Source organism: Variovorax sp. Varisp41 (genome assembly GCF_047325085.1).
Lineage (GTDB): Bacteria > Pseudomonadota > Gammaproteobacteria > Burkholderiales > Burkholderiaceae_C > Variovorax.
Genome location: NZ_CP168541.1, coordinates 1,169,179 through 1,278,091, shown reverse-complemented (window position 1 = coordinate 1,278,091; position 108,913 = coordinate 1,169,179). Strand labels below are relative to the sequence as shown.

General features: G+C 68.0%; 112 protein-coding genes and 1 pseudogene (1 of these 113 cut by a window edge). 51 read left to right on the top strand and 62 right to left on the bottom strand.

The window, feature by feature from the left end; translation table 11 throughout:
* From ACEN9J_RS37165 to ACEN9J_RS37155, 3 genes are all read right to left on the bottom strand, one after another.
* A protein-coding gene (locus ACEN9J_RS37165) for a TonB-dependent siderophore receptor (RefSeq protein ID WP_413764894.1) crosses the window boundary here: on the bottom strand, positions 1 to 908 show its beginning. Its footprint begins 1,612 nt before the window's first position; the window shows 908 of its 2,520 coding nt (coding positions 1–908); it begins with the start codon at positions 906 to 908; the stop codon falls past the left edge of the window.
* A 118-nt stretch (positions 909 to 1,026) separates the two neighbouring features.
* A complete protein-coding gene (locus ACEN9J_RS37160) occupies positions 1,027 to 2,043 on the bottom strand; it encodes a FecR domain-containing protein (RefSeq protein ID WP_413764893.1) in 1,017 nt (338 codons plus the stop codon).
* A complete protein-coding gene (locus ACEN9J_RS37155) occupies positions 2,040 to 2,549 on the bottom strand; it encodes a sigma-70 family RNA polymerase sigma factor (RefSeq protein ID WP_413764892.1) in 510 nt (169 codons plus the stop codon). Before ACEN9J_RS37155 ends, ACEN9J_RS37160 begins: the two co-directional genes overlap by 4 nt.
* Before the next feature lie 447 nt (positions 2,550 to 2,996).
* Between ACEN9J_RS37155 and ACEN9J_RS37150 the strand changes: the two genes are divergently transcribed.
* Positions 2,997 to 3,299, top strand: a complete 303-nt coding sequence (locus tag ACEN9J_RS37150) for a CopG family ribbon-helix-helix protein (protein WP_261206535.1) — start codon at positions 2,997 to 2,999, stop codon at positions 3,297 to 3,299.
* Complete coding sequence (locus tag ACEN9J_RS37145) at positions 3,287 to 3,583, top strand: type II toxin-antitoxin system RelE/ParE family toxin (protein ID WP_057596818.1); 297 nt, start codon at positions 3,287 to 3,289, stop codon at positions 3,581 to 3,583. The genes ACEN9J_RS37150 and ACEN9J_RS37145 overlap by 13 nt, the downstream gene beginning before the upstream one ends.
* Before the next feature lie 414 nt (positions 3,584 to 3,997).
* On the opposite strand, the gene ACEN9J_RS37140 is transcribed toward ACEN9J_RS37145, so the two are convergent.
* On the bottom strand, positions 3,998 to 5,452 hold the full coding sequence (locus ACEN9J_RS37140; RefSeq protein ID WP_413764891.1) for an amidase: 1,455 nt from the start codon (positions 5,450 to 5,452) through the stop codon (positions 3,998 to 4,000).
* A 96-nt stretch (positions 5,453 to 5,548) separates the two neighbouring features.
* Here ACEN9J_RS37140 and ACEN9J_RS37135 point away from each other — a divergent pair, with 96 nt between their 5' ends.
* On the top strand, positions 5,549 to 6,535 hold the full coding sequence (locus tag ACEN9J_RS37135) for a LysR family transcriptional regulator (protein ID WP_314733627.1): 987 nt from the start codon (positions 5,549 to 5,551) through the stop codon (positions 6,533 to 6,535).
* Positions 6,536 to 6,575: 40 nt separating this feature from the next.
* On the opposite strand, the gene ACEN9J_RS37130 is transcribed toward ACEN9J_RS37135, so the two are convergent.
* From ACEN9J_RS37130 to ACEN9J_RS37120, 3 genes are all read right to left on the bottom strand, one after another.
* On the bottom strand, positions 6,576 to 7,367 hold the full coding sequence (locus tag ACEN9J_RS37130) for a hypothetical protein (RefSeq protein WP_413764890.1): 792 nt from the start codon (positions 7,365 to 7,367) through the stop codon (positions 6,576 to 6,578).
* Positions 7,364 to 7,774, bottom strand: a complete 411-nt coding sequence (locus tag ACEN9J_RS37125; RefSeq protein ID WP_261206527.1) for a helix-turn-helix domain-containing protein — start codon at positions 7,772 to 7,774, stop codon at positions 7,364 to 7,366. The genes ACEN9J_RS37130 and ACEN9J_RS37125 overlap by 4 nt, the downstream gene beginning before the upstream one ends.
* A gap of 96 nt (positions 7,775 to 7,870) precedes the next feature.
* Positions 7,871 to 8,644, bottom strand: a complete 774-nt coding sequence (locus ACEN9J_RS37120; protein ID WP_413764889.1) for a 3-hydroxybutyrate dehydrogenase — start codon at positions 8,642 to 8,644, stop codon at positions 7,871 to 7,873.
* 215 nt (positions 8,645 to 8,859) lie between these two features.
* Between ACEN9J_RS37120 and ACEN9J_RS37115 the strand changes: the two genes are divergently transcribed.
* From ACEN9J_RS37115 to rraA, 7 genes are all read left to right on the top strand, one after another.
* A complete protein-coding gene (locus ACEN9J_RS37115; protein ID WP_057596813.1) occupies positions 8,860 to 9,564 on the top strand; it encodes a TetR/AcrR family transcriptional regulator in 705 nt (234 codons plus the stop codon).
* Positions 9,561 to 10,622 (top strand): Bug family tripartite tricarboxylate transporter substrate binding protein, encoded by a 1,062-nt coding sequence (locus ACEN9J_RS37110; protein ID WP_413764888.1) that lies wholly within the window; start codon positions 9,561 to 9,563, stop codon positions 10,620 to 10,622. Before ACEN9J_RS37115 ends, ACEN9J_RS37110 begins: the two co-directional genes overlap by 4 nt.
* Before the next feature lie 144 nt (positions 10,623 to 10,766).
* Entirely contained in the window at positions 10,767 to 12,002 is a 1,236-nt protein-coding gene (locus tag ACEN9J_RS37105; protein ID WP_296734703.1) for a thiolase family protein, read from the top strand.
* Positions 12,003 to 12,006: 4 nt separating this feature from the next.
* Entirely contained in the window at positions 12,007 to 13,641 is a 1,635-nt protein-coding gene (locus tag ACEN9J_RS37100) for an AMP-binding protein (RefSeq protein WP_413764887.1), read from the top strand.
* Positions 13,638 to 14,420 carry an SDR family NAD(P)-dependent oxidoreductase gene (locus ACEN9J_RS37095; RefSeq protein WP_261206516.1) on the top strand — a complete coding sequence of 261 codons (783 nt, stop codon included), beginning with the start codon at positions 13,638 to 13,640 and terminating at the stop codon, positions 14,418 to 14,420. Before ACEN9J_RS37100 ends, ACEN9J_RS37095 begins: the two co-directional genes overlap by 4 nt.
* Complete coding sequence (locus ACEN9J_RS37090; protein ID WP_261206514.1) at positions 14,417 to 15,238, top strand: SDR family NAD(P)-dependent oxidoreductase; 822 nt, start codon at positions 14,417 to 14,419, stop codon at positions 15,236 to 15,238. The genes ACEN9J_RS37095 and ACEN9J_RS37090 overlap by 4 nt, the downstream gene beginning before the upstream one ends.
* 53 nt (positions 15,239 to 15,291) lie before the next feature.
* The gene (gene rraA, locus ACEN9J_RS37085; RefSeq protein WP_261206512.1) at positions 15,292 to 15,795 is read left to right on the top strand and encodes a ribonuclease E activity regulator RraA; all 504 of its coding nucleotides are present in this window, start codon (positions 15,292 to 15,294) and stop codon (positions 15,793 to 15,795) included.
* A gap of 421 nt (positions 15,796 to 16,216) precedes the next feature.
* On the opposite strand, the gene ACEN9J_RS37080 is transcribed toward rraA, so the two are convergent.
* Positions 16,217 to 17,062 carry a nucleotidyl transferase AbiEii/AbiGii toxin family protein gene (locus ACEN9J_RS37080; RefSeq protein ID WP_261206510.1) on the bottom strand — a complete coding sequence of 282 codons (846 nt, stop codon included), beginning with the start codon at positions 17,060 to 17,062 and terminating at the stop codon, positions 16,217 to 16,219.
* A complete protein-coding gene (locus ACEN9J_RS37075; protein ID WP_057596805.1) occupies positions 17,059 to 17,670 on the bottom strand; it encodes a type IV toxin-antitoxin system AbiEi family antitoxin domain-containing protein in 612 nt (203 codons plus the stop codon). Before ACEN9J_RS37075 ends, ACEN9J_RS37080 begins: the two co-directional genes overlap by 4 nt.
* A gap of 656 nt (positions 17,671 to 18,326) precedes the next feature.
* On the opposite strand from ACEN9J_RS37075, the gene ACEN9J_RS37070 reads away from it, so the two are divergent.
* Complete coding sequence (locus ACEN9J_RS37070; protein ID WP_261206508.1) at positions 18,327 to 18,722, top strand: ATPase; 396 nt, start codon at positions 18,327 to 18,329, stop codon at positions 18,720 to 18,722.
* 511 nt (positions 18,723 to 19,233) lie between these two features.
* On the opposite strand, the gene ACEN9J_RS37065 is transcribed toward ACEN9J_RS37070, so the two are convergent.
* Entirely contained in the window at positions 19,234 to 19,563 is a 330-nt protein-coding gene (locus ACEN9J_RS37065) for a type II toxin-antitoxin system RelE/ParE family toxin (protein WP_057597183.1), read from the bottom strand.
* Between the two features lie 2 nt (positions 19,564 to 19,565).
* On the bottom strand, positions 19,566 to 19,886 hold the full coding sequence (locus ACEN9J_RS37060) for a type II toxin-antitoxin system ParD family antitoxin (RefSeq protein WP_064262423.1): 321 nt from the start codon (positions 19,884 to 19,886) through the stop codon (positions 19,566 to 19,568).
* Positions 19,887 to 20,266: 380 nt separating this feature from the next.
* On the opposite strand from ACEN9J_RS37060, the gene radC reads away from it, so the two are divergent.
* The 4 genes from radC to ACEN9J_RS37040 all read left to right on the top strand — a co-directional run bounded on the left by radC (position 20,267) and on the right by ACEN9J_RS37040 (position 23,107).
* Positions 20,267 to 20,911 (top strand): RadC family protein, encoded by a 645-nt coding sequence (radC, locus tag ACEN9J_RS37055; protein ID WP_413764886.1) that lies wholly within the window; start codon positions 20,267 to 20,269, stop codon positions 20,909 to 20,911.
* A 1,280-nt stretch (positions 20,912 to 22,191) separates the two neighbouring features.
* Positions 22,192 to 22,461 carry a type II toxin-antitoxin system Phd/YefM family antitoxin gene (locus ACEN9J_RS37050; protein ID WP_057607292.1) on the top strand — a complete coding sequence of 90 codons (270 nt, stop codon included), beginning with the start codon at positions 22,192 to 22,194 and terminating at the stop codon, positions 22,459 to 22,461.
* Between the two features lie 2 nt (positions 22,462 to 22,463).
* Positions 22,464 to 22,880 carry a type II toxin-antitoxin system VapC family toxin gene (locus ACEN9J_RS37045; protein ID WP_082322257.1) on the top strand — a complete coding sequence of 139 codons (417 nt, stop codon included), beginning with the start codon at positions 22,464 to 22,466 and terminating at the stop codon, positions 22,878 to 22,880.
* Complete coding sequence (locus ACEN9J_RS37040; RefSeq protein WP_172705319.1) at positions 22,877 to 23,107, top strand: hypothetical protein; 231 nt, start codon at positions 22,877 to 22,879, stop codon at positions 23,105 to 23,107. The genes ACEN9J_RS37045 and ACEN9J_RS37040 overlap by 4 nt, the downstream gene beginning before the upstream one ends.
* Before the next feature lie 282 nt (positions 23,108 to 23,389).
* Here ACEN9J_RS37040 and ACEN9J_RS37035 read toward each other — a convergent pair whose 3' ends face one another.
* Positions 23,390 to 23,710 (bottom strand): hypothetical protein, encoded by a 321-nt coding sequence (locus tag ACEN9J_RS37035; protein WP_172705318.1) that lies wholly within the window; start codon positions 23,708 to 23,710, stop codon positions 23,390 to 23,392.
* Positions 23,711 to 23,878: 168 nt separating this feature from the next.
* On the opposite strand from ACEN9J_RS37035, the gene ACEN9J_RS37030 reads away from it, so the two are divergent.
* Positions 23,879 to 24,250, top strand: a complete 372-nt coding sequence (locus ACEN9J_RS37030) for a hypothetical protein (protein ID WP_057597185.1) — start codon at positions 23,879 to 23,881, stop codon at positions 24,248 to 24,250.
* Positions 24,250 to 24,654 (top strand): hypothetical protein, encoded by a 405-nt coding sequence (locus tag ACEN9J_RS37025; RefSeq protein WP_413764885.1) that lies wholly within the window; start codon positions 24,250 to 24,252, stop codon positions 24,652 to 24,654. The genes ACEN9J_RS37030 and ACEN9J_RS37025 overlap by 1 nt, the downstream gene beginning before the upstream one ends.
* Here the strand turns inward: ACEN9J_RS37025 and ACEN9J_RS37020 are convergent.
* A pseudogene (locus tag ACEN9J_RS37020) lies at positions 24,636 to 24,884 on the bottom strand (IS5/IS1182 family transposase); the annotation flags it as partial. The gene ACEN9J_RS37025 and the pseudogene ACEN9J_RS37020 overlap by 19 nt on opposite strands.
* Before the next feature lie 280 nt (positions 24,885 to 25,164).
* On the opposite strand from ACEN9J_RS37020, the gene ACEN9J_RS37015 reads away from it, so the two are divergent.
* The 4 genes from ACEN9J_RS37015 to ACEN9J_RS37000 all read left to right on the top strand — a co-directional run bounded on the left by ACEN9J_RS37015 (position 25,165) and on the right by ACEN9J_RS37000 (position 31,193).
* Positions 25,165 to 25,431, top strand: coding sequence for a type II toxin-antitoxin system Phd/YefM family antitoxin (locus ACEN9J_RS37015; RefSeq protein WP_413764884.1), 267 nt, complete (start codon positions 25,165 to 25,167; stop codon positions 25,429 to 25,431).
* A gap of 1,341 nt (positions 25,432 to 26,772) precedes the next feature.
* Complete coding sequence (locus ACEN9J_RS37010; protein WP_413764883.1) at positions 26,773 to 29,085, top strand: ParB/RepB/Spo0J family partition protein; 2,313 nt, start codon at positions 26,773 to 26,775, stop codon at positions 29,083 to 29,085.
* Between the two features lie 976 nt (positions 29,086 to 30,061).
* A complete protein-coding gene (locus tag ACEN9J_RS37005; RefSeq protein ID WP_203206467.1) occupies positions 30,062 to 30,430 on the top strand; it encodes a DUF2958 domain-containing protein in 369 nt (122 codons plus the stop codon).
* 388 nt (positions 30,431 to 30,818) lie between these two features.
* On the top strand, positions 30,819 to 31,193 hold the full coding sequence (locus ACEN9J_RS37000) for a hypothetical protein (RefSeq protein ID WP_172705317.1): 375 nt from the start codon (positions 30,819 to 30,821) through the stop codon (positions 31,191 to 31,193).
* Between the two features lie 80 nt (positions 31,194 to 31,273).
* Here the strand turns inward: ACEN9J_RS37000 and ACEN9J_RS36995 are convergent, their stop codons facing one another.
* Positions 31,274 to 31,762: an Lrp/AsnC family transcriptional regulator gene (locus ACEN9J_RS36995; protein WP_057597190.1), complete on the bottom strand. Its 489-nt coding sequence runs from the start codon at positions 31,760 to 31,762 to the stop codon at positions 31,274 to 31,276.
* Positions 31,763 to 31,834: 72 nt separating this feature from the next.
* Here ACEN9J_RS36995 and ACEN9J_RS36990 point away from each other — a divergent pair, with 72 nt between their 5' ends.
* Positions 31,835 to 32,812, top strand: coding sequence for a DMT family transporter (locus tag ACEN9J_RS36990; protein ID WP_413764882.1), 978 nt, complete (start codon positions 31,835 to 31,837; stop codon positions 32,810 to 32,812).
* Between the two features lie 181 nt (positions 32,813 to 32,993).
* Here the strand turns inward: ACEN9J_RS36990 and ACEN9J_RS36985 are convergent, their stop codons facing one another.
* The 4 genes from ACEN9J_RS36985 to ACEN9J_RS36970 all read right to left on the bottom strand — a co-directional run bounded on the left by ACEN9J_RS36985 (position 32,994) and on the right by ACEN9J_RS36970 (position 37,149).
* Positions 32,994 to 34,364 carry a cytochrome-c peroxidase gene (locus ACEN9J_RS36985; protein WP_413764881.1) on the bottom strand — a complete coding sequence of 457 codons (1,371 nt, stop codon included), beginning with the start codon at positions 34,362 to 34,364 and terminating at the stop codon, positions 32,994 to 32,996.
* Positions 34,361 to 35,935 carry a metallophosphoesterase family protein gene (locus ACEN9J_RS36980; RefSeq protein ID WP_413764880.1) on the bottom strand — a complete coding sequence of 525 codons (1,575 nt, stop codon included), beginning with the start codon at positions 35,933 to 35,935 and terminating at the stop codon, positions 34,361 to 34,363. Before ACEN9J_RS36980 ends, ACEN9J_RS36985 begins: the two co-directional genes overlap by 4 nt.
* Before the next feature lie 120 nt (positions 35,936 to 36,055).
* On the bottom strand, positions 36,056 to 36,583 hold the full coding sequence (locus ACEN9J_RS36975; RefSeq protein ID WP_296728988.1) for a PPC domain-containing DNA-binding protein: 528 nt from the start codon (positions 36,581 to 36,583) through the stop codon (positions 36,056 to 36,058).
* Positions 36,584 to 36,738: 155 nt separating this feature from the next.
* Positions 36,739 to 37,149, bottom strand: a complete 411-nt coding sequence (locus ACEN9J_RS36970; protein ID WP_261206471.1) for a thioesterase family protein — start codon at positions 37,147 to 37,149, stop codon at positions 36,739 to 36,741.
* Positions 37,150 to 37,334: 185 nt separating this feature from the next.
* Here ACEN9J_RS36970 and ACEN9J_RS36965 point away from each other — a divergent pair, with 185 nt between their 5' ends.
* Complete coding sequence (locus ACEN9J_RS36965; RefSeq protein ID WP_398498645.1) at positions 37,335 to 38,261, top strand: transcriptional regulator GcvA; 927 nt, start codon at positions 37,335 to 37,337, stop codon at positions 38,259 to 38,261.
* Here the strand turns inward: ACEN9J_RS36965 and ACEN9J_RS36960 are convergent.
* Genes ACEN9J_RS36960 through ACEN9J_RS36945 form a run of 4 tightly spaced genes read right to left on the bottom strand, consistent with a single transcriptional unit; the run spans position 38,249 to position 42,262 of the window.
* Positions 38,249 to 39,157: an amidohydrolase family protein gene (locus ACEN9J_RS36960; RefSeq protein WP_413764879.1), complete on the bottom strand. Its 909-nt coding sequence runs from the start codon at positions 39,155 to 39,157 to the stop codon at positions 38,249 to 38,251. The two genes, ACEN9J_RS36965 and ACEN9J_RS36960, sit on opposite strands and share 13 nt — an antisense overlap.
* 28 nt (positions 39,158 to 39,185) lie before the next feature.
* Positions 39,186 to 40,184 carry a Bug family tripartite tricarboxylate transporter substrate binding protein gene (locus ACEN9J_RS36955; RefSeq protein ID WP_413764878.1) on the bottom strand — a complete coding sequence of 333 codons (999 nt, stop codon included), beginning with the start codon at positions 40,182 to 40,184 and terminating at the stop codon, positions 39,186 to 39,188.
* Between the two features lie 36 nt (positions 40,185 to 40,220).
* Positions 40,221 to 41,447, bottom strand: a complete 1,227-nt coding sequence (locus ACEN9J_RS36950; RefSeq protein ID WP_413764877.1) for a CaiB/BaiF CoA transferase family protein — start codon at positions 41,445 to 41,447, stop codon at positions 40,221 to 40,223.
* Positions 41,448 to 41,482: 35 nt separating this feature from the next.
* Positions 41,483 to 42,262, bottom strand: coding sequence for an enoyl-CoA hydratase-related protein (locus tag ACEN9J_RS36945; RefSeq protein WP_413764876.1), 780 nt, complete (start codon positions 42,260 to 42,262; stop codon positions 41,483 to 41,485).
* 275 nt (positions 42,263 to 42,537) lie between these two features.
* Between ACEN9J_RS36945 and ACEN9J_RS36940 the strand changes: the two genes are divergently transcribed.
* The 6 genes from ACEN9J_RS36940 to ACEN9J_RS36915 are packed head-to-tail and all read left to right on the top strand — an operon-like array spanning position 42,538 to position 48,515.
* Positions 42,538 to 43,677 (top strand): iron-containing alcohol dehydrogenase, encoded by a 1,140-nt coding sequence (locus ACEN9J_RS36940; RefSeq protein WP_413764875.1) that lies wholly within the window; start codon positions 42,538 to 42,540, stop codon positions 43,675 to 43,677.
* Between the two features lie 29 nt (positions 43,678 to 43,706).
* Positions 43,707 to 44,684: a Bug family tripartite tricarboxylate transporter substrate binding protein gene (locus tag ACEN9J_RS36935; RefSeq protein ID WP_413764874.1), complete on the top strand. Its 978-nt coding sequence runs from the start codon at positions 43,707 to 43,709 to the stop codon at positions 44,682 to 44,684.
* A gap of 58 nt (positions 44,685 to 44,742) precedes the next feature.
* Positions 44,743 to 45,735 (top strand): TRAP transporter substrate-binding protein, encoded by a 993-nt coding sequence (locus tag ACEN9J_RS36930; protein ID WP_413764873.1) that lies wholly within the window; start codon positions 44,743 to 44,745, stop codon positions 45,733 to 45,735.
* Positions 45,732 to 46,664: an amidohydrolase family protein gene (locus ACEN9J_RS36925; protein WP_413764872.1), complete on the top strand. Its 933-nt coding sequence runs from the start codon at positions 45,732 to 45,734 to the stop codon at positions 46,662 to 46,664. Before ACEN9J_RS36930 ends, ACEN9J_RS36925 begins: the two co-directional genes overlap by 4 nt.
* Positions 46,665 to 46,705: 41 nt before the next feature.
* Positions 46,706 to 47,209, top strand: coding sequence for a TRAP transporter small permease (locus ACEN9J_RS36920; protein WP_413764871.1), 504 nt, complete (start codon positions 46,706 to 46,708; stop codon positions 47,207 to 47,209).
* A gap of 28 nt (positions 47,210 to 47,237) precedes the next feature.
* Positions 47,238 to 48,515 (top strand): TRAP transporter large permease subunit, encoded by a 1,278-nt coding sequence (locus ACEN9J_RS36915; RefSeq protein ID WP_057597086.1) that lies wholly within the window; start codon positions 47,238 to 47,240, stop codon positions 48,513 to 48,515.
* 25 nt (positions 48,516 to 48,540) lie between these two features.
* On the opposite strand, the gene ACEN9J_RS36910 is transcribed toward ACEN9J_RS36915, so the two are convergent.
* Positions 48,541 to 49,029 (bottom strand): YbaK/EbsC family protein, encoded by a 489-nt coding sequence (locus ACEN9J_RS36910; protein ID WP_413764870.1) that lies wholly within the window; start codon positions 49,027 to 49,029, stop codon positions 48,541 to 48,543.
* A 208-nt stretch (positions 49,030 to 49,237) separates the two neighbouring features.
* On the opposite strand from ACEN9J_RS36910, the gene ACEN9J_RS36905 reads away from it, so the two are divergent.
* A complete protein-coding gene (locus ACEN9J_RS36905; protein WP_413764869.1) occupies positions 49,238 to 50,911 on the top strand; it encodes a tannase/feruloyl esterase family alpha/beta hydrolase in 1,674 nt (557 codons plus the stop codon).
* A gap of 9 nt (positions 50,912 to 50,920) precedes the next feature.
* Here the strand turns inward: ACEN9J_RS36905 and ACEN9J_RS36900 are convergent, their stop codons facing one another.
* The 6 genes from ACEN9J_RS36900 to ACEN9J_RS36875 all read right to left on the bottom strand — a co-directional run bounded on the left by ACEN9J_RS36900 (position 50,921) and on the right by ACEN9J_RS36875 (position 56,528).
* Complete coding sequence (locus ACEN9J_RS36900) at positions 50,921 to 52,561, bottom strand: hypothetical protein (RefSeq protein ID WP_413764868.1); 1,641 nt, start codon at positions 52,559 to 52,561, stop codon at positions 50,921 to 50,923.
* Positions 52,562 to 52,661: 100 nt separating this feature from the next.
* Positions 52,662 to 53,372, bottom strand: a complete 711-nt coding sequence (locus tag ACEN9J_RS36895) for an MOSC domain-containing protein (protein WP_413764867.1) — start codon at positions 53,370 to 53,372, stop codon at positions 52,662 to 52,664.
* The gene (locus ACEN9J_RS36890; RefSeq protein WP_413764866.1) at positions 53,369 to 54,061 is read right to left on the bottom strand and encodes a glutamine amidotransferase; all 693 of its coding nucleotides are present in this window, start codon (positions 54,059 to 54,061) and stop codon (positions 53,369 to 53,371) included. The genes ACEN9J_RS36895 and ACEN9J_RS36890 overlap by 4 nt, the downstream gene beginning before the upstream one ends.
* 15 nt (positions 54,062 to 54,076) lie before the next feature.
* Positions 54,077 to 54,871 carry an aldolase gene (locus tag ACEN9J_RS36885; protein WP_261206577.1) on the bottom strand — a complete coding sequence of 265 codons (795 nt, stop codon included), beginning with the start codon at positions 54,869 to 54,871 and terminating at the stop codon, positions 54,077 to 54,079.
* 17 nt (positions 54,872 to 54,888) lie between these two features.
* Positions 54,889 to 55,539, bottom strand: coding sequence for a glutathione S-transferase family protein (locus ACEN9J_RS36880; protein WP_413764865.1), 651 nt, complete (start codon positions 55,537 to 55,539; stop codon positions 54,889 to 54,891).
* Between the two features lie 5 nt (positions 55,540 to 55,544).
* Complete coding sequence (locus ACEN9J_RS36875; RefSeq protein ID WP_413764864.1) at positions 55,545 to 56,528, bottom strand: Bug family tripartite tricarboxylate transporter substrate binding protein; 984 nt, start codon at positions 56,526 to 56,528, stop codon at positions 55,545 to 55,547.
* A 98-nt stretch (positions 56,529 to 56,626) separates the two neighbouring features.
* Between ACEN9J_RS36875 and ACEN9J_RS36870 the strand changes: the two genes are divergently transcribed.
* From ACEN9J_RS36870 to ACEN9J_RS36840, 7 genes are all read left to right on the top strand, one after another.
* A complete protein-coding gene (locus tag ACEN9J_RS36870) occupies positions 56,627 to 57,148 on the top strand; it encodes a helix-turn-helix domain-containing protein (protein WP_057591052.1) in 522 nt (173 codons plus the stop codon).
* A gap of 2 nt (positions 57,149 to 57,150) precedes the next feature.
* Positions 57,151 to 57,291 (top strand): hypothetical protein, encoded by a 141-nt coding sequence (locus ACEN9J_RS36865; RefSeq protein ID WP_261206432.1) that lies wholly within the window; start codon positions 57,151 to 57,153, stop codon positions 57,289 to 57,291.
* A 165-nt stretch (positions 57,292 to 57,456) separates the two neighbouring features.
* A complete protein-coding gene (locus ACEN9J_RS36860; protein ID WP_413764863.1) occupies positions 57,457 to 58,566 on the top strand; it encodes a hypothetical protein in 1,110 nt (369 codons plus the stop codon).
* A 44-nt stretch (positions 58,567 to 58,610) separates the two neighbouring features.
* Positions 58,611 to 59,597, top strand: a complete 987-nt coding sequence (locus ACEN9J_RS36855) for a hypothetical protein (RefSeq protein WP_413764862.1) — start codon at positions 58,611 to 58,613, stop codon at positions 59,595 to 59,597.
* A gap of 301 nt (positions 59,598 to 59,898) precedes the next feature.
* Positions 59,899 to 60,654 (top strand): hypothetical protein, encoded by a 756-nt coding sequence (locus ACEN9J_RS36850; protein WP_057598501.1) that lies wholly within the window; start codon positions 59,899 to 59,901, stop codon positions 60,652 to 60,654.
* 1 nt (position 60,655) lies between these two features.
* Positions 60,656 to 61,066 carry a hypothetical protein gene (locus ACEN9J_RS36845; RefSeq protein WP_057591049.1) on the top strand — a complete coding sequence of 137 codons (411 nt, stop codon included), beginning with the start codon at positions 60,656 to 60,658 and terminating at the stop codon, positions 61,064 to 61,066.
* A gap of 67 nt (positions 61,067 to 61,133) precedes the next feature.
* Complete coding sequence (locus ACEN9J_RS36840; protein WP_413764861.1) at positions 61,134 to 61,436, top strand: I78 family peptidase inhibitor; 303 nt, start codon at positions 61,134 to 61,136, stop codon at positions 61,434 to 61,436.
* Positions 61,437 to 61,677: 241 nt separating this feature from the next.
* Here the strand turns inward: ACEN9J_RS36840 and ACEN9J_RS36835 are convergent, their stop codons facing one another.
* From ACEN9J_RS36835 to ACEN9J_RS36785, 11 genes are all read right to left on the bottom strand, one after another.
* Positions 61,678 to 62,418, bottom strand: a complete 741-nt coding sequence (locus ACEN9J_RS36835; RefSeq protein ID WP_413764860.1) for a sulfite exporter TauE/SafE family protein — start codon at positions 62,416 to 62,418, stop codon at positions 61,678 to 61,680.
* 10 nt (positions 62,419 to 62,428) lie between these two features.
* Complete coding sequence (locus ACEN9J_RS36830) at positions 62,429 to 63,019, bottom strand: malonic semialdehyde reductase (RefSeq protein ID WP_413764859.1); 591 nt, start codon at positions 63,017 to 63,019, stop codon at positions 62,429 to 62,431.
* Complete coding sequence (locus ACEN9J_RS36825; protein WP_413764858.1) at positions 63,016 to 63,894, bottom strand: alpha/beta hydrolase; 879 nt, start codon at positions 63,892 to 63,894, stop codon at positions 63,016 to 63,018. The genes ACEN9J_RS36830 and ACEN9J_RS36825 overlap by 4 nt, the downstream gene beginning before the upstream one ends.
* A 10-nt stretch (positions 63,895 to 63,904) precedes the next feature.
* Complete coding sequence (gene dapA / locus ACEN9J_RS36820; protein ID WP_413764857.1) at positions 63,905 to 64,798, bottom strand: 4-hydroxy-tetrahydrodipicolinate synthase; 894 nt, start codon at positions 64,796 to 64,798, stop codon at positions 63,905 to 63,907.
* A gap of 36 nt (positions 64,799 to 64,834) precedes the next feature.
* Entirely contained in the window at positions 64,835 to 65,641 is an 807-nt protein-coding gene (locus tag ACEN9J_RS36815; protein ID WP_413764856.1) for an ABC transporter ATP-binding protein, read from the bottom strand.
* Entirely contained in the window at positions 65,638 to 66,039 is a 402-nt protein-coding gene (locus tag ACEN9J_RS36810; RefSeq protein WP_208509474.1) for a VOC family protein, read from the bottom strand. The genes ACEN9J_RS36815 and ACEN9J_RS36810 overlap by 4 nt, the downstream gene beginning before the upstream one ends.
* A gap of 56 nt (positions 66,040 to 66,095) precedes the next feature.
* The gene (locus ACEN9J_RS36805) at positions 66,096 to 66,863 is read right to left on the bottom strand and encodes an ABC transporter permease (RefSeq protein WP_413764855.1); all 768 of its coding nucleotides are present in this window, start codon (positions 66,861 to 66,863) and stop codon (positions 66,096 to 66,098) included.
* 72 nt (positions 66,864 to 66,935) lie between these two features.
* Positions 66,936 to 67,466 carry a VOC family protein gene (locus ACEN9J_RS36800; RefSeq protein ID WP_413764854.1) on the bottom strand — a complete coding sequence of 177 codons (531 nt, stop codon included), beginning with the start codon at positions 67,464 to 67,466 and terminating at the stop codon, positions 66,936 to 66,938.
* Positions 67,467 to 67,477: 11 nt separating this feature from the next.
* Positions 67,478 to 68,497, bottom strand: coding sequence for an ABC transporter substrate-binding protein (locus tag ACEN9J_RS36795; protein WP_413764853.1), 1,020 nt, complete (start codon positions 68,495 to 68,497; stop codon positions 67,478 to 67,480).
* A 64-nt stretch (positions 68,498 to 68,561) separates the two neighbouring features.
* Positions 68,562 to 69,500, bottom strand: coding sequence for a fumarylacetoacetate hydrolase family protein (locus tag ACEN9J_RS36790; RefSeq protein WP_413764852.1), 939 nt, complete (start codon positions 69,498 to 69,500; stop codon positions 68,562 to 68,564).
* 587 nt (positions 69,501 to 70,087) lie between these two features.
* A complete protein-coding gene (locus ACEN9J_RS36785; protein WP_413764851.1) occupies positions 70,088 to 70,774 on the bottom strand; it encodes a GntR family transcriptional regulator in 687 nt (228 codons plus the stop codon).
* A 351-nt stretch (positions 70,775 to 71,125) separates the two neighbouring features.
* Here ACEN9J_RS36785 and ACEN9J_RS36780 point away from each other — a divergent pair, with 351 nt between their 5' ends.
* Positions 71,126 to 74,485 carry a glycosyltransferase gene (locus tag ACEN9J_RS36780; RefSeq protein ID WP_413764850.1) on the top strand — a complete coding sequence of 1,120 codons (3,360 nt, stop codon included), beginning with the start codon at positions 71,126 to 71,128 and terminating at the stop codon, positions 74,483 to 74,485.
* A 119-nt stretch (positions 74,486 to 74,604) separates the two neighbouring features.
* Here the strand turns inward: ACEN9J_RS36780 and ACEN9J_RS36775 are convergent, their stop codons facing one another.
* Positions 74,605 to 74,757, bottom strand: coding sequence for a hypothetical protein (locus tag ACEN9J_RS36775; RefSeq protein WP_413764849.1), 153 nt, complete (start codon positions 74,755 to 74,757; stop codon positions 74,605 to 74,607).
* Between the two features lie 19 nt (positions 74,758 to 74,776).
* Between ACEN9J_RS36775 and ACEN9J_RS36770 the strand changes: the two genes are divergently transcribed.
* Entirely contained in the window at positions 74,777 to 75,709 is a 933-nt protein-coding gene (locus tag ACEN9J_RS36770) for an AraC family transcriptional regulator (RefSeq protein WP_413764848.1), read from the top strand.
* A 281-nt stretch (positions 75,710 to 75,990) separates the two neighbouring features.
* Positions 75,991 to 77,016 carry a hypothetical protein gene (locus ACEN9J_RS36765; protein ID WP_413764847.1) on the top strand — a complete coding sequence of 342 codons (1,026 nt, stop codon included), beginning with the start codon at positions 75,991 to 75,993 and terminating at the stop codon, positions 77,014 to 77,016.
* 104 nt (positions 77,017 to 77,120) lie between these two features.
* Here the strand turns inward: ACEN9J_RS36765 and ACEN9J_RS36760 are convergent, their stop codons facing one another.
* Positions 77,121 to 77,879 carry a hypothetical protein gene (locus tag ACEN9J_RS36760; RefSeq protein WP_057591046.1) on the bottom strand — a complete coding sequence of 253 codons (759 nt, stop codon included), beginning with the start codon at positions 77,877 to 77,879 and terminating at the stop codon, positions 77,121 to 77,123.
* Positions 77,880 to 78,119: 240 nt separating this feature from the next.
* Here ACEN9J_RS36760 and ACEN9J_RS36755 point away from each other — a divergent pair, with 240 nt between their 5' ends.
* Both ACEN9J_RS36755 and ACEN9J_RS36750 read left to right on the top strand, forming a co-directional pair.
* Positions 78,120 to 78,914, top strand: coding sequence for a CHAP domain-containing protein (locus ACEN9J_RS36755; protein ID WP_413764846.1), 795 nt, complete (start codon positions 78,120 to 78,122; stop codon positions 78,912 to 78,914).
* Between the two features lie 12 nt (positions 78,915 to 78,926).
* On the top strand, positions 78,927 to 80,498 hold the full coding sequence (locus ACEN9J_RS36750) for a lipase family alpha/beta hydrolase (RefSeq protein ID WP_413764845.1): 1,572 nt from the start codon (positions 78,927 to 78,929) through the stop codon (positions 80,496 to 80,498).
* A gap of 23 nt (positions 80,499 to 80,521) precedes the next feature.
* Here ACEN9J_RS36750 and ACEN9J_RS36745 read toward each other — a convergent pair whose 3' ends face one another.
* Positions 80,522 to 81,160, bottom strand: coding sequence for a CHAP domain-containing protein (locus tag ACEN9J_RS36745; protein WP_413764844.1), 639 nt, complete (start codon positions 81,158 to 81,160; stop codon positions 80,522 to 80,524).
* Positions 81,161 to 81,241: 81 nt separating this feature from the next.
* Positions 81,242 to 82,279, bottom strand: coding sequence for a phosphate/phosphite/phosphonate ABC transporter substrate-binding protein (locus ACEN9J_RS36740; protein ID WP_413764843.1), 1,038 nt, complete (start codon positions 82,277 to 82,279; stop codon positions 81,242 to 81,244).
* Between the two features lie 196 nt (positions 82,280 to 82,475).
* Here ACEN9J_RS36740 and ACEN9J_RS36735 point away from each other — a divergent pair, with 196 nt between their 5' ends.
* Positions 82,476 to 83,630, top strand: coding sequence for a LuxR C-terminal-related transcriptional regulator (locus ACEN9J_RS36735; RefSeq protein WP_413764842.1), 1,155 nt, complete (start codon positions 82,476 to 82,478; stop codon positions 83,628 to 83,630).
* Positions 83,631 to 83,657: 27 nt separating this feature from the next.
* On the opposite strand, the gene ACEN9J_RS36730 is transcribed toward ACEN9J_RS36735, so the two are convergent.
* The gene (locus ACEN9J_RS36730; protein WP_413764841.1) at positions 83,658 to 84,563 is read right to left on the bottom strand and encodes an autoinducer binding domain-containing protein; all 906 of its coding nucleotides are present in this window, start codon (positions 84,561 to 84,563) and stop codon (positions 83,658 to 83,660) included.
* A 302-nt stretch (positions 84,564 to 84,865) separates the two neighbouring features.
* Here ACEN9J_RS36730 and ACEN9J_RS36725 point away from each other — a divergent pair, with 302 nt between their 5' ends.
* Complete coding sequence (locus ACEN9J_RS36725) at positions 84,866 to 85,681, top strand: helix-turn-helix domain-containing protein (RefSeq protein ID WP_057591039.1); 816 nt, start codon at positions 84,866 to 84,868, stop codon at positions 85,679 to 85,681.
* Positions 85,682 to 85,702: 21 nt separating this feature from the next.
* Here the strand turns inward: ACEN9J_RS36725 and ACEN9J_RS36720 are convergent, their stop codons facing one another.
* Positions 85,703 to 86,890, bottom strand: coding sequence for a hypothetical protein (locus ACEN9J_RS36720; protein WP_413764840.1), 1,188 nt, complete (start codon positions 86,888 to 86,890; stop codon positions 85,703 to 85,705).
* 215 nt (positions 86,891 to 87,105) lie between these two features.
* Between ACEN9J_RS36720 and ACEN9J_RS36715 the strand changes: the two genes are divergently transcribed.
* Positions 87,106 to 87,531, top strand: a complete 426-nt coding sequence (locus ACEN9J_RS36715; protein WP_057591037.1) for a tripartite tricarboxylate transporter TctB family protein — start codon at positions 87,106 to 87,108, stop codon at positions 87,529 to 87,531.
* A gap of 10 nt (positions 87,532 to 87,541) precedes the next feature.
* A complete protein-coding gene (locus ACEN9J_RS36710) occupies positions 87,542 to 89,071 on the top strand; it encodes a tripartite tricarboxylate transporter permease (RefSeq protein ID WP_413764839.1) in 1,530 nt (509 codons plus the stop codon).
* Positions 89,072 to 89,310: 239 nt separating this feature from the next.
* On the opposite strand, the gene ACEN9J_RS36705 is transcribed toward ACEN9J_RS36710, so the two are convergent.
* From ACEN9J_RS36705 to ACEN9J_RS36685, 5 genes are read right to left on the bottom strand one after another with little or no spacing between them, the layout of a single operon-like run.
* Positions 89,311 to 90,273: a tripartite tricarboxylate transporter substrate binding protein gene (locus tag ACEN9J_RS36705; protein WP_413764838.1), complete on the bottom strand. Its 963-nt coding sequence runs from the start codon at positions 90,271 to 90,273 to the stop codon at positions 89,311 to 89,313.
* The gene (locus ACEN9J_RS36700) at positions 90,270 to 91,172 is read right to left on the bottom strand and encodes an amidohydrolase family protein (RefSeq protein WP_413764837.1); all 903 of its coding nucleotides are present in this window, start codon (positions 91,170 to 91,172) and stop codon (positions 90,270 to 90,272) included. The genes ACEN9J_RS36705 and ACEN9J_RS36700 overlap by 4 nt, the downstream gene beginning before the upstream one ends.
* Positions 91,172 to 92,329 carry a CaiB/BaiF CoA transferase family protein gene (locus tag ACEN9J_RS36695; RefSeq protein WP_413764836.1) on the bottom strand — a complete coding sequence of 386 codons (1,158 nt, stop codon included), beginning with the start codon at positions 92,327 to 92,329 and terminating at the stop codon, positions 91,172 to 91,174. The genes ACEN9J_RS36700 and ACEN9J_RS36695 overlap by 1 nt, the downstream gene beginning before the upstream one ends.
* 8 nt (positions 92,330 to 92,337) lie before the next feature.
* The gene (locus ACEN9J_RS36690; protein WP_413764835.1) at positions 92,338 to 93,312 is read right to left on the bottom strand and encodes a tripartite tricarboxylate transporter substrate binding protein; all 975 of its coding nucleotides are present in this window, start codon (positions 93,310 to 93,312) and stop codon (positions 92,338 to 92,340) included.
* Positions 93,313 to 93,343: 31 nt separating this feature from the next.
* A complete protein-coding gene (locus tag ACEN9J_RS36685) occupies positions 93,344 to 94,213 on the bottom strand; it encodes an HpcH/HpaI aldolase/citrate lyase family protein (RefSeq protein WP_413764834.1) in 870 nt (289 codons plus the stop codon).
* A gap of 76 nt (positions 94,214 to 94,289) precedes the next feature.
* Between ACEN9J_RS36685 and ACEN9J_RS36680 the strand changes: the two genes are divergently transcribed.
* Positions 94,290 to 95,165, top strand: a complete 876-nt coding sequence (locus ACEN9J_RS36680) for a LysR family transcriptional regulator (RefSeq protein ID WP_296724515.1) — start codon at positions 94,290 to 94,292, stop codon at positions 95,163 to 95,165.
* 40 nt (positions 95,166 to 95,205) lie between these two features.
* On the opposite strand, the gene ACEN9J_RS36675 is transcribed toward ACEN9J_RS36680, so the two are convergent.
* From ACEN9J_RS36675 to ACEN9J_RS36660, 4 genes are all read right to left on the bottom strand, one after another.
* The gene (locus ACEN9J_RS36675) at positions 95,206 to 95,457 is read right to left on the bottom strand and encodes a hypothetical protein (RefSeq protein ID WP_057591029.1); all 252 of its coding nucleotides are present in this window, start codon (positions 95,455 to 95,457) and stop codon (positions 95,206 to 95,208) included.
* Entirely contained in the window at positions 95,454 to 96,584 is a 1,131-nt protein-coding gene (locus tag ACEN9J_RS36670; RefSeq protein ID WP_057591028.1) for a PAS domain-containing sensor histidine kinase, read from the bottom strand. The genes ACEN9J_RS36675 and ACEN9J_RS36670 overlap by 4 nt, the downstream gene beginning before the upstream one ends.
* A complete protein-coding gene (locus tag ACEN9J_RS36665; protein ID WP_057591027.1) occupies positions 96,581 to 97,402 on the bottom strand; it encodes an alpha/beta fold hydrolase in 822 nt (273 codons plus the stop codon). Before ACEN9J_RS36665 ends, ACEN9J_RS36670 begins: the two co-directional genes overlap by 4 nt.
* 91 nt (positions 97,403 to 97,493) lie before the next feature.
* Entirely contained in the window at positions 97,494 to 98,441 is a 948-nt protein-coding gene (locus ACEN9J_RS36660) for a LysR family transcriptional regulator (protein ID WP_057591026.1), read from the bottom strand.
* A gap of 103 nt (positions 98,442 to 98,544) precedes the next feature.
* Here ACEN9J_RS36660 and ACEN9J_RS36655 point away from each other — a divergent pair, with 103 nt between their 5' ends.
* Genes ACEN9J_RS36655 through ACEN9J_RS36640 form a run of 4 tightly spaced genes read left to right on the top strand, consistent with a single transcriptional unit; the run spans position 98,545 to position 103,059 of the window.
* Positions 98,545 to 99,522, top strand: a complete 978-nt coding sequence (locus ACEN9J_RS36655; protein WP_413764833.1) for a Bug family tripartite tricarboxylate transporter substrate binding protein — start codon at positions 98,545 to 98,547, stop codon at positions 99,520 to 99,522.
* Positions 99,523 to 99,573: 51 nt separating this feature from the next.
* Positions 99,574 to 100,950, top strand: a complete 1,377-nt coding sequence (locus ACEN9J_RS36650) for an MmgE/PrpD family protein (protein ID WP_413764832.1) — start codon at positions 99,574 to 99,576, stop codon at positions 100,948 to 100,950.
* Between the two features lie 13 nt (positions 100,951 to 100,963).
* Complete coding sequence (locus ACEN9J_RS36645) at positions 100,964 to 102,049, top strand: isocitrate/isopropylmalate dehydrogenase family protein (RefSeq protein WP_413764831.1); 1,086 nt, start codon at positions 100,964 to 100,966, stop codon at positions 102,047 to 102,049.
* Positions 102,050 to 102,063: 14 nt separating this feature from the next.
* Positions 102,064 to 103,059, top strand: a complete 996-nt coding sequence (locus tag ACEN9J_RS36640; RefSeq protein WP_413764830.1) for a quinone oxidoreductase family protein — start codon at positions 102,064 to 102,066, stop codon at positions 103,057 to 103,059.
* Positions 103,060 to 103,062: 3 nt separating this feature from the next.
* On the opposite strand, the gene ACEN9J_RS36635 is transcribed toward ACEN9J_RS36640, so the two are convergent.
* The 7 genes from ACEN9J_RS36635 to ACEN9J_RS36605 form a co-directional block, all read right to left on the bottom strand.
* Positions 103,063 to 103,416 (bottom strand): hypothetical protein, encoded by a 354-nt coding sequence (locus ACEN9J_RS36635; RefSeq protein ID WP_057591022.1) that lies wholly within the window; start codon positions 103,414 to 103,416, stop codon positions 103,063 to 103,065.
* Positions 103,413 to 103,967, bottom strand: coding sequence for a hypothetical protein (locus ACEN9J_RS36630; RefSeq protein WP_413764829.1), 555 nt, complete (start codon positions 103,965 to 103,967; stop codon positions 103,413 to 103,415). Before ACEN9J_RS36630 ends, ACEN9J_RS36635 begins: the two co-directional genes overlap by 4 nt.
* Positions 103,968 to 104,163: 196 nt before the next feature.
* A complete protein-coding gene (locus ACEN9J_RS36625; RefSeq protein ID WP_413764828.1) occupies positions 104,164 to 105,627 on the bottom strand; it encodes a serine hydrolase in 1,464 nt (487 codons plus the stop codon).
* A gap of 48 nt (positions 105,628 to 105,675) precedes the next feature.
* Positions 105,676 to 107,100 carry a heavy metal sensor histidine kinase gene (locus tag ACEN9J_RS36620; RefSeq protein WP_413764827.1) on the bottom strand — a complete coding sequence of 475 codons (1,425 nt, stop codon included), beginning with the start codon at positions 107,098 to 107,100 and terminating at the stop codon, positions 105,676 to 105,678.
* Entirely contained in the window at positions 107,097 to 107,777 is a 681-nt protein-coding gene (locus tag ACEN9J_RS36615) for a heavy metal response regulator transcription factor (protein WP_413764826.1), read from the bottom strand. Before ACEN9J_RS36615 ends, ACEN9J_RS36620 begins: the two co-directional genes overlap by 4 nt.
* 40 nt (positions 107,778 to 107,817) lie before the next feature.
* Positions 107,818 to 108,603: an alpha/beta fold hydrolase gene (locus tag ACEN9J_RS36610; protein WP_413764825.1), complete on the bottom strand. Its 786-nt coding sequence runs from the start codon at positions 108,601 to 108,603 to the stop codon at positions 107,818 to 107,820.
* A 129-nt stretch (positions 108,604 to 108,732) separates the two neighbouring features.
* Positions 108,733 to 108,903 (bottom strand): hypothetical protein, encoded by a 171-nt coding sequence (locus tag ACEN9J_RS36605; RefSeq protein WP_172705395.1) that lies wholly within the window; start codon positions 108,901 to 108,903, stop codon positions 108,733 to 108,735.
* Positions 108,904 to 108,913: the final 10 nt, after the last annotated feature.

Here is a 108,913-nt window from a genome sequence, read left to right as displayed (position 1 = left end):
TGGCTGCCGAACTGCAGCTCCACCTCGCGCACCGGCTCGAGCGTGGGGCGCTTGCTGACCATGTTCACCAGCCCGCCAGGCGTAGCCTGCCCGTAGAGCACCGACGACGGCCCCTTGACGACCTCGACGCGTTCCAGCCCCCAGGGCTCGATGCGCGGCTGCGAGTAGCCGCGCGCGCCGAAAGGCAGGCGCAGGTTGTCGAGGTAGCGCGCGGGCGGCGTGAAGCCTCGCAAGGTGAGCCAGTCCAGGCGCAGGTCGGTGTTGCCGTATTGAGCGACGATGCCCGGCGTATAGCGAAGGCTCTCGACCAGCGTGGTCGCGCCCTGCGCGTCCATCTGGTCGCGCGTCACGACGGACACCGACTGCGGCGTCTCCATCAGGGGCGTGTCGGTCTTGGTGCCCGAGACGCTGCGCCGCGCGATGAAGCCGGACACCGGGCCGGTGCCGGTCTCCCGGCTCGCCTGGGGCTCCACGACGACCGCCGGCAGCGACCCGGCCGATGGCTGACCCGCGGCCGACGGGCTGGCGGGGCGCGACGCATCGCGCTGCAGGGAGTAGATGTTGTCGCCCGTGCGAGTCGCCCGCAGGCCGCTGCCCTGGAGGGCCGTGGCGAGCGACTCCTGCAGGGTGAAGCGTCCGCGCAGGCCGGGGCTGTCGAGCCCGGCGGTGAGGGATGCATCGACCGACAGCAGGATGCCCGACTGGCTGGCGAGCTGCGTGAGGACGCCGGCCAGCGGGCCGGGCGCGAGGGCGTAGTCGCGCGCGGCCTGTTCCGCGGGCGACTGGGCGAGCGCCGGGTTGGCATGCAGGACGATGGCGGCGGGCAGGATGGCGAGCGCCGTGCCCAGTGCGCGCGCCGCGAGGGTGGTGCGACGCAGGCGCGAGCGGGGCGGTCGTGCGGAGCGCACGCCATGGAGGGAAGGAGTCGAAAGGTCGCGCATGGAGGCTTTGAGCAAATGGAAGGGTTGGTACCTTCCTTGCCACACGACGGTCGCAAAAGGGGAACCTCCGCCGCGATTCTTTTTTTCAGTGGCGGTTGTCGGGGCCCTGCGCGGGCTCGATGGTCACCCACCATGGCAGCACGCGGTTCACCCGTACCGGGAGGGTGGCTTGAAGCGCCGCGAGGATCCGGTCGGTGTCCGCCAGCGGATAGCTGCCCACGATCCGCAGGTCGCGAACGGCCGGGGCGCAGGCGAGGTGGCCGCGCCGGTGGCGGGCCAGCGCATCGATGAAGTCGCCCAGACGCATGTCGTTGGCGACAAGCTGGCCGCGCGTCCAGCTGTCGCTGCCCGCGTCCGCCGCCGCAGGTGCTTCGACGCGGTCGGCGAACAGCCGGGTCTGTTCATTGGCGCGCAGCGTGAGCGACGGCCCGCCCTGGGCGGGCTGGGCGCGCACCGCGCCTTCGAAGACCGTGACGAGTGCCGAGCCGGCAGCGTCGCCCTCGCCCTGCACGGTGAAGCGCGTGCCCAGCGCCGTGAGCCGTCCTTGGGCGACCTCGACCACGAGCGGTCGGTCCTCCCAGGCTGGGTCGTGTCCCGTGGACACCAGCACTTCGCCGGCATGCAGGAGGATGCGCCGATGGGTGGCCGTGAAGTCGACATCGACCGCCGACGCGGTGTTGAGCCAGAGCCGGCTGCCGTCTTCCAGCGCGATTTCGCGGCGTTCGCCGGTCTGCGTGCGGTACGTCGCCACCCATGCGCGCCAGGGCAGTTCGCGTTCGAGCAGCCAGCCGGCCACGCCGGCAACGGGCAGCAAGGCCAGCACGCGCAGCGCGCTGCGACGGCGGCGCGTGGCCGTGGCCCGCGTGTCTTCGAGGATCTGGCGCGCGGGGAGATGGCGCACGGACGAGAAGTCCCGGGACACGGCCTCGACCTGCTGCCAAGCGGCACGCGCACCGCCATCCTTGCGCAGCCATGCTTCCCAGCGCAGCCGGTCGCTCGCGGTGGCCGATTCGGACTGCAGCAGGGCGAACCAGGTTGCCGCCTGCTGCAGATGTTCGAACGTCGCCCGGGGCTGTTCCGGGTGCGCCGAGACCGCGGTCATGGCTCCTGCGCGAGAAGAAGGCACTGCAACATCGCCTGGGCCATGTATTTCTTGACCATCCGATCCGACACGCCGAGTTCGAGCGCGATCTCCGCGTAGGTCCGACCGTCGATCTGCGACAGCAGAAAGGCCTTGCGCGCCTTGTCGCTCAGCGTGTTCAGCATGGCGTCGATGCGGCACAGCATTTCCACCGCGATCATTCGCTCCTCGGGGGAGGGGGCGAAGAGCTCGGGCTGTGCGGCGACCGCTTCCGCCCAGGCGCGCTCCACGTCGGCGCGGCGCCAGTGGTTGACGATCACGCCGTGGGCGAGCGTGCGCAGGAATGCGCGTGGCTCGCGCACCTGCGCCAGCTCGCGCGAGGTGATGAGCCGTACGAAGGTGTCGTGCGCCAGGTCCGCGGCCTGGGAACTGCCGCTCAGCCTGCGCAGGAACCAGCCGAGCAGCCACCCATGGTGCTCGCGGTAGATGCTGTCGATCAGCGCGGGGGCTGGCAGGGGGGCGGACATGGGAGCACGAAGGCGTGACAAATAGGAATGGTTCTTATTCTAAAGAATTACATCCACCGGCATGCCGATGCCGTCGTCGAAGGTTGAAAATCAACTAACGGCGTGGCGCGTTAGCGCATCGGGCTCGATCACCGTTGCGCCAGTACCTCTTGCCGCCAAAGGGGGGGGCAGGATCGGCTGTCGCCGACACGCGCCGTTCAGATTGCAGTCTCACCCGGTGACGTCAGGCCGCAAGCGTACTTAAAGCGCAATCGACTACGCGTGTCGTATTCGAGTACTGCATTTATCGCGATTGCATCGTTTAGGCTGCCATGCCCACCAAGAGGTGCCGGCGTTCGGCGAGATTTCGGCCGCCCCCAATCACCGGACGCGCGGGGGGCCATGGGAACTCCGCGGGAACGCTGGTGCAACTGCCCGGATGCGCTGAAAGTTGATAAAGTATTACCCATGACTACCGCGAGTTCTTCTTCGTCCATCGCGCCCACGCCGGTCAAACTCGACCCCCAGCTCAAGGGCCGGCTCAAGCGTCTGGCCGAGGCGCGCCACCGCGCGCCGCACTGGCTCATGCGCGAGGCGATCGCGCAGTATGTGGAGCGGGAGGAAAAGCGTCAGGAGCTTCATGAACAAGCGGTGGCCGCCTGGGATGAGTTTCAGCAGACGGGTCTGCACGTCACGGCCGAAGAAGTGAGTGCTTGGTTGGACAGTTGGGGCACGGACAACGAGCAGCCTGAGCCTGAATGCCACAAGTGAGGTTCGCGCCTGCGGCGCTGCGCGACCTGCAGCGTTTGCGTGAGTTCTTGCGTCCGAAAAACCCGCAAGCAGCGCGGCGCGCTGCTCTAAGCATTCTGCAGGGCGTGAAGGTGCTGGGTTTGCAGCCGTTGATCGGACGGCCGCTGGAGGATTTGCCGTCTGAGTATCGCGAGTGGGTGATCGACTTCGGTAGCGGCGGTTACGTATCGCTTTACCGGTACGACGAAGACATTGATGTGGTCACGGTACTGGCTCTGCGTCATCAGCGCGAGGCCGGCTACTGACCCAGCGAATTCTGGTTTAGGGCGACTTGCTGACTCAGTGAATCTTGGATGTTGTTTGGGCCGTCGGCAAGGCCTGCCTCTTGTCCACGACTGTTTGCTCCCGCTGGTTACGGGGGCATGACGGGAGTGGATAGCGGCATTGGAATGAGGTGCCCTGCCTTGGCGGCAGTGGCATCAGCACCTCACGAGCTCGCTCAGAACTCATCAATCGTGTGAGATCTCGCTGCGCCGAACCAGGCCTCCCCATCTGACGCGAGCGATCAAACCATCTCGCGCTGGATGCGCGCGACCTCGCAGTTCTTCGCGGTGACCGATACGCAGCGCGTGCTGTCGCCATCGGGGCGGCGGCGGTCAATACAGCCCCGCGATCCGTGCAAAGCCGGCGGGTTGTACCATCGCCTTCTTGTGATTCCCTTAAGCCGCACCAGCCCACACCGCGGGTCGGCGCGCGGCCCAAGGCATCGTCTGTTCCAGTTGCCCGGCCAGCCGCAGCAGCAGGTCTTCGCGCGCAAACCCTCCCATGAACTGGATTCCGATCGGCAGTCCGGTATCGGGGTCGACGCACAGCGGCACCGACATGGCCGGCGTACCTGCGACATTGGCTGGCGGCGTGAAGGGCGTATGGCGGAAGACCCGCGCGGTCCAGTCGAGGCCGCTCATGCGCTCGGCGCCTTCGCTGTAGTTGCCGAGCGCGCCCGGCATCTCGGGCAGCGTGGGGGTCATGAGCACGTCCATGTCGTCGAACCAGGCGCCCACCGCGCGCGATACGGTGTTGCGGACCTCGAAAGCCGCCGCGAAATCGACAGCACGTGCCTCCTGGCCGTAGCGGTAGTTGGCAAGCGTCGAAGGCTCCAGGGTGCTCGCAGCGATCGGGCGCCCCGTGGCGGCGGCGAGCCCGTCGATCCAGCGTACGAGCGTTGCGCACCAGATCTGCGCGTTGGCATGCACGAAGGCTTCCCACGAGACCCCCAGCACGGGCGCCACCTCCTCGACGCGATGACCGAGCGACTGCAGATGGGCTGCGACGTCGCGCGCGGCCTGCGCGATGGGGTCGGCCGTCTGTACGCCATTCCAAGGATGCAGCATGAGCCCGATGCGAAGCCTGCCGGGATCGCGCCCGACCTGAGACAGGAAGCCTTCGGCAGGCGCCGGCGTGTAGTACGGATCGCCTTGGGAATAGCCCTGTACGGCATCCATCAGCGCGGCGCTGTCGCGCACGGAGCGGCTCAGACCCAGTTGCACGCCCAGACCGCCAAAGACTTCATCAAGCGCCGGCCCGTTTGAGGTGCGCCCGCGCGTCGGCTTGAGACCGAAAAGCCCGTTGTAGGCGGCTGGAACCCGGATCGAGCCGGCCGCATCGGTTGCGTGCGCGATCGGCACGATACCTGCCGCCACCGCGGCGCCCGAGCCGCCACTGGAGCCGCCCGCGCTCAAGGTGGGGTTCCACGGATTGCGGGTGGCGCCTTGCTGCACCGACTCGGTTTCGGTGCTGAAGGCCATCTCGGGTGTGGTCGTGCGCCCGACGGTGACCAGACCGGCACGCCGATAGTGGCGCATCAGCAGCGAATCGTCCGCGGCGACCAGCCCTTGCGCGAGACGGCTGCCAAGTTCGCAGCGCCGTCCGGCCATCTGGATCGCAAGGTCCTTGATGAGAAACGGCACGCCTGCGAGCGGACCGTTCGTGGCCTTAGCCGTGGCGAGATCCACCTCTTCGGGCGTCCACTGCTCGACGACGGCATTGACGGCGGGGTTGACCGCATCGGCCGCCGCGAGGGCCAGGGCGGCGAGTTCGGCCGGCCGGACGTCGCCCTTGGCCACCAGGCGGGCCAGGTCGACAGCGTCGAAATTCGCGTATTCGCTCAAGTTCATGGTGTTCTTCCGTGGCAGTGAAGCACCGAAGATAAGCAGGGGCGGCCAGTTTGATTAGCCCATCGAAGTGGCAAGAATTGGCCCATGGATGGGACAATGTGCACCGATGCCATTGAAGAGATCGCCGCCATGAGAAGAGATGTGAACGACACCCTCGTGTTCGTGCGGGTTGTGCAGGAAGGCAGTTTCACCGCGGCGGCGCATGCGCTGCAGATACCGAAGACGACGGTCAGCCGACGGGTCCTCGAGCTCGAAAAGCATGTGGGCGCGCAGTTGCTGAGGCGCACCACGCGCAAGCTCAGCCTCACCGAGGCCGGTGCGATCTACTACGAACACTGTCGAGGCATTGCAGCGACGCTGGAGCATGCAGAGGGAGAGGTCCACAAGCTGCGCGACGGCCCGCGCGGCTGGCTCCGCTTGACGATGCCCTATTCATTCGGCGTCGACTGGATTGCTCCGCTGCTGCCAGGCTTTCGTGCGCGCTACCCAGACGTGAAGATCGAGATCGTGGCATCGCATGCGACGCTCGACCTGGTCGAGTCCGAGATCGACATCGCGCTGCGCCTGGGCGAACTGCCCGACTCCAGTCTCGTCGCGCGCCGGCTCGCGAGCTTTCCGTCGGGTGCTTTCGCGAGCCCTGCCTACGTCAAGCGCGCCGGTCTTCCCCCATCGCCGGAGCAACTGTGCGACCACCGCACACTCACGTTGCATCAGGCGCGTCGTGACGTGGGGTATGTGTGGCCCATGCGCAAGGGCACGGGCAAGCCGCGCGGGTTTCTCGTCCATCCCGTCATCGTCGCGAGCGATCCATTTTTCCTGCATCCCGCGCTGCTGCAGGGCGAAGGAATTTCCTTGGCGATGGAGATGAGCATGGCGGCCGACGTGAAGGCGCGCCGGCTTGTGCGCGTGCTTCCCGGGTGGTGGGGACCGCCGCAGGAACTCAATGCCCTGTCGTCACGCGAGCATTTGCCGTCGCCAAAGGTGCAGGCATTCATTGCCTACCTGAAGGAGCAACTGCGCTTCCCTTTGGCCGATGCAGGCCAGTCCAGTGCTTTGCGCAGACCTCCACGACTCATCACCTGAGCGACCCGCCAAGAAGAGAGAACGCCAAGGGCACGATCACTCAAGGCTTCGGTGGCTGATATCGGTTGGCATAGTCCGCTGACATCAGCGTCACGAGTGTCGGCCATTTTCGATCCCAGAATGGACCGGCGGGAATGCTTGACGGATCGATTGCATCGGCGACACGGATGCCGAATCTTTGCGCCACTTTTCTGCCTGCGTCATCCAACGCCATGCGCTCAATCTCGGTGATGTACGGCTGTATGGGACTTCGCGTCGACTCGCCGTGACCTTGCTTGTCCCGGGCCTCTGTCCGTACGAATTCGCGCGCCACGTCTATCGCCAAGGCCAACTGCATTTCACCTTTGATGCCCTGCTTCTCCGTCAACGCGTAGATGTTGGCCAAGCGCGATCTAAGAACGTGCAAAGGGTGCATCACTAGAAAAGATTGGCCGTCCACCGCCGCATGTACGGCGCGCGATCGAACGTCTTCCTCGGCAATCCCGATCACACTGTCGATGACGTCGACATTGACGAACTCGTCGTCGCTGATGGGGCGAACGGCTTGCCCGACAAGGGCCGTCAAGGCTCGACGGCTCGGAAACAGTGCTTGTCCGTGGATGACTTCGGCCATCCGCTCAACCAGTGCACGCCCATGGGTCGCGACCGCAAGGAAATCCGTGTCGCTGGAGATCGCAGCGTGCCCGCTCGGTATGACCAACTCGTATCGCAAGACCCAAAATGCCAACGCTTGGCCGCCCACGAGCACCATGTCTTCGCCGGCCGCTGCAAGCAACCGGTTGACGATGTCAGGCGGAGTGATGGCCTCCTTCTTGCCCTTGATATCGATCACCACGGCTGCGGCTCACCGAACGCATTCTCAGGAAACTCCAACTCGGCTCGCGCGACAAGTTCGGCCGGAAACGCAAACAGAGTCTGCGGGTGACGCTGGCCACGCTCGACCTCGCGTGCGAAACGCTGGTGACGGCGCATGATGCTGGCAGAGTTTTCCGTCTGTGCTGCAAGAAGGGCAATGTCCGCCGCCATACCCAGTTGCGCAAGGATGCGCATGTAGGTTCCCATTGTCACGGCGGGCTCGCCACGCTCGGCCGCACCGAGCGTCGTGCGAGAAATGCCAAGTTCGCGAGAAAAGCTCAGCGCTGTCAGCCCGCGGGCACGGCGCACAGACGCCAACCGCTCGCCGAACTGGCGCAGCAGTTCACTGGAAGTCGGGGAATCAAGTTGGATCGCAGCGGGCATGGTGTCCATTATTTTAGTCAAAGCCTTATAATTTGTCTAAAATAGTGAACACACTTTGGTTTTTCTAGCTCATCGAGTCTGGTAAGCACAGGACGACTACTGGGCCGTCCAGCCCCCATCCATGGCCCAGGCAGCGCCGCGGACTTGATCCGCGCTGGGCGAACACATGAACACGGCAAGTTCGGCCAACTGCTCGACGGTGACGAAGTCCAGCGAAGGTTGCTTCTCGCCGACCATCCTGACCCGCGTCTCATCGACCGAGGCGCTGTCGAGCCGGGCTCGATCGTCGATCTGCTTTTGTGCCAGAGGCGTGAGCGTTGCCCCAGGGCAGATCGCGTTGCAGGTGATGCCGGTCGTTGCGGTCTCAAGCGCAACGGCCTTGGTCAATCCGACGATGCCATGCTTCGCCGCCACATAGGCCGACTTCTGCGCCGAGGCCACCAGGCCGTGGGTCGATGCCACGTTGATGACTCTTCCCCAGTTGGCGGCGCGCATGGCTGGAAGTGCCAGTCGCGTGGTGTGAAAGGCGCTCGAAAGATTCACCGCGATGATTTCGTCCCATCGTTGGACTGGGAACGCCTCGACGTTCGCCACATGCTGGATCCCCGCGTTGTTGACCAGTACGTCGACGCGACCGAAGCTGGAAGCGCAAAACTTCATCAGGTCTTCGATCTGTGCGGGGTCTCGCATGTCGGCCTCATGGCGCATCGCTCTGGCACCGCTTGCCAAAAGTTCGCGTTGGGCGGCGTCGATGTCGCCGAGCCCGTTGAGAACGATGTTCGCGCCTTGACGCGCGAGCGCCTTCGCGATGGCCAGGCCAATGCCGCTGGTCGAACCCGTGACCAGGGCTGTCTTTCCTTCGAGATTCAATTGGTTCTCCTATTGCACGTGCAGCTGAGTTGAAGAGGTGTTTTGGCGGGCATCTTTCCCTCGCCAAACACCGGCAAAAACGACCTAGGTAACATCGTTATCCTAAGCGAGGTGTCGAACTTAGGGAGGTCGAAACGGGTAAGGGTTTGACCCTAGATAGGCAGAAGGTAACTTCGTTACCATGCCGGGTAACAACGTTACTCACGACTCGAGACATGACCAAAAACATCGACGCGAAGGCGAAGACGCAAGGGCCGACACCCTTTGCGAGCGAACGCATCATTCCCGATCATCTGCGCGATCGGCTGTCGCCCGTCGTGATGGAGACGTACGCCGCCGGCGATTTCCACCGTGCCGATATGCGAACGATCGCACGCGAAGCCGGGATGAGTTTCAGAACGATCTACAGCTACTTCGGGGACAAGGAGTCGCTGCTGTTCTGGTTTATCCAGCATTGGCTCGAAGGTCTGTATCCGGCGTCATTCGAGCCGCTCGAAGGAGAGGGTGACGTCAGGACGAGGCTGCTCGGCGTGCTGCAGATGCATCTGGAGTTCTACGAGAGGAACCCCGGTGTCGGCCGCATCATCTTCATGACCGTTCCGCTCGAGCGCTGGATGCGCGACCCGAGCTACGCGCAGCCCGGGATGATGAAGCGCCTGCTGCACACGATCAATGAGGCGCAACGGCAAGGCGAACTTCGAAGCGACATCGACAGCCGAGTGATGCTCGATGCCTTCAACGCCATCTTCAACCGGGCCTTCCTGATGTGGGAATACCGCCGTCGAAGCTATTCCCTTTCGGCGCAAGCGGCGCCGCTGATGTCGATCCTCTGGGGCGGAATCATGGCGCCGGTCAAGAGACCGGACTCGGCATCACCGCTCCCGGCGAAAGCACCTGCGCGAAAGAAGACGGTGAAGTGAAGACCGGCACCCAGTCGCATCGCGCAATCAACCCCAAAGAAAAACAGGAGACATACATGAAAGCATCGAGTTTCGATTTCTCCCGACGACACCTCTCGGCGGCGCTGATGGCGCTCGCGGGAGCGATCGTTCTCGGCGCACCCGAAGTGCGCGCGCAACCCGCATCCGACAAGCCGCTGCGCATCATCGTCTCCGCCCCCGCGGGCGGAGGCTCGGACATCGTCGCTCGCATCCTGGGCGACGGGCTTCAGAAGGAATTGCGCCAGGCGGTCGTGGTCGATCCCAAGCCGGGTGCCGGTGGCGCGATCGCGGTCAACGACCTGATGCACTCACCGCAGGATGGATCGACGGTGCTGGTCGGCATCAGTGGCATGGTCTCCGAGGTGCCGCATATCCTGAAGCTGAAGATCGATATGGCGAAGGAGATCAAGCCACTCGCGGAATTCGCGCGCTTCGGCCTGGTGCTGGTCGGCCACCCATCCGTGCCTGCCCGAACCGTGCCCGAGCTCGTCAGCTACGTGAAGGCGAATCCGGGCAAGGTCAGCTACGCCTCGTACAGCGCCGGAACGGTCGCGCACGTGGCGGGCCTGAAGCTGAATCAGGCCGCCGGCCTGGACATGACGCACGTTGGCTACAAGGGATCGGCGCCCGGCCTCACCGATGTCATGGGCGGGCATGTGCCGCTGATGTTCGACGGCATGTCGACGGCACTGCCGATGATCAAGGCGAACAAATTGAAGGCGTTCGCGGTGACTCTTCCGGAGCGTTCGCCGGCATTGCCCAACGTGCCGACGTTTCGCGAGCTCGGCTATCCGGGCATCGAGACGGTGGTCTGGATCGGCCTGTGGGTCACGCCGAGCATGCCGGCCGACGCGCAGGCGCGTCTGCGCCAGGCAACGCTCAAGGTGATGGAACAAAAGGCCGTGCGCGACCGACTCATCGAATACGGTTTCGGCGTCGGTCAGCCGCGCACCCCGGAGGAGCTGGTGAACTCCTTGCAAGCCGACTTCGAGAAGAACGGCGAGATGCTGCGAGCCATCAACTTCAAGCCCGAGTAATCGCTGCGCTGCCACCCGCGACAGCGGGGGGCGGGCACTGTGGATGCGCGGCGCGGCGCGGCTCGAGAGCCCGAGCGCCGCATCAATAACCGAGCTCGGCGCAGGTGTGCGCCTCGAACGCTCCCTGGATCGAACCCCTATTCCATGCAACCTGTATTCATCGCCGGCACGGGCATGACCCGTTTCGGCAAATTTCTCGATCGCGGACTGAAGTCGCTCGCGGCGGAGGCAATCACCGCGGCGCTGTCCGACGCCGGAATCGAGGCATCGCAACTCCAGGCCGCCTACATGGGGAACGCGGCGGCAGGCGTGATGACGGGCCAGGTGCTGGTTCCGGGGCAAGTGGTGCTTCGCGGCCTGGGGATCGGCCGCATTCCCGTGGTCAACGTCGAGAACGCTTGCGCCACGTCGGCGACGGCTTTCCAACAGGCTTTCCAGATGATCGGACTGGGCGCCTACGACATCGTGCTCGTCGCTGGCTTCGAGAAGCTCTACAGCGAGGACAAGGCCCGCACGTTCTCCGTCTTCCAGGGCGCCGTCGACCTCGAGGCCATCGACGAGGTCTATGAAAGGTTGTCCCGAAGCCTCCGCGAGAGCAAGTCCGATGCCAATCTCGCGGAAGCGGGCAAGTCGCGATCGCTCTTCATGGACCTGTACGCGAGCATGGCGCGTGACTACATGGCGCGAAGCGGAGTGACGCAGCGCGACTTTGCCGCGGTCGCCGCCAAGAACTCGTTTCATGGGAGTCTCAACCCGAAGGCGCAGTTTCAGGAAGTCCTCACCATCGAGCAGGTACTCGCCGCACCTCTCATCGTGGATCCCATGACGCGGCCGATGTGTGCGCCGATCGGAGACGGCGCCGCGGCGCTCGTCCTGATGTCCGAAAGCGCGGTGAAGAGGCTCGGCATCCAGCAAAGAGTTCGCGTTCTCTCATCGGTACTGGCCTCTGGCTGGGACTACACCGACGATGACCCCGCACGCCTGGCTCCGTCTGTTGCGGCCCAGGCCTATGAATTGGCCGGTGTGGGGCCGGCCGATCTCGATCTCGTCGAGCTGCATGATGCCGGCGCTCCGGCCGAACTGATTTACTACGAGCACCTGGGACTCGCGGCTTCGGGCGATGCTGCTGCGTTGCTTGACAGCGGCGCGACGCGGCTGGGAGGTCGTGTCCCCGTGAACCCGTCGGGCGGGCTGCTGCGCAAAGGCCATCCGATCGGCGCTTCGGGGTGCGCACAACTGGTTGAGCTCACCGACCAGTTGCGCGGGCGTTGCGGCGCGCGTCAGGTGATCGGTGCCCGTACCGCGCTGGCGGAGAACGGCGGAGGCTGGATCGGCGACGATGCGGCGGCGATCGTCATCAGCGTGCTTCAGAAGGCGTGATGCAATGAGCAGCAAGTCCCACGACAACCTGGCTTCGATCATTTGGGAGTTTGCCCGGTCACAGCCAGAGCGCGAAGCGCTCGTCTTCGAAGGCGGTACGGCGCTGCCCGATGTCACGCGCACCTATGGTCAGCTATGGCGAAACGGCCAGGCCCTGGCGCGCGGCCTGCGTCGCCGCGGTGTGGGGCCGGGCAGCGTGCTGGCGCTCCTGATGGCCAACCACGCCGAATTCGTCGACCTGCTGGTCGCTGCATCGTTGCTGCGCGCGGTCCTGGTTCCGATCGATCCGCGCACCAAGGGGGAGAAACTCGCCTTCATGGTCGCCAACGCAAAGGCGACCGGACTGGTCGCGGCCGATTACGCGCTGCGTCACGTCGAAGATGCGCTGGATGGCGCGGCTGCCGTGGCATGGGTCGCCGCGCTCCCCACCGACGAGGGCCCGGGCCGCGCACTGTGGGCGCCGCGCGTCGAGTGCTACGCCGATCTTTGCCTGGACGCGGGCGAGGACCTGCCGCTTCCGGAGTCCAACGGCGCCGACAGGATGTTGATCCTTCACACCTCCGGCACCACGGGCGACCCCAAAGGGATCGTCATGACGCAGAGGCGCTTCTGCGAGACCGCCGCTGCCGCGCTGCGGGGATTCGGCTACCAGGCGAGCGACCGGCTCTATTCCGGCCTGTCGCTGACCCATGCCAACGCGCTGCAGGTGACCCTGGCGCCGGCGCTCCTGGGCGGCCTGCCGGTGGTGTTCTCGCGTCGCTTCACGCGCTCCAGGCTGTGGGACCTCACGCGCAGATACGGATGCACGACCTTCACGGTGCTCGGTGGCATGCCGACTTCGATCTACGCCGAGCCGGCGAAGGCCAACGATGCGGACAACCCGGTACGGCTCGTCGTCTCGGCGGGGATGCCGGCCGCTCTGTGGGAGCGGTTCGAGCGTCGCTTCGACGTACGGATCCTCGAGTTCTACGGATCGGCCGAAGGAGGCCTCGCGATCAAGCCATTGGGTGAAGGCCCAGTCGGCAGCATCGGCCGCATCGCGTCGCACTTCGTCCATCGCATCGTCGACGACGCGGGCATGGATGTGCGGCAAGGCCATCCCGGCGAACTCTGGCTGCGCCCTGCGGATGGCTCGCCCTTTCAGATCGAGTACGTCGGCGATCCCGAGGCTTCCGCCCGCAAGGGCGAAGGCGGGTGGCTGCACATGGGTGACGTGGTTCGTGAAGACGCCGACGGATGGCTTTTCTTCGAGTACCGCAAGGGCGGGGGCGTGCGCCGCAATGGAGACTTCATCAGCACCGCCTATGTCGAGAAGGCCATCGTGGATTCGGGCCTGGTCTGCGATGTGTTCGTGTATGGCATTCCGGCCGCCTCGGGTGCGGCCGGTGAAAAGGATGTCGTGGCTGCCGTCGTGTTCGCACCGGATGCACAACTCGATGTCCAGGCGCTCTTCCGCTGCTGTCGCACGGCGCTCGAGGCGAACTTCGTGCCGAGCTTCATCCAGGTGGTGCCGGAGATCCCGAAGACGGCATCCGAAAAGCCCCTGGAACGCCTGCTTGCTCAGGCCCTGACCGATCACCCCGACAACGTTCACGCCGAGCGCAAGGCCCTGACGGACAGTGCGAGGGCGACGTCGTGAAGCTGGACGCCAACGTGTCGGCCGTCGTGACCGGTGCGAGCAAGGGCCTGGGTGCGGCAACCGCGATTCGACTGGCGTCCCTGGGTGTCAAGGTGACGCTGCTCGACCTGGACGCGGAGGCTGGCGAGTCGCTGGCCCGACAGATAGGGGGCGTCTTCTGCGCTGCCGACGTGACTTCGGACGAAAGCGTCGAACGGGCGCTTGCCCGAGCCCGCCAGGCCAATGGCCAGGAACGCATCCTGGTCAACTGCGCGGGCGTCGTGCATGCCCACAAGTCCGCGGGACGCGACAAGCTCACCGGCGCGGTGCGGCACTACCCGATGGCCGAGTACGAGCGGGTGGTCCAGGTCAATTTGCTCGGGACCTTTCGTTGCATCGCGAAGTCGGCGGCCGGCATGCTGGCGCTGGACCGCTTGCCCAGCGGCGAGCGCGGCGCGATCGTCAATACCGCTTCGATCTCGGCGGACGAAGGCCAGATGGGGCAGGCTGCGTACGCCGCATCGAAGGCTGGCGTCGCGGGCATGACCCTGCCCATTGCGAGGGACTTCGCGGGCGAGGGCATACGGGTCAACGCGATCAAGCCCGGCTTCTTCGACACGCCGATGCTGCGGACAGGACCCGAACATGTGAGGCGCGCACTGGAGGCCTCCGTGCCGTTTCCGAAGCGCGTCGGTGAGCCCGGGGAGTTCGCTCATCTGGTCGAGTTTCTCTTGACCAATGACTACATGAATGGTGAATGCGTGCGCCTCGATGGCGCAGTAAGGATGAGTCCGAGATGAGCCAACCTCTCCAGTCCAGAACCGCGTTGATCTTCGGCGCGGGTGCCGCCGAAAGCGGCCCCGGAAACGGCGCGGCAATCGCCATCAGGATGGCAAGCCAGGGCGCGGTGGTGTTCGCCGCCGACAGAGACCTGGAGGCCGCGCGCCGCACCCAGCGGTTCGCGCGCGAGCAGGGAGGACTCTGTGAAGTGATCGAGGCCGACGTGTGCAGCGAGTCCGCGATTCGCGAAGCGGTGAGCCGGGCGCAGGAAGTCAACGGGAGCATCGATATTCTCGTGAACAACGTCGGCGTCGTGATCCAGGGCGGGCCCGAGGAGCTCAGTGTCGAAGATTGGGACCGCTCGTTCGCGTTGAACGCGCGGTCGGCCTTCCTGGCCCTCAAGCACGTGCTTCCGATCATGAGCCGTTCGGGGCGAGGGGCCATCGTGCAGGTGTCGTCCATCGCGAGCACGCGTGCTGGCGTATCGGGCGCCTGTGCCTACCACGCGAGCAAGGCGGCGCTGAATGCGCTCGGGATGACCGTGGCGATGCACTATGCGGCCCGTGGCATCCGGTGCAACAACATCCTGCTCGGACTGATGGATACCGCGCTCGTGCGAGAGCAGTTGGCGGAAGCCCATGCGCAAGGACTGGACCATCTGCTGAAGACGCGCAACGCGACTTGTCCGCCGGGCGCGATGGGATCACCGTGGGATGCGGCGGAAGCCGCTGCCTTCCTTGCCAGCGACGCTGCACGCTACATCAATGGCACGGACATCTTCGTGGATGGGGGACTGCACAACCAGATCACCGCGCCGGTCTTCAAGTCCGGCGCCTGAGCCGTGCAGGCATTGAGCCCGGCCATCAAGCGAGAGAACGCAAGGATTCGACCATGACATTCGCGACCGCGGATATTTCCGATGACGACCCGCTTGCCTGCGAGCTCTGCGATGCCCCCTTCCGCGATTTCGGACGGCGGCGCACATTCTGGGGTCAGGCGGTGACGCTCAAGGTCCGTGATGACCACCGCGCCGGCGTCCAAGCCTGCCTAGAGCCTGGCCATGGAAGGATTCTGGTCATCGATGGCAGCGGCTCGCGTGCTGTCGCGCTGTTCGGCGGAACCATGGCATCCATCGCCGTGCGAAACGGTTGGGCGGGCGCCATCGTCTTCGGGGCGATCCGCGACGCCGAGGAGATCGCTACCTACGATCTCGGCGTCAAGGCGCTGTGCACGACGCCACGAAGTTCGGCGGTGCAATCTCCCCATGAGCGCGACGTCGCAGTGTCTTTCGGCGACGTCACGATCAAGCCGGGTGCATGGATCTATGCGGACGCTGACGGCGTGCTGGTGCGCCAGACTCGGTACGAACCGCCCGTCGTCGCCTATCAGGTTTGACAGCGCTCAAAAAAGCGCGACGGCAAAAAGCGAATTTGCGCTAGTTCAGCTTCTGAACAACTGCATCCGAGAAAGAGGCTCACGGGCCTCGGATGCTGCTTGCCGGAGTCGAAGGTGCTCGCACAGTGCCGCCTCGTGGATGCGGCGCCCTCGCTCAGGTATTCATGGTTCCAAAGCCTGCGCGATCGCCGCGCCGGCAAGTCTTGCGGTGGACAGCAAGCGGCCATGCAAGGTACTTTATGACGATATGGCAAACTTTGCCATCACGGGGACGTTGTGCATCGCCAGCGCGTTGGGGATGCAGGGCAATCACCGGAGAGCAAGTAGTTTCACAACCTTGGACTCGCAAACTCAACATTGATACGCCTGACCGGGGCAGATCACTCGGACGAGAGAGACACTTTGCCTCCTGGCGGCAGCATCAGAAGATGCCGAGCTTCTGGAATTCTTCGCGCAGCCGTTTCACGACATCCGCCAGGTCCATGGCTTCAAGCCGGTTCTTCTTCAAGAAGGCTGCCCACTGCTTTTGCTTCGTCGTATCGCCAGAAAAGCTGTCGCTCAATCCATCAGGAAGACTGCTGATCATTGCGAACTTCCGGCGTTCGAAGGTGGCGGAAATGGCGTGGTGCAAGTCGGTTGGATCCAGCGTGCCTTCGCTCATCAGTATCCAGAGATCGAAGTAGTCCTTCATCCGGGTATTGGCCATGCCCAGGAGACAGACTGCATGGAACTTCTCGGCCACGACGGTGTACTTCGGGTAGCTGCGCAACTGTGGAGCGGGCAAGTCATCGAGCAGGATTGGATAGCTGATCGCTTCCGCGGCTGGCGTCACCACATCGCCGAAGCCGATATCTACCTGTAGTGCGATGCGCGCGCCGTCCAGTGTCGCTCGCAGGTCGACTCGCACGCCGCCGTAGCCGGCTTCCTTGCGAATGACGACGCCGTGTACCGACGCAGCATCGAAAGCGATCCCATCCTCCACGGCGATCTGGCAGATCTCTCGAAAGGCGTTCACTGCCGATTCCACATCGTCCTGACCGAATCCCAGCAGGTCGGCATCTCGGGTTGGGCGATGGGGCTGGTCGTACCAGAGCGAAAACAGCAGTGCGCCCTTGAGCACGTAGTTGGAGGCGTGCGGTGAGATGGACAAACGATACAGCAGACGCTCCAGGCCATAGTGGGTGAGCGTCAGGTTGAAGTCCCGCTTCCTTGCATCCGCATGTTGCTTCAAGCGGGCGCGTATCGAGGCTGCGATGTTGCGGCTCACGTCGTGACGCTTTCGAGGTAGGGTCGCATCACATTGGATACGCGGTCGATCGTGGCGTAGTGCCAGAGTGCATCGATCGTCACCTTGCGTTGCGTCCAGCCGTCGCGCAGCGCTTCGAGCCCCACGTCAAGGCCGATCTTGTGGCGAAACTTGAAGCAGTCGGTAATGGTCTTGGCCGCGTTGAAGATTGGCACGCTGACACCGTCGATCTGCATGGGTTCGACGCCTTCGGACAGTGCGGGGCCGGACATGCGGATGGCGCGCAAGGCGGGCTGGTCGAGCCTGGGTGTTGGCGAGTTGCGTGGAATCGCGATCCACACTTCGAATGGCGCTTGCGTGCCGATCCCGTGGACGCGCAGCGCTGACAGCAGGCAGACGATGCCCTGCGGCACGCGGAGCGCGACCTCTGCCAGCGAGCGGTGCTCGCTCAGCGGGCGCCCCGGCAGGCTGTAAATACCACGGGCGACCCGCTCGAGCTCGCCAGCGGCGACCAGCCGGCTGAGCGCCATCGTTGGAAGGCCATGCGCTGCCAGATCCCGCGCGCGCAGCAGCGGCCGCTGTTTGGCCAAGGCCAGGACGGCTTGTTCACTTGTCGAGGCAGAGAGCATGCTGGAGTTTGTTGCATTTGCTAGTTACTTGTCAATAAAACAAGAAAAAATCCAACGAGGGCGACCACCCCATCACCCGGGCGGGGTGGGCTGGATCGCAAGTAGCGATCAGGCCCCAAAGCGGAATCGATCGCTGCTATGGGTCTGGTGTGCCCAACCGTGTGCTCGGGAACCAGAACAGTCAAGTGAAAGCTGGTGTTGGTGCGAGTTGCAGAGGCTTTTTGAACCAGCCCCGGCCACCAAATTTCTCATTCCGGATGAGCAAGTCAGCCTGACTCGGACGAATCGGGCTTTTTTGCTTTCCTCTTGTGGGCATCCGGGATGCGCGTGCCACTTGTTGTGTGACTGGCCCGGTTCGCAGCACGGTAGAAGCCGCTGTTGCGGCCAAGTGGCATCGGCCTTGGCGAGTCGGCGCGTGCTCAGCAGCCCGAGTTCGCATCAAGCGCTGCGTCAGGAACCGTTGGAGGGTTGAGGGGTGCAGGGCGAGTGTGTGCGGTCTTGCTGGCACCTTCACCGTAGCACGGCGTTCTCGCCGTCAAGGGCTGCGCGCCGCTGTGCGGCGCTGGCGGCCTGCGGCCGTCCTGGACCCCTGACCGCTGCGCTGCGCCGTGCAGGCCACGGTTTCGGGCAATCCCGCCCGACAACCGGAGATCATCATGAATGAGAAATCGCACGTGTCGATGGAGCAGCATGTCTGCCTGGTGTGCGGCGTCAGTTTCGAAACCGGCAACCTGCTGCTCGATCGACGTTTGCGCGCGAGCATGGGGCGTCACACGCTGACTGGCTGGGGTCTGTGCGCCGAGCATCGCAAGATGTTCGACGAGGGGTTCGTGGCCTTGGTCGAATGCGATCCGCAACGCAGCGGGGCTGCGTCGGTCCAAGGCAATCTCCGTCCGGAGCAGGCGTATCGCACCGGTCAGATCGCGCACCTGAAGCGCGAAGTGTTCGATCGGCTGTTCGACGTCCGGCTGGCGGCTGACAAGCCTTGCGTGTTCGTGGAGCCTGGGTTGATCGAGCAGCTGCAGGCCATGGTCGGGCCCCAGGCCGACTGAAGCGCCGTCGGCGCTCGGAAGCGCATCGACGCGCATGGATGCGTCAGGCGCTTCCTCAGGGTCGCAACGCGACCCTCGTGCGCGGGGCGTGAGCGTTGCTCACGTGCCGTGCACCTGGGGGCGTGGCCGGAACGAGCGCTTGCACGCTGCGCCACGCCATGGTGTGGCAGCTTGATTGACGCATGTCCCGGTGCTTTGCAGCGCATGACGACGGTGGGGCGCAGGCGACCGCGACCGTGAGCGCAATGCTTTGAACCCCTTCGTTGGCGTTGGGGAGGCTGGGGAGGGCTTGCCTGTGAGCCCTGAGGCTACCCCATCGTTCTCGCGTTCAAGGCCCTGCGCGCGCATCCTGAGGCATGCGGCGGTTGGTCGAAGAAAACTGTCTTGTCGCCTTGATCAACACGGCAAGTCCATCTCGGCCCAGACTGTTCCGCTTTTCGAAGGAGATTCGGACGTCAAACGCCCCACCGATCCAAGAAGCTGACAAGGTTCCCTGGGCGACCTCATCGAATCACAGGTGGTCAATCAGCGCGGCGACATAGTTGGTGCGTGTGTGCGGCACGTCCACCACATCCACCAAGTTCGGGTGCCGGAAATAGATGATCAGGTAGGGGTACTTGGGCAGTCCCCATGAACGTAGGCCAGGCATCCCGAGTTCGGTCTCGAGCCGTGGCGAGCCGGCATCAGGGTTGCGTCTGATGAGTTCGTAGGCCTTCTGCAACTCATCCACGAAACCCCTGGCCGCGTTCGGAGCCCGCATGGTGACGGCGTAGTACCGAATCACGGCGGCAATCTGCGCGCTGGCGCGAGGACGGACAAGAAACCTCTTGGCGCCTTTCAAGCTCAATCCGCCTTCTTCTTCCTGCCAGTTTTGGAGGCAGCCTCCCCGGTCCTGCGCCTTGCGGACGCCGCTGGCTGACTCGTCTGTGTCGATTCGGCCTGTGCGATCTCGTCGCGCAGTGCGTCGAAGTGGGCTGGTGTCCATTCCACGGAGGGCCCGGATTCAAGGCTGGAAAGAATGACAGCCCGAAATTGCTCGCGTGCCAAGTCGCGGCGGATCAGGTCTCGCATGTATTCGCTCGCATTGCCATAACGGCGCTCCGCGACCTGTGCATCGACGAATGCCTTCATCTCTTCCGGAAGTGAAATGTTCATCGTCGTCATGCAAGGTACTCTATAACAACATGGCAAACTTTGCCATAACGTGGACATTCCAACGATGAGCGTCTTGCGTGACCTGCGCAAGCCTTGGTTTGACGGCGTGCCCACTGGACTCAGGATGGCCCATGGGCGATGTGGTCGATGGCGTCCCGCAACGGCCTCTCCCTGCAGAAGAGGACACCTTGGTGATCGTCGTGGAGGGTGTGGAGGGCTTGCCTGTGAGCCCTGAGGCTACCCCATCGTTCTCGCGTTCAAGGCCCTGCGCGCGCTTCGCGTGCTCGGCGCGTGCCGCGCGCCTGCGGCGGCCTTGAGCACTGCGCTGCGACGGGGTGGCGGGGTCTCGCAGGCAATCCCGCCTGTGTCATCCACAGGAGTTCATCCTCATGAACACACCCGCTTCCTTTGCATCCGCTGGTGCGAAATCATCCGAATCCTTGTCGTCGTCTTCGATGGCCGCATACCCCGAGTGCGAGGTGCTCGAGGCCTTGCATGCGCTGCTTGGCGCTGATGCAGGGCTTCTCTACGAGGCGCATGGGCGCTCGCTGCATCGGCTGGTGGGTGCCGCGCGGGATGCATCACTGCCGGGGTGCGAACCGTTGCTGTGCGGTCTTCGCCTGGCGCGTGCGCTGCTTGTCGAGGAGATGCTGCCGGGCGAGACCTTCGGTTCGCCGAAGGCGGTAGCGGACTATCTGAAGCTGCACTTCGCAGGGCAGGGGCACGAAAGCTTCGCGGTGCTGTTTCTGAATGCGCAGCATGGGCTGATCGCGTTCGAGGACCTGTTTCGCGGCACGCTCACGCAGACCAGCGTCTATCCGCGCGAGGTGCTGCGTCGTGCGCTGCGGTACAACGCCGCGGCCGTCATCCTGGCGCACAACCATCCATCGGGCATGGTAGAGCCGTCACGAGCGGACCTGGCGTTGACGGCGGCGCTGAAGGACGCGCTGGCGTTCATCGATGTGCGGGTGCTGGATCACGTCGTCGTCGCTGGAAGTCGCACGGTGTCCATGGCCGAGCGTGGCCTCGTCTGAACGAGGCCGGGGCGCTGCGCGCCCCATTCTTTGAGACTGCGCCGCTGCAGCGGTTACGCGCTTCGAGCCCGGCGGACGGATGAAAGGCAAGCCTCGATGCTTTCGGTGGGCGGACGCCGTAGCGTCGCGCACGGCCTTGCCGTTCGGCGCTCGGTGAGCGCAGCGCGTCGCCATACACAACAGCATCCAGCTCCAGCGCTTGGCCGGCGCCTCGAGACATGTCACTGGATTGCGCAGCACGCGTGCTGCGAGTCGGAAGTCTTCTCTCGTGAAGGCAAGGCGTCATCGAACGAGAAAGGGATGTCGTGCTACGCAGCGTGAGCGCGATGGAGGATGGCGAACCCCTTTGTGCGTTTCAGGGACTGCGCCAGCGCGCAGGCAAGTCACGACTTGACCCCGCCGGTCGGCCCGGTGATCAGCACGCTGTGTCTGGAGTCGATCCAGTCGCCCAGCGTCAGGCTCATCACGGCCTGGCGGTCGACGCCGCGGCCGGCGCGAGCGCCCCCGTCATCAATGGCTGCTCGCCAAGATTGATACCACGGCCAAGATGCACACCAGAGCCCAGGTTCGTGACGTGGCTGAGGGGCCCGCGAATTCAGAAACACCTTCCTGCACTTTAGGCGAACGCATTTCCACGAATAGACGCCGTTTTCTCCAGTTACGCGGAAAAACCGCTTGATGGCTATCGCCGTTAGCAAGCAAACGGCTGTGTCTTGACATTTGTGGCTTCGGTAGCTACATTTACTGTTTGGCGACCGCGGTCCCGTAGCATCGCTCGATTTGGTCAAGGGCAGTCATGAGTCTGCGCGAGGAATACGACATCGAGATGCCGGTCTGGCGCAGGTCGCTGCGGCTTGCCGGCGGGAGTTGGGGCACATCTTCAACGACGGGCTACCAGGAGCGCTGGGCGCAGCGTCGCGCCACCGCGCGATCACTGGATCATGGAGCTCGACGGCTGGACTAATCTAAAAACCGGCGAGAACTGGCGAGCAGGGAAGGCGTCTAACTTTTCAGCCTGGACCCTTCGGGAGAAGCTCGCTGAGGTGCGAGCCCGGGCCGGCGATGTCTACAACTTTTACGTCAAGCTGCAGACTCGATCGGCGCGTGGGCGTGCCTTTTGGCTGGTATTTCTGCATGCTCGATGGCGACCGCGTTCATGCTGAATCGGGTGAGCACGCGCTGTAGGCGGCCGAAGACGTTCGGACCCTGCTGCAGGAATGCGACTATCAGGTGTTGAAGACCTGGAAACAGTGGCCCCATAGGTTTCAGGAGAGATGGACATGAATGCCCCCCACGTGATCACGAGCCGCGAGTTCGGCCACAACGTCAGCAGCGCGAAGCACCTGGCCAAGGAAGGTCCGCTCTTTATCACCGACCACGGCGAACCTGCCTTCGTGCTCCTCAACATCGGCGACTATCGAGCGCTCTCCCGAGGCGACGGCGATAGTACGGTGTCGCTGCTCGAGCTGATGGACAGCATGCCCGATACGTCGGAAGTCGAAGACTTCGAGATCACTCCGACGGCCATCCAGCTGCGCCCGGAGGTCTAAGGGTGTACCTGCTCGACTCCAATGTGCTGGCCGAACTGCGTCCAGGAAAGCTCGGCCAATCAGAAGAGGTCCGGCGCTGGGCTGGAACAGTTCCACAGAATCAGTTTTTCCTTTCGGCCATCACCATTCTCGAACAGGAGGAAGGCATCGTGCGCCTGGAGCGCCGTTCACCGCCCCAGGGACAAGCGCTGCGTCGGTGGGCCACGGCCGTCCATAAGGCATTCGCTGGGCGGATCCTAGCTTTTGGCGAGCGTGAGGCGCTGTTGTGCGCGCCCATGCATGTCCCCGATCCAAGAGCTCGACGCGATTCGATGATCGCCGCCACTGCGCTTTCGCACGGTTTCACTGTGGTCACCCGCAACACCAGCGATTTCGTCAGCATCCGAGGGCTGAAAGTGTTGGACCCCTGGAACGCATGAAGCTCAATCAAGGATTTCGCCATACCTTGCAAGTCGCTGCGCGTAAAGCATTTCGCATTCATTTGAGTGATCGCACGGGAGGTGGACCCGCTCAAGAGCTGAGAATCTACTTGGGCCAGGAAAGCCAGAGCATCGACGCGCGCAAGGTCCCCACGGCCATTGCATGGATCTTCAGTGAATTTGCAGTTCTGCCCCGCGGCAAGCTCGCTGCGGCCACGCGCGCCTAGCGGCGCGATCTGTTTGGATGTTGTTTTATGGGAGCGCAGATATCTCGAGAGTGCCGACCAGCCGTTGCCGCCCGGAAACGACGGTCTGAAGCCCGACCATCTGGGTGGTGCAGGTTGAGCGCAACGTCTTGGGTTGAGCGCCAGCGTTGCTGTCGCTGAGCCGATGGAAGGTGTGCGCATGCGTCGGTGTGCAGCCCTGGGCGGAGATCGCGCTTCGCGCGGTGCATTGTTTGCGCGAAGCATTGCTCGCCTGAAGCGAGCCCCTTGGGATTGGCGTGGTCCTCAACAGGTCAGAGCAGGATTCAACAGTTCGATGCCAGCACCCGTGCACTTGATCCAGGGGCCACCAGGATGCCCCTTGCCATCCCAGGCGGCCAGTGCTTGGCGCGCCTCGTGTGCATGTTCGTAGCAGTAGCGACGGCGATAGCCGACCGGGTCTACGCCGACGACCACGGCGGAGGTGAAGTTGAATCGGCGAATGCCGCATAACTGGCCTTCGCGCTCGCATATGTCCGTGTAGCCGTCCGCTGCCAGCGCAGGCATCCACGGGTGGTTGGCGAGCTGCGAGGTGATGGGCGAGGACGGCTTGGTGCGCATGGTCATCGGGGGATTGTGGCTCCCTGGTGCGAAGTTGGGCTGGCGCGACTGCGGAAGTTCGGATGGCGCGATGGGGGTGGTGCTCGATCGCTCCTGATCCACCGGTGAGGTATGGTCGGCGGTGTTTTCCGAAGTCCATCAAATGGGTAAAACTCCGGTTTCGAAGGATCTTCCATGGCTGCCATTTCCGCGACCGTCGGCTCCTCCGACATCGAGCGCTTGGCGCGCGATCTGCCGTCGTTTTCTGCGACGAAGCTGGCTTCGGGCATGCAGGCGGTCGCCAGCACGGTGATGGCGCGCGGCGCGGTGGTGATCACGCGCCACGAGAAGCCCGCCATGGTGCTGATGTCGGTGGAGCGCTACCTGCAGATGGAGCCGGACCTCGAGGCCCTCACGCACCGTTTTGACGATATGTTTGCGCGCATGCAGGGCGAGGCGGCTGCACGCGCGATGGACGATGCATTTGCCATGGATTCTTCGGCGCTGGGTGAGGCGGCGGTCGTTGCGGCTGCGGCTACCCCGGCCGCGCCTGCTACGCGCGGCTGATGCCGGCAAGGATTTTTGTGCTGGCCGGCGTCAACGGCGCCGGCACGAGCAGTGTGGGCGGCGCCGCGTTGCTCCAGAAAAAGGTCGACTACTTCAACCCCGACCTGGCAGCCCGCGTGGTGCTGGATGCCAATCCGGGCCTGACGGCCGAGGAGGCCAACGCCCGGGCCTGGGAGTTCGGACGCAAGGGTCTGGAGCGAGCCCTGGCGCAGGGACGCAACTTTGCCTTCGAGACAACCCTGGGCGCGAGGACGATCCCTCAGATGCTCGCCGACGGTGCGCGCCAGGGCGCCCAGGTTCGTCTTTGGTACGCTGGACTGGCCTCGCCCGAACTTCATGTTGCGCGCGTGCGGTGGCGGGTCGCCGCCGGTGGCCATGACATCCCCTCATCGCTGAGGTTGTAGGCATGCTTGAGGTATATCAGGTTGGCCCCTCAGACGCAGGGGGAGTCGCGGGCGCCCGGCGGCGGCAGCACCTGCGCTGGCGACCCGCACGCTGGGGCCAGACAGTTCGCCCTGCGCAACGGTCCGGCCTTCGCATACCTGGCGGGCAAACTCCGGTACCAGCGCGGTCTCCATCTGCGCCCAGGGCAACTGGCTGGCCAGCATCACCAGCGGTGGCGTGCATCAATCATCTCGGCCGGCGGCTGCCGGAAGAAATCGGCCAGGAATCACATCGTGGTGCGTTAGTTGTCAGGGGATCTCACACCAAACTGCAGCACCCAGTGCTCATGTGGGGTGGCAGGGTTTTGCATGTCCGACTGGCTACCTGCCCTGCCGTGGGCGACGCGCTTTGACTTCGTTCAAAAAAGCGCGCTGTCTGCGGGAGCTTCCTATCACCAAGCGACTACCCCTTGGAGGGAACTTGACGCTTTACGTAATTCACGAAAATGGTGCTTCTACGGAGATTTCCTCATGATCACTGTTTCCGCAAGCGAGTTCGCGAAGAATTTCGGCCACTACCGCGAGATGGTTCAAGCTGAATCTGTGGCAGTCACTAGCCATAACCGCGTGACTGGGTACTTTATTTCGAGAAAGGAGTTCGACGACTTCGAACGCCTGAAGGCCCGCGCGACAAAGTCATATGAGGTCCAAGACCTGCCAGCTGAGGCGATTCAAGCGCTATCAAGGAGCGCTATGGATTCGAGTCACGATGCCTTGAACGCACTGCTGCGCGACTAAGTGCATGACTTTTCCGAAACCCGAGGTAGGTCTCGTCGTCTCGTTTGCCTACTTGTGGAATCACGAAGAAAAAAAAGGGCAGACGGAGGGAGTTAAGAATCGACCTTGCGTCATCATCACAGCCGTCGAAGAAGTCGAAAATCGAGTCGTCGTCACTGTTTCTCCGATCACGCATTCACCCCCAGAAAGTGCAAACCTCGGCGTCGAAATGCCACCCCCTTGAGCAATACGATAAGGCCTTGCGGTTTGAGATCCATTTTGTATGGCATTCGCTATTCGCGAATAGCGAATAGCGCTGATAGGCTTGCCTTTGGCAAGTGATAGACGCCTGAACGTCAAAACGTCAAAACGTCAAAACGTCAGCGAAGCCTTGCCCGACCGTCCAGAGCCCCGAACCACGATGGCTTCAAGGGTACAGCCGGTACATGCTCCGACAGTCCTCGGTCGCGGCCTCGTTGGAAGATCTCATGTAGTCGCTCCGCCGGTAGACCGGGCCCAGGCACCTTGCGTTCGACGGTGTCCCAGCCGATAAAAGGTACCGCGCAGGCTGTCGATCTTTAAATAGCTCAAGCTCAGCAACTGCAACTGCAACTGCAACTGCAACTGCAACTGCCAACAGCAGGCGGGTTCTTGCTTCTCCCTTTTGAGGCGCCGACATGTGGGTTGGCTAGTTTGCGCCTGCGCTGGGCGTGTGTGTCGCGATGTCGTGTGTGCCATGTTGTGCCGGCGTTCGGCGGACAAAGCGCTCGCGGGTTGCTGGCGCCGGATGCGATCGGTATTGCAGCGAGAACGCCGGCGCCATGGGTGAAGTCATGCAGGGCGCCCCAGCGGCTTCGCTGCTGTCGGGCTGCTCCAGGTTCGCGCCTTTGCGCTCATCCCCTGCGGGGACGGCTTGCAGCCGCCTTGCGCATCCCTGGCGCGGGGCCTGCGGCCCCTGACATCCTCGATCAGACCTGTCTGCGGCAGGTGGGGGCGCTCGCCGCGCGGCGGTTCCGGTGCGCCTCGGCCCGGCGTCTGGGGGCTGCCGTCTTCCTGAGTGCTTCACCTTCTCGGCGACCGTGCACCCGCGCGACCGGGCGACCGGCTGCGCCTGCAAGGGGGTGTTCATAACGCTGCGCGTTACGAATGCTTCCCCCTTGCTCTCCCGTCCGAGCGTGCGCGCTGTGTCACCGGGCGAAGAACTCAGGAAGACGGCGGCCAGGCTCGGCAGCTCGGCCGATGCGATGCGGAACCCTTTCACGAGGGGCTCTGAATCTAGGAATCCGGCAGGGCTTCGTCCATGCACCCATCCATCCATTCATTCACTGATTCGCGCACTGAAGCGATCGAAAGGAAACGCACATGACTGCCAGAGCGACTGCACGGACCCCTGCGGATACCACTGCGAGCACAGCCACCGTCCGGGCCAAGGTGGCGCCCGCCGCTGCCAGCGATGGTGCCGCCACGAAGACGCCGCGGGTCGAAAGGCCCAAGCACGCCGGCGACACGACCCAGGCGCAGCCTTCGAAGGCTGCCCCGCCGCAAAATCCCACCCACGAGAAACCGGTTGCGAACGAGTCCGGTGCCATTGCCGCCGCGCCGGCGCGCGACATCGACGTGCCGCTGCATCAACTCGTGCTCGACGACGCCAATGTCCGCAAGGTCCGCAGCGCGGGTGGCGTGGAGGAACTCGCCGCGCTCATCGATGCGCAGGGCCTGTTGCATCGCCTTGCCGTGGTCGCCCTGGCCGATGGTCGGTTCGGCGTCATCGCCGGGGGGCGGCGTCTGCTGGCACTGCGCAAGCTCGCCAACGACGGGCGATGGTCGGCCGCCCGGCCCGTCGAGTGCCGGCTGTACGACAGCGCGCAAGCGGTGGAGATTTCGCTGGCGGAGAACTCGGGGCGCGAAGCGATGCACCCAGCCGACGAGGCCGAGGCCTTTCTGGCGCGGGTCGAAGCGGGGCAGAGCGTGGCCCAGATCGCTGTACGCTTCGGCGTGGCACCGCTGACCGTCGAGCGCCGTCTCAAGCTCGCCCGGCTTGCGCCACGCTTCCTCGCGATGTACCGGGAAGGGAGCATCGAGTCGGACATCCTGCATGCGCTGGCACTGACTGACAACCACAAGGCCCAGGAGGCCGTGTGGGACGGCCTGCCCACGTATCGCCGGGACGCCTGGACCATCCGACGCCTCCTGACCGAAGGCGCGGCCACCGCGGAAAGCCATCTCGCGCGCTTCGTGGGTGTCGAGACCTATGAGGCACGCGGTGGCAAGGTCCGGCGCGACCTGTTCGCCGACGACGATGCCGGCCGCTCGGGCATCTATCTGGAGGCACCGGGGCTGCTGCGTCAGCTCGCCACGGAGAAGCTGCAGGCGGCCGCCGAAGAGGTGCGCGCCGAGGGCTGGGCATGGGTCGAAGGCTTGATCGATGCAGATCGGCTGGCTTTGCGCGCCTATGGGCAGCAGGCGCCGTCCGAACGTGCACCCAGCGACGCGGAGGCTGGCATGTTGGCCGCGCTGGAGACCGAGCGCGAGCGGCTCGACGCGGCCTACGGTCAGAACGAGGCGAAGTCACTGCAGTTCGATGGCGATGGCGATGGCGACGACGCCTACGAGGCCGAGGAAGTGCGGCTGTCGGGTCTGTTGAGTGACCTCGACGACCGGATCGATGCGGCGCGCGCCTCGCTGCGGGTCTGGACGCCCGAGCAGATGGGACGGTGTGGTGCGATGCTGCGCATCGACAGCGACGGAACGCTCGTCGTGCATCGTGGGCTGCTGCGGCGCGAGCCCGCCCATGATGGAGCCTGCGGCGCTGGCACCGAAGACGGCGAAGGGTTGGTCAGCAGGGCAGGGCGGGGCAGCGAGAGCGATGAGGCGGCCGAGGCCGGCAAACGGCGTGCCGTCTTCAGCGAGAAGCTGATGCGCGACCTCACGGCCCATCGCACCGCCGCCTTGCAGGCCGCGCTCACGCAGGACGTCGACGTGGCACTCGCGACGCTGGTGCACCGCATGGTCGAGACGGTGTTCGATCTCTATGACCGGGGCAATGACATCGTGAGGGTGACGGTGCGCCCAACAGGAGATCTCGCGCTCGCCGAGCATGCGAGCGACTACGTCCATACACCCGCCGCCGCGCTGCTGGAGCGCGCCGCGAGCGATTGGAGCGAGCGCCTGCCTCGTGATCCGGCCGCGACCTTCCGATGGCTGCTTTCGCAGGAGCGTCAGACCTTGCTGCAGCTGCTGGCCTATTGCACGGCGCGCAGCATCGATGCGATCCAGGGCCGTGAACGCCGGCGCAACCAGAGCGATGCAATCGCCGAGGCGCTCGGCCTGGAGATGGCCGACTGGTGGACGCCAAGTGCTGCGAACTACCTGCACAGCGTGAGCAAGGCCAAGGCGGTAGAGGCGGTAAGGGAAGCCAGTGGCGTCGATTGCACCAAGGAAGTCGCTGCCATGAAGAAGTCCGAGGCCGCGGACTATTGCGCAGCCAAGCTCGAAGGCACGCGTTGGCTGCCTGTTCCGTTGCGGCCGCTGGTTGCCGGTATCTCGTGCGCCTGCGAGGACGCCCAAGCCGAGCGGGAGAAGAACGATGGGGCAGAAGAAGCCCTGAACCGGGCTGGGCCGGATGGCGATCCGGTCTCGGACGCTGGTCGTGACCAACCGGACCATGAGGCCTAGCCGGCTGGATTGATACCGAGCATCCAGCCTGCGCAGAGCAGGCCTGAGCCTGTCGCCCGCGAATGTGCGGGCGGCGGGCTATTTTTTGCCTGAACTCGTGCTTTGATGTATGACGGACCGCGCGGATGCATGACCTCGCGAACAACGAGCGATGGCATGTCGCTGCAGCAATCCGCTTCCACTGGCATCGTGCGCAGGGGCGGTGGCTGGTTTTTTTTAGGGGGTGGCCAGCGCGCTGTGCGCGGGTTACTGGTCAGCGCGGGCTCTGGGCCCGCGGGTCTTGTTGTGTGGAGCGCACGGCTCGCTGCGCCTCGTGCTGGCAGGGCACGAAATGGCGTGGGGGAGGGCGTATCGCGGTGGCGCGTTTTTTTTGGGCGGTGGCCAGCGCGCTGTGCGCGGGTCGCTGGTCAGCGCGGGCTTCGGGCCCGCGGGCCGTGTTGTGTGGAGCGCACGACTCGCTTCGCCTCGTGCTGGCAGGGGGCGGGTGGCGTGGGGGAGGGCGTGTCGCGGTGGCTGGGTCTTTTTTTGGGGGGGCGGTGGCCAGCGCCCTGTGCGCGGGTCGCTGGTTAGCGCGGGCTTGGGCCCGCGGGTCTTGTTGTGTGGAGCGCACGACTCGCTTCGCCTCGTGCTGGCAGGGGGCGGGTGGCGTGGGGGAGGGCGTGTCGCGGTGGCCGGGTCTTTTTTTGGGGGGGCGGTGGCCAGCGCGCTGTGCGCGGGTTGCTGGCCAGCGCGGGCTTGGGCCCGCGGGTCTTGTTGTGTGGAGCGCACGACTCGCTGCACCTCGTGCTGGCAGGGGCGCGAGGTGGCGTGACGGGGCTGGCTCGCGTGACCTTCAGCGTGCCACGCCGTTCTCGCTGTCAAGGCCTGCGCGCGCTCTGCGCGCTGGCGGCCTGCGGCCGTCTTCGAGCCTTGACCGCTGCGCTTCGGCGTGACCGTGACGGTCCTGGGCAATCCCGCCCTTTTCTTGGAGCGTCACATGACTTTCTCGTACTTCTTTTTGAGCGACGAACAGGTTCGGCGACTTGTCGCGAATGGCCGCGCATCGCGCGAATTTGAGGCGCGCGACGAACTTTTCGATCCGTCACCGGTGGTCAAGCTCTTCACGCCGGATGCCGGCGCGACGTGGTTGCTGAGTGAGATCGATCCCGACGATCCGACGATCGCCTTCGGTCTGTGCGATTTGGGGCAGGGCTATCCCGAATTGGGATGCGTGAGTCTTGACACGCTGGCTTGCCTGAGGGGGCCGTTGCGCTTGCCGATCGAGCAGGACGTGGGATTCCAGGCGACGCGACCGCTCAGTGCCTATGCAGTCGCGGCACGCTTGGCGGGCCGGATCGAGGCCTGAGCGGTCGGCCTGTGCCGGCAGCTGCGCTGCCGGCATTTGTTTGTGCTTCTTTCCTTCTTTTGTTCTTTTTCCTTCTCTCGTTGTGCGGGGCGCTGCCTCTTGCGCTTTTGGAAGGACGGTCTGAGGGGTGCTCACCGGGGTGTCCGGGGCGGCGCTCAGGTCGCTGCCGGGTGTCAAGCCGTTCCCGGGACCGCCTCTTTCCGACGCCTGGCTGCGGGCCTTGCGGCCGCCAGGGTGCGGCTGCGCCCCCGGCCTCACCCGGTCCCTGCGCTTTGCTGCGGGCTGCGGCTTGCGGGCGGGCCCTGGCGCCCGCGCGGTCCTCGCCGTCATGGCGTCGAGGCGGCTCCGCGGGAGCCGGCCCGTCACCTCACAGAAAGGCAGACTCCCCATGGACAGCTCCGATCCTCGTACGCCATTCTTCCCTCCCCCCGCCGTCGCAGGCGGCGCGCCTGGTGCCGGCGGTCCGCGCGAACCACAGGCTTCGATCGTGTGGCGCTATGCCCTCAGCGTTGATCGTCGCTGGGCCCTGGTTTTCGATGCGCAGGGGCGCAATCTTGGGGAAGTTCACCGTCCCGCCCTGGCCGCGGGGCCTGATGGCCGGCTTCTCACCTTCGAGCAAGTCGTGCGTCTGATGTGTGCGGCGCCGCGCATGCGCACGTTGCTGCAGGAGATCGTTGCATCTGGTGGCGCCGACGTGCCCGCGTCCCGTGCGCAAGATGGGTGCTTGGCGCGTGCCCGCGCGCTCCTGGCGGAGCTGGGGTAGCTGTCTCGCCGACGCGGCCGCCCTTGTCATTGGCTGGCGGCGGCGGCGGGGCCATGCGATCGTATGCGGTCTCTTTTTGCTCAGGGAATCACGATCGATGTGTCGGTCTTCACGCGATCGAGTGCCACGAGCGAGCGAAAACTCTTGACGGCCTCGTTCTGCGCAAACAAGCGCCGCGTGAGACCTTCGTAACTGCGCATGTTGGGCGCGACGATGATGAGCACGCAACTGACGCCACCCGTCACGTAAAAGCATTGTTGGACTTCGGGAGTGTCCCGAAAAAGCGCTTTGGCGCGATCCACCGTCGACGCTCGCTCGTCGACGAGTTGTACCTCGACGATGGAGGTGATGGTGGCCGACACCGCCTCCGGGTCGACGATCGCCACGTTTTTCATGATCACGCCCGCCGCCTCCATGGCCGCGATGCGCCGTTGAACGGCTGCCGCGGACAGATGGACCTCCTCGGCGATCACCCGCTGTGGTGTCTTGTTGTCACGTTGCAGGATGCGAAGGATCTCGCGGTCCTGGCGATCGAGCGCGAATTCGGTGGCCGGGGGCTTGGGTGCCATGTCGAGTGAAAAGTGCGTCCGGGTGGTGATTTTCGGGTGATTTAATCAGGGCGGCGAATATAAAGTGCGCGGATGACCTCCCTCTCCAACGCACGGCCTGTCGGCGCGGCCCCCTCCCACCCCCTCCTGGGGGTGGCCTGCGGCGCGGGTGCCGGCGCACTGTGGGGTCTGGTTTTTCTGGCACCGGCCTTGGTCAAGGACTTCGATCCGCTGCAATTGAGCATCGGTCGATACTTGTGCTATGGCGTCCTCGCCGCGCTGATGCTTGCGCCGCGCTGGCGGCAGGTGGCGACGAGCTTGTCGCGATCGCACTGGTTCACCTTGTCCTGGCTCGCCCTGACTGGGAACATCGTTTACTACATCTTGTTGTCGAGCGCGGTGCAGATGGGAGGCATCGCCATGACCTCACTGGTGATCGGGTTCCTTCCGGTGGCTGTGACCGTCATCGGCAGTCGCGACACCGGCGCGGCGCCCTTTAAGGCGCTCGTGCCGTCGCTCCTGCTGAGTGGCGCCGGCGCGCTTTGCATTGGGTGGGAGGCCTTGGCCGCTTCGAATGCGGCGGCGCCGGGGTCGAGCGGGCTCGGGCTTGTGTGTGCCGTGGGCGCGCTGGCGTCCTGGACAGCGTTTGCGGTGGGCAATGCGCGTGCCCTGAAGCGGATGCACGTCGTCTCTGGACACGACTGGAGCCTGTTGACGGGGATCGTCACGGGCGCGCAGAGTCTGCTCTTGCTGCCGCTGGCCCTGCTCCTGGCGACGACGCAGCACGACGCGCATCAGTGGGTGCGATTCGCCTCGGTGTCGCTGGCCCTGGCTCTGGTGGCTTCCATCGCAGGCAATGCGTTGTGGAACCGGATGAGTCGCCTGCTTCCCCTCACGGTGGTCGGACAGATGATTCTTTTTGAGACCGTTTTCGCGCTCGTCTATGGCCTTGCATGGGAGCGCAGGCTGCCGAGCGTGTTCGAGACGCTCGCGCTCGTCTTCGTGGTCTCGAGCGTGCTGGCTTGCCTCGCCGCGCATCGCAGCTTGCCCGAGAAAAGAGAGCTCGCTTGAGCGGACGCTCGGGCAAGGCGATTGCACGGCGCTGACTGGCGCCTTCACCCCCGGTCAACCTGATCGCGGGTGTTCGGCATGCCGAACACCGGTCGAAGAGGGGGCGAGGGGCTCGCCGCTGGCGAGGTCGGGCGCTCACATGAGCGTGGAAACCTGGTTTCCAGCGGTGGGCGCCTCGCTTTTATTGGGCCGCGGGCGCGTTCGCCACCGCGGCCACGCCGGGCGCGCGCATGGCCGCCTCGTAGCGCGCATCGGTCAGCGTGCCGAGAAACGCGCTGATCGCGTCGATCTCCTCGTCGCTGAGCCCTGGCGTGCTGCCCGGGCGGCGGTTCATCGGCGTCGAGTTCACGTTGATGTTCGCGCGGTGCGCGGCGGGCACGTCGTCGAAGGTGGAGCGGCCGTGGTACCACTTGGCCGGATCGGTCGATCGCGTGGCGTAGAAGGCCACCGCCTCGCGCAGCGTGGCGAAGGTGCCGTTGTGCATGAAGCTCTGGCGCACCGCGACGTTGCGCAGGCCCGGGGTGCGGAAGTAGCCGCACCACTGGCCGGGATCGGGCCAGCGCAACTGCGAGGCCGTGCGGCACAGGCCGTTGTCGAAGTGGCGCGCATCGCGGTTCGCGGGCAACGCCAGGTTGCGCGGCACGGCGATCGCGTCGTAGCCGAAATCGGTGAACAGCGAGCGCTCGGGCCGGCTCGCGGTGTCCGAGAGCGTGTGGCAGGACATGCAGTTGCCCTTGTCCGGATTCTTGAACAGCGCCAGGCCGCGCATCTCCTGCGGGCTCAGCGGCGTGCGCTGGCGCAGGTAGTCGTCGAAGCGCGAGCTGAAGGGCGCCATCTCGTCGCTCTGCAGATAGGCCTCCAGCGCCAGGCCGATGCCCTGGACCATGCGCTGCGGATCGCGCAGCACCTCGGGTCCCAGCGCCTGCGACAGCGCCGGCGCGAGTTCGGTGGCGCGCACCTTGCGCAACAGGCTGCGCGGCGAGCCGTTGTTCATCTCGTCGGGATCGAACAGCGGGCCGCGGACCTGCTCGGCCAGCGTGTCGGCGCGACCGTCGGCGAACAGGCCGCCGAACGGCGAGGCATAGGGCGCGTCGTCGTCCTGATAGAAGTGGCGCCGCGGCACGTAGCGCACGTAGAGCAGCGAGGGCGCGGTGCGCGCGCTGAAATGGCCCGCGCGGCTGCCCTGCGGCGTGCGCGGCCCCGCGAGCGAGGGCGCATTCAGCGTCGAGGTGAAGGCGCGCAGCGGGTCGTGGCAACCGGCGCACGACAGGCCTTGCGGCTGCGACAGCCGGGTGTCGAAGAAGAGGCGCTTGCCCAGCGCCGCCAGCGCGGGATCGGGCCGGAACACGGCCGCCGTGGGATCGACGCGCGCGGCCAGCTTCGGCGTGGCGCCGATGTGCTCGATCACCTGGCTCGCCGGGCCGCCCGGGCCGATGACCTGCATCGATCCCGGGGCGGCGCCCGCGGCACCCACCAGCCATCCGAGGCAGGCCGCGCCCAGGGCGAGCGCGGCGCCCGCGAGCGGGGGGAAGCGCGTCGAGCGCCGCGTCACGGCGTCAGGAAGCCGGTCTTGTCGCAGCTCAGCGCCCGGCCGGTCTGCCCGCAGGTGGCGAGCAGCTTGCCGGCCACGGTGTAGGCCTTGAAGGTCCAGCCCACGTCGGGCGACTTCTTGCGCTCCATCAGCATGAAGCCGAAGGTGTTGTGGTGCGTGATGCGGTCGATCGTCACGCCCGGCGCGGGCGTGGTGCCGGCGGGCAGCGGGTCGGGCAGCGCCACGTCGAGGTTGTCGCCGCCGTTGCCCGACACCACGGTGGCCGGATGGTCGGTGGCGAAGTTCAGCGCCTGGAAGTCATGCACGTGGCCATGCAGCGCGATATGCACGCCGCTCGGGTAGTAGGCCTTCGCATAGAGGTTGTTCATCACCGACTGCAGCGCGAGGTTGCCCGGCGCGGGCGTCGCGCCCGCCACCGGCGCGAAGGCCAGGATCGGGTGGTGGTTGGTGAAGATGGTGGTGCTCATGCCCGGCTTCGCCGCCAGCGTCGCCACGGTCTGAAACTGCTTCTGGTAGGCGATGAACTGCGGGTCGTCGGTCTTCAGCGCCGCCTTGCCGGCCTTGGCCGAGTCGAACACGATGACCTGCGAGCCGCCACCCAGCGACACGGCATAGGGCTCGGCATAGTTGCCCGTGCTGTCGTTGGCCGGGTCGTTGCACGAGCGCTTGTCGGCATAGGCGCGCGTGTCGAGGAAGCGGTACCAGCCCTGGCCGCCGCGCGCGCACTCCTCGTGGTTGCCGCGCACCAGCACCCAGGGGGCTTTCGCGAGCAGCGGCGCGGCGGGCCTGAAGAAGTCGGCCTGCCAGGTGTCCCAGCCGTAGCCCCAGGGGCTGTCCTTGCAGCCGGCCACGTCGGCCGGGCAGGCGTTCTCGCGGTAGTGGTAGTCGCCGATGTGCAGCACCAGGTCCGGATCGAAGCCGGCGGCGGTGGCGGCCAGCGGCGCGAACGGCCACACGCTGCTGTCGTTGCAGGGCTGGTAGGCGTTGTCGGCCTTCTTCAGGCGGCAGCCGGTGTCGGCCAGCACCAGGATGCGCTGCGGCTCGGCCTTGGGCAGCGGCAGCGAGCGGCTGCCGACGGCGACCTGCTTCGCGCCCGAGGGAAGGGTGGCCTCGCAGGTCGACACCGGGAACTCGGACGGCTTCGAATCGGCGGGATCGCTGGCCGTGGTGCGCAGCGGCATCGAGCCCGCGCCGATGCGCAGGCTCATGCGGCTGGCCTTGCCGTCGACCGTGATCTGCGGGCAGGTGGCGTTCGCATCGGCCGCCGTGTCGGCGGCGGGCGCGGCGTAGCTGGTGATGACGCGCGCGAAGGCCGCGTTGCCGTCGCCGACCTCGACCCAGGCGGCCTGCAGGTTGGCGTCGGCCGTGGCCGCGTCGGGCGCCGGCGCGGGCGGCGGCGCCGAAGCCGGCGGCGCGGCGGGCGCGCCGGCCACCGGCACGAAGCTGCTCGAGGAGCCGCCGCCGTTGCAGGCTTGCAGGGCGGCGATGGAAGCGAGCGCGGCGAAGGCGGCGAGCCAGCGCAGGCGGCGTGCGTCGAGCCGCGCGCGCGGCGTCGTGGGAGTGGCGTGCATGGGGATCCCTCTGTTGTGGGTTGTTGTCGTGGGCCCCCGGACGATACGAAGCGAACATGCAAGCCGTGTTACAGCGCCGTGTCAGCGGCCCGCGCCAGCCCCTTCACGCCTGCATTCCGCTCACTTCGCGCCCGGATGCAACCCCAGCACATTCGCCCCGATGGCCGGATCGACGAAGCGCTCGAGCCGCTGCGGATGCAGGATCACCGTGATCTCGCACGAGCCCGTGCCCACCGTCAGGCCCAGCAGGTGGCCGCCCGCGCCGATGAAGCTGCCGTCGGTCACGATGCCGTGCGCATGGATCGAGGGCTTGCCCTCCTTCCAGGCGATCGAGCCCGTGAGGTTGGCGAGTTCCACGTTCTTGAAGGTCTTCGGGTCGAAGACCTTCCTCGAGAAGTCGTAGAAGCCGAAGGTGGCCTCGCGCATGAAGCCGATGCCCACGATGCTGGCGCTCGGTATCTGCTCGACCACCGCGAGGCGCTCGAGGTGCGCGAGCACGTCGTCGCCGTTGCGCAGCACCATCAGGTAGCCGGTGGGCGTGCGCGTGACCTTGCCGGTCAGGTCCTGCGCGCCGGCCGAGGCGCTGAAGGCGAGCGAGGCACAGGCGGTGGCCAGTGCGAAGAGGGCGGATGCGAGGGTCTTGAACATCGGTCTGTCTCGTTTCTTTTTGAAGATGCAACCAGGTTGCGGGTTCGGCTTGCGCCGCACGGGTGAGGAACGGCCGCACGCCCGCACCGAAAGTGCTGGCGCGCCGCTGTCCGGCACGGGGAGCCGCGGGCCGAGGCCCGCGGAAGATCAGGAACTCACGAGGCGCTCGTGCCCTGGGCGACGGCCGCGTGCACCTTGGCGCGCAGCCGCGCGACGTCGACGACGAAGCGGCTGTGGGTGCCGCTCGCGACTTCCTTGTCGCCTTCGTGCACCGTGAACTCGAAGTCCACGCCGCGGCCGTCGACCGCGTGCACGCGCGCCTCGATGCGCACCGGCTGGCCCAGCAGCGTGGCGCCCACGTGCTTGAGCGCGATCGCGGTGCCGACCGAGGATTCGCCGGCGCCCACGTGATCGAGCAGGAAGTCGAGGCAGGTCTGCTCGACGTCGCGCACGAGCTCGGGCGTGGCATAGATGCGCAGGTCCTCGCCGAGGAAGTCGACGGTGCGCGGGCGGTCGATCACGAGTTCGCGGCGGGTGAGGGCGCCTGCGCGCAGTTCTGGGTTCATTGGGGTTCGTCCGAAAGCGTTGAGCGTCAATTGACGTTGTCCCGACTGGCTGTGCGTCGGCGCGAAGGGCAGTCTAGGAATCACGGCGCGGCGCGGCAAACGAGTTTTTCTCGAAGCATTGCGTAGAAAATATTGAAGACCCCGCGCCCCCGCCCCGTGCCCGCTCCCGAAGGAATACGTCCACCATGTCGCGCCCCATTCCCCCGCTCAATCCGCTGCGTGCCTTCGAGGTCGCGGCGCGGCACCTGAGCTTCACGCGCGCGGCCGACGAGCTCTTCGTCACGCCCTCGGCCGTGAGCCACCAGATCAAGACGCTCGAGGAGAACCTCGGCATCGCGCTGTTCGTGCGCGACACCAAGTCGCTCGCGCTCACCGCCGCCGGCAAGGCCTACCTGCCGGGCATCCAGGAAGCCTTCAAGCAGGTGATGTACGCGACGCAGCAGCTGCGCCAGTCGCAGGGCACGCCCTCGCTCAAGATCAACCTGCCGCCGACCTTCGCGGTCAAGTGGCTGATCCCGCGCATGCGCCGCTTCATGCAGGCCTACCCCGACATCGACCTCGAGATATCGACCTCCAAGCACATGGTCGACTTCACGCGCGAGGACTTCGACATGGCGGTGCGCTACGGCCGCGGCATCTACCCGGGCCTGCACTCCGAGCTGTGCCTGCCGGTCGAGGTGTTCCCGGTCTGCAGCCCGGCGCTGATGCAGGGCGAGCATCCGCTGCGCACGCCGGCCGACCTCAGGCACCACGTGCTGCTGCACGACAACAGCACCTACAGCGACGTGAGCAATCCCGACTGGGGCATGTGGCTCGAGCATGCGGGCGTGAGCGACGTGGACGTGACGCGCGGCCCCTCGTTCTGGCCCAGCCACCTGGTGATCGCCGCCGCGGTCGACGGGCTCGGCGTGGCGCTGGTGAAGAAGAACTGGGTGATGAAGGACCTGGCCGACGGCCTGCTGGTGCGGCCCTTCGATGTCACGCTGCCGGTGGAGTTCTCCTACTTCATGGTCTATCCGCAGGACCGCGCCGCCGACGCGCGCATCGCGGCCTTCGTGTCATGGGTGCACGAAGAGCGCGCGAAGGACGAGGCGGCGGCTCAGAGTCGGTAGAGCCGCACGGCGTTGTCGTGCAGCAGCCGCCGGCGTTCCGTGTCGGAGTGCCCGGCGATGGCCGCGAGAAAGCCGCGCAGGATCGTCTCGTAGTCGGCCACCAGGCTGTCGACCGGGAAGTTGCTCGCGAACATGCAGCGCGACGCGCCGAAGATCGCGATCGCGTCGCGGATCAGCGGCAGGTTGGCTGCCTCGGTCCATGGCAGGCCGCGTTGGCCCAGGCCCGAGATCTTGATCGCTGTGTTGGGCGCATCGGCCAGCCGCTCGAGCGCGCGGCGCCAGCCCGCGAGGCCCTCGGTGCTGCGGTCCGCGGGCAGGCCGCTGTGGTTGAGGATCAGCAGCGTGCGCGGAAAGTCGCGCGCGAGCTGCGCGGCCTGGTCGAGGTTCCACCAAGGGGCCTGCAGGTCGAAGGAGAGCCCATGCGTTTCGAGCAGCGCATAGCCCGCGCGCCAGCGCGCATCGTCCATCGAGCCCGCCACGCCGCGCGCGGCCTCGGCGGCCGATGGGGCGGTCACCGGCTTGTGGCGGATGCCGCGCACCAGCGCGAACGCGGCCTGCGCCGCGAGCACCTCGGCCGCGTCGCCACGATCGAGCGCCGCATGCGCGACGATCGCCGAGGGCCGGCCCTCGGTGGCCGCGAGGCCGGTGAGCCAGCGGGTCTCGGCCACCGGATCGGCACGCTCCCATTCGGCCTCGATGTGCACCGTGCGCGCCGGCGCGAAGCCGCGCGTGTCGCGCGCGAGATCGGCCGGCAGGTAGTTGCGCTTCAGCGCCGAATAGTCGCCGTAGCGGAAGTTCGGCACCGTCTCGCCCTGCAGCCAGGGATAGGGATGCGCATCGAGGTGCCAGAAATGCTGGTGCGCGTCGACGAAGGGTTCGCTGAATTCGAAAGCCATCGCGCGATTCTCGGCCGTGCGCCCGGTCTCAGCTCGAGAGGTTGATCTTGCCTGCGAGCGCCTTGAAGAACTCGCTCTCCCTGGCCATCACCGCCTCGAGCGCCGCGTCGTCGGCATAGGTGTCGGTGCTGAAGTGCAGCTTGGCCAGCGCCTCGAGCCAGGCGGGTTCCTTCACGGCCTTCGCCACCGCGCCCTTGAGCACCGCGATCACGTCGTCGGGCGTGCCGCGCGGCGCCGACAGGCCGCGCCAGATGCCGATCGACAGGTCGATGTTGCGTTCCTTGAGCGTCGGGATCTTCTCGAAGCCGTCGGCCACGCGCCGGTCGGCCATCACGGCCAGCGCCTTGAGCTTGCCCGCGGCCACGTAGCTCGACACCTCGGCCGTGCTCACCGTCACCGCGTCGATGTGGCCGCCCAGCAGCGCCAGCACCGCGGGCGCGCCACCGGCATAGGGAATGTGGTTGAACTTCGCGCCGGTCTTCTCGGCCAGCGCGGCGGCCGCCATGTGCCAGGTCGAGCCATGGCCCGCGTTGCCCACGCGGATGTTCGCGTCGCCCTTGCGCGCGGCCTCGAGGAACTGCTCGAGCGTGGCGTAGGGCGCATCGGCGCGCACCACCACCGCGGCCGGGTCGGCATTGAGCCGTGCGATCGGGCGCAGGTCCTTGTACGAGAACTTCGCCAGGCCCAGGTGGTTGAGAAAGGTCAGCTCGGTCGACGACAGCACGATGCGGTAGCCGTCGGGTTTGGCGTTGACCACGTCGCCCAGCCCGAGCACGCCGCTCGCGCCGGGCTTGTTGATGACGACCACCGGCTGCGGCAGGTACTTGGCGATCGCCGCGCCGAAGGCCCGGCCCACCACGTCGGCGCCGCCACCGGCCTGCCAGGGCACGACCAGTTCGATCGGCCTGTGCGGATAGGCGCTGCCCTGCGCCCGTGCGAAGCCGGGTGCGAGCAGCAGCGCACCCGAGAGCGCGGGGATGGCGCCGAGCCAGCGGCGGCGCGAGTGGTCGATGGTCGTTGCTTGCATGGTCTTGTCTCCGTCTCGTTGTGTTTCTTGCGTGTCTCAGTCCGCCGTCGCGTCGGCCGCGGCATGCGCCGTGCCGAAGGCGCCGCTGCGTCGCAGCGCGGCAATGTCCTCGGCCGTCATGCCGATCTCGCCGAGCACCTGCTCGGTGTGCTGGCCCAGCAGCGGCGCCGGATGCCGCACCTGCTGCGGCGTGCCGCCGAGTTTGACCGGAAAGCCCAGGGCGCGTGTCTCGCCCTCCACCGGATGCTGGATCTTCAGCACCATGTTGCGCGCCACCGCCTGTTCGCTCGCCAGGGCCTCGGCGTAGTCGTAGATCGGCGCGGCCGGCACGCCCGCGGCCAGCAGTGCGTCGACCCACTCGGTGGCGGTGCGGCGCGCGAATTCGCGCTCCAGCTCCTCGATCAGCACCACGCGGTTGCGGATCCGCAGCACGTTGTCGGTGAAGCGCGCGTCGCGCACCAGGTCCTCGCGCCCGATCACGCCGCACAGCGCGGTCCAGAGCTTGGGGTTGGCCGCGCCGATCACGAAGGGGCGGTCGGAGGCGCGCACCGCCTGGTAGGGTGCGCTCATGCGGTTGGCGCTGCCGATCGGCGTGGGCACCTGGCCCGTGCCCCAGTATTCGGCCGATTCCCATACCGACAGGCCCAGCGCGGTCTCGAACAGCGAGGCATCGACGAACTGGCCCTCGCCCGTGAGGCCGCGGCCGATCACCGCGCTGAGGATGCCGTAGGCCGCGAACAGGCCCGCGCCCAGGTCGGCCAGCGGTATCGCCGACTTCACCGGCGGCTCGCCCGGGTGGCCCATCACGCTCATCACGCCGGTCATGGCCTGCGCGATCAGGTCCAGGCCCGGGCGCCTGGCCCAGGGGCCGGTCTGGCCGAAGCCCGAGATGCTCGCGTACACCAGCCGCGGGTTGAGCTGGCGCAGGGTCTCGTAGTCGATCTTCAGCCGCGCGGCCACGCCGGGGCGGTTGTTCTCGACCAGCACGTCGGCCTCCTTCACGAGGGCGTAGAAGGCCTCGAGGCCGGCCGGGTTCTTGAGGTCGATCTCGATGCTGCGCTTGTTGCGGTTGAGCGCGAGGAAGCCGCCGCTGTCGGCGCCCTTGAGGCGAAAGCCCATCGAGCGGCGGGTCTGGTCGCCGATGCCGGGCGTCTCGACCTTGATGACGTCCGCGCCCATGTCGCCGAGCAGCATGCAGCAGAAGGGGCCGGCCATGATCTGGCTGACGTCGAGGACCTTGATGCGGGAAAGGGGAAGGGTCACGCGGGGACTCCGGATCTGAAAGGAGGGTGGCGGGCTCAGCGGCCCGTGAAGACCGGCTTGCTCTTGGCTAGGAAGGCCTGGAAGCCGATGCGGAAGTCCTCGGTGTCGAAGCAGGCGTAGGCCTCGGCGTTCTCCTCGGCCGACAGCGGCGCGGGCTGCGCGAGCCGGCGCACGAACTTCTTGTGCCAGCGCGCCACCAGCGGCGCGCCGTTGGCGATGCGCCGCGCGGTGGCGTAGCCCTGCTCGAGCACCGCGGCGTCGTCGAACACGCGGTTCACGAGGCGCTTCTCGAAGGCCTCCTTGGCATCGAACACGCGGCCCTCGAGCACGATCTCGAGCGCGGTCGCGCCGCCGACCAGGTCGACCAGCCCGCCGAGCTCGCCGTACGACATCACCAGGCCGAGCTTGTTGACCGGCACGCCGAAGCGGCTCGAGCTGCCGCAGATGCGCATGTCGCAGACGGTGGCGATCTCGAGCCCGCCGCCCACGCAGGCTCCCTCGATCACCGCGAGCGTGGGGTGCTTGCTGGTGGCGATCGCATGCATCGCGCGGTGCGTGACCTCGGCATAGGCGGCCGCCTGCGCCGCGTTGGCGCGGCTGCGCTGGAACTCCTCGATGTCGGCGCCGGCCGAGAAGGCCTTGCCGCCGGCGCCGCGCAGCACCACGCAGCGCAGCGCGTCGTCGGCCGAGAGCTCGGCGAAGGCATCGGCCAGGCCCTGCCACATGACCTGGTCCATGGCGTTCATCTTGTCGGGCTTGTTGAGGGTCACGGTCGCGATGCGGTCGTCGCGCTCGACCAGGATGAGCGAGGTCATGTCGGCTTGTCTCTTTCGTAGGGGGCGGGTTGCGAACGGGCCGAAGTCTAGGGAGCGGTCCGCGCGCGGCCAAACGAAAAAAACTGGGGCGGTCTTCAAGAAAAACTCGGCCCTGGCAGGGGGTGTCGGCTTGTGAATTTTTCTCGCCCGGACTTCAAGTAAATCCACGTTGCCGCCCCCGGCACCCGTTCCTAGACTCGCGGCCCACGACGACCGGCTCCGCTTCGAGCGATACGCCGGCACTCCGGACCACCGCCGAGACAAGGAGCCAGCGCATGGCGCTCATCAACTACATCACCCAGATCCAGATCGACTTCGGCGCCGTGCAGCTGCTGGCGCAGGAGTGCGACCGCCTCGGCATCCGCCGCCCGCTGGTCGTGACCGACGCCGGCGTGCGCGCCGCGGGTGTGCTCGAACGCGTGACCGCGCAGCTCGGCGCGGGCCGCGAGTTCGTCGTGTTCGACGGCACGCCCTCCAACCCCCCCGAGCGCGCGATGCGCGCGGCCGTGGCGCTCTATGCCGAGCACCGCTGCGACGGCATCGTCGCGGTCGGCGGCGGCTCGCCGATCGACCTTGCCAAGGGCGTGGCCGTGTGCGCCACGCACGAGGGGCCGCTGAAGTCCTTCGCGGCCATCGAGGGCGGCGTGGCGCGCATCACCGCGGCCACCGCGCCGGTGATCGCCGTGCCCACCACGGCCGGCACCGGCAGCGAGGTGGGCCGCGGCGCGGTGCTGATCCTCGACGACGGCCGCAAGGTCGGCGTGCTCTCGCCGCACCTGGTGCCGCGCGTCGCGCTGTGCGATCCCGAACTCACGCTGGGCCTGCCGCCGATGCTGACCGCCGCCACCGGCATGGACGCGATCGCGCACTGCATGGAGACCTTCATGGCGCCGGCCTTCAACCCGCCGGCCGACGGCATCGCGCTCGACGGCCTGCGCCGCGCCTGGCGCCATATCGAGCGCGCCACCGCCACGCCCGGCGACCGCGAGGCGCGCCTGAACATGATGAGCGCCTCGATGCAGGGCGCGCTCGCGTTCCAGAAGGGGCTGGGCTGCGTGCACAGCCTCAGCCATTCGCTCGGCGGCATCGCGCCGCGCCTGCACCACGGCACCCTCAACGCGATCCTGCTGCCGGCCGTGATCCGCTTCAACGCGCAGGCCGAGTCGATGCGCAGGGACGAGCGCCTCGCGCGCATGGCGCAGGCCATGGGCCTGGGCGGCGGCGACGAGGTGGCGCCGGCCGTCGCGGCCATGAGCGCGCGCCTCGGCCTGCCCACGGGCCTGGCCGCGCTCGACGTCTCGCCCGACCTGTTCCCGCGCGTGATCGAGGGCGCCCTCAAGGACCACTGCCACAAGACCAATCCGCGCGAAGCCAGCGTGGCCGACTACCAGGCCCTGCTGGCCGAGTCGATGTAAGCCCGAAAAGAAGACCAGGAGACAACGCCATGCAACGCCGCCGCTTCATCGCATCGACACTGGCCGCCAGCGCGGCCCTGCCTTTCGCCACCGTGCGCGCGCAGACCGCGCCGCTGCCCACCGCGCCCGTGCGCATCGTCGTCGGCTTTCCGCCCGGCGGCGGCACCGACGTGATGGCGCGCGTGATGGCGCAGAAGCTCGCCACCCTGTGGGGCGTGCCGGTCACGGTCGAGAACAAGGCCGGCGCGGGCGGCGTGATCGCCGCCGAGTACGTCGCGAAGCAGCCGAACAACGGCACCACGCTCTTGATGACCAACATCAGCAACCATGCGATCGCGCCCGCGCTCTATCCCACGCTGGGCTATGTGGTGGAGCGCGACTTCACGCCGCTGGTGCTGGTGGGCGTCACGCCGAACCTGCTGATCTGCAACCCCTCGAAGCCCGCGCGCACGGTCAAGGACCTGGTGGCGCTGTGCCGCGACAAGCCGGGCACCGTGACCTTCGGCTCCTCGGGCGCGGGCGCCTCGCAGCACCTGGCGATCGAGCTCTTCAAGCTGCGCGCGGGCGTCGATGCGCTGCACGTGCCCTACCGCGGCTCGGGCCCGATGCTCACCGACCTGATCGGCGGCCAGATCGACTACAGCTTCGAGACCATGACCTCGGCCACGCCGCACGTGGCCAGCGGCAAGCTGGTGGCGATCGCGCAGACGCGGCCGCGGCGCTCGAAGGCGCATCCCGAGGTGCCCACCGTGGCCGAGCTCGGTTTCCCGGGCTTCGATGCCAGCACCTGGTACGGCCTGGTCGGGCCGGCGCAGATGAATGCCGCGATGGTGCAGCGCATGAACGAGGACTTCAACCGAGTGCTCGCCATGCCCGACGTGGCGGAGAAGCTCGCGAGCTACGGCGCCGAGGACGGCGGCGGCAGCGCCGCGAAGTTCGCCGAGTTCATCGGCACCGAGAAGGACAAGTGGGCCAAGGTGGTCAAGGAAGCCAAGGTCACGGTCTGACGGCGGCCCCTTGAAGGCACGCGCCTTCCCCCGATTTCAACGACAGGAGACGACAACCATGCACAGGAATTTCAGGTCCCTGGCCGGCGTGCTGCTGGCCGCGCTGCTCGGCCTCGGCGCCGGCGGCGCCGCCGCGCAGGCGCCGGTCAAGCTGCGCTTCAGCCACACCGTGCCCGAGAGCGATTCGCAGCACAAGGCCGCGCTCGAGTTCGCGAAGCGCGTGAAGGAGCGCACCGGGGGCGCGGTGGAGATCCAGGTCTTCGCCAACAGCCAGCTCGGCAACGACGTGACGCTGGTGACCGGCGTGCGCAGCGGCACCATCGACATCGGCGCCACCGGCAACCCCTTCGTGACCGGCCTCGCGCCCAAGCTCAATGCGCTCGACCTGCCCTACCAGTTCGCCGATGCGCAGCAGGCCTACCGCACGCTCGACGGCCCGGTCGGCCGCTCGCTGCTCGACGAGCTCGGCACGCACCAGATCAAGGGCCTGGCCTTCTGGGAGATCGGCTTTCGCAGCCTGGGCAACAACAAGCGGCCGATCAACGGCGCGGCCGACATCAAGGGCCTGAAGATCCGCACCACGCCCAATCCCTCGCACCTCAAGGCCTTCCAGCTGCTGGGCGCGAACCCGCAGCCGATGCCCTTCGCCGAAGTGTTCGGCGCGCTCGAGTCGGGCGCGGTCGACGGGCAGGAGAACCCGCCCACGCTGATGCTGTCGTCGAAGATGTACGAGGTGCAGAAGTATCTCTCGCTCACGCGCCATGCCTACACGCCGCTGGTGGTGATCATGAACAAGGCGCGCTTCGATGCGCTCAAGCCCGAGTTCCAGAAGGCGATGCTCGAGGAGGCCGCGGCGGCCGCGAACTTCCAGCGCAAGCTCAACAACGACGGCGAGAAGGACGCGATCGCCCAGCTGCGCGCCAAGGGCATGCAGATCAACGAGACGCCCGACGTCGCGAGCATCCGCCAGGTGGTGCGCGAGGAGACGCGCAGGATGTACGTCGAGAAAAACGGCGACGCGGTGCTCAAGGCGATGGACGCGCAGCCGTGAGCGCCGTGCTTCCCGCCGCCATCGTCGACGCGCACCACCACCTGTGGCACCTGGGCGAGGGCCACTTCCCGTGGCTGCAGGACGGCTACGACGCCGGGGCCTTCTTCCTCGGCGACTACGCGGTGCTGCGGCGCGACTTCGGCGTGGCCGACTACCGCGCCGCCACCGAAGGCCTGCCGGTGGTGGCCACGGTGCATGTGGAGGCCGAGCGCTCGCGCGCCGAGTCGCTGGCCGAGACGCGCTGGCTGCATGCCGTCCACGCGACGCACGGCTTTCCGAATGCCGTGGTGGCCAATGTCGAATTCCTCGCGAGCGATGCCGAAGCGCAGATGCGCGCGCAGGCCGAATGGCCGCTGGTGCGCGGCGTGCGCTGCAAGCCGCGCATCTCGCGCGGCCCCGATCACAGCGTGCGCGGCGAGCCCGGCACCCTGCAGGACGAACGCTGGTGCGCGGGCCTGGGCCTCTTGCGCGACAACGGCCTGCTGTGGGACGTGCGCGTGCCCTACTGGCACCTGGAGGAAGCGGCCGAGGCCGTCGCGCGCTTTCCGGGCCTGCGCGTGGCGATCGAGCATGCGGGCCTGCCCTGGGACCGCAGCGAGGCCGGCCTCGCGCACTGGCGGCGCGGCATGCGCGCGCTCGCGGCGCTGCCCGAGGTGATGGTCAAGCTCTCGGAGTTCGGTCTGCCCGATGCGCCCTGGAGCGCGGACAGCAACGTGCGCGTGGTGCGCGAGACGGTCGAGATCTTCGGCGCCGGGCGTTGCATGTTCGCGAGCAACCTGCCGGTGTCGGGCCTGCGCGCGTCCATGGCCGAGGTGGTGCGCGCGGTGGCCGAGGGGCTGAACGGCCTCGACGACGCGGCGCGCGACGCGGTCTGGCGCGGCAACGCCTTGCGCTTCTACCGCATCGACACGGCCGGCCCGGGGCGCTGAGGCGGCCGGGTGCAAGAACCAACCACAACAGGAGACCCCCCATGCTTTCCCGCCTCTTCGAGCGCGGCGCCAACGTGTTGATGATCGCGATGATGGCCGTGATGGTCGCGCTCGTGTTCGGCAACGTCGTGCTGCGCTACGCCTTCAACTCCGGCATCGTGTTCTCGGAGGAAGCCTCGCGCTTCGTCTTCATGTGGCTCACGCTGGTCGGCGCGCTGCTGGTGATGAAGGACAACGCGCACCTGGGCATGTCGACCGTCGTCGCGCGGCTCGGCGAGCGCGGCCAGCGCTTCTGTCGAGGCGTGGCCGACCTCGGCGCGCTGGCCTGCTGCCTGCTGCTCGCGCACGGCAGCTGGAAGCTGGTGGCGATCGGCATGGACGACCGCGCACCGGTCACCGGCGTGCCGATCGGCCTGGTCTATGCCTGCCTGCTGGTCAGCAGCGTGGGCATGGCGCTGATGCTGGTCGGCTCGCTGTGGCGCCTCTGCACGGGCCGCATGGCGCGCGAGGAACTGGTCAACGACACCGGCAGCGCGGGCGAGTGAGCGCGAACTAAAAGAACACGGGACATCCATGACCATCTTCGTCTTCATCGCCTCGCTGCTCGGGGCCATGGCCTTCGGCATGCCCATCGCCTTCGCGCTGCTCGTCTGCGGCGTCGCGCTGATGGTGCACCTGGGCAACTTCGACACCCAGATCCTCGCGCAGAACATGCTCGAGGGCGTCAACAACTATCCGCTGATGGCGGTGCCCTTCTTCATGCTGGCGGGCGAGCTGATGAACGCGGGCGGCCTGTCGGCGCGCATCGTCAAGGTGGCCGATGCGCTGGTCGGCCACGTGCGCGGCGGCCTGGGCTACGTGGCGATCATCGCTGCCACCGTGGTCGCGAGCATCTCGGGCTCCGCCGTGGCCGACACCGCCGCGGTCGCGGCGCTCTTGATACCGATGATGCGCAAGGCCGGCTACGACGTGCCGCGCGCGGCCGGCCTGATCGCCGCCGGCGGCATCATCGCGCCCGTGATCCCGCCCTCGATCGCCATCGTGGTGTTCGGCGTGGTGGCGCAGATATCGATCACCAAGCTGTTCCTCGCCGGCCTGTTCCCCGGGATCATGATGGCGCTCACGCTCACCGCCACCTGGTGGTTGTGCGCGAAGAAGGAGAAGAACGTCGCGGTGCGCAGCTTCAGCGCGGGCGGCCTGGGCCGCGCGCTGCTCGACGGCGTGTGGGCGCTGGTGCTGCCGCTGGTGATCATCGGCGGCATGAAGTTCGGCGTGTTCACGCCCACCGAGGCCGCCGTGGTGGCGGTGGTCTATGCCTTCGTGGTGGGCCGCTTCGTCTACCGCGAGCTCGAGATGCCGCGCCTGCCCGAGCTGGTGCTCAGCGCCGCCAAGACCTCGAGCACCGTTCTGTTCCTCGTGGCCTCGGCGCTGGTGTCGGCCTGGCTCATCACCATCGCCAACATCCCGGCCCAGGTGAGCGAACTGCTCGAGCCCTTCGTCGACAACAAGATCCTCTTGATGTTCGTGATCATGGTGCTGGTGATCATCGTGGGCACCGCGCTCGACCTGATGCCCACCGTGCTGATCATGACGCCGATCCTGATGCCCGTGATCCACAAGGCCGGCATCGACCCCGTGTACTTCGGCGTGATGTTCATCATGAACAACGCCATCGGCCTGCTCACGCCGCCGGTGGGCACCGTGCTCAACGTGGTGGCGGGTACTTCGCGCGTGAGCCTCGACCAGGTGATCCGGGGCGTGTGGCCCTTCCTGCTGTCGCTCACCGCGCTGATGTTCCTGTTCGTGCTGTTCCCGCAGCTCATCACCGTGCCCGCCAGCTGGCTTCGCTGACAAGATGTGAGCGATAGGCCGTAGCTCAGGGCTTGGCCAGCGGCGCGATGCCCGCGCCCGTGGCGCGCAGCAGCGCGGCCGTCTCGATCTCGAGCGTGGAATCATTGCGGCCGGTGCCGCAGTAGAGCGTGACCAGGCGCGCCGCCGCCTCGTCGACGATCACGCGCGCGCCGCCCACCGGCAGCGGCGCCACGCCGCCGGGCACCATCTGCAGGTCGATGGCGAGCTCCTCGTCGGCGGCGAGCCGCAGGTCGGCGCGGCGCACGCCGAAGGCATCGGCGATGCGCTTGTAGTCGGCCCGGTCCTGGCCGCGCAGCGCGGCCAGCAGGTAGCGGCCGTTGGGCAGGCGGAACGCGAGGCACTTGACCATCGCGCCCGCGTCGAAGGGCAGCAGCGCGCGGGCGTCCTCGAAGGAGACGACGGGGGCGTGGGCATGCAGGCGGTAGGGCAGGCCGGCCTGTTGCAGGAAGGCCAGCGCGGTTGGGCTCAGCGAGGGTTCGTGGGGAGCTTGCATCGGCGCATGCTACCTGCGTGCGGTCGAAAGGCCTCATCGCGACATTCACATGATTGTTTTTGCCATCCGGATGCGGCCTTTCGCAATCGCAAGGCGCGAACCCGCCACGTAGCATCCGCGGACTTTTCGCAACTGCCTTGCAAGTGGAAGACGTGGGTTGCGTCGAGTACCAAGGTCGCATCAACAACTTCAACGGAGACAAAGATCCATGCGGGGATTCAAGAAAAGACGCGTCTTGCCATTGCTGGCTGTCCTGCTTCTTCAAGCGTGCGGCGGCGGTGGAGGAGGCGGCGGCGCCATCCAGATCGATCCGTCGGCGCTCGCCACGCCGCAGCCGCCACCGCCGCCTTCGGCAGGCACGGCATGCGCGGCACTGCGGGGTGCCAAGGTGGACAGTGCCGCGATCGGACTGCCGACCCAGGGCGCAACGGTCACCGAAGCGGCCCTCGTGCCGAGCGCGGGGCAGACGGGCGAGCATTGCATGCTCAAGGGCCGCATCGCTTCCGTCTCCGAAGGGGCGCAGGACATCATGTTCGCCCTCGTGCTCCCCACGAACTGGAACGGCAACGCGATGCACTTCGGTGGCGGCGGATTCGACGGCGTGGTCCCGGATCTCGTGGCCACGCCGCTGACGTCGGGCGCGAGTCCGCTGCAGCGCGGATACGCCACTTTCGCCGGCGACTCGGGACATCAGGCACCTCCCACCGACCCTTTCTATACGGCCTTTGCATCGAACGACGAAATGCTCCGGAACTACGCCGGCGACGCCTTGAAGAAGACGCGCGACGTGGCGATGAAGCTGATCGGCCTGCGCTACGGGAAGGCACCGGCCAGGACCTATTTCATGGGCGGATCGAAGGGCGGCCACGAAGGCATGCAGGTGATGCAGAAATGGCCTTCCGACTACGACGGCGTGGTCACGTACTTTCCGGCCTATGCCTACATGCCGCAGATGATGACCATCCAGGTTGCCACGCGTGCGTTGTGGGGCGATGGCGGTGTTGGCTTCCTCAACCCGAAGAAGCTGCAGGCGCTGCGCACGGCCGAACTCGCGGCCTGCGATGCGCTCGATGGCGCCGTCGACGGCATTGTCGGCAACGTCGCCGCATGCACGTTCAAGCCGCAGAACCTGCGCTGCAAGGGCGGGGCGGATACGGGAGACGACTGCCTGTCCGATGCCCAGATCAAGACCGTCGACACGCTGCAATCACGCACCGCGTTCTCCTATGCGTTCAAGAACGGCGCGACCAGCAATCCCGGCTTTCTGCCGTCCACGGACTACGCCTCGGTGCTCGGGGCGACCGCGACCTTTCCGGTTCCGCCGAATCCGCTGGTGCTGGGCAGCCTGGGGGCGTTGCCCGACGCCTTCATCCGCAATGCGGTGTTGATGGATCCTTTGGGTCTGTCGATCGGCCTCGATGGTGCGTCACCGGGAAGCTACCTGCCACGCATTCAGGAACTGTCCGAGGTCATGGACGCCACGAGCACGAGCATCGAGCCCTTCGTCGCGCGTGGCGGCAAATGGCTGCTGGTGCACGGCACCTCCGATCCGCTGATCCCCTTCCAGGGCTCGGTCGACTACTACAACGCGCTGCTGCTGAAGCTGGGCCGGCCCCAGGTCGACGCGTTCCTGCGCTTCTATCAGGTGCCGGGATACGGCCACGGCACCGGGCACTTCAATGCGACCGGCGGTGTGCCGGTGCTGGACGCACTGGAGGCCTGGGTGGAGCGCGGCAAGGCGCCGGGAGAGCTCATGGCGACCGATGCGAACCCCGCGACGGCCGGTCGCACCCGGCCGCTTTGCATCTACCCGAGCTGGCCGAAGTACAACGGCTCCGGCGAATTGAACGCCGCGTCCAGCTACCGCTGCGCCACGAGCTAGCCGGTGCTCCTAGCGCGGCTTCGACGACATCTCCCACATATCCGGCGTGGTCGCGACGAGGCCCTTGAGGTCGGTCCATTGCGGCGCCTGCGGCAGCGCCGTGCGCCCCTGCACCGCCGCCGTCGCGAACGCGACCATCCGCCCGCGCACGCGGTCGAGCTCCTGCCGCGGCCAGGTCTCCATCGAGTGCGGGCCGCGCGAGACGACGATGTCCTTGAGCCCGCGCACGCGGTCGTAGGCCGCGACCGTGCCCTCGAGGCTTTCGGCGCGGTCCCACAGGCCCTTGGCGAAGAACACGGCGGGCCACTTCGGCATGTTCGCGAGCACCGCCGAGTTGGGATAGAAGGCGACGTAGTTGTCGGCCGCCATGCCGCCGAGGAAGAGGTTGCGGTCGGCGAGGTCCGGCGCCTCGGGCAGGTAGCCCGCGCCGCTCACGAACGAGGCGTAGAGGATCGCGCCCTTGATGTTGGCGTAGCCCTTGGGTGCGCTGCACTGCACCGTTGGCATGTCGTAGCTGCAGCCACCGGCGTAGTTCTTGGTCATGGCCCAGCCGGTGGTCATCGAGCCGCGCGAGTAGCCCAGCAGCAGCAGCTGGATCTCGCGCGACTTCATGCCGGCCATCAGCTTGCCGGCCGCCGGCGCGCCCTCGAACTCCTGGCCCGAGGCCATCAGCACGCGCAGGCCGCGGCCGCTGTCCATCTGCTCGAGCACGCGGAAGATGTCCTCGCTCTGCTCGAGCGTGTTGGTGTCGCTGAAGCCGCCCGACAGGCCCTCGCCACGCCGGTCGTAGGCCAGCACGTCGAAGCCCGCGCGGTTCAGCGCATGCAGGTGGTCGCGCCAGAAGCGCATGCCGGGGCCTTCGGTGGTCGCGTTGGGGAAGCGCACGGACGTCGCGCGGCGCGTGGCGGGATCGACGCGCACCGTCACCTCGTCGGGATGGTCGATGGCCGTGAGCTGGCCGCCGCCGCCCGGGCTCATGATCACCAGCGCGCGCTTGCGGCCGCCGCGTCCGTCGTCGACGCCCGCGCCCTCCACGTACCAGCCGCGCAGCTTGATGTCGCCCTGCATGTTCAGCTTGAGGCGCTCGAGCGGATCGCGCGGCACGGTGAACTCCACCACGTGCGTGCGGCCGTTCGCCTCGGCCACGGCTTCGTTGTAGGGCGCCTTCGCGAAGAAGCCCGGCTTGCGGATGTCGCGCAGGTTCACCTGCCCGTCCGAATCGATCTTGCCGACCGGATCGACCATGCCGGTGACGCGCGTCGCGCGCTCCTTGTTCGGCGGCAGCCAGCGCTGCATCTGGTCGTTGATGCGCTTGAAGCAGGCCGCGTCGCTCTTGCACGCGGCCCAGCGTTCCTTGAGCTTGGCGTCGGTGAACTCCTGCACATGGAAGTCGCCCGCGTAGCCGGCGGGCGCGTGGGCCGCCGTGAGCAGCAGGGGCACGCAGCGCGAGGTGCCGTCGGCCTGGCGCAAGGTGTAGCCGGGCAGCTCGGCGTTGCGGTCGGTGCCGACCCAGGCCTTGCAGTCGGTGGGCGGCACGGCGCGCGCGACGGGCGGGGATGAAGTGGAGGAGGTGGGGGCGGTGGTGCAGGCGGCCAGGGCGATGCACGCGGCGATGGCGGCGGCGGCCGGCCGGAAGGTCGGGAAGGGCATGTGTCTCCTGTGCGCGGGTGGCTCCCGCGGTCGATCCCGCATGTTCGCGGACGGCGCTGTCAGTCGGCTGTCCATGGGCTGCGGGTATTCCCGCCTTGCATCAGGCCGGGTCGGCGTCCGGCACGCACAGGCGCGGCGTCCAGTCCTCGACCTGCCGCGAGGCCGCGCGGCGCCGGAAAGTGGCGCGCCAGCGTTCGGCGAGCGTCGGCAGTTCGGCCGCGCGTTCCCATTCGGGCGCATGGCGTTCGTCTCGCGCGAACAGCAAGGCGATCAGGCGCGACAGCGGCCACTCGGGATGCGGCCGCTCGACCAGCATGATCGCTGCGCCGCGTTGCACCGCGCCGGGCCGCAGCACGCGGTAGTACCAGCCGGTGCGGCCGCTGTCCTGCATCTCGCGCGCCATGCCCCGTTCGCCGAAGCGCAGGTCGAGCTTCCAGCAGGGCTGGCGGCCCTGCGACACCTGCACCAGCGCCTCGCCGAGCCGCAGCACGTCGCCGATGCAGACGCTGGCTTCGTCCCAGCCCACGGTCGAGAGGTTCTCGCCGAAGGCGCCGGGCGCGGCCAGCAGGTCGTGGCGGCGGCTCCATGCGGCCCAGGCGCCGTAGTGCTCGCGCGGATAGTGGTGCACCGCCTTCTCGGGGCCGCCGTGGATGCGCAGGTCGGCCTGCGCGTCGCCCGCGAGGCCGGTGGCCGAGAGCCACAGCGCATCGTCGCTAGGCGACTTGACGATGCCGCTGGGTGTGCGGCCATCGGGCAGCGGCGCGATGGGACCGACGAGCAATGCGTCGATGCGCACCGGCGCCAGCGTCATGCGAGCTGGTCCAGCCAGGCGCGCAGCATCGCCGAGGCGCTGGCTTGCGGCGCGTTGCCCTGTGCCGCGCTTTGGGCGCGCAGGGCCGGAACATCGATGCCGGCCTGCGCGAGCTCGCAAGCATGGCCGATGAGCCAGGGTTCGATGCGCGCGGGATCGGCCTCGGGATGGAACTGCAAGGCGAGCGCGTGGCGGCCATGGCTGAAGGCCTGGTGCGGCGTGAGCGGCGTGCTCGCGAGCAGCTCGGCCCCCTCGGGCAGCTCGAAGGTATCGCCATGCCAGTGCAGCACCGGCACGCCGGCCAGCGGCGCGAGGCAGGATGCCTGGCCGGCCGCGCTCAGGTCGACCGGTGCCCAGCCGATCTCCTTGTGGCCCGACGGGTACACGCGCGCGCCGAGCGCGCCGGCCATCAGTTGCGCGCCAAGGCACAGGCCCAGCGTGGGCCGGCGCAGCGCGAGGCGCGAACGCAGGCCCGCGATCTCGTCGTGCAGGAAGGGATAGAGGGCGGTGTCGTAGGCGGCGATGGGGCCGCCGAGCACGACGACGAGGTCGGCGTCCTGCCATTCGTCGGGGCGCAGCGGCGCGACGCCGGCCTGCCGGTGTTCGATCTCCCAGCCGGCCTCCCGCAGGACCGGCGCGAACAGGCCGAGGTCCTCGAAGGCCAGGTGCTGCAGCGCGATGCATCGCATGGCGGGAGGCTCCTGTCAGGCCGCGCGCAGGCAGTCCGCGTTGCGCGGATCCTTGAGCGAACGGCGCGCGTAGTACTCGAAGGCCACCGTGTTGCGGCGCGGCCGCAGGATCCAGTCGTGGGCCTCGGTCGCGAGGCGATGGTCGATCGGCCGGATGGTGCCGGCGGAGGCGGCCAGCAGGTGCATCTTCGCGGCGCGTTCGAAGGCGATCGACAGCACGCAGGCCTCCTCGATGCTCGTGGCCGCCACCAGCAGGCCGTGGTGCGACAGCAGCAGCGCGCGCTTGCTGCCCAGCGCGGCCGAGATGAACTCGCCCTCCTCGTTGCCCACGGGCACGCCGGGCCATTCGCCGACGAAGGCCACGTCGTCGTAGAGCACGCAGTTGTCCATGTGGCTGATCTGCAGCGGCTGCTCGAGCATGCCGAGCGCCGAGGCATGCAGCGCATGGGTGTGGATGATGCAGTTCACGTCGGGCCGCGCGCGGTACACCCACGAGTGGAAGCGGTTCGCGGGATTGGGCATGCCCGTGCCGTCGAGCACGTTGAGGTCTTCGTCGACCGTCAGCAGGTTGTCCTCGGCGATCTCGTCGAAGCCCAGGCCCAGCCGCTGCGTGAGGTACTGGCCCGGCGTGCCGGTGCGCGCGGTGATCTGGCCCGCGAGGCCCGAGTCGTGTCCGTTGTCGAACAGGATGCGGCAGGTCAGCGCGAGCTTCTGCCGGTGCGTGTAGCGGCTCTCGCTGAAGTGCTGGTCCATCTGCACGTGGGATTGGGCGATGAGCTCTTCTTTCGCGAGCTCGAAGGTGTCTTGCAATGCCATGGGTCGGTCTCCTAAGGGGTTTCGCTGGTCGAGAAGTTCTTGTCGGGATGTCCGGGAAAAAGAGGCTGGTAGCCGTCGAGGCCTTCGATGCGCGCGAGCCAGGCGCGGATCGCCGCGAAGTCCTGCAGCGCGATGCCGCCCATGGGCGCGAGCCGTGTGTAAGGGTACAGCGCCACGTCGGCGATGCTCGGGTGCGTGTCGGTGGCGACCCAGCCATCGGGGCCTTGCCGTTCGAGCCGCGCTTCGAGCAGCGCGAGCGCGACCAGGGCCTCGTGCCGGTGGGCGCGGAATTCGGCGCTCTCGGGATCGCCGTCGCGGTGCAGCGCCAGGTGCAGGCGCAGCTTCGCGAGCGGCTTCATGTGGCGCTCCTGCTCGAAGGACAGCCAGGTCAGCACGCGCGCCTGCGCGAGCGGCTCGGCGGGCCACCACGGCGAGCCCTGCGCGAGGAAGTGGAGGATGGCCATCGACTCGGCGATGCAGCTGCCGTCGGCCAGTTCGAGCACCGGCACCTGCGCGAGCGGCGCGATCGCGAGGAAGTCGGGCCGGCGCAGGTCGCCGCGGTCGATCGAGCGCGTGTGCCGCTCGAGCGGCATGCCGAGCAGGCCGGCCATCAGCCGCACCTTCCAGGCATTGCCCGAGCGCAGGGTGTCGTGCAGCTTCATGGGCATCAATCGACCTTGGTGCCCGCGGCGCGCACCACGCGGGTCCACTTCTCGGTCTCGGCGCGCAGGTGCTTGCCGTAGGCGGCGGCGCCCGTGGGCAGCGGCTCGATGCCCATCTCGGCCAGGCGCACCACCAGGGCAGGGCGCTTGAGCGCGCGCGCCAGTGCCTCGTCGAGCAGCGCGACCTGCGCCGATGGCGTGCCGGGCGGCGCCAGCAGCGCATTCCACGAGCCGATCTGGAATTCGCCCAGGCCCTGTTCCTTGCTGGTGGGCAGGTCGGGCACGGCGGGGTTGCGATGGTCGGCGGCGATCGCGAGCATGCGCAGCTTGCCGGCCCTGGCCTGCGGCTGGATCACGGGAATCGCGTCGATCACGATCTGGACCTGGCCGCCGAGCGCGGCGTTCACCGCCTCGGCGCCGCTCTTGAACGGCACGTGGAGGATGTCGCTGTGGGTCGCGAGCTTGAACAGCTCGAGCCCGAGGTGTGGCGAGCTGCCGTTGCCGGCCGAGCCGAAGTTCAGCGTGCCCGGATTCTTCTTCGCATAGGCCGCCAGCGCGGGCAGGTCCTTCACGCCGTCGAGACCGGCGACCGCGAGCACATAGGGCGAGTTGCTCACCAGCGAAACGGGCGTGAGCGCCGCCGGGTCGTAGCCGAGCCGCGCATAGATCATCTTGTTGACCACCTGCGTGCCGACCGTGCCGAGCAGCAGCGTGTAGCCATCGGGCTGCGCCTGCGCCACGGCCTGCGCTGCGATCGAGCCGCCCGCGCCGGGGCGGTTGTCGATCACCACCTGCTGCTTGAGTTCCTCGCCGAGCGCCTGGCCGATGAGCCGGCCGGCCATGTCGGTGATGCCGCCGGCGCCGAACGGGATCACGAGCCGGATCGGCTTGGCGGGGTAGGGCTGGGCCTGGGCCGCCGCGCCGACGCAGGCCAGCGTCAGGGCGAGGACAGGGGCGATCCAGCGGCGAAACGGCGAACGTGCGGACATACCATACTCCTGTGCGGCGCGGGATCGGCCGCGTTGCGTGTGCGATCGGGTTCGAGAAACAAATCAATTTTAGGACACAAGTGTCCTAAAGAAAAGTCATGTCCATCAAGTTGAAGTTGTTGCGGGTCCAGTCGGGGCTCACGCTGGAGGGGTTGGCGCAGGCCACCGGGTTGACCAAGAGCTACGTGTCCAAGCTCGAGCGCGGCGTGTCCACGCCCTCGGTGGGCGCGGCGCTCAAGCTGTCGAAGGCGCTGGGCGTGCAGGTCGAGGAGCTGTTCGCCGAGTCGTCCGAGGAGGATCCCGTGGTCATCCATCGCCAGCAGCCGGCGGCCGCGGGCGGCGCGGCGCGGCTGGTGTCGGGCTCGCTGCCGGGCCACCGCATGGTGGCCTTCGTGCTGCACCCGACCGACGAGCCGGTGCGCAACCACCCGATGAGCCACCACGAGGGCGAGGAGATCCTCCATGTGCTCAAGGGCCGCATCACGCTGCAGCTCGCGAGCCGTACCGAAATGCTGTCGGCCGGCGACACCGCGCACTTCAACGCGGGCATCCCGCACAAGATCACCTCGGTGGGGAAGACGCCGGCCTCGGTGCTGCTGGTGATCGCGCAGGCGGAATGAGCATGCGGGCGAAGCTTCTCCTGGCGTTCGTCGCGTTGCTGCTCGCCGGCTGCGCAAGCGCGCCGCCGCATGCGTATTCGGTGTGCGCGACGCAGCCGGGGACCGAGGCCTGCCAGGTCGAGCGCTACGACCACGTCGACTGAACGCCGGAGTCGCGCACCCGCTGGATATCCTCCGGTTGGATGAGGCGTGCGTTGGACGCAACGCCGCGACGAAATTCCGTCGGCATGGGATCGCTGCGTCATCGGCGCGCTTCTTCCCGCACCTAAGATGCGTCCCGCAGGCACACGCGGGACGAGGAGGGCCGTGTGGCTGCGCCCATCACGGCGTGTTCGGCCTGGTCCCCGAAGCTGGTTTCCACCCCGATCGACGCGGCGCGCGCGGCGCGCTTTTTACAGAAAGAATGCGTGATGGATATCTACCGTTTTTGCAAGGCCCTGATGGGCTGCTGCTGCCTGCTTGCCGGATTGGCTGCCTTCGCCCAGCAGCCGTTGCAGGGCGTTCTGGGCCTCAGCTACAAGATCGGAAGGCCCTCCGTTCCGGCCGCGGCCTATCAGAAGATCACCGTCACGGAGTTCCGGTCGATGGTGAGCAAGGCTTTCCAGAAGTCGGGTTTCTCTCTCGTCGCCGTGGACGCGCAGAAGAACAAGTCGACGATCTTCCAGTTCAGGTTCGATGCCTATCCGAAGGTCGAGCCGAAGCCGATGATCTTCATTTCGGCCGACGAGCTGTTCGACGAAAGAAAGCGGTGCAATCCCTGCTTCCTGCGGTTCGCCGAGATCAGGAACGCGTCCGAGTTCCAGGCGCTTCCGTGGATGACGCAGTACGAGCTGAGCGCGCTGCTCGTGCCGGCCATCGACAACGCGTACGCGACCATCGAGTCCAGCGGGCGCGAGCACAGGGATCCCGCGTGGGGAGGCTTCAACTACAAGCGGCAGTGGGCCGGCGAGCGGAATCTCTTCGGCAACTCCTTCACCGGCATCGATGAGTCCAGTCTCAAGGAGGCCATCGTTGGGGCCTACAGGAATGCCGGTTTCATCCCCGTTGAAACCAAGGCCGGCACCAGGGCGTCCGCACAGCTTCTGACTTTCAATTTTCCCGTGGACCCGGCCAAGGAGGGCGGTGCCCTCTACACGGTGAGGATCGACAGCCAGTACGACGTGGACGGACGCTGCCACCCCTGTGAGATCACCGAACAGTACGACCCCTACCAGCAGCTTCCGCCGGCCGGCTTGTCGGGCATCGCGAGCCGCGCGACCCTCGATTCGAGATTCACGGCAGCCCGGAGCGCGGCCTACGAAACCATGCGGGCGGATCTCGAGCGCCATCTGCGGCCCGGCTCGGTGTTTTCGATCCCGCCCACGCAGGCCGCCCTCGGATCGCCCCGGCCGCGGCCCATGCCGATGCCCGTGACATGACGGCGCATGGGGGGCCCTGGTCGGGGACCGTCGCAGCCGGCTCGATGCGACGCGAGCAGTGGCTGGTCGTCGGCAACCTGCTCGCGGCGCTGGCGGCCGGCGCGCTGGCATCGTGGTCCGCGCCGATGATGCTGGCCATTCTCTACATCGATGTCTGGTTGCTGGCCAATCCCCATATCGTCGCGACCTACGCCCGCCTGGGCGCGATGGCCTCGCGTCCCCGCATGCGCCAGGCGCTGGTCTTCGTCGCGCCGGTCCTGATCCTGGCGGGCCTGACCATCGTCGCCCTCGCCTATGAAGTGGCCGGACTGTTCGCCGTCTATTTCCTGGCCCAGTCCTTCCATGTCTCCCGCCAGTGCTACGGCATCGCGAGGCGCTGCGACCGGCGGCCCCAGGTGCCCTGGCGCAGCCTGCCCTATGGGCTGATCTATCTGTTCCCCGCGTGGGGCTATCTGCATCGCAGTGCACAGGGCGCCGACAGCTTTCTCGGCTACCCGATCTGGCTGCCGCCGGTTCCGCAGGCGTGGGCCCTGGCCGCGGGAATCGCAGCCCTCGTCGGCGCCGCGTGCTGGCTGGCATGCCTGGCGTATTCGAGGCGCATGAGGCAGGCGGCGGGACCGTTCGACAGCCTCGTGCTGTCCCACCTGATCGTTTCGCAGGTCGGCTATGTCTGGATCGACGACATCACCATCGGCTGGCTGGTGGTCAACGTCTGGCACAACATCCAGTACCTGGTGTTCGTCTACCGCCAACGGCAGCGCGACGACACGACGGGCAAGGAGGGCGGCGAGATGGCGAGAAGTTCGGCGGCGCGCGCAACGCCATGGCGCGCCGTCCTGATGCCGCCGATGCGCTTCTTCCTGCCCTGCGCGATCGGCGGTGCCCTCCTGTACCTCGCCGCCAGCCGCATCGGCGAGAGCCTGCTGTGGCTCGGGCTTCCGACCATTCTCATTGCGCACTTCGTCCTGAACTTCCATCACTACCTGGTGGACGGCGTCATATGGAAGCGCCGTCGCACCGCGATCGGGTGAGCGGCCGCCGGCCCGCGACGAGATCGCGGCGCTGAATATCCCCCAGTAGGGGGAGCCGTGCCGTGCATGCAACACCCCCCAAGAAATTCCGCCTGCGGGCGACCGTCCCCACCAGAAGAAGCGTGTCCGCCGCGTAGGATTTGCTTACAAACCCGGATGGGACGAGGAGAGGTCGATGAACGAGCACTTTCCGCGATGGCAAGGGGCCGTATTGCCGCGTCGTTCCGGCATCCGTAGACAGCGAATGCGAAACACCACCGTTCACCGAAACCGCACCTGAAGGTGCAGAGGACCAAGCTACATGCGGAACATCTTTCTTGCGTTGATCGTCGCCGTGCTGACGGGATGCACGACCCTCCAGCCGCCGATCCAGCCCGAGGTCTCGACCCAGTTCAAGCGCGAGAAGACCGCGGTTGCCTTCTTCGATCCGGTGGGGTCCATTCATTACTCGGAGGACGTATATCTGGTGCTGGCCGTTGCCCAGGTCTCGTCCGACTCCGACTACGCGGGCATCTGGGATAGCGACTCGGCGCTGACCCGGGTGCATGCCGACGAGTTTTCCAAGCTGGGCCTCAATGCCGCGCCGCTGAACGGCGAAGCCGGCATCGATGTGCCCAGGGAAGCCGTCGCACGCCAGAAGTCGCTGATGAAGGCGTTTCATGCGTCGAGGTCGAAGCCGGAAGGCGGGCCAGGCATCGCGCCCGAGTTCAAGGAAAGCCTGCGAGCGCACGGCTATGCCAATCTGATTCTGGTGAGCTGGTCTGGCTACTTCATGCACATCCCCACTTTGGGACTGGCACCTCGTCACTCGATCAACAACTCCTTCTGGGTCTACGACCTGCGTAAGGACCTGCCGCTCTGGTCGGGGGCATTTCCGGTGGCGCAAACCGTGACCTTGCCCAAGAACACTGGCAAGTCGTTCCTGGAAGAAAACGATCTGGCCGGATTGAAGTCCGAAACCGAAAAGCTGGCCCGCCAGCGCTATCGCACGAAAACCTTCGACGGAAAGCCGATGGTCAGCATCGGGCAAGCGATAGGTTTTCAGCGGGGAGATTGAGATGTCGAGCAGCTTTCGGTTGGCGGTATTCCTTCGCTCGTGGATGTACGTCGGCGCGCTTTTTCTCGTGGCATGCACCGGGGCGAACATCGGCCTGAAAACCGATTTCAAGGCAGCGCAGTTCGAGATCGGCAAGACCAGCCGCAAAGAGGTGATCGCACGGCTGGGCTTGCCCCAGAAGTCCATCGAGGATGCCGACGGAAACTCGCGCCTGATGTATGAGGGCGGTGCGAGGCTGACAGGGCTTTGCGTGGGTTGCGGCAATGCGGCTGCTTCGCCTGGCGCCCTCCCGCTTCTGGTCAACGACTCGATCGTTAAGAACGGGGCGGAGTACGTTTTCGACAAGACCGGCATCCTGATACGCAAATCCGAGCCCGAACCCGTGACCGGGCAGGTCAGCCCGATGCCTTAGCTGTCGCCGCGCGGCAGCCGTGGTGGAATACGCGGACATTGCTTCGTGTTCCAGGAAAGGATGTGCCTTGGCTTCCACCTCGAAACTGATACCGGCCGCGACCCTGGCGCTGGCCGTCCTGTCGATCGCCGCCTGCAGCGCGCCGCAGGCGCGTGAAGACAGTGCAACCGGCATCTGCCGGCCGGAGGCGGCGAGCGCCCTCGCGGGCAAGAACCGCATCGGCGATGCCGAGGCCCGGCAGTCGACCGGTGCTTCCCTCGTGCGCCAGCTAAAGCCCGGACAGCCCGCGACGATGGACTACCGGCGCGAGCGCGTGACGATCGAGACGGACCCGGCGACCGGCAAGATCGTTCGCGCCGCCTGCGGCTAGGGCAGGCGGCCCACGACGGTGCTGCGGTGGTTGGAACCCCCATGAAGATGAGCCGGGTCGGTACGGCTCCATTGATCCGATGTCGGCGACCTTGCATGTTGATCGCGATTGGAACGCACCGGGCGTCGAGTCGCTTGCTGGAGCGACGCAGCGACGTGACCATGGCGCGTTCATCGACAGCCTGAACTAACGCATTGCTATTGATGAGATGCGAGAGGACTTTCGGACCGCATCTGCCTCGCTAGCGAAGGAAAAACAGCCCGCTCATCGTGAGGCCAGTGGCCACGATGCCCCGCCGCAGCCACGCCACCGGCAGGCGCCGCGCGACGCGCGCGCCCGCATAACCACCAAGCGTCGCCGCACCCATCATGACCAGAGCCTCGCGCCAAGCGATGAGGCCGCCCCAGGCATAAAGCGACACCGCGATCAGCGTGAGCAGCGCCGAAACCTGGTTCTTCAGACCATTCATCGCGTGCAGGTTCTTCTGGCCCAGCAGGCCGAACAGGGCCAGCAGCAAGATGCCCAATCCGCCATTGAAATAGCCCCCATAGGCCGTGACAGCGAACACGCCGAGCATCGCAGGAACGGGCCGCGCGGCCTCTGGCTTGTCCGCCGCTGCAAGGCGCGGGCTTGCCATGAACAAGAAGGTCGCCAGCAGCAACAGCCACGGCACCACGCGGCGGAAAGTGGCGTCCGGGGTCAGCAACAGCAGCATGGCACCCGTGCTGCCGCCCAACAGGCACAGCAGTCCGAGCCGCAGCGCCGAGAGCCCGGGCGGAGGCTGGGTGTCGGCACGAAAACCCCATGCGCCCGCGATGTAGCCGGGCAACAGCGCCAGCGTGCCCGTCGCGTTGGCGCTGACCGCCGGGATGCCGGTGAGCACCAACGCCGGCAAGGTCAGGAAGCTGCCGCCGCCAGCCACCGCGTTCAGCGCACCGGCGACAAAGGCCGCGACGATCAGCAGTGTCGTGTCGAAGAGCATGAAGCGGCCCTCAGGCGAAACCGCAGGCTTCGTCGAACGACAGGCGCGGGTGACGCTCGAACAGCTTTGCAGGGTCGCCGTGGCCCAGGTTGCACAGAAAGTTGGTCTTCACCGTCGTTCCGGCCCAGAAGGCTTGGTCGAGTGCCTCGGCATCGAAGCCCGACATCGGCCCACAGTCGAGCCCGATCGCCCGCGCGGCCAGGATGAAGTAGCCGGCCTGCAGGCTCGCGTTGCGAAACGCGGTAGTCGCCGCATGGGCTTCCCTGCCGGGTCCCCGGAAGCTGTCCTGCATCGAAGGGTTGTGCGGAAACAGGCGCGGCAGCTCGCGATGGAATGCCGTGTCGAAGCCGATGATGGCCGTGACAGGCGCCGTCATCGTCTTGTCGACATTGCCGGGCGACAACAGCGGCCGCAGTCGCTCGCGCCCTTCGTCGGTTTGCACGAACAGCACACGCATCGGCGAGCAGTTGGCCGAGGTCGGGCCCCACTTCACGAGTTCGTAGATCTGGCGCAGCTGTGCTTCGCTCACGCGCCGCGGCAGCCAGCTGTTGTGGGACCGGGCCTGCCGGAAGAGGCAGTCGAGAGCGCTGTCGGAAATCATGAGACGGTAGGAGGAATGCGAGTGGAAGTGGAAGCAGAGGTTGGCGTGTCAAAGGACTGCATCAGGCGCAGCGCGGCCAAGGCGATGGCGCCGTCGGGTTGCGTCAGCGCCTCCAGGATCGTGAAGTGGTCGAGGCCCGGACACGCGACGTGGCCTGCATGCACATGACGCCAGCTGTCGCGAATGACATCGAACTGCGCGTGAAAACCCGGGTTTTCGTCGTTGCCAAGCGCGGTGAGCAGCGGCGCTGCAGTGAGCGGTTGACGCAGGGCGGGGCTCAGTGCGGGCACGCTGAGCGACGTGAAGCGCGTGGCCTCCACCACCGACGGCACCTGCAGCAATGGGCGCAGGTCGTACAGCGCGCTCACGCACACCGCGGCGGCAACGCAGCGCTCGGTGACGAGCAGCATCGCCGCCAGATGGCCGCCGGCCGAATGCCCGCAGGCGAAGAGTCGCCCGGCCGGCGCCTCCCATTCGGCGTGGTGCGCTGCCAGCCACCTCGCTGCGCGCCGCACCTGCGCGACGATGGTTTCCACGTTCACCCCGGGGCACAACGCGTAGTTGACCACCGCCACCGCGTAGCCGGCCGCAGTGAAGGCCGGCGCGACGTGCGAGGCATCGGACTTGTCGAGCGAGCGCCAGTAGCCGCCATGGATGTACATCAGCGTGCCGCGCGGACGCCCCGCAGGCAGGAACAGGTCGAGCCGTTCCATCGGGTGCGGGCCGTAGCCCATGTCCAGCCGGCAGGGGGCGCTGTTGCGCACCGCGGCCGATGCGCGCGCCCAGCCCTCGAAGATGCGCGGGTAGTGCGGAACAGCCAGGCGCGCGTTGTACAGCCGCTCGCCTTCCGGCAGCGGCGTGGCGTGGGTGGTCATCGGGTAACGGCTAGGCGGCCGCCGCGATGCGCGTCACCACGGCCGCGAGGTCGGCGCGCACCTTGTCGGACAACGCCGCAATGGGCGGACGCGTCGGTCCGGCACCGCGGCCCGCCAGGGTCATGGCCTCCTTGATGACCACCGGGAACGAGCCCCAGGCCCAGGCCGCGCGCAGGGGCGCGAACACGTTCGACAGACGCAACGCCTCGTCATGGTTGCCGGCGCGCAGTGCGTCGTACATGCGCACCATGAGCTCGGGAAACACGTTCGCCGCCGGGGAAATCGTGCCTTGCGCGCCATGGAACATCATCGACAGCGCGATGGTGTCGCGGCCGGAGAACAGCAGTGCGGGGCGCGGGGCAGTCAGCAGGTACTCGATCGATTGCGTCAGATCGCCGCCCGAGTCCTTCATGCCCACGATGTTGTCGGCCGCTTGCATGCAGCGCGCGAGCGTGGCCGGCAACACGTTGACGCTGGTGCGAGGCGGGTTGTTGTAGAGCATCACCGGCAGCTTCGTGGCCTTGGCCACGGCGATGTAATGCGCCGCCAGCTCGTCCTGCGTGGGCTGAACGAAGTACGGCGTGATCACCAGCGCCAGGTCGGCCCCCATGGCTTCCGCTGCCTGCGTGAGCGCGATGGCCTGGCGCGTGGTGGCGCCCCCGGTGCCCGCATAGAGCGGCACGCGGCCGTCGATGGCGCGCATCGAGAGTTCCAGCAGGCGGATGTGCTCCGCGGTGTCGAGTGCGAAGAACTCGCCCTGGCTGCCGGCCACCGAGATGCCGTGCACACCGGCCCGGATGTAGCTTTCGATCAACTCGCCGACGCGTCCTTCGTCGAGCCGATGGTCCGGGGTGAAGGGGGTGGCCATGGCCGGCACGACCCCGTGGAATTTGGAGAGGTTCAAGAAAATGGCTCCGGAAAATGGAAGTCGTCTGGCGCGTCAGTCCACGCCCATCAGGTGACCCAACTGCACCACGTAGTGGCCAAAGGCGGCCGCCTCCTTGGTGGTGCGCGGATCGCGTGGGCGGGGCAGGTCGATGCGGATGTCCTCGACCACGCGGCCCGGCCGTTCGGACATCACGAGCACCCGGTCCGACAGAAATACCGCCTCCGAAATGCTGTGTGTGATGAGGATCACCGTCTGCCGCATCTCCTGCCAGAGGCGCAGCAGTTCGACATTGAGCTGGTCGCGCGTGAGCGCATCGAGCGCACCGAAGGGCTCGTCCAGCAGCAGCACCTTGGGTCGCATCACCAGGATCTGGCCGAGCGCCGCGCGCTGCCGCATGCCGCCGGAAAGTTCGTGCGGATAGTTGCGACGAAACTTCTCCAGCTTCAGGATCGGCAGCAGCGACTCGACGCGCTCGTCGATGTCTCGCTTGGGCAGTTTGCGCACCTCGGCGGCCAGGCGGATGTTGGCCTCCACGGTTTCCCAGGGCAGCATGTTGTGCGTCTGGAAGACCACGCCGACATCGTCGGACATGCGCGTTTGCGAGTGCTCGAACACGCGCACGTCGCCGCCCGCATCGGGCTGGATCAGCCCGGCCACGATGCGCAGCAGGGTGCTCTTGCCGCAGCCGCTGGGCCCGAGGATCGAGACGAACTCGCCGCGCGGGACCGTGAAGTCCACCTGCTCCAGCGCACGAACGCCCTCTCGCGTGTCGAAGGTCTTGGCCACCTGGCTGACGCGGATCGCCGCGACGCCGGCGTGCAGCGCGGCCTCACCGGTTGCAACGGCGCCAGGTTTCACTTCTTCGCTCCGACCCATCCCCCTTCGGAGATGTCGAAGACCACCCCGTCGAGGTCGCGAAACTTCATCTCGTAGTACAGGCTCTTCTTGTCGTGCGGCAGGTCCATGAAGAAGGTGCCGCCGTTGTCCTCGATGACCTTGCGCTGCGCGTCAAGGTCGTCGCACCAGAAGCCGAAGTGGTGTGTGCCGATCCAGTCCTTGCCGCGCTCGAGGCCGGCTGCTTCGTCGGTCTTGTAGTTCAGCAGTGCCAGGCAGATGGTGCCGTCCGAGAGGTACACGCCATCGGCGATGGGCGAGTGGGTGGGCTCGACGATGGTGAGCCCGAAGACTTCGCTGTAGAACCTCGCGGCCTTGTGCGGATCTGGAACCGCAACGGCGATGTGACGTAGTTTGGCCATGGGATGTCTCCTGAAGTTGAAATGGGAAAAGGGAATAAAGAGGCGCGAACGGCTGCTCAGAGCCCGCGCCACCAGACACGCTTGGCGGCCAGCTCGACCAGAACGTAGAGCAGGCCGGCGACCACCGAGATCACCACCAGCGCTGCAAACAGGTAGTCGGTGCGCGCATTGGCGTTGGCTTCGAGGATCAGGTGGCCGAGCCCGCGCTCGGAGCCGACGAACTCGCCCACGATGGCGCCGATGACGGCCAGCGGCATCGCCGACTTGCAGCCGTCCATGATCGACGGCAGCGCCGAGGGCACGTAGAGGCGGCCGAAGGTCGTCCAGGCCGGCGCGCGTATCGCGCGGAAGTGCTCGACCAGGTGCGCCGGCGTGCCGGCCAGTCCGCCCATGGTGGCGATCACCACGGGGAAGAAGGCGAAGAGGAACGCCATCAGGATCTTCGAGGTGTCGCCGTAGCCGAACCAGATCACCATGAGCGGTGCCAGCGCGATCTTGGGCAGGCCCTGGAACACGACGATCAGCGGGTACAGCATGCGGCGCACGAGCGGCACTGCGTGGATGGCCAGCCCGAGCAGCACGCCGCCGAGCACGGCCAGTGCGAAGCCGGCCAGCACTTCCTGTGTCGTGACCCACGACTGCGCCAGCAGTGCCATGCGGTTGGTCCACAGGCTGTCGAGCACCTGCGACAGCGGCGGCAGCAGGTAGCGCTTGATGCCGAACAGGTCGACCGACTTCTCCCACAGGACGGCCAGCAGAACGAAGAGCAGCGCGGGGTCGGTGAAGCGTCGCCAGGCTTCGGAACGCGGGAGGGGTTGGTTCATGGGTCTTGTCTCCGGATCTCTGTCTTTTTCGTCGTCTTGTCTTTTTTCTAGGCGGGGCTCGGTGTGCCGCGCTCAGCGCTTGGGACCCCATTCGGGCGGCGGCACCACGAACCTGTCGAAGTGCCACTGGTCGAAGGCTGCGAGGTCGTTTTTCCACACACGCGGCGTGTAGGGCTGCGCAGGCGTGACCTGCACCATCTCCGCGTAGAACTCGCAGTAGTTGCCGTCGGGGTCCTTGAACACCAGGAACAGGTTCTCCCCGGGGCCGTGCTTGCCGATGCCGCGCACGATGTCCACGCCCTTCTCCTGCAGGTAGCGCGCGGCCTCCTCGATCTCGGCGAGCGAGCCGAGTTGGTAGGAAAAGTGTTCGAGCCCCGGGCGGCCTGGCACGTAGGTCGCGCCGTGCTGCGGGTCGCCGGGCGGGATCTGCGCGAGCGCCAGGTCGTGATGGTCCTGGCCGCAGCGCAGAAAGGCCATCTGATCCTCGATGTGGTCCGACACTTCGAGGCCGACGATCTCCGTATAGAAGCGTACCGAGGCCTGCAGGTCGCGCACATTGAGCACGACGTGTCCCAGGCGTTGGGGACGGGGGCGGGTGGGCATCGAGGGTTCCTTCATGGCGTGAGCATTTCGTTGGTGTAGGTGTCCTGTGGCTTCACCTTGCCGTTCAGGGCGAAAGCCTTGTCGACGAATTGCACGGTGGCCCGCATGCGGTCTTCGCGCAGGTAACCCAGCCCATTGGCCTTGACCTGGGGATCGACCAGCAGATCGCTCATGTCCTTGATCTGCGCGAGTGCCACGGCGCGGTCGGTGGTGGGGAAGGCTTTGACCATGAGGTCGGCCGCCTTTTCGGGATTGGCGAGTGCGTAGGCGTAGCCCCGGTAGGAGGCGCGCAGGAACTTCTTCACCACCTCGGGCCGCTTGCGGATGACGTCCTCGCTGGCCGCGAAGCCGCTGCCGTAGGCATCGAGCCCGAAGTCGCTGTACTCGATCCAGCCCAGGGTGACGCCGGCGGCGTTTGCCTGCTTCTGCGTGACGGCGCGGTTGCTTGCTCGCCAGCACTCGGCCAGGTCGATGCGCCCTTCGATGAGCGATGCGTCGACCACCGCGGGGTCCATGCGCAGCAACCGTACGGTGTCCTTGGGCTGGCCGTTCTGTTCCAGCCATGCGGGCACCACGTTGTGCACCGGTGAGGCCGAGCCGCCGCCGAGCAGCAGACCCTTCATGTCGGCCGGCGTCTTCGGCTGGTGCCGCTTGATATCGAAGCAGATGCCGGCCGGCCAGCGCGTGTTGAGCGCGCCGATCATGCGGATCTTGCCGCCGTTGGCGCGGTTGAGCACCAGGCTGATCGGGTCGACGTAGCCGAACTCGAACTGGCCCTGGTCGAGCTCATTGGCCGTGCGATTGCCGCCGTAGCCGCGCACGATGTTGGCCTCGAGTCCGAGTTCGCGGAAGAAGCCCTGCTCCTTGGCGACGATCACGCCGATGGAGCTGCCCTGCGGCAGCCAAGCCATGTTGTAGGTGATCTTTTCCTGCGCGACGGCGGCGCTCGCGGCCACGAGCAGCGCCGCGGTGACGGCGCCCGTCAACGCGCGCGCCAGGACCGTGGTGAATCCTCTGCGAGGTGGGTGCATGTTCTTGTCTCCATACGTTGTCGTTGTTCTCTGAAAGGGGCCGTGTGGCCCCCGGTGCGGGCGCTTAGACGCGCTCTGCTTGCACCTGGTTGGACAGCCGTCCGATGCCTTCGATGCTCGCGACCAGCTTGTCGCCCGCGTTGAGGTAGACGCCGCGGCCCATGCCCACGCCGGTCGGCGTACCGGTGGCGACCACGTCGCCGGGCTCGAGCGTGACGATGGTCGACAGGTAGGCGATCTGCTCGCGCACCGTCCAGATCATGTTGGCCGTGCTGTCCTGCTGCATCGGCTCGCCATTGACGTCCAGGCGCATGTTCACCGCCTGCGGGTCGGGGATCTGCCAGGCCGGCACGAGCCACGGGCCGATGGGCGCAAAGGTGTCGTGGCACTTGCCCTGGAACCAGTCGTGCTTGAACGGGTAGTCGCCGCGGATGTTGAGGTCGCGCGCCGAGATGTCGTTGACGATGGTGTAGCAGGCCACCGCGTCGAGCGCGTCTTCGACGGCCACGCGCCGGCAGCGCTTGCCGATGACGGCGGCCAGCTCCACTTCCCAGTCGAGTTTGGTGGTCTCGGGCGGCATCTGAATGGTCTCGCCGTCGCCAATGACGGTGTTCGACAGCTTCAGGAACATGTACGGCTTGCTCTGCGATTTGGCGGCCAGCACGGTGCCCATTTCATTGGCGTGCGATGCGTAGTTGGAGGCCGCGCAGAAGATGCGGTTGGGAACGTAGGGCGCGGCCACGGCCGATACGCCGCCCTCCACGGGAGCGATCGCACCCGATGTCGCGAGCGATGCTGCCACGGGCGTCGCGGTGCGTAGCCAGGTCTGCGCTGTGGCCCAGTCTTGAAGCATTGCCTCCACGCCTCCCGCGAGCCAGGCCGGCGGAATGGCCGGCAAGCCCGCGCCCAATGCCGCTTCAAGGTCGTAAAGCTGGCTGTCGATCACCAGGGCAGGGGCGAGGCGTTCGGTGCGGCGGTAAGTGGCAAGCGCAATCCAGGTCATTGAAGTCTCCGATTTATTGATGAAGCGAAATTCGCAGGCTTAATTTTGCACTCAGTATCTGCAAATTGTGTGCAATTTTATGGTTTGGTGCACGAAGGCGTCAAGACCTTGTTCTTTGACGCTGGCGGCGGACACGCGCAGAGCGCGACCGTGCGCTCCGAACAGTCCGTAGGAAGGCAAGGGAAGGGGCGGAGCGCACGCTGCGGAAAGCGCGCGGTGGGAGACCATGGGTTGGAGCGCGGGCTGCCGATGCGGCATGGGCGGCATGGGCGAGCGATGTGCGGGCCGGTGCCCCGTGCTCGAATCGGAATGCGGCGGACGGTCTTACGCCACGAAGAAGCTACGCGAAGTGAACGGTGTCAGGCGTTGTCGCAGGCCGAACGCCCAGTCGTGCTGGTGCACGCTCGCCGGCTTTTCGACATCTTGCGCATCTTGCTGGATAGCTGGTCACGGAGCGCGCCTCTACGCTCCCGGGGAGGTCCCCAGGGGAAATAGGACAGGGGGAAAGAAGAGCATGGACTGCCAGATGAGCGTGCAAAGGACGCCATGCAGTGGATGCGAAGTGCCGAGCTTGTGCCCGCGAGGGATCAGGCGGCGGTGCTGGAGGGCGAGCTTCGGGCGTCGTTGCCGAAATGCTGCAGCACGTTCATGGCGGAGTTCGCGGCGTGGCTGTGCATGGCCGCCGCGGCAGCGTCGCCGTCGTGGGCGAGCAGTGCGGTGACCAGTGCCTCGTGCTCCACATGGGAATGCTGCAAGCGGTTTTCCGCAACGAAGAAACCGCGCGAACGGAATGGTGCCAGCCGTTGCCGCAGGCCGAGGGCCAGGTCTTGCAGGGTCTTGTTGCGAGCGCCGGCGTAGATGAGGGCGTGGAACTCGTCGTTGAACTCGGCATAAGCCTTGGCGTCTCCGGCGGCCGCTGCCTTGGCGGCTTGCTGATGGACGAACTCGATCCGCTTGCGTTCCGAGGGGGCGGCCCGCAGCGCACATAGCTTGGCGCACAGTGCCTCGATTTCGCCCGAAGCCTCGAAGAGGCCATCCAGGTCGGCTGGCGCCATTGCCGCCACCGAGAAGCCGCGGCGCGGCAGATGCTCGACCAGCCGGGTCGACGCCAGCTGGCGCAGTGCGTCCCGCACCGGGCTGCGCGAAACGCCGAAGCGCGTGGCAATCGATTGCTCGTCCAGCCTTTCGCCAGGCTGGAACCGGCGAAGCACGATTTCCTCGGCAAGCCGGTCCGAGATCGTCTGGGACAGCGTTTTTCCAGGCTCGTTTTCCATGATCTTGTGCAGGGGCAGGCCGCCGCCCGGAGGCGAGTGGCCGACGAGTTGTCGACAAAATTCTATTTTCGCATGCAAAACGATCGTCGAGGCTGCGGCTATCGAGCTGGCGTGATCGAAGCGCGGGTGGGCGAGTGATTCTGATGGGCGGCGTTGGCATGGTGCGCTGGGACGAGTTCTCGTTGCCCTCCCCTGGCTTGCCGGCGGCATGAACATGCGCGGCGCGTGGCCGTGCGTCGTCCCCGCACGACTGAACGCCGGGCTGCGATTTCAGTCCTGCCGGCTGTAGTCCGTGGCGCCGCATGTCGGAAGAATCGTCGGGCTCCGAGTTCGCCCGCGCAAAGCCTTCCGATGTCCACGCTCCCCACCTTCACCGCCGCCTGCGGTCTCGCACCCAAGGGCTCCTCCGTGCCACAGGCCCAGGCATCGCGTGCCTGGAGCGTGCATGCGCCCTTCGTCGCGCTGCTGCTCGAGCACACGCGGCCCGCCATCGTCGTCGACCTCGGCGCGGAGGGCGGCGTGCCGGCTGCCACCTTCAGGCAGTCCACCGCGCGCGGCACGGCCTGCCATACGGTGGACACGCGGCTCGCGGGCCACCGCGAGGCGGCCGCGGCCTTCGCGGACGGCAGCATCGACCTGCTGCATGTCGATGCCGGCGACCCGGCGCGGCTGGCCACGCTGGACCTCGCGCCGTGGCGCGCCAAGCTCGGCCCGCGGGCGCTCGTGCTGGTGCACGGCACTCGCGCCGGCCGCAAGCTGCGCCGCCTCTGGGCGCTGCTTCGGCAGCGCCATCCGTCCTTCGAATTCGAACAGGGCCTGGGGCTCGGCGTGCTGTGTCTCGGGCCGCGCGTGCCGCCGCTCGACGGCGTGCTCGCGCGCAGGATCGAGGGCCTGGTGCAGGAGCTGGAACGGCTGCGCAGCCATGCCGCGGAAGTCACGGCCAAGCGCGAGCGGGCCGAGGAAATGCTCGAGACCCGGCACTTCGAATCGCTCGAGAAGGACGTGGAGATTGCCGAGCGCGATGCACGCATCCTCGCGCTGAAGGCGCACGCCGCGGCGCAGGCCGCGCGCATCGACGGCTTCGAAGCCAGCCTCGGATTGCAGCTGGTGCTGTTCTACGGAAGGATGCGGCTGCGCGTCTTTCCGGCGGGTACCCGCCACGGCGATTTCTACGAGCGGCGCCGCGCGCAGCTGCTGCGGTGGACCCGGCACTGGGTCGCGCATCGATCGACCGGGCGCGCCCGCCCGTCGCTCGACACCATCGCCGCGCTGCCGTCGCGCGATCCCGCGCGGCACCGGCCCTGGCTCGCGCCGCTCACGCCCTTGTCGCGCCAGAGCCTGGGCGCGCGCATCCTCATCGTCGCCGAGCTGTCGATACCGGCCTGCAAGCGCTACCGCGTCGACCAGAAGGTCGACATGTTCGAGCACCTGGGCCTCGAGACCACGGTGCTCAGCTGGCGCGACGCCGAGGCCTGCCGCGCGGCCCTGCCGTTCCATGGCCTGCTGATCTTCTACCGCGTGCCGGCCGCGCCGCACATGGTGCTGCTGGCGACCGAGGCCCGGCGGCTGGGCGTGCCCAGCTTCTTCGACGTGGACGACCTGATCTTCGATTGGGACGCCTATCGCCGGCAACTGCTCGCCTCGGGCGCTCCGTCCGATCGCATGGCATCGTCGAAGGAGACGACGGCGCAGTACCGGCAGATGCTGAGCCACTGCCAGCATGGCATCGGGAGCACAGCCGCGATCGCGCGCAGCATGGGCGAGATCGTTCCGGGCAAGACGCACGTGGTGCCGAATGCCCTGGACGAGGGCATCCTCGCGCTCGCCGCGGAACTCGAGCGGCGTCCGGTCAGGACCGATCCGCGCTTCGTCACCATCGGCTACGGCAGCGGCTCGCGCACGCACGACGGCGACTTCGGCATCGTGGCATCCGCGCTGCTGGCCGTGATGCAGCGCCACCCGCAGGTGCGGCTCGCCATCCATGGCCCGCTCGAGCTGCCGGCGCCGTTCCGGCGTTTCGCCGACCGGGTGTTCCAGATCCCGTTCCTGCAGGGCGACGACTACCTGCGCGCGCTCGCCTCGTGGCAGATCAGCATCGCGCCGCTCGAGGACAGCCTGTTCAACGAAGCCAAGAGCAACATCAAGTTCATCGAGGCGGCGATCCTCGGCGTGCCGAGCATCTGCTCGGGCACGGGGCCGTTCCGCGAAGGCATCGAGCATGGTCGCACGGGCCTGATCGCCGACACGCCCGAGGAATGGGAGGCGGCCCTGACCCGGCTGGTGCTCGATGCCGGCCTGCGCCACGGCATCGCGGAGGAAGCCCGTCGCAGCGTGCTCTCGCGCTATCACCCGCAGGTGGTGGCCGCGCGGCAGCTGCAGCAGGTGGTCGGGCCGCTGCTGCCGGCGCCCGCCACGCGCCTCAAGGTGCTGGCCGTGAACGTGCTGTTCGCCCCGGTGAGCTTCGGCGGCGCGACCGTGGTCGCGGAGCAGCTGTGCCGCCGGCTGCAGGCCGACGGCTGCGACGTCACCGTCTTCACCGCCATCCTGGGCTCGGAGCTCGAGCCGTACAGTGTGATGCGCTACGAGGTCGACGGATTGCCGGTGATCGCCGTGCAGGTGGCCGACGACACGCAGCGCGCGCTCGACTACGACGATCCGCAAGTGGGCGAGATCTTCGCGCGGCTGCTGAAATCGCTGCGGCCCGATGTCGTGCATTTCCATTCGGTGCAGCGGCTCGGCGCGACGATGGCCCATGCCTGCGTGGAGGCCGGCGTGCCCTACGCCATCACGCTGCACGACGCCTGGTGGCTGTGCGAGCGCCAGTTCATGGTGCAGGACAACGGCGTGTACTGCAACCAGAAGGCGATCGACCTGCGCGCCTGTTCCAAGTGCGTGCCGGACAGCGGCTTCACCTTCAAGCGCAGGTTCTTCCTCGGCGACGTGCTCGACCGTGCGAGCCTGCTGCTGGCGCCCAGCGAATTCCAGCGCGATCTCTACGTGGCGAACGGCGTCGCGCCGCAGCAGATCGCGGTGAACCGCAATGGCGTGCCGCTGCCCGCGCGCCCGCGGCCGGCGCGTCGGCCCGGATCGCCGCCGCGCATGGCCTACCTCGGCGGCCGCGCGGTGCACAAGGGCTACTTCTGGCTCCAGCAGGTGCTGGAGGGCATGCGCGTGGGCGGCTACGAACTGGTCATCACCGACATCGCGTTGCGTACCGGGGCGGCGTCCGTCGCCGCCACCGAGTGGCGCGTGTCGGGCCAGGTGCGCGTGGTGGCGCCCTTCGAGCAGGCCGGGATGGACGCGTTCTACGACGACATCGACGTGCTGCTCGTGCCCTCGCTGTGGAAGGAGAGCTTCGGCCTGGTGGTGCGCGAGGCACTGGCCCGCGGCATCTGGGTGATCGCGACCGCGGCGGGCGGGGTGGTCGAGGACATCGTGGACGGCGTCAACGGGCGCGTGGTCGAGATCGGCGACACCGACGCTTTCCGGGGTGCGATCGAAGACGCGCTGGCCAGCCCCGATCGCCTGCCGGCCGGCGGCGTCAACGCGATGCTGCCGCGCATCCGCGGCTACGACGAGCAGGCCGCCGAGCTCAAGGCCTACCTGCAGCGCATCGCCGCCGCGCCGGCCGCGGCCCGCGTCGTGGGCACCACCCGGCGCGCATGGCGCCCATCGGTGATCCCGATCGCCGCCCACGGCCCCGGCGCCTGAGGCGTAGACCGAATGGCCGATCCGAAAACCGGGGCCGTACTCACGGATGGGAGGGGCCGGCGGCAGGGGAAGGGCTTACAAATCGCGGGTGGGTTCCTCAGGCCCATGCCACCATCCCTTCACCACGAATTCATGCTCTGGATGTCCTTCTCCTGCCGGCGCGGACAGACCCCGTCCTCGCCGTCGCCGCGTGCCGCATCGCGTCGGCCCGAGCGGGCATCGGAGCGCTGGCGGCACGGGGACTCGGCGGCGCTCGCGGCCTTGATGGCCAAGGAGGCGCTTCGTCTCCCGGTGCCCGATGACGCACCCATCGAGCCCGCGCCCGAGTCCCTGGTCCAGAGCATGCGCTTCGAGCCGGCCCTGCATTTCCAGGTCGAGCTCGGTCCCCGCTTCTGCGTTCGCGTCGAGAGCCGGCGGCGCACGCCGCTGTACGTGGTCGGCGGCCGCGATTGCTGGCTGCAGGTAGGCAGGGAGCCGGCGCTGCACCTGCGGCATGGCGACGTCGTCTTCCTGCCGCACGGCGATGCGCACCGTGTCTTCTCGGACCCTGGCCTCCCCGCATCGAGCCTCGATGAACTGCTGACGCATTCCGCCGGCGCCACCAGTGCCGAGCGGCACGCGCCGGCGGGCGGCGAGCACAGCGTATGGAGCGGCGGCTTCTACCGATCGGTGGAACTGGCCGCCCATCCGCTGGTGGCATCGCTGCCGCCCGTGCTGCATCTGCGCGCAGCGGACGCCGCGCCCTGGCTGCGCGCCATGGCGGACGCGGTGCGCTGGATGGCCGACCGCAGGGCCGGCGGCAACGGCGTGGGCGTGACCGAGCTGCTGGGTGCGTTGATGCAGCACGCCGTGCTGGCCTGGTTGCGCAGGCCGGAGGTGGCCATGCCCATCGCGGGTGCCTCGGGCCCCGACCTTTCCGATGCGAGGTTGCTCACGGCGCTCGAGGCAATCCACGCCCGTCCCGCGGACCCATGGACGCTGGAATCGCTCGCGGCGCTGTGCCACATGAGCCGCACGGCCTTCGCCACGCGATTCCGCGCGCAGATGAATCTCTCGCCGATGCAGTACCTGGCGCGCTGGCGCATCCACCTGGCGTCGCGGCTGCTGCGCGAACGCCGGCTGACCCTGCAGCAGGCGGCCGACGCGGTGGGCTACTCGACCGGCGCGATCCTCGCGCGTGCCTACAAGCGCGAACTCGGGACCTGGCCGTCGCAGGCGGGCTGAGGGCGCGGCACCTCGCCTGCCGTGCGGGACCACGCAGGGGACGAGGCGTGCGATTCGTGCAACGGTAAGAAGAAATTCTTCTGCCGGTCGATCGACGCCATCCGGGACCGCGCGTCTCCCACGTAAGATTCGGTTTACATACAAAACTACACAGGGGACGAGGAGAGAGGTCGACGCACGGAGCCCGCAGGCTCGCGCTGGTCGTGCCAGCGGCATGGGCGTCCCTTGCGACCGCAAGCGCATGCACCGCCGAGTCGCTTTCCCGCCCCGACAAGAAATCAATGAACAGATCGCTTCGTCTGCTGCCGACCGTGCTCGGAATCTCGGCCATCCTGGCCTCGTGCGGTGGAGGCGGAAGCGACGGCTATGCCGGACTGCCGCCGGCCACGGCGGCCGCGCTGGCGGGCATCGAGGGGGCTCGCAACCCGCCTGCGACCGTGCCCGATCCCGCCACGGAACAACCGGCCACCCGCCCGATGCAGACGACGCCCTACACCTTCCTGTTGGGGAACGTCGATGCAAGCGGCTTCGATGCCTTCACGACGGAACTCACGAGTCCCGCTTTCGCCGGCTACCTGCTGGATCGGATCGTCTTCGTCGATGCCTCGGCGCGCGGCCAATGGCGAGCGATCTACCAGCGCAAGGGCCAGACGGCCCGCTACGACCATCGCTTCGTCTCGACGGGCGCGCCGCTGACGCTGGCCGATTTCCAGGCGCAGGGCGCGGAGGGCTATCGCCTCACGCCCAGCGGCGGTACCTCGCCGAAGAACGTCTTCAGCAAGGTGACGGGTGAGGCGATCCAGTACGAGTACGTGGACGCGATCAAGGTCCCCCTCATGGCCGGAAGCCCGGAGGAGTTGCTCCGGCCGCTCAACGACCTGGGCAAGCTCGGCTATTGCGGCACCCAGGTTCGGGGCGCGGGCCTTGCCCTGGTGAAGGAGACGCCATCGACCGCTCGCTGCGTCTTCGAGCTGGTGACCGCCAAGTCCGGCGGGAGCACCGGCTTCGTCGCGGAGCAGAACGAGCAGGGCGCCAAGGGTTCTGTGTTCGTGACATCGGCCCTCGTCGCCGAGAAGCTGGTGAACCTCTACGTTCGAGACGAGGCGCAGGCATCGAGCTTCAAGTTCAAGGCGGTGGACGTGACGACGGCGGCCAGGCCGAACACCATCGAACAAGCGGCGGAGCTGATGGCCATCCTCAACCGCGAAGGCGCGACGGGGGCCAGGCCCTGGCGGAGCTACGACGATGGTGGCCGTCCCTACATCGTCTTCATGACGGCATTCGATTGCCGCGGGCTGCTTTGCTAACGCGGCCCTTTTGACGTTCATCGTCGCGGCCCCGCGATGATCTTCTCGGCGAAGCAGGGCCGGAAGATCGCGATCGCCGCGGCAGGCGGCTGGCGCGACGCGGGCTACTGCCGCCCCGCCGCCTTCACCGTGTCCTCCACCCGCCCCAGTTCGGCCTGCGTCTGCGGCCCGGCATTGCGCGCACGCACGCCCGGCAGCACCCGGTTGGCCGCGGCGATTTCCGTCGGCGTCCACGCGCGCGGATCCGTGCGCGACAGGAAATAGAGAACGTTGATCAACCCGCTCGGCGACAGCTTGTCGACCTGGCTCGCATCGAGCAGCTTCAACGCCAGCGAAATGGCCTCGGCCGAATCGTTGAAGTCGCGCTGCAGGCGACCGGTCGCGCGGCGGCGCTCGTCGGCACCGGCGGCATTCACCTGCGACACCAGCCGCACGAGTTCGGCGTTCTCGATGTTGGCGATGGTGGCCACGCCCTGCGCCGCGGCCTTGCGGACCTGTTCATCGGGCGACTGCTGCAGCCCGGCGAGCAGGCCCTCGGCTTCTTCCTTGGAGAGCGCGAGCCGCACCATGGCCAGTGCCGCGTTGCGCTTGGAGCCGTCGGTCGCACTGAGTTCGGGCACGAGGCCATAGACCCACTTGTAGCGCTCGACCCGCTCCTTGGATTCCTCCACGCTGGTGCTGCGCCGGCGCAGTTCGGCGTCGAGCGCGGCGGTCTGCATCTTGAGGTCCGCCTCGCGCTGATCGATCTGCTGCTTGGTCTGGGCGTTCCAGGCCGTGAGCGCGACGGTGACCAGCGACCCCGCAATGCCCACCGCGGTGGTGGCCCGTTCCAGCCACGATTTCTGGGAAGGAAGATCGCTCATGGGGAACCGGACGCGAAGTCCGCCGTGCCGCAGGGAACCTGCCGATGGGCGCGACGGTAAGGCGCGCGCCCGGCACCGACCATCCTCCCGAGGAAGTAGAGCAAGCGGGATATTGGCGTGGGATGGCGACGGTGAAAGACTCGAACCCACAACAACAAGAACATGACCTGCATGCAACGGCGAGCAGGTCAGTCGCACGGTGGATTCGATGTCGATTCGATCAACTTGGGGGTCCATGCCATGCAATATCCCGGCCGCGTCATCAAGCAGGGCGAAACCGATGCCCGCATCGTCAAGGAACTCAAGAACCGGTTGAACAGGGTGCTGGTCCTGAAGGGTGGCGAAGCGGTCAGGCTCGATCCCCAGCAGCCGAGCTTCGGTCCGATGATGAAGAGCGCGGTCAAGCTGTTCCAGTCGCGCAGCGTGGACAGCGAAGGCAATGCGCTGAAGATCGACGGCGAGGTCGGCAGCATCACCTGGGCGGCCCTGTTCGGCGACGACCAGGTGCCCGTGGCCACCAGCACCACGGACGATCTGCTGAAGGTCGCACTGGTGGTTGCGTCGGGCGAGGAAGCGCGCCAGGTGCGCGAAGTGCCGCCCGGCTCCAACCGGGGGCCGGACGTGGAGGCCTACCTGCGCAGCACCGGGCTCGGCGGCGGACACTCGTGGTGCGCGGCCTACGTCTACTGGTGCTTCGAGCAGGCGGCCCGGCAGCTCGGCCGTGCCAACCCCCTGTTCAAGACCGCGGGCTGCCTCGCGCACTGGAACGGCGCGCCTTCCAAGGGCGCGCGCCGCATCAACGCATCCGCGGCCAAGGCCGACCCGGCCGTGCTGCAGCCCGGCATGATCTTCATCATGGACCATGGTGGCGGCCTGGGTCACACCGGCCTGGTCGAGAGCGTGACGGGCGGGATCATGACGACGCTCGAGGGCAATTCGAATGTGGGCGGATCGCGCGAAGGGATCGGCGTGTTCAGGCTGACCCGCAAGGTCAACAGCGTGAACAAGGGCTTCATCGACTACGCGGGTCTCTGAGGAACACCGGCCATGAGCAACGCACAGCATCCCTATCACCCGATCATCTACGTGCGCGGCTTCGCCGCCACGCAGGGCGAGATCGAGGAGACCGTGGCCGACCCCTACATGGGTTTCAACATCGGCTCGACCAAGACGCGCATGGCCTGGACCGGCGACATGCGCCGTTTCTACTTCGAGTCGCCGCTGGTCCGGCTGATGGGCGACCACCGCTACGAGGACGTGTTCGTCGATGGCGACGACCTGATGGCCGCCTCGCGCGCCGACCAGGCCGTGCCCTACCGCAGCATCGTCATCTACCGCTACTACGACGATGCCTCGAAGGACTTCGGCAACGGCAAGACACCGGCGATCGAGACCTTCGCCCAGGGGCTCGACCAGCTGATCCTGCGCCTGCGCGACCGGGTGTGCGCCAACCCGAACAACGCGATGACGCCGGCCGACTTCAAGGTCTACCTGGTGGCGCATTCGATGGGCGGGCTGGTCTGCCGCGCCTTCCTGCAGAACCCCAGGCTGGGCTCGGCCGCGGCGCGCGCGGCGGTCGACAAGCTCTTCACCTATGCCACGCCGCACAACGGCATCGACATGCGCATCGTGCGCAACGTGCCGGGCTGGCTGTCCTTCGGCGACGTCAACAACTTCAACCGCGAGCGCATGGCCGGCTACATGGCCGTTCCCAAGGGCGACGACGTGTCGCTGGTGACGAACTTCCCGCCCGAGCGGGTGTTCAACCTGGTGGGCACCAACGCGCGCGACTACGCGGTGGCGGGCGGCCTCTCGTCATGGGCCGCGGGCGATGCCAGCGATGGCCTGGTGCGCATCGAGAACGCCACCACCCACGGGCTGGCGGCCGACGGAACGGACGTCGGATCGCCACGCGCCTTCGTCAATCGCAGTCATTCGGGGCACTACGGCATCGTCAACTCGGAAGAGGGCTACCAGAACCTCACGCGCTTCCTGTTCGGTCAGCTGCGCGCCGACGGCATCCTCGACATCGACGACATCATGCTGCCGGAGGAGGTGCAGGCGGCGCTCGACGCCGGCAAGAGCGTGAAGGCCTCCTACCAGTTCGAGGTGGTGGCCAGCGTGCGCGGTGCCCAGTGGCAGATCACGCGGCGCGAGGCGCGCGAGAACTCGGCCATCTTCCGCGGCTACGACGAGCTGTTCCCGGCCGCGGGCGGAGCGCGCACGCCCGACCGCAGCAAGAGCCCGCACCTGTTCTCGCTGTTCCTGGACCCGACCAAGAGCGTGGTGGCCTCGGGCTCGGTGAGCTTCGCCTTCGACATCAAGGTGCTGGTGCCCGACTACGAGATCGACGGGCTGCTGTTCCTCAAGCGCCACTACGAAGGCGGCTTCGTCTATCGCGACCTGATCATCGTCGAGGCCTTTCCGGATGCCGCCGCCAAGTACGGGTGGCGCGTCTTCTATGGCGCGCAGGACGTTCATCCGGGCAAGCCCGGCATCGAGGCCACGCTGTATCCGCTGCAGGGCGCCGACGGCTATGCCTTCGACATGACGATCATCCAGGACGTGCGGCCCGGCCTGACGGGCACCCTGCGCGTGGAGATGCGGCCCTGGCGTTGAGCTGCCTGCGCGCGACTCAGGACTCAGGACGGCGTCTGCGCGCGCCGCAACCAGCCCAGGGTGCCGCCCTCCACCTGCCAGTTGCCGTCCCGTGCCTCGAGCGAGAGCCGCGCGCGGCTCTCGCCGAACGGGCCGGGGTTCTGCTGCACGATCTCGATCTCCCGCTCGCCCACGGCCGCCACGATCGCGACATGGCCGTAGCGGTTGAGCAGCGTCGGCGCGAACACGATCAGGTCGTCGACCCGCGGCTTCTCGGCCTGGCCGTTGCGGTACTGCAGCAGTGCGCGCTTCGTGTTCGGCATGCCCTGCGGCGTGGCCGCGTCGTAGAAGTCCCTGGCGTGGCCGTAGGCGTCGGGCATGCGGTGGCCGAAGCGCTCGAAGTAGTAGCGCTTGACGAACTCCACGCACTGGTACTGGATGCCGAGGTTGTAGCCGTCGCTCGACAGCGCGCGGCCCTCGGCGTTGTTCACGCCGCCGTTGTAGTAGACCTTCACGCCGTTGAACTCGTCGACCACCGTGCCGACCTCGCGCGCGGGGTTGAGGTTGAAGTAGGTGGCGCCCCAGTAGCCGGCGACGGCCAGCGCGGCGATGCCGGCGAGGGTGACGAGCAGAAGGGCGGGGCGGCGAAGGCGCATCGGTGGCGAGGGAACGGTGGCGGACATGAACGGCCGCCATCCTCGCACGAAGCCCGCGCCGGGCAGTGGCAAGGGCCACCGAAACCGGTGGCCATGACGCACTGGCGCTCAGCCCGCCGCCCGCTCCTCGTCGCGCAGCAGCACCGCCTTCTGCCGCTCGTACTCGGCCGCGATCTGCGCCAGCCGGCGTGCGCGCGCGGCGTCGCTGGTCCACTGGGCGGCGCGCACGCGCTGCAGCGCCAGGTCGCGCTGCAGCTGCGCCACCGGCAGCAGCGTCGCGTGGGGTGCCGCCTCGTAGCCGGCCGGCGCGTTCAGCGCGCGCAGCACGGCGCGCTCCTGGGCGCTGCGCGGCCCGGCGGCGGCGCCATAGCGCAGCAGGAAGCGGCGGACCTCCTGGCGCGTGGCGCGCGGCCAGTCGGCGCGGATGGCGAAGCGCTCGGCGGGCAGGGGCTCCGATTGCCAGACGATCTTGAGCTGCCGGCCCTCGGGCGGAAAGCGCCGGCAGAACAGGCGGTGGTCGTCGAGCGTGCCGGTCGCGATGTCGACGTCGCCGTTGGCCAGCGCGAGGCTGTTCGCGAAGATGGAGCCGACGGTCTCGGTGCGGAAGGCGGTCTCCATGTCAATGCCGCGCGGCAGGAACAGCCGTGCCTGCGGCAGCACGTAGCCCGCGATGGAGCGCCGCTCGCCGTAGGCGATGCGCCAGTCCTGCGGTTCGGCCAGCAGCCGGTCGAGCGCATCGGGCGGGGCCGCGCGGCGCACCAGCAGCACCGCGCGATTGGGGTCTTGCGCCGCCGGGCGCTTTGGTTGGGCGAGAATCCGCATCCGCCCCTCGACCACCGCCTGCAGCGCGGCCTCGGGGGCCAGGAAGCCGGCGTCGACCTCGGCGTGCGCGACGGCCCGTGCCAGCGATTCGAGGCTGGACAGCGTGGCCGTCTCGAGCGCGCAGCCGACGGCGGCGCACAGCGGGTGCAGCAGCGGTTCCCACGCGGCGCGCGAGGCCAGGGCCTCGTCGAGCAGCGGCAGGGCGAAGCGCAACCGGGCGGAAGACACAGGGGAGAAGGCCTCGCTCGAGGCCGCCGAGGCTGGCGCGAGACGCGAGCCCGACAACAGGAGCACGCCGGCGCCGCCGCGCGCGACACGCAGCAATGCGTCGCGGCGAGTGGCACCCGGGGGTGCATTCGAAGGGTCGAGGAAAGACGGTGCCATGCGGATTCACGAAAACGCTGGCAGGGCTCCGACGTGCCGCGGCGCGCCGAGGCGCGACCGCCGTCCAACCAATGACAGCAGGGTTTGGAGTCTGCGCATCCGCGCCCGCGCGCGCTACTCCCGAACAGGAGGGAACATGGGTCTGGAATCCACGGCGCTGGCCGACGCGGTCCGGCGGCTGTATGCCGAGGTGGCGGCGCCGGGTGCCGGCGGCATCGACCTCAACGTGCTGCGCGAGTGCATCGGCGCCGAGCACGTGGTGATGACGAGCATGCACGACGGCGACACCGAGTGGCGCGCCTGCACGCAGTTCGGCCACGTCGAGGAACGCGAGCTCGGCCAGTGGCTCACGATGGCCGACCACGAGTCGCTGGTCCGGCTCACGGCCTCGGGCCTGCCGGTGCGCACCTCCACCTTCCTGAGCCGGCGGGCGATGGCCAGCACCGAGCTCTACCAGGAGGTGCTGCGGCCGCTCAACGGTGGCCTGGCCGCGGTGTCGTACTGGCGCGAGCACGACGGCTGGCGCGGCCTCAGCTATTGCCGCTCGCTCGAGTCGGGCCACGATTTCCGCGAGGACGAGCTGGCCTCGATCCAGGCGCTGGTGCCGCACCTGCGGACCATCGAGCAGATGCATGCGCAACTGCGGCAGCGCACGCGCGCCAGCGTCGATGCGGCGCACGACATGCTGAACCTGGCGCCGCAGGCGGTGGTGCTGCTCGATGCCGCGGGCCGCGTGGTGTTCCTCAACCGCAGCGCGAGCGCGCTGCTGGCGCAGCCCGGTTGCGGTTTGCGCGCCGACCGCGAAGGCCTGCGCGCGCGCGACGGCGCGGAGGACCGCCGGCTGCAGCAGGCGGTGCGTCTCGCGGCCGAGCTCGCGCCCGAGTCGCGCCGCGCGGCGCTCAGCGATGGCGCGGTGGCGGCGCAGGGCCTGCCGGGCACCATCCGGCGCGCGCTGCCGCTGCGGCCGCTGATCCTGTCGATCGTGCCGGCGGCCAGCCTCTCGGCGCAGGCCGAGTTCGGCAGCGCGCGCGTCGCGGTGATGGTGCACAACGCCGGCACCGACGGCACCATCGCCGCGGCCCGGCTGGTCGAGGCCTACGGGCTCACCGCGCGCGAGGCCGAACTGGCCGTGCTGCTCGGCAAGGGCGAGGACCTGGCCGGCGCGGCCGTGCAGATGGCATTGTCGGCGGGCACCGCGCGGCAGTACCTCAAGCAGATCTTCGCCAAGCTGGGCGTGCAGCGGCAGGCCGAGCTGGTGCGATTGCTGGTGGCGAGCTTTCCGCAGGAGTGAGGCCGAAAGGCCTCGCGCGCATCGCGCTCAGGCGGCCGGCGCGCCCGGCGGCATCGCGCGCGCGGCCGCGTTCACGAGCTGCACGCGGTTGCGCACCTTGAAGCGCGCGCGCAGCTGCCGCAGGTGGTAGTCGACCGCATGGCCCGACATCTGCAGCCGGTGCGCGATCTCCTTGTCGCCGCGGCCCTGTCGCAGTTCCTCGAGGATGCGCAGCTGCATCGCGCTGAGCATCCTCGAAGCGCTGCCGATGTCGCCGGGCCGGTCCACGGCCGGCGCCGACGCAAGGCCGCAGGACTGCACGCGCCGGTGGAAGTCCTCGGCCAGCATGCGGGCCAGCGCGACGATGCCGGCGCCGATCCATGCGCTGTCCGTGCGCTCCGACTGCAGGCTCACCAGCGTGTGTTCGCCGAGCGGCACCGACAGCGGCGGCGCCGGCAGGCGGAACAGCACGCCGCTGCCGATGCCGCTGGCGCGCAGATCGTCGAGAAAGCGTTCGTGCAGCGCGAAGCGGGTGTCCTCGGGCGGCCGCTGGCGCGCCAGGCCGTCGCGGTCCCACACCCAGGGGCCGGCACTGCGCTGCGCGGCCTCGACGCGCGGGTCGACCTCCTGGTATTGCTGCGAGAAATAGCGTTCGGTCCAGCGGGGATTGGCATGGCCGGTGAAGAAGCTCGAGGGCCGCCACCGGCCCTGTGCCAGCGCCACGGTGCCGTAGGCGAACCACTGGAAGCCCAGCGCCTGCAGCATCGGGCGCATGCGCCGCAGCGGATCGTCGTCGCCGCCATCGATGGCGTGCGGCATCGGACCATCCGTCACGAAGCGCACCGGCGGGCCTCCCGATGGCATGGCGGACAGTGGCGCTTCGGCGCTCGGCTGCGGCAGCTCGGACGAGCGCGCGCTGCGTCGGTACGGCAGGAAGACATGGGCGGCGGGCAAGGGTTCGATGCGGTGGACGAGGAGGCTGGAGGCCGCGCATGTCGCGCGGCGAGCGTGCGGCCCGGGGAACGCCGGACCGGCGCTGCGACCCGTGCGCGAGAGGCCTCTGGCACCGGTGCGAAGGGCATGTTGCCGCCGTGGCTGGAGGGCGTCGATAACCTTCCAGATAATGGCCGTGCACGATGTGCAAGGGCGCTACCGCCTGTTACCCGGATTACGCATGTTTGTTGCGTTCGCGACGAAGCGTTTCGCCCCTCGTTCAGGTCCAATGGCGGGCTTTTCGATCCCTGGATTCCGATCCCATGAGCCTGCCTCTGCTGCTGCGCCATACGAGGGCGAGCAAGAACATCTCCCAACTCGACCTGTCGCTGCGCCTGGGCGTCTCCCAGCGGCACGTCAGCTTCCTCGAGACCGGCCGCGCCGCGCCGAGCCGTGACCTGCTGCTGGCCTGGATGAACGAGGTCGAGGCGCCGACCTCGCTGCGCAACGCGGCGCTGTCGCTCGGCGGCTTCACCACCGTCGCCAGCGAAGAGGGCGCGTCGTGGATCGGCATGACCGACGCCAACGAGGCCGCGCTGCAACGCATGGTGCAGCTGCACAACCCGCTGCCGGGCCTGGTGTTCGATCCCGACTGGAAGATGCTCGCGACCAACTGCGCGGGCCAATGGCTCTGCACGGTCGTGATGCCGGCCTACTGCGAGGCCATCGGCCACAGGTTCGAGGGCCTGGACATGATCGACTGCGTGGCGCACGACGACGGCCTGCTGAGCCATTCGCGCAACGCGGCGCAGGTCGGTGCCAGCCTGCTCGCGCAGTTGCAGACCGAGAGCTGGCTGCGCCCGTCGCTGCGCCCGCGTGTCGATCGGCTGGCCGAGTCGCTGCACCGGCGCTACGGCCGGCTGCCCGAGGTGCCCTCGCTGGGGCTCGCCACGCCGAGCCTCAACCTCAGCTTCGACACGCCGCTGGGCGTGCTGAGCTTCTCCACCTTCCAGAGCGCCTTCGGCATTCCGCAGGACATCAACTCCTCGTCGCTGCGCATCGAGCTGTGGTTCGCGGCCGATGCGCACACGCGCGAGGTGATGAGCGACGCCGATGCCGAAGCGGAGGCCTGTTGCTGAGGGCGTGACGCCGGCGCGGCCTCAGGGCAGCTTCGCCGCCACGCGCGCGGCCAGCGCGTGGACGCGTTCGCGCGCCACCGCGTGCAGCGCCGCGTCGCGTTCGCCGCCGCCCACGCGCACCTCCACGCTCAGCAGGCCCTTGCGGATCTGGAGGCGGTTGAGGATGTCGATGAAGGCCTCGTCGCCGAGGCCCGCCACCGGCGTCTTGGGTTCGCCCACCTTGCGCGAGACCTCGAAGTAGCGCTGCGAGAACGCGGGCGTCGACGCGAGGTTGCGCACGCTCATCTGTACCTGGTGCGAGACGGTCACGCGCTTGCCGTCGACGATGTCGGTGCGGCGCAGGTTGTAGATGCAGCCGATCGGCCTGGGGATCTCCTCGATGCGGTTCTCGCGCGACTCGTGCGTGATCTTTCCCTTGAACTGCACCGGCGCCGCGATCGTCATGTCGGGGAACACGGCCTTCACGTCCTCGGTCGTCATCAGCGCGCAGGCATCGGGCCACTGGTCGGGGGGTGCCGTCTGCGACACGCGCGTGTCGGCCGGCACTGCCACCGCCGCCTGGGTGGCGATCGGCGCCGCGGCCGCCACCATGCCGGTGCCCGGTTGCCAGCGCGACAACGCCTGGCGCGCGAGCGCGCCCGCGTTGCCGGGCGTCTGGCTCGAGTAGGGATCGAGGCTGGCCGAAACGATCAGGTCGCCCTTGCGCGCATAGACCGCGACCCGGTGCGTGCTGGTCTCGATGAAGGCCTCCTCGCCCACATCGGCCAGCGACTCGATGCGCAGGCTGAGCTTGGGATCGGCGGCCACGCGTTCGCGCGTGGTGCGGATCGAGGCGAAGCTGTCCCGGGCTGTGCCGCGGCCGACCACGGGCGAGTCGCCCCAGCGGATCACGGTCAGGTTCGCGAAACGCGCGACATCGGTCTTCGAGGTCGGGCTCGGCAGGCGCACCACGTAGGTGCAGCCCTCGGCGTACTGCGGGCCGCGGCTCAGGGGGCTCAAGGTCGGGCCCTTGTCGGTGACCGGGCGCCCAGGGAACAGCGCCTCGATGTCGGCGCGCGGCATCAGCCGGCAGGCATCGGGCGCGCTCGCGGCCAGCGGAGAGGGCGGTGCAGTCACGGTCGCGGTCTGCGCGAGGGCGGCAACGTGGACCGCGCCGGCCAGCAGCAGCCAGGCGGGGCGGATCGGGGCGGTGGTTCGGGTTGGATTCAAGCGGACTCCGGTATTCGGGTAAACGCGTAGAAGAAGCGCAAGGCGCGCATCCTCGCCGCGTCGGCGCGGGCCGTCGATTACCTGCGGCGTAGTCGGCCGTACGTAGTTCCCGAGGCCTGCGTGTCAGTTTTCGGTCAGCCGCCGACGCCGAGCATCCCTGCCTCCATCACAACAGGCCGCAAGCGCGCTGCGCAGGCACGCCCACAGAGACAGACATGAACGACCGCAACCTAGGCAGAGGGCTCTTCCTCATCGCCATTTCCCTCCTGTTCGGCATCACCGCCGCGCGCAACTACCCCATCGGCGACTTCTCGCGCGCGGGCCCGGGCATGTTCCCGTTCATCGTCAGCATCCTGCTCGGCCTGATCGGCGTGGCGACCGTGATCCGCTCGCGCTTCGTCGCGCGCCAGCCGATGGAGCTCAACCTGCGCAACATCGGCATCGTGATCGGCAGCCTCTGCGGCTTCGCGCTGATCTCGGAGCACATCAACATGGTCGCGGGCATCGTGTTCATGGTGTTCGCCTCGACGGCTGCCGGCCTCTCGTACTCGTGGGTGCGCAACGTCAAGATTTCCCTCGGCCTGGTCGCGATGGCTTTCGCGCTCCAGAAGCTGCTGGGCCTGAACCTGCCCCTGCTCTGAGGACCGCGCCATGGAAGTCTTGAACAACCTCGCGTTCGGTTTCTCGCACGCGCTCACGATGCAGAACCTGCTGTTCTGCGCCATCGGCTGTACCGTGGGCACCCTGGTGGGCCTGCTGCCGGGCCTGGGCCCGCTGGCCACCATCAGCCTGCTGCTGCCGCTGACCTACTCGATCCCCACCGGCGGCGCGCTGATCATGCTGGCCGGCATCTACTACGGCGCCCAGTACGGCGACAGCGTGAGCGCGATCACGATGAAGATCCCGCATGCCAGCAGCATCGTGGCCTGTATCGACGGGTACGCGATGACGCTCAAGGGCCAGACCGGCCTGGCGCTGTTCACGGCGGGCTTCTCGAGCTTCGTAGGCGGCACGATCGCGATCGTGGTGCTGGCCTGGATGGCCCCGATGCTCGGCGAGGTGGCCTTCCTGTTCGGCCCGGCCGACTACTGCTCGATGATGCTCGTGGGCTTCGTCTGCGTGAGCTTCGTGACCACCGGCAGCCTGCTCAACGGCCTCGCGATGTGCTTCATCGGCGTGCTGCTCGGCCAGATCGGCACCGACGTCAACAGCGGCATGCAGCGCTACACCATGGACCTGCCCTTCCTCGCCGACGGCGTGGGCCTGGTGAGCATCGCGCTGGGCTGCTTCGGCATCGCCGAGATCACCAAGAACCTCGACGCGCGCGAGGAGCGCTCGCCCTTCAACGGCAAGATCAACCTGATCCCCACCTGGGCCGAGTTCAAGCGGATCATCCCGAGCGCGCTGCGCGGCGGTGCCATCGGTTCCTTCCTGGGCATCCTGCCCGGCGGCGGTCCCTCGATCGCCCAGTTCGCGGCCTATGCCATCGACAAGAAGGTCAGCAAGTACAAGCACGAGATCGGTACCGGCTGCATCGAGGGCGTGGCCGGCCAGGCCGCGGCCGACGAAGCCGCCGCGCGCACCAGCTTCATCCCGCTGATGAGCATCGGCATCCCCGAGAACCCGGTGATGGCGCTGATGCTGGCCGCGTTCGTGATCAAGGGCATCCAGCCCGGTCCGAACATGATCGCCAGCCACCCCGACCTGTTCTGGGGCCTGGTGGCCAGCATGTGGGTGGGCAACTGCTTCCTGCTCGCGCTCAACGTGCCGCTGGTGCGCTACTGGCTGTCGGTGTTCAAGATCCCGTATGCCGTGCTGTTCCCGTCGATCCTGTTCTTCTGCTGCATCGGCACCTACAGCGTCAACAACAGCCTCGACGACATCTTCATCACCGCCGTGTTCGGCTGCCTCGGCTATGCCTTCATGCGATTGGAGCTGGACGCCGCGCCGCTGATGCTGGGCTTCATCCTCGGGCCGATGCTGGAGGAGAACTTCCGGCGCGCGATGCTGATCAGCCGCGGCAGCTTCGGCGTGTTCGTGAACCGCCCGATCAGCGCCACGCTGCTGGGCCTGATCGGCGTGTTCGTGGTGTGGCAGCTCGTGGCCTTCGTGCGCTCGATCCAGAAGGCGCGGCGCGAAGGGCCGGCGGCGTTGCCGGCGAGCGATGCGCATGGGGCTTGAGGGGCGATTGCGCCTGGCAAGCTCGCGCTGAGCCGTCGTTCACGGGCTGAGGCCTGGGAAGGACACGGAGCCGGCCCGTTGAAGCCGGCGATGGACGCCCGATGAATTTCATCGGGCGTTTTCATTTCCGCGGGAGGGGGCCCAGGAGCTTCGCCGGCTCGATGACCTGGGACATGTGCAGGCGAAGACGGGATCGGCCGGGAACCGTCTCGGTGAGCGCCGATCGTGCAATACGGCGCTCAGTCCAGCGTGATGTTGCGTGCCTTGACGACCGCCTGCCAGCGGGTGCTCTCGGCCTTCACGAAGCTGGCGAACTCCTCGGGCGTGTTGCCCACCGGTTCCAGGCCGGCCTTCAGCAGCCTTTCGCGCACGACCGGATCGGCGACGGCCTCGCGCGTGGCCTTGGCGAGCTTGGCCACGATGTCGGCGGGCGTGTTCTTCGGCAGGAAGACGCCGTTCCATTCCAGCACCTCGTAGTCGGGCATGCCGCTCTCGCGCAGCGTGGGCACCGCGTCCAGGCCTTGTACGCGCTTGCGCGAAGTGACGGCCAGCGCGCGCAGCTTGCCGCCGGTGAGGGACGGCAAGGTCGATGCCGCGTTGCCGAAGTACAGGTCGACCTGCCCGCCCATCACATCGGTCAGTGCCGGCGCACCGCCCTTGTAGGGCACGTGCACGGTCTCGATCCTTGCCTGGTCGTTGAACATCTCCGCGGCCAGGTGCGACCCCGTGCCGGCGCCGGCCGAAGCGTAGGTCAACTTGCGCGGTGCCTTCTTCGCGGCGGCGATCAGTTCGGCGAGGTTCTGGTACGGCGCGCCCGCACCCACCACCAGGATCTGCGGCGCCGTGGCCACCAGCGACACCGGAATGAAGTCCTTCGCCGGGTCGTAGGGCAGCTTGCGCAACGCGCCGTTCACGCCGAAAGCCGAGGCGTCGTAGAGCACGGTGTATCCGTCGGCCGGTGCCTTGGCCACGTTGTCCGCGCCGATCACGCCGCCAGCGCCCGGCTTGTTGTCGATCAGGATGGGCTGGCCCAGCAATGCGCTCAGGCGCTGGCCGACGATGCGGGCCGTGTTGTCCGCACCGCCGCCCGCGGCGTACGGTACGACCATGCGTACCGGCCGCGCCGGCCAGTCCGATGCCCCCGCCAGCAACGGCAGGCACGTGGAGATGGCGGCGATGCCGCGCAGAAGGGTCTTGTTCACGGTGTTGTCTCGTCGGAGTCGGTTGTTGGAAAGTCGTAGAGGGCCGCCGGGTTGGCGACCAGCACGCGATGGCGCGCGGCCTCGTCCGGGACCCAGCGCGCCAGCAGGTCGAACAGGTCGGCGTCGTCGGGCTTGGCCGGCGCCTCGGTGGGATGGGGCCAGTCGCTGCCCCAGACCAGGCGGTCGGGTCGTTCGGCCAGCCAGGCCTGCGCGACGGCATCGGTGTCGCGGTAGCCGCCTGCTGCACCCACGGTGGAGTCGAGGTAGGCCCCCGACAACTTGATCCAGGCCCTGCCGCCAGCGCACAGCCCTCGCAGGACCGCGAAGGCCGGGTGCGCCGTGCCGGCGGGCAAGGGCAGCCGGCCCAGATGATCGAACACCAGCGTGCACGGCAGCCGCCGCAGCAGATCCGCATGCGCGACCACTTGCTCGGCGGTCCAGTGCAGTTGCAGATGCCAGCCCAACCCGACCACGCGGTGCGCCAGCGTCTCGACCGCATCGAAGCGCGTGGCGGCGTGGGTCGCCGTGTGAAGGCTGAAGCGGATGCCGCGGATGCCGCCCGCGTGCAGGCGTTCGAGTTCCGCATCCGTGGCTTCCGGCGCGAGAACGGCCACGCCGCGTGTCCGGTCCGGCCCCAGCGCGCGGATCGCCGCGAGCGTGGTGGCGTTGTCGGTGCCGTGCGCGCGCGGCTGCACGACGACCGTGCGCTGCGTGCCCGTGCGGGCCCGCAGCAGCCGGTAGTCGTCGGCCGTGGCGTCGTCCACCATGGCCCGTGGCGCCGCCACGGCAGCGAAGCGTCCGTCGTAGACGTGCATGTGCGCGTCGCAGGCCAGAGCCGGCGCCGGTGTCCGGGGCGGCCGTGTTCCGGCGCTGTTGGGAACGATCGATCCGGCGTGCATCAACGGGTCCGCGCGCGCACCCGGACGTTGTGCTGGCCCAGCGTGGGCGCGGCGAACGGTTCGGGGCCGGGCGTGCGGCCGTAGGCGACGGGCCGCGTGAAGCCGCGGTAGCTGCCCAGGGTCGGGTGCTCGAAGCGGGTCACCAGGTCCTCGGCCAGCACCTGGGGGTGATCGAACATGTCCTCCACCGTGCGGGCCGCCGCGCAGGGCACTTCCTCGCCGAACAGCTCTTCCCATTCGAGCGCGCTGCGCGCTGCCAGTGCGGCATGCAGCCTGGGCACGATGTCGGCATGGTGCCGGGCGCGCTTGCGCACGCTGTCGTAGCGCTCGTCGCGGGCCAGTTCGGGCAAGCCGATCTTCTCGCACAGCGCCTGCCAGAAGTGCGGGGTGTTGGCCGAGATGTAGATGTGGCCCTCGCGCGTGGGATGGATTCCGGTGATGCCGCCCGAGCGCATGTCGCGCCCCACGTCCCTGGGTTCGCCCTCGGCCCAGACCAGCCGCGCCGACTGCATGGCCATGGCCGCGCGCAGCAAGGAGACGCCCACGAACTGGCCCTGGCCGCTTTTCTCGCGCTCGTACAGCGCCGAAGCGACACCGGCCGCGACCAGCGAGGCCGCGTAGTAGTCCACCACCGAGCCATACAGGATCTCGGGCGGCTCGCCGCGCTTGCCCTGCAAGGCGCACATGCCGGTCATGGTCTGGAGCACCTGGTCGTAGCCAGCCTTCTGCTTGAGCGGCCCGGTCTCGCCATACCCGGTCACATTGCAATAGATCAGGCGCGGATTGACGGCCTGCAGCTGCGCATGGCCGATGCCCAGGCGCTCGGGCACGCCGGGCCGGAAGTTGTGCACCAGCACGTCGGCCTCGCGAACCAGGTCCAGCAGCGCCGCCTGGTCGGCCGGATCCTTCAGGTCCAGCACCACGCCGAGCTTGCTGCGGTTGACGCCGACGAAGGCGCGGCTCTCGGCCTCCAGCGTCGAAGGGTACTTGCGCAGGTTGTCGCCCGCGGGCGGTTCGATCTTGATGACTTCGGCGCCCTGGTCGGCCAGCAGCGCGCAGCCGTAGGGGCCCGCGATGTAGGCACTGAGGTCGAGCACGCGCACGCCGCTCAAGGGGCCTCGCGGGCCGTGCCGCTCCACGAAGGATTGGGTTGCCATGGCGGATCTCACTCGGCGGTGATGTTCTGCTGCTGGGCCAGCTTCTTCCAGCGCTCCACATCGGTGGCGATGAGCGCGGTGAACTGCGGCACCGACAGCGGGGTGGCGATGGCGCCTTCCTTGAGGAAATTGCCCGCCAGGGCCGGCTTGGCCAGGATCTTGTTGACCGTCGCATTGAGCTTGTCCACGATCTCGGGCGGCGTACCGGCTGGCGCCAGCAAGCCCCACCAGAGTTCGAAGTCGTAGCCGGGCACGGCCGTGGCGATCGGCGTGAGGTCGGGTGCGATCGGGCTGGGCTTCGCACTCGTGATACCGATGGCGCGCAGCTTGCCGCTTCGCACCATGGGCAGCAGCGAAGGGCCGCTGGAGATCAGCAGCTGGGTCTGGTTGCCCACGAGGTCGGTCACGGCCGGGCCCATGCCCTTGTACGGGATGTGCGTGATGGCCATGCCGGGCACCAGGGACTTCAGCAGCTCGGTGCCGAACTGGTTCACGCTGCCGGTGCCCGACGAGGCGTAGTTGTACTGGCCGGGCCTGGCCTTGATGGCGGCGATCAGCTCGGCCGGTGTCCGGGCCGGGAACTCGTTGTTGACCGCGACGATGAACGGGCCCCGGGCGAACATGGCCACGGGTGCGAAGCTCTTGATCGGGTCGTACGGCAGCCTGGGCTGGATGGCCGCGTTGGTCGTCATGCTGGACGACACCGCGACCAGGGTGTAGCCATCGGGCGCGGCCTTGCCGACCTGGCCGGTGCCGGTGTTGCCGCTGGCGCCGGGACGGTTGTCGATGATGACCGGCTGCCTGAGCTCGTCGCCGAGCTCCTTGGCGATCTGGCGCGCGAAGGTGTCGTTGGAACCGCCGGCCGGATAGGGCACGACGATGGTGATCGTCCTGGACGGGTAGCCGGCCTGGGCGAACGCCGTCGCGGACAGCAGGGCCAGGGCGGCGAGCGCACCGGCGCGCGGCAGCAAGCGCTGGATCATGTGTGTGTCTCCTGGAGTTGAAATGGCTTGCTCAGCCGGCCGGCAGGTCCAGCGCGCGGGCGCTGGCCACGATCCGCTCGGCCCGGGCGACGAAGGGCGCATCGACCATCTTCCCGTCGACCACGTACGCGCCGGTGCCGCTGGCATCGGCCTCGCGGGCAGCCTGCAGCACCTTGCGGGCATGCGCGATCTCGGCGTCCGTGGGGCGGAACACGTCGTTGGCGATGGCGACCTGGCTGGGATGGATGCAGGTCTTGCCGAGAAAGCCCATGCGCCGCGCCAGTTCGGCCTCGGCGCGGTAGCCGGCCGCATCGGCGATGTCGGCGAAGGCGCTGTCGTAGGCGTACACGCCCGCCTCGCCGGCCGCCATGCGCAGCGCGAACATCGTGGCCTGCACCGAGATCGCGTCGCGCCGGGCCATTCCCAGCGGCTCGAACATGTCGCCCAGGCCCATCTGCAAGCCCACGACGCGCGGCGAGGCGGCGGCCAGCTCGGCCGCCAGGCGCAGGGCAACGGGCTCCTCGATGTTCAGCAACAGGCCGATGGGGGCCAGCACGCCATTCGTCTGCTCGGCCTGTTGCAACGCGGCTGCGGCAGCGCGCACATCATCGACGCTGCGCGGCTTGGGCAGGTTGACCACGTCGACGCCGGCCTGCGCAACGGCCCGGATGTCGTCCGCGAAGTGCGGCGTGCTCGCGGCGTTGATGCGCACGATGATCTTCTGACGCGCGCCGGCCAGGCCGCCGCTGCGCAGGAAAGCGGCCAGCCGGTCGCGCGCCTCGGCCTTGCGGGTGGGCACGACGGCGTCTTCCAGGTCGAAGCACAGGCCGTCGGCTGCGCTGGCAAGGGCCTTGGAAAACAGCTCGGGACGCGAGGCCGGAACAAACAGTTTGCTTCTCATGGGGCGCAGTGTGTGCGCCACGTGAAGTTAGAAGTACATAGGTACTCTATGATCAAACGATAGAAAATGTGATTTCATGGAAACCGGATACCTGGAGAGCTTTCTGCTGGTCGTGGAGTCGGGCTCGGTGTCCGAGGCCGCCCGCCGGCTCGACCTGACGCCCGCGGCCGTGACGCAGCAGATCCGCGCGCTGGAGCGTTCGCTGGGCGCGCCGTTGATGGCCCGCGCCGGCCGCACCGTGCAGCCCACCGAAGCCGGCCACAAGCTGCTGCACCGCGCGCGGGCGTTGCTGCGCGAGGTCGGTGCCATCAAGGCCGTGCTGGCCAGCGAGGACACGGGCGGCGAACTCGTCATCGGCACCATCAACACGGCGTTGCACAGCATGCTGCCGGACATCCTGGCGGCCTTCGTCCAGCAGCATCCTGGCGTGCAGGTGTTCCTGCGCTCGGGCACGACGGCCACCTTGTACAAGGGTATCCAGCAGGGCGAACTGGACGCGGCGGTCTGCCTGCACCCTCCGTTCGCGCTGGCCAAGACCTTCGACTGGCATCTGCTGCGCGAGGAACCGCTGGTGCTGCTGGTGCCCGCGCGGCTGGCGCGCAAGGACCCGCACGCGCTGCTGCGCAGCTCGCCCCTGATTCGCTACGACCGCAGCCTGGGCGGAGGAAAGCAGGCCGACCGCTACCTGCGGGACGCCGGCATCGTGCCGCAGGAGCGCTTCGAGCTCAGCTCCTTACTTGCCATTGCGATGATGGTGGACCGTGGGTTGGGAGTGTCCGTGGTGCCGGACATCGCTTCTCCGCTGCTGGACGGCCAGCGCGTGGCCAAGCTGCCGTTGCCGCTGGCATCCGAGCCGCGGCGCTTCGGCGTGCTCTGGCAGCGTGCGTCGCCGCGCGAGAGGCTGATACGAGCCCTGGTCGATGCCGCCGGCACACTGGTCGATGCCCGGTGATCGTCGGGCGCCCGCGTTCCACGCGAAGCCAAAGCCTCGTTCACTGGAACGACGCGATGAGAAGCACGAGACCGCCCACGGCAGCGGCGATCAGCGCGCAGATGCCGGCGGCCGCCAGCATGTGCGTCGCATGGCGGCGGTCATCGGCGGCGTCGTCGTGCCGGAAGCCGCGCAGCAGGCCGTTGGCGAGCGCGAGCAGGTGGAGCAGCGCCCCGAAGGCGGCGAAGACGCCGGCCAGCATGGCGAAGCCTAGCGCGGCCCACGACAGGTTCGCGATGACTCTGGCGATCATGGCGCTTCGGCCTGCGCGGGAAAGCGCAGGCCGAACGAAGTGCCATCGGCCAGCGTCGACGTCACGCTCATGTCGCCGCCATGGGCGCGCGCGATCTCGCGGACGATGAAGAGGCCCAGCCCCACGCTGCGCACGGTGTTGCTGCCGGTCTCGCCGCGGACCATGGGTTCGAACATGTCGGCCAGCATCGCCTCGGGAATGGGCGCGCCGAGATTGCGCACCACGATCTCGGCCGTGGCGCCGGCCACGCCCGAACGGACGAACACGGGCGTGTCGACCTGGCCGTAGGCGGCCGCGTTGCTAACGAGGTTGCCGATCAGCTGCGCCAGCCGGTCGGCGTCCGCCACGCAGGCACTGTCGCCTTCGGGCATGTACTCGATCGTCCGGCCCGGGTAGGCCAGGCGCAACTCCGCCAGCGCGCCGTCGACCACCTCGTGCAGGTCGATCGACCGGAGGTTGACGGTAAGGCCCTTGCCGACGCGTGCCTGGGTGAAGTCCAGCAGCTCCTCGATGAGCCGCCGTGCCCGGTCGGCCGAGTGCCGCACGTGCCCCAGGATGCGGGTACGGCGCTCGCCCTCGACATGCTCGAGCATCTGGACCCCCATCAGGATGGCCGACAGCGGATTGCGCAGGTCGTGGCTCACGATGCCGACCATCTGCTCGGCGAACAGCGCCCGGTCCCGCATCAGGCTGCGCGTCTCGCGCTCGGCTTCGAGCAGCGCGTCGGCCTTGCGCCTGGCACCCATCAGCTCGCGTTCGTAGCGGCTGCGGTCCTCGGCGGCGAAGGCCGCGATCTCGTCGAATTCGCCTTCGGGCCGCTGGCGCCGGTGGGCGTTGAGGATCATGGGGATGGTCCGCCCGTCGCGATGGCGCAGGTCGAACTTCACTTCGGCCAGCGATCCCTGCATCTGCAGCGAAGGCGCCCAGTGCGTTTGATGGAAGATCCGGCCGCCCATGGTGAACAGGTCCTGCAGTCGCTTCGCGCCGACGAGTTCGTCGCGAGGGATGCCGATCCAGTCGCAGAAGGTGCCGTTGGCCTTGACGATCGTGCCGTCGAGCGTCGTCACGAGCAGGCCGCACGGTGCCTCGTCGAAGAGGCTGGCGAGGTCGGGGATGGCCTGCGTCATCCGGCTCGCGCCGACGCACGCGGCAGCGCGGCGAGGAAGGCCTCGATCGCGTCGCAGCACGCGCCCGGCGCGCTCAGGTGAGGGCAGTGGCCGACGTTCTCGACGACGCGCAGGGTGCTGTGGGGCAGGACCCGGTGGATGTACTCGCCGACGACGAGCGGCGCGATCAGGTCCTCGGACGACTGGACGATGAGCGTGGGCGTGCGCAGCTTCCCCAGGTCCTCGCGGTTGTCGGACAGGAAGGTGACCTTGGCGAACTGCTTGGCGATGTCGGGGTCGGTGCGGCAGAAGCTGGCCGCGAGTTCTTCGCCGAGCTCGGGGCGCTCGGGCACGCCCATGATGGCGGGCGCCATGCTGCTCGCCCAGCCGAGGTAGTTGCTGTCGAGCGTGTCCAGCAGCGAGTCGATGTCCTCGCGCGCGAAGCCGCCCACGTAGTCGCCATCGTCGATGTAGCACGGCGACGGGCCGATCATCACCTGCGCCGCGAAGGTGCCGGGCGACTTCAGGTCGGCGAGCAGGCCGATCATGCCGCTGACGGAGTGGCCCACGAAGATCGCCGGGCTCGCCGCCACGTCGCGGACGACCTCGAGCAGGTCGTCGGCGTAGCCCTGGAGGCTCGAATACTTCGCGGTGTCGTAGGCATCGAGGTCCGACTTGCCGGCGCCCACCAGGTCGAAGGTCACCACCTTGTAGCGGTCCGCGAACCGTGGCGCCATGAGTCGCCACATGTTCTGGTCGCACCCGAATCCGTGGGCGAAGACGATGGCCGTCGGTCCGGAGCCCTGGATCCGGATGTTGTTTCGATGGTGGACGTTCATGGAAGGCTCAGGGCGGCCTGAGGCGAAGAGGCGAGGAGGAGTAGCAGGAAGTATCCATTTTGCGCTGATTCGGTGAACGCCAGCCGCTCGTTCAAGGCCGGCGGCTGCGTTGCGGCGACCGGGCCTTCGCCGCCTTGGCCGGCTTCACGCTCGAGCGGCTCGCCAGCGCCAGCATCTCCAGGAAAGCCGCCGCCGCCGGCGACAGGCTGCGCCCCGCGCGCCGTATCACGCCGATGGTGCGCCCGATCTCGGGCCGCTCCAGCCGCACCCCGACCACCGCGGCCGGCTTGTGCGGCAAGGTGAGCTGCGGCACCACGGCCACGCCGAGGCCGTTCTCGACCATGCCGATCAGCGTGGAGACGTGGCGCACCTCGCACACCGGGCGCGGCAGCGGCGGCAGCTCGGCCAGGGCCTGGTCGATGAACAGGCGGTTGCGGCTGGCCTGCGAGACCCGCGCATGCGGGTACTGGGCGAGCTCCTCCCAGCCCACGGACTTGCGCCGCGCCAGCGGATGGTCCGCGGGGCAGGCGAGCACATAGGGCTCCTTGAGCAGCGGCGTGAACTCCACTTCGGGGTCCTGCATGCCGATGTAGTTGAGCGCGAAATCGGCCTCGCCCTGCTTCACGCTGGCAAGCACCTCGTCGGCACCCTCCTCGATGATGCGCACCAGCACGTGCGGATGGCGCGCGCGGAAGGCCTGGATCACGGGCGGCATGAAGTGGTGCACGGTCGACAGCACGCAGCCGATGGTGACGTCGCCGGCCTCGAGCTCGGCCGCGTCGCGCAGGCTCAGCACCGAGCGGTCGAGGTCGTCGACCAGGCCGCGGATCTGGCCGAGGAAGCGCCGGCCCAGCAGGGTGAGCTCGACGCTGCGCGTGGTGCGGTCGAACAGGCGCACGCCCAGCAGCTCCTCCAGGTGCGAGATGCGCCGCGACAGCGCGGGCTGCGACAGGTGCAGGGTGCGCGCCGCCGCGGCGAAGCTCTGCAGCTCGCCCACGGTGACGAAGGCGCGCAGGTCGGCCAGCGAGGGCTTCAGCATTTCGGATCACTCATGCAGTTCATGCAATAAACCCCCAAAAACTTGCAATTTACTGCAATGACGCCCAGGCAGAAGATGCGCGGCAGAACAAGGAGACACCGACATGCAACGCCGCCAACTGCTGCTGACCGCTTCCGCGGCCTCGGCCACCCTCGCGATGCCCCGCTTCGCGATCGCGCAGGACTTTCCGAGCAAGCCGATCCGCTACATCGTGCCGGTCGCCGCTGGCGGCGGCAACGACATGATCGCCCGCGTGGTCGCCGAACGCTGGGGCCGCGCGCTGGGCCAGCCCTTCGTGATCGACAACCAGAGCGGCGGCGGCGGCGTGGTGGCCTGCCAGAACACCGCGCGCGCCGCGGCCGACGGCTACACGCTGATGCAGGGCTATGTCGCGACCCACGGCACCACGCCCGCGACGCGCCGCGTGAGCTACAACGCGATCAAGGACTTCACGCCGATCGGCATGATCGGCGCCACGCCCAACGTGCTGGCCATCAATGCCGACGTGCCCGCCAAGACGGTGGCCGAGTTCGTGGACTACGTGAAGCGCAACCCCGGCAAGGTGAGCTACGGCTCGGCCGGCGCGGGCTCACTCACGCACATGACGATGGAGCTGTTCAAGCAGGAGACCGGCGCGGTCATGGTGCACGTGCCGTACCGCGGCATCGCGCCGGCCATCAACGACGTGCTCGGCGGCCAGACCCAGGCCATGTTCCCGGGGCTCGCGGCAGCGCTGCCGCATCTGCGCTCGGGCCGCATGCGCGCGCTGGCCGTCACCGGCAGCAAGCGCAGCGCGCAGCTCAAGGACGTGCCGACCATGGACGAGGTCGGCTTCAAGGGCTTCGACGCGATGCAGTGGTACGGCTCGGTCGGCCCCGCGGGCATGCCGGCCGACGTGGTGCGCCGCCTCAACGAGACCCAGGTCGCGGTGCTCAAGGCGCCCGACCTGGCCGAGAAGCTCGCCAGCGAGGCCGTCGAGCCCTGGCCGATGACGCCCGACCAGTTCAGCAAGTACATCGGCTCGGAGATCGCGCGCTGGACCGCGCTCGCCAAGGCCCGGAACATCCAGCTCGACGAGTAGGTCCGGCCGGCTTCCCCTTTCTCTTTCTCAACGCAACCAGCAAGAACTCCAGTGGCCCGCAACACGCACGTTTCCGCCGACACCTCGGCCCCTCCCGTCACCGCCATCCTGGCCCGCTTCGTCGCCACGCACCCGTCGCGCGGCTGGAGCGACGCGGTCGAGCGCGAGGCGCACCGCACTTTCTACAACTGGCTCGGCTGCGCCATCGGCGCCGCGCGCCACGAGGCGGCCGAGGCCGCGATCGCCGCCGTGCGCATGCTCGAGCCGGCGCCGCAGGCCAGCGTGCCGGGCCGCGCCGACAAGGTCGACATGGCCAGCGCAGCGCTCGTCAATGGCATCACCTCGCACACCTTCGATTTCGACGACACGCACCTCAAGACCATCATCCATCCGGCCGGACCAGTGGCCTCGGCGCTGCTGGCGCTCGGCGAGCACCGCGGGGCCTCGGGTCGCCAGCTGATCGACGCGCTGGTGCTCGGCATCGACGTGGCCTGCCGCATCGGCAACACCATGTACCCCGACCACTACGACCGCGGCTGGCACATCACGGGCTCGACCGGCATGCTCGGCGCGGCCGCGGGTTGCGCGCGGCTGCTGGGGCTCGATGAACACCGCACGGCGATGGCGATCGGCATCGCGGCCTCGCAGCCCGTGGGCCTGCGCGAGCAGTTCGGCACCATGACCAAGCCCTTCCATCCGGGCGCCGCGGCGCGCGCGGGCCTGATGTCGGCGCTGCTCGCGAGCCAGGGCTTCACGGCCAGCGAGCGGGCGCTCGAGGCGCCGCGCGGCTTCGTGCAGGTGGCCTCCGACAAGCGGGCCTGGCACGAGGTCACCGACGAACTCGGCGAGCGCTTCGAGATCTCCTTCAACACCTACAAGCCCTTCGCCTGCGGCATCGTGATCCATCCGAGCATCGACGCCTGCGTGCGGCTGCGCGCGCAGGGCATCGCGCCCGAGGACGTGGAGCGCATCGAGCTGCGCGTGCATTCGCTGGTGCTCGAGCTCACGGGCAAGAAGGAGCCGAAGGACGGCCTGCAGGGCAAGTTCAGCGTCTACCACGGCTGCGCCGTGGGCCTGATCCACGGCCGCGCGGGCGAGGAGGAGTTCTCGGACGCGGTGGTCAACGACCCGCGCGTGATCGCGCTGCGCAACCGGGTGCAGGCGGTGGTCGACGACGGCATCGCGGAGGAGTCGGTGCACGTGAGCGCGCTGCTGCGCGACGGCCGGCGCGTCGAGGTGCGGGTCGATCATGCGATCGGCTCGATGCACAACCCGCTGTCCGATGCGCAGCTCGAGGCCAAGTTCGACGCGCTCGCGGTGCCGCTGCTCGGCGCACAGCGCTCGGGCCGGATCACCGAGGTGTGCCGCACGCTGGCCGCGCTGTCCGACCTGCGCACGCTGACCGCGTTGACCGCGCCTTCGGCTTGAACGGGAGGCACGCATGACGAACCAGAGCATTGCATCGCTTCGCATCGGTATCCTCGACGGCGACGACATCGGCCACGAGATCGTGCCGGCCTCGGTCGACATCGCGCGCGCGGCCGCCGAGCTGCACGGCGTGGCCATCGACTGGCATCCGCTGCCGATCGGCGCGCGCGCACTGCAGACCCACGGCCACACCCTGCCGCCCGGCACGCTCGAGACCCTGCGCACGCTCGACGGCTGGCTCCTCGGGCCCATCGGCCACCGCGCCTATCCCAAGGGGCCGAACGCGATCAACCCGCATCCGATCCTGCGCAAGACCTTCAACCTGTTTGCCAACGTGCGGCCCACGCGCTCGTACCCGGACATCGGCTGCCTGCACGACGGCGTCGACCTGGTGATCGTGCGCGAGAACAACGAAGGCTTCCAGCCCGACCGCAACATGGTCGCGGGCTCGGGCGAGTTCCGGCCCAACGACGAGGTCACGCTCTCGGTGCGCGTGATCACCCGCACCGGCAGCCGGCGCGTGGCGCGCGCGGCCTTCGAACTCGCGCGCCAGCGCCGCAAGCACCTGACCTATGTGCACAAGGACACCGTGTTCAAGCTCGGCTGCGGCATGTTCGTCGAGGAGTGCAGGAAGCTCGCCGAGGAGTACCCCGACGTGCGCGTCGACGACGTGATCGTCGACACCTTCGCGATGCGGCTGGTGCGCGATCCGCAGAGCTTCGACGTGGTGGTCACGACCAACATGTTCGGCGACATCCTGTCGGACGAGGCGGCCGGCCTGGTCGGTGGCCTGGGCATGGCGCCGGGGTTGTGCATCGGCGACGGCGACATCGCGATGGCGCAGGCCACGCACGGCTCGGCGCCCGACATCGCGGGGCAGGGCATCGCCAATCCCTACGCGATGATCGAGTCGACGCGCATGCTGTTCGACTGGCTGGGTCACAGCCGCGGCAACGAGGGCGCGGTGCGCATGGCCGCATCGATGTCGCGCGCCATCACGGCCGCGCTCGCCGATCGCGCGGCGCGCACCGGCGACATCCGCGGCAGCGGCAACACGGTGGCGTTCACGCAGGCCGTGCTGCGCAACCTGAGTGCTTGAAGGGAAATCTCTCGATGACCGAAACGACCACCATGCAGTCCTTCTGGATGCGGATGAGCGAGGCGGGCGGCGTGCTCGAGCAACGCGAGGTGCCGGTGCCCACCGCGGGCCCGGGACAGTTGCTGGTGCGCCTGCATGCGGCATCGCTCAACCGAGGCGAGTTCCTGGCCGGCCACGGCGCGTCGGGTGCCTGGCGCCCGGCCGGCGGGGAGGGTGCGGGCAGGGTGGTCGATGTTGGAAATGCCGTTAGTGGATTTCAAGTGGGAGACCGCGTGATGGGCCGCTGCGCCGGGGCCTTCGCGGAGTACGCGCTGATGGAAGCGGCCGAGGCCATGGCCGTGCCGCAGGCGCTGTCGTGGGAAGAGGCCGCGAGCATTCCGCTGGCCTTCCTGGTCGCGTTCGACATGCTGGTGCTGCAGGGCCGGCTGCAGCCCGGCGAATGGCTGCTGGTCAACGGCGTGTCCTCGGGCGTCGGGGTGGCGTCGCTGCAACTGGGCAAGGCGCTCGGCGCGCGCGTCATCGGCACCTCGGGGTCGGCCGACAAGCTCGCGGCCCTCGCGCCGCTGGGGCTCGATGTCGCGCTGCCCACCCGCGCCGCCGATTTCGCGCCGGCCGTGCTGCTGGCCACCGGCGACAAGGGCGCGAACCTCGTCGTCAACACGGTCGGCGGCTCGGTGTTCGCCGAGAACCTGCGCGCGATGGCCTTCGAGGGGCGGCACGCGACCGTGGGCCATGTCGACGGCGTGCTGCATGCCGAGCTCGACCTCGAGGCCCTGCATGCGCGGAGGCTCACGCTGTTCGGCGTCTCGAACAAGCTGCGCACCAAGGCCCAGCGCGCTTCGGGCGTGCCGCGTTTCGTCGCCGAGGTGCTGCCGCTGTTCGCGGCTGGCCGCATCCGGCCGCGCATCGATCAGGTGGTGGCGTTCGACGAACTGCCGGCGGCCAAGGCGCGCATGGAGGCCGGCGCGCACATCGGGAAGATCGTGCTGCGCCTGCCGGGAGCGGACTGAGACTCAGGGCACGGCGGCGAGCAGCGCGACGCCGGCCCCTTCCAGCTCGTCGGCCAGGACGACTTGCGCCACGAAGATCGTGGCTTCCTCGAAGCGCAGGGCCGCGGTCGCGTCGAACAGCTCGGCGACCACGGCATCGGCCTGCGTGCCGGCGGGAAGATCGAAGATGCCGTTGCCCGCGATGCTGTCGATGACCTGCTGGCGCCCCGACTGCATGGCCAGGGCGAGCGACTGGACGCAGAGGCTGCTCAGGTCGGGTTCCTCCGCCAGGTACTTGAAGGCGTACTCGATGTCGGTGTTCGCGACCCGCGCGACCCATCGTCCTTGCCCGATCTCGAGAATCAGCAGGTCGTTCATGGCTTGCCTCCCGTGTAGTCGCTGATGGTCACGGTCAGGTCGAGCGCCGTGTGCCACGACTGCGCGCGGCCGATGGCCGCGAGGCCGCCGACGTGCCCGTCGGCGAAGAAGGTCCTGGGGTCCGACGGATCCGACCCCGAGCGCGCCCACTGCGGATCCCTGCCCGGGTTGTTGTCCCAGCACACGTCCCAGTACGGACGCTTGCCGATGCCGAAGACCTGCACCGGCGCGACGATCCGCACGCCGAAGCGCACCGGGATCTCGGGGCTGTACCAGGTGACGTAGGCGTTGTTGGCGCCGTCGGCGATCCACGAGAACGCGATCTGGCAGATGTCGAGCGTCTCCATGCCCGAACGCGCCTTGAGGATCGGCCCCGGCGAGGAGGTCACGCTGCCGAACGCGAAGTCCTTGGTGTAGCCGGTGACGTCGCGCCGCAGCTCGAACTTCGAGTAATTGACGAAAGTGATCTTGATCTCGCCGCTGTCGACGGCCGCGCTCGGGACCAAGGCCGCGTTGGCGACGATGTCGGGCGATAGATGCATGTCGGTCATGGAATTGCTCCTCCTGCTCTGCAATCGGCCAGTGCGATGGTGCGAAGCGCGGGCCCGCTTTTCTCTCGTGAGGGAGCGCGGCATCGCGCCGGTCCCGGTGAGTGGCCGAGGAACTCGCCGGGACATCGCGGCAAGCGTAGGCAGGCCGGTCGATGCGGGGAATCCCCGAAACCAAGTAAAGGCCCGGGAGGGCCGTTCAGGCGCTTTCCGAACGCACGAACAGGATGTCTTTCACCAGCGGCTCGAACGGCACGCCGAGGCTGGCGACGTTCCCGTCGCGATCGGTCAGGAAGCTCAGCGGCAGCCCGTCGGGCAGCAGCGGGTGCAGCGCCGCGGGCAGCTCGAAGGTTTCGTGGTGGCGGTGCTGCAGGGTGGCCGACATGCCGCGCCACGACCAGTGCAGTGTGTCGTCGCGCGCCTCGATCGTCATCAGGCCATAGGCGGGGTGCAGGTAGCGGCCGCCATAGGCCCCGAGGGCGTGGGCCGGTCGCGTGCCCGGATGACGCGCCCGCGCCTGCTCCGCCCGGTAGGCCTGCATCCAGGCCCGTGCCTGCTCGCGCTGCACGCGGCCGCGGGCGCGCCAGTCGATCGGCTCGCGGCCGCGCAGCCGGTCGATGACATGCCAGGTCAGCGGCCGGGCCACGCCCTCGTTGGGGCTGCGGTTGGTCAGCACGGCGATGCCGATGCCGGCGTCCGGCACCAGGGTCATCAGCGCGCCCCAGCCGGGCAGGCCGCCGCCATGAAAGACCAGCCGGTCGCCGCGGTAGCTGTGGCAGCGGAAGCCGAAGCCGTAGTGCGCTTCGCCGAATTCGCCGCCGGCCGAGTTCGGGCAATGGACGTGTGGCGCATGCAGCATGTCGACGAGCGCGGCCGGCAGCAGGCGCTGGCCGTCGATCTCCCCTCTGCCCAGGTGCAAGCGCATCCAGTGCGCGAGATCGGCGACAGAGGTGCTGATCCCGCCCGCGGCGACGGGCCGGAACGGAAGACGCGGCGCGGGCTGCGGCACGTCCTCACGCACCATGTAGGGTTGCGCGGGCTCGGGCGAGGCCTCGAGCTCGTCGAGCGTGAAACCGAGCGTCATGCCGAGCCTGTCGCCCAGCCGCGCGCGAACGAACGCCTCGTAGGTGGTGTCGCCGACGCGTTCGATCAGCAGCCCGAGCACGTTGTAGCCGAGGTTGCTGTACTGGTGGGCGGTGCGGATGTCGAGGTTGGGCTCGAGATGCCGCATGTCGGCCATCATCCGGGCCGGCGAGCGGTCGCCGGGGAGGTACATCCAGTCGTGCGCCGGCAGGCCGCTGTGGTGCGTGAGCAGGTCGCGCACCGTGAGGCGTTCGGTGGCGACCGGGTCGTGCAGGCGGAACTCGGGCAGGTAGTCGCGCACCGGCCGCGTCCAGTCGAGCCGGCCCTCGTGGTGCAGGAGCGCGAGGGCGGTCGCGGTGAAGGACTTGGTGATCGAGCAGATCAGGAAGCGTGTCGCGGCGGTCACGGGCAGGCCCGACTCGAGGTCGCGCTGTCCGTAGGCCCTGGTGAGCAGGATCTGGCCGTCCTGGACGACCGCGAGCGCGGCGCCGGGCACCTTCCAGTCGGCCATGAGAGCGGGGGCGAGGCGATCGAGTTCGGAACCGAGCGCCGCCATCGATGGGCCGGAAGAATGAACCATGGTCGAGCTCCTCGCCTTCGCGTGCGCAACGCTGGCGTGCCGGAAATTTTATCGAGCCTGTGGCCTCGCGCGGGTGCCTTGCCCGGGCGGCGCGGCCACCTGGCGTTGCAGCGTGAACCCGATCTCGTTGACGCCTGGCGTGCCGTGCACGAAGGTCTCGCCCCCATGCATGCGCGCGATCGCACGCACGATCGCCAGCCCGAGCCCGAAGCGCTCGCCCGTCCGGGGCCGCGAGCTGTCGCCGCGCCAGAAGCGCTCGAACATGTGCTGCCGCACCTCTTCCGGAATCGCATCGCCCGGGTTGGTCACCGTGATGCGCGCGCCCTCGGGCAGCGCCTCGATGCGCAGGCCGATGACGGCCTCCTGCGGCGCATGCCGCGACGCGTTTGTCAGCAGGTTCACGAGCGCGCGGCGCAGCAGCACGCGGTTGACGGGCACCGAGGCATCGCCCTCGATCTCGAGCCGCTGGCGCTTCTCCTCGAGGAAGACCTCGACGAACTCGCCGACCTGCCGCGCCTGCTCGCCCAGCGAGAGCTCGCGCAGGTCCTCGGCCGCGTCGCCGCGGTCGGCGCGCGCGAGGAACAGCATGTCGTTGACCATCGAGCCCAGCGTGCGCAGCTCCTCGAGGTGCGACTCGAGCACCTCGCGCATCTCGTCCCGGGGCCGGTCGCGCGCGAGCGCGAGTTCGGCGCCGTTGATCATGATGGCCAGCGGGGTGCGCAGCTCGTGCGCCACGTCGGCATTGAAGCCCTCGAGCTGGGTCCATGCATCCTCCATGCGCGCCAGCACCTCGTTGAAGCGCAGGGCCAGCGGCAGCAGCTCGGTGCTGTCGGCCGGCAGGGTCAGGCGCTGCGACAGCCCGCCGGGGCGTATCACCGAGGCCTCGCGCGACAGGTCCGCGAGCGCGCGCAGGCCGCGCCGCGTGGCGATGGCGCCGAGCGCCACGGTGCACAGCACGCCGAGCGCGCCGACCAGCAGGCCGTAGTTGTCGTAGCGGTCGAGCATCTCGGCGCGCGGCCGCGGGTCCATGCCGATCAGCACCTGCGCACCGGGGAAGATGGCGTGCTCGTCGAGCCGGTAGTGCGCGCCGCGCAGCACCACGCCGTCCTGCCGCTGCAGCCAGACCTTGTTGCCCTCGCCGCGCAGCGTGGGCGGCATCGGCTCGGCGCCGTAGAGCATCTCGCCGTCGCGCGCGATCAGCCACACGTTCCAGCGATAGCGGCCGCCCACGCTGGTGGCCGCGAGATGGCGCCGCAGCATCGGCAGGTCGGCCGGCGTGCGCACCTCGTCGATGAAGTGCTGCACCACCTCGGTCTTGCCGCTGAGGTCCGAGCGCTCGTCGGCGATCAGCACCTGCTCGAGCGCCTTGTGCAGCAGGTAGCCGGTGGCGGCGAATACCGCGACCGCGACCACCGCCAGCATCAGCACCAGGCGCGCCGAGATCGAGCCGAAGCGCACCCGCGGAGCCTTCACGCGGACTCCAGCACGTAGCCCATGCCGCGCACGGTGCGCAGCATCGGGGTCTCGAAGGGATCGTCGAGCTTGGCGCGCAGGCGGCGCACCGCCACTTCGACCACGTTGGTGTCGCTGTCGAAGTTCATGTCCCACACCTGCTCGGCGATCACGGTGCGCGACAGCACCTCGCCGCGGCGCCGCATCAGCAGCGCCAGGATCAGGAACTCCTTGTTGGTGAGCTCGAGCGCCTGGCCGCCGCGCGAGGCCTTGCGCCGCGCAAGGTCCAGCTGCAGGTCGCCCAGGGTCAGCGTGGTGGGTTCCGAGGTGCCGCCCGAGCGCACGCCGCGGCGGCGCAGCGCGGTCAGGCGCGCCAGCAGCTCCGAGAACGCGAAGGGCTTGACCAGGTAGTCGTCGGCGCCGTCCTGCAGGCCGCGCACGCGGTCCTCGACCTGGTCGCGCGCCGTGAGCATGAGCACCGCCACGTCCTTGGTGGCGCGGATCGCCTTGAGCACCGCGAAGCCGTCGAGGCCGGGCAGCATCACGTCGAGCACCACGATGTCGTACTCGCCGTTCACCGCGAGATGGCGGCCATCGATGCCGTCGGCCGCGACATCGACGACGTAGCCGTTCTCGGTGAGTCCCTTGCGCAGGTAGTCCGCGAGCTTGGGATGATCTTCGACGACGAGCACGCGCATGGGGTGTCCTTCCGCGGGGGCGTCGCCGCGGTGCCGCAGTCTAGCGCCGGCCCTGCGCCGCCTGCACGATCAGATCGGCCACGGCCCGGGGCTGCGACAGCAGCGACACGTGGCTGGCGTCGAGCTCGACGGTGCTGGCCTTCATGCGCTGGGCCATGAAGCGCTGCAGCTCGGGGTCGATGGTGCGGTCCTGGCGCGAGACGGCATACCAGGTCGGCTTGTCGTGCCATGCCGCGGCGGTGGTCCTGGCGGTGGCGATGGCGCGCGCGAACGGTTGCTGCACTGCGTAGTAGGCCAGCGCCTCGGCCGGCGGCAGGTCGCCCGCGAAGTCCTTCACGAAGGCCGGCTGGCTCAGCGAACCCCAGCCGTTGGTGTCCCACTGCAGGCCGGCACCGGCGGGCGCGGCGGCGAACTTGCGAGTGAGAGCCGGGTAGTCCTCGCCGGCATCGGGCGCGCGCGCCGCGATGTAGACCAGGCCCGCCACGTGCGGATCGGTGCCCGCCTCGCTGATCACCATGCCGGCGTACGAATGGCCGACCAGCAGCGTGGGGCCGTCCTGCTGCGCCAGCACGCGTTTGACCGCGTCGACGTCGTCCTGGAAGCCGCTCAGCGGGTTCTGCACCGAGGTCACGTGCAGGCCCTGGGCCTGCAGCAGCGGAATCACCTTGCCCCAGCTCGAGCCGTCGGCATAGAGGCCGTGCACCAGCACCACGTTGTGGACGGCGACCGGCGCCGGGGGCGCGGTCTGCGCACTGGCGGCGGCCACGGAGAAGACACCGGCGAGGGCGATGGCCGCGATGCGGCCCATGAGGGTTCTGCGATGCATGGAAGGCTCCAGGTTCTGGCGGCGCCGGTTGCGGCGCCGCGGGGTCATGCAGTGACGACCGGCACTGCTCTGGAGCGGACTGTGGCGCCAGGCCATCGACCTGGATCGCACATTCCGATTACAAAAATGTCATCTGGAGCGCGGCTTCTTCGTGCCGTCCGCTTTCCGGGTGCCCGGCCTCTCGGCCCGGCGCTTGATGTCGGAGGACGGATGGCCCGCGGCCTCAGGGCCGCCCAGTGCCCGCAGCCGCCGCACGTGGACCGCGGCGGCGCTGCGGCTGCGCAGGAACAGGAAGATCATGGCCGGGGGC

What these genes read in the sequence shown, in the direction of transcription:
- ACEN9J_RS36780 (WP_413764850.1), top strand. Translation starts at nt 71,126, where the DNA reads ATGTCCACGCTCCCCACCTTCACCGCCGCCTGCGGTCTCGCACCCAAG.
- ACEN9J_RS37090 (WP_261206514.1), top strand. Translation starts at nt 14,417, where the DNA reads ATGAGCCAACCTCTCCAGTCCAGAACCGCGTTGATCTTCGGCGCGGGT.
- rraA (WP_261206512.1), top strand. Translation starts at nt 15,292, where the DNA reads ATGACATTCGCGACCGCGGATATTTCCGATGACGACCCGCTTGCCTGC.
- ACEN9J_RS37050 (WP_057607292.1), top strand. Translation starts at nt 22,192, where the DNA reads ATGAATGCCCCCCACGTGATCACGAGCCGCGAGTTCGGCCACAACGTC.
- ACEN9J_RS36695 (WP_413764836.1), bottom strand. Translation starts at nt 92,329, where the DNA reads ATGGCAACCCAATCCTTCGTGGAGCGGCACGGCCCGCGAGGCCCCTTG.
- ACEN9J_RS36625 (WP_413764828.1), bottom strand. Translation starts at nt 105,627, where the DNA reads ATGGTTCATTCTTCCGGCCCATCGATGGCGGCGCTCGGTTCCGAACTC.
- ACEN9J_RS36715 (WP_057591037.1), top strand. Translation starts at nt 87,106, where the DNA reads ATGAACGACCGCAACCTAGGCAGAGGGCTCTTCCTCATCGCCATTTCC.
- ACEN9J_RS36920 (WP_413764871.1), top strand. Translation starts at nt 46,706, where the DNA reads ATGCTTTCCCGCCTCTTCGAGCGCGGCGCCAACGTGTTGATGATCGCG.
- ACEN9J_RS36845 (WP_057591049.1), top strand. Translation starts at nt 60,656, where the DNA reads ATGTCGAGCAGCTTTCGGTTGGCGGTATTCCTTCGCTCGTGGATGTAC.
- ACEN9J_RS36735 (WP_413764842.1), top strand. Translation starts at nt 82,476, where the DNA reads ATGGGTCTGGAATCCACGGCGCTGGCCGACGCGGTCCGGCGGCTGTAT.
- ACEN9J_RS36830 (WP_413764859.1), bottom strand. Translation starts at nt 63,019, where the DNA reads ATGATTTCCGACAGCGCTCTCGACTGCCTCTTCCGGCAGGCCCGGTCC.
- ACEN9J_RS37100 (WP_413764887.1), top strand. Translation starts at nt 12,007, where the DNA reads ATGAGCAGCAAGTCCCACGACAACCTGGCTTCGATCATTTGGGAGTTT.
- ACEN9J_RS36915 (WP_057597086.1), top strand. Translation starts at nt 47,238, where the DNA reads ATGACCATCTTCGTCTTCATCGCCTCGCTGCTCGGGGCCATGGCCTTC.
- ACEN9J_RS36890 (WP_413764866.1), bottom strand. Translation starts at nt 54,061, where the DNA reads ATGCGATGCATCGCGCTGCAGCACCTGGCCTTCGAGGACCTCGGCCTG.
- ACEN9J_RS36795 (WP_413764853.1), bottom strand. Translation starts at nt 68,497, where the DNA reads ATGCACCCACCTCGCAGAGGATTCACCACGGTCCTGGCGCGCGCGTTG.
- ACEN9J_RS36900 (WP_413764868.1), bottom strand. Translation starts at nt 52,561, where the DNA reads ATGCCCTTCCCGACCTTCCGGCCGGCCGCCGCCGCCATCGCCGCGTGC.
- ACEN9J_RS36970 (WP_261206471.1), bottom strand. Translation starts at nt 37,149, where the DNA reads ATGAACCCAGAACTGCGCGCAGGCGCCCTCACCCGCCGCGAACTCGTG.
- ACEN9J_RS36750 (WP_413764845.1), top strand. Translation starts at nt 78,927, where the DNA reads ATGAGCAACGCACAGCATCCCTATCACCCGATCATCTACGTGCGCGGC.
- ACEN9J_RS36995 (WP_057597190.1), bottom strand. Translation starts at nt 31,762, where the DNA reads ATGGCACCCAAGCCCCCGGCCACCGAATTCGCGCTCGATCGCCAGGAC.
- ACEN9J_RS37075 (WP_057596805.1), bottom strand. Translation starts at nt 17,670, where the DNA reads ATGCTCTCTGCCTCGACAAGTGAACAAGCCGTCCTGGCCTTGGCCAAA.
- ACEN9J_RS36965 (WP_398498645.1), top strand. Translation starts at nt 37,335, where the DNA reads ATGTCGCGCCCCATTCCCCCGCTCAATCCGCTGCGTGCCTTCGAGGTC.
- ACEN9J_RS36955 (WP_413764878.1), bottom strand. Translation starts at nt 40,184, where the DNA reads ATGCAAGCAACGACCATCGACCACTCGCGCCGCCGCTGGCTCGGCGCC.
- ACEN9J_RS37035 (WP_172705318.1), bottom strand. Translation starts at nt 23,710, where the DNA reads ATGACCATGCGCACCAAGCCGTCCTCGCCCATCACCTCGCAGCTCGCC.
- ACEN9J_RS36685 (WP_413764834.1), bottom strand. Translation starts at nt 94,213, where the DNA reads ATGAGAAGCAAACTGTTTGTTCCGGCCTCGCGTCCCGAGCTGTTTTCC.
- ACEN9J_RS37125 (WP_261206527.1), bottom strand. Translation starts at nt 7,774, where the DNA reads ATGCCCGCTGCGATCCAACTTGATTCCCCGACTTCCAGTGAACTGCTG.
- ACEN9J_RS36855 (WP_413764862.1), top strand. Translation starts at nt 58,611, where the DNA reads ATGCGACGCGAGCAGTGGCTGGTCGTCGGCAACCTGCTCGCGGCGCTG.
- ACEN9J_RS37160 (WP_413764893.1), bottom strand. Translation starts at nt 2,043, where the DNA reads ATGACCGCGGTCTCGGCGCACCCGGAACAGCCCCGGGCGACGTTCGAA.
- ACEN9J_RS36945 (WP_413764876.1), bottom strand. Translation starts at nt 42,262, where the DNA reads ATGACCTCGCTCATCCTGGTCGAGCGCGACGACCGCATCGCGACCGTG.
- ACEN9J_RS37140 (WP_413764891.1), bottom strand. Translation starts at nt 5,452, where the DNA reads ATGAACTTGAGCGAATACGCGAATTTCGACGCTGTCGACCTGGCCCGC.
- ACEN9J_RS36670 (WP_057591028.1), bottom strand. Translation starts at nt 96,584, where the DNA reads ATGACGCAGGCCATCCCCGACCTCGCCAGCCTCTTCGACGAGGCACCG.
- ACEN9J_RS36755 (WP_413764846.1), top strand. Translation starts at nt 78,120, where the DNA reads ATGCAATATCCCGGCCGCGTCATCAAGCAGGGCGAAACCGATGCCCGC.
- ACEN9J_RS37000 (WP_172705317.1), top strand. Translation starts at nt 30,819, where the DNA reads ATGGACAGCTCCGATCCTCGTACGCCATTCTTCCCTCCCCCCGCCGTC.
- ACEN9J_RS36825 (WP_413764858.1), bottom strand. Translation starts at nt 63,894, where the DNA reads ATGACCACCCACGCCACGCCGCTGCCGGAAGGCGAGCGGCTGTACAAC.
- ACEN9J_RS36805 (WP_413764855.1), bottom strand. Translation starts at nt 66,863, where the DNA reads ATGAACCAACCCCTCCCGCGTTCCGAAGCCTGGCGACGCTTCACCGAC.
- ACEN9J_RS37025 (WP_413764885.1), top strand. Translation starts at nt 24,250, where the DNA reads ATGCCGGCAAGGATTTTTGTGCTGGCCGGCGTCAACGGCGCCGGCACG.
- ACEN9J_RS36935 (WP_413764874.1), top strand. Translation starts at nt 43,707, where the DNA reads ATGCAACGCCGCCGCTTCATCGCATCGACACTGGCCGCCAGCGCGGCC.
- ACEN9J_RS36975 (WP_296728988.1), bottom strand. Translation starts at nt 36,583, where the DNA reads ATGTTCAAGACCCTCGCATCCGCCCTCTTCGCACTGGCCACCGCCTGT.
- ACEN9J_RS36810 (WP_208509474.1), bottom strand. Translation starts at nt 66,039, where the DNA reads ATGGCCAAACTACGTCACATCGCCGTTGCGGTTCCAGATCCGCACAAG.
- ACEN9J_RS36615 (WP_413764826.1), bottom strand. Translation starts at nt 107,777, where the DNA reads ATGCGCGTGCTCGTCGTCGAAGATCATCCCAAGCTCGCGGACTACCTG.
- radC (WP_413764886.1), top strand. Translation starts at nt 20,267, where the DNA reads ATGAACACACCCGCTTCCTTTGCATCCGCTGGTGCGAAATCATCCGAA.
- ACEN9J_RS36640 (WP_413764830.1), top strand. Translation starts at nt 102,064, where the DNA reads ATGACCGAAACGACCACCATGCAGTCCTTCTGGATGCGGATGAGCGAG.
- ACEN9J_RS37105 (WP_296734703.1), top strand. Translation starts at nt 10,767, where the DNA reads ATGCAACCTGTATTCATCGCCGGCACGGGCATGACCCGTTTCGGCAAA.
- ACEN9J_RS37115 (WP_057596813.1), top strand. Translation starts at nt 8,860, where the DNA reads ATGACCAAAAACATCGACGCGAAGGCGAAGACGCAAGGGCCGACACCC.
- ACEN9J_RS37040 (WP_172705319.1), top strand. Translation starts at nt 22,877, where the DNA reads ATGAAGCTCAATCAAGGATTTCGCCATACCTTGCAAGTCGCTGCGCGT.
- ACEN9J_RS36910 (WP_413764870.1), bottom strand. Translation starts at nt 49,029, where the DNA reads ATGCAAGCTCCCCACGAACCCTCGCTGAGCCCAACCGCGCTGGCCTTC.
- ACEN9J_RS36610 (WP_413764825.1), bottom strand. Translation starts at nt 108,603, where the DNA reads ATGCATCGCAGAACCCTCATGGGCCGCATCGCGGCCATCGCCCTCGCC.
- ACEN9J_RS36865 (WP_261206432.1), top strand. Translation starts at nt 57,151, where the DNA reads ATGCGGGCGAAGCTTCTCCTGGCGTTCGTCGCGTTGCTGCTCGCCGGC.
- ACEN9J_RS36700 (WP_413764837.1), bottom strand. Translation starts at nt 91,172, where the DNA reads ATGCACGCCGGATCGATCGTTCCCAACAGCGCCGGAACACGGCCGCCC.
- ACEN9J_RS37155 (WP_413764892.1), bottom strand. Translation starts at nt 2,549, where the DNA reads ATGTCCGCCCCCCTGCCAGCCCCCGCGCTGATCGACAGCATCTACCGC.
- ACEN9J_RS36980 (WP_413764880.1), bottom strand. Translation starts at nt 35,935, where the DNA reads ATGCACGCCACTCCCACGACGCCGCGCGCGCGGCTCGACGCACGCCGC.
- ACEN9J_RS36760 (WP_057591046.1), bottom strand. Translation starts at nt 77,879, where the DNA reads ATGAGCGATCTTCCTTCCCAGAAATCGTGGCTGGAACGGGCCACCACC.
- ACEN9J_RS36680 (WP_296724515.1), top strand. Translation starts at nt 94,290, where the DNA reads ATGGAAACCGGATACCTGGAGAGCTTTCTGCTGGTCGTGGAGTCGGGC.
- ACEN9J_RS37145 (WP_057596818.1), top strand. Translation starts at nt 3,287, where the DNA reads ATGCCACAAGTGAGGTTCGCGCCTGCGGCGCTGCGCGACCTGCAGCGT.
- ACEN9J_RS36710 (WP_413764839.1), top strand. Translation starts at nt 87,542, where the DNA reads ATGGAAGTCTTGAACAACCTCGCGTTCGGTTTCTCGCACGCGCTCACG.
- ACEN9J_RS37060 (WP_064262423.1), bottom strand. Translation starts at nt 19,886, where the DNA reads ATGACGACGATGAACATTTCACTTCCGGAAGAGATGAAGGCATTCGTC.
- ACEN9J_RS37150 (WP_261206535.1), top strand. Translation starts at nt 2,997, where the DNA reads ATGACTACCGCGAGTTCTTCTTCGTCCATCGCGCCCACGCCGGTCAAA.
- ACEN9J_RS37010 (WP_413764883.1), top strand. Translation starts at nt 26,773, where the DNA reads ATGACTGCCAGAGCGACTGCACGGACCCCTGCGGATACCACTGCGAGC.
- ACEN9J_RS36880 (WP_413764865.1), bottom strand. Translation starts at nt 55,539, where the DNA reads ATGAAGCTGCACGACACCCTGCGCTCGGGCAATGCCTGGAAGGTGCGG.
- ACEN9J_RS36765 (WP_413764847.1), top strand. Translation starts at nt 75,991, where the DNA reads ATGAACAGATCGCTTCGTCTGCTGCCGACCGTGCTCGGAATCTCGGCC.
- ACEN9J_RS36960 (WP_413764879.1), bottom strand. Translation starts at nt 39,157, where the DNA reads ATGGCTTTCGAATTCAGCGAACCCTTCGTCGACGCGCACCAGCATTTC.
- ACEN9J_RS36785 (WP_413764851.1), bottom strand. Translation starts at nt 70,774, where the DNA reads ATGGAAAACGAGCCTGGAAAAACGCTGTCCCAGACGATCTCGGACCGG.
- ACEN9J_RS36745 (WP_413764844.1), bottom strand. Translation starts at nt 81,160, where the DNA reads ATGTCCGCCACCGTTCCCTCGCCACCGATGCGCCTTCGCCGCCCCGCC.
- ACEN9J_RS36690 (WP_413764835.1), bottom strand. Translation starts at nt 93,312, where the DNA reads ATGATCCAGCGCTTGCTGCCGCGCGCCGGTGCGCTCGCCGCCCTGGCC.
- ACEN9J_RS36835 (WP_413764860.1), bottom strand. Translation starts at nt 62,418, where the DNA reads ATGCTCTTCGACACGACACTGCTGATCGTCGCGGCCTTTGTCGCCGGT.
- ACEN9J_RS36790 (WP_413764852.1), bottom strand. Translation starts at nt 69,500, where the DNA reads ATGACCTGGATTGCGCTTGCCACTTACCGCCGCACCGAACGCCTCGCC.
- ACEN9J_RS36940 (WP_413764875.1), top strand. Translation starts at nt 42,538, where the DNA reads ATGGCGCTCATCAACTACATCACCCAGATCCAGATCGACTTCGGCGCC.
- ACEN9J_RS36660 (WP_057591026.1), bottom strand. Translation starts at nt 98,441, where the DNA reads ATGCTGAAGCCCTCGCTGGCCGACCTGCGCGCCTTCGTCACCGTGGGC.
- ACEN9J_RS36870 (WP_057591052.1), top strand. Translation starts at nt 56,627, where the DNA reads ATGTCCATCAAGTTGAAGTTGTTGCGGGTCCAGTCGGGGCTCACGCTG.
- ACEN9J_RS36930 (WP_413764873.1), top strand. Translation starts at nt 44,743, where the DNA reads ATGCACAGGAATTTCAGGTCCCTGGCCGGCGTGCTGCTGGCCGCGCTG.
- ACEN9J_RS37005 (WP_203206467.1), top strand. Translation starts at nt 30,062, where the DNA reads ATGACTTTCTCGTACTTCTTTTTGAGCGACGAACAGGTTCGGCGACTT.
- ACEN9J_RS37135 (WP_314733627.1), top strand. Translation starts at nt 5,549, where the DNA reads ATGTGCACCGATGCCATTGAAGAGATCGCCGCCATGAGAAGAGATGTG.
- ACEN9J_RS37015 (WP_413764884.1), top strand. Translation starts at nt 25,165, where the DNA reads ATGATCACTGTTTCCGCAAGCGAGTTCGCGAAGAATTTCGGCCACTAC.
- ACEN9J_RS36895 (WP_413764867.1), bottom strand. Translation starts at nt 53,372, where the DNA reads ATGACGCTGGCGCCGGTGCGCATCGACGCATTGCTCGTCGGTCCCATC.
- ACEN9J_RS36645 (WP_413764831.1), top strand. Translation starts at nt 100,964, where the DNA reads ATGACGAACCAGAGCATTGCATCGCTTCGCATCGGTATCCTCGACGGC.
- ACEN9J_RS36605 (WP_172705395.1), bottom strand. Translation starts at nt 108,903, where the DNA reads ATGATCTTCCTGTTCCTGCGCAGCCGCAGCGCCGCCGCGGTCCACGTG.
- ACEN9J_RS36850 (WP_057598501.1), top strand. Translation starts at nt 59,899, where the DNA reads ATGCGGAACATCTTTCTTGCGTTGATCGTCGCCGTGCTGACGGGATGC.
- ACEN9J_RS36630 (WP_413764829.1), bottom strand. Translation starts at nt 103,967, where the DNA reads ATGACCGACATGCATCTATCGCCCGACATCGTCGCCAACGCGGCCTTG.
- ACEN9J_RS36675 (WP_057591029.1), bottom strand. Translation starts at nt 95,457, where the DNA reads ATGATCGCCAGAGTCATCGCGAACCTGTCGTGGGCCGCGCTAGGCTTC.
- ACEN9J_RS37070 (WP_261206508.1), top strand. Translation starts at nt 18,327, where the DNA reads ATGAATGAGAAATCGCACGTGTCGATGGAGCAGCATGTCTGCCTGGTG.
- ACEN9J_RS36665 (WP_057591027.1), bottom strand. Translation starts at nt 97,402, where the DNA reads ATGAACGTCCACCATCGAAACAACATCCGGATCCAGGGCTCCGGACCG.
- ACEN9J_RS36725 (WP_057591039.1), top strand. Translation starts at nt 84,866, where the DNA reads ATGAGCCTGCCTCTGCTGCTGCGCCATACGAGGGCGAGCAAGAACATC.
- ACEN9J_RS36655 (WP_413764833.1), top strand. Translation starts at nt 98,545, where the DNA reads ATGCAACGCCGCCAACTGCTGCTGACCGCTTCCGCGGCCTCGGCCACC.
- ACEN9J_RS36990 (WP_413764882.1), top strand. Translation starts at nt 31,835, where the DNA reads ATGACCTCCCTCTCCAACGCACGGCCTGTCGGCGCGGCCCCCTCCCAC.
- ACEN9J_RS36905 (WP_413764869.1), top strand. Translation starts at nt 49,238, where the DNA reads ATGCGGGGATTCAAGAAAAGACGCGTCTTGCCATTGCTGGCTGTCCTG.
- ACEN9J_RS36635 (WP_057591022.1), bottom strand. Translation starts at nt 103,416, where the DNA reads ATGAACGACCTGCTGATTCTCGAGATCGGGCAAGGACGATGGGTCGCG.
- ACEN9J_RS36800 (WP_413764854.1), bottom strand. Translation starts at nt 67,466, where the DNA reads ATGCCCACCCGCCCCCGTCCCCAACGCCTGGGACACGTCGTGCTCAAT.
- ACEN9J_RS37030 (WP_057597185.1), top strand. Translation starts at nt 23,879, where the DNA reads ATGGCTGCCATTTCCGCGACCGTCGGCTCCTCCGACATCGAGCGCTTG.
- ACEN9J_RS36875 (WP_413764864.1), bottom strand. Translation starts at nt 56,528, where the DNA reads ATGTCCGCACGTTCGCCGTTTCGCCGCTGGATCGCCCCTGTCCTCGCC.